At 74.2% G+C, this 89278-nt stretch carries 67 protein-coding genes, 1 tRNA gene and 2 pseudogenes; 39 read left to right on the top strand and 31 right to left on the bottom strand.

All coding sequences use genetic code 11. The features are described 5' to 3' along the window. Positions 1–102: 102 nt before the first annotated feature. The gene (gene zapE / locus ACZ55U_RS22700; RefSeq protein ID WP_465528302.1) at positions 103–1179 is read right to left on the bottom strand and encodes a cell division protein ZapE; all 1077 of its coding nucleotides are present in this window, start codon (positions 1177–1179) and stop codon (positions 103–105) included. Positions 1180–1249: 70 nt separating this feature from the next. Here zapE and ACZ55U_RS22705 point away from each other — a divergent pair, with 70 nt between their 5' ends. From ACZ55U_RS22705 to msrB, 4 genes are all read left to right on the top strand, one after another. Further along, positions 1250–2035 carry a pyrimidine reductase family protein gene (locus ACZ55U_RS22705; protein WP_465528304.1) on the top strand — a complete coding sequence of 262 codons (786 nt, stop codon included), beginning with the start codon at positions 1250–1252 and terminating at the stop codon, positions 2033–2035. 56 nt (positions 2036–2091) lie between these two features. After that, positions 2092–2553: an indole-3-glycerol phosphate synthase gene (locus ACZ55U_RS22710; RefSeq protein ID WP_465528307.1), complete on the top strand. Its 462-nt coding sequence runs from the start codon at positions 2092–2094 to the stop codon at positions 2551–2553. Between the two features lie 131 nt (positions 2554–2684). Beyond that, the gene (gene murC / locus ACZ55U_RS22715) at positions 2685–4073 is read left to right on the top strand and encodes a UDP-N-acetylmuramate--L-alanine ligase (protein WP_465528422.1); all 1389 of its coding nucleotides are present in this window, start codon (positions 2685–2687) and stop codon (positions 4071–4073) included. Positions 4074–4097: 24 nt separating this feature from the next. Further along, positions 4098–4502, top strand: a complete 405-nt coding sequence (msrB, locus tag ACZ55U_RS22720) for a peptide-methionine (R)-S-oxide reductase MsrB (protein WP_380455163.1) — start codon at positions 4098–4100, stop codon at positions 4500–4502. Between the two features lie 47 nt (positions 4503–4549). Here msrB and ACZ55U_RS22725 read toward each other — a convergent pair whose 3' ends face one another. The 7 genes from ACZ55U_RS22725 to ACZ55U_RS22755 form a co-directional block, all read right to left on the bottom strand. Beyond that, positions 4550–5743: a cytochrome P450 gene (locus tag ACZ55U_RS22725; RefSeq protein ID WP_465528311.1), complete on the bottom strand. Its 1194-nt coding sequence runs from the start codon at positions 5741–5743 to the stop codon at positions 4550–4552. After that, entirely contained in the window at positions 5740–6300 is a 561-nt protein-coding gene (locus ACZ55U_RS22730) for a GTP-binding protein (protein WP_465528424.1), read from the bottom strand. The genes ACZ55U_RS22725 and ACZ55U_RS22730 overlap by 4 nt, the downstream gene beginning before the upstream one ends. 82 nt (positions 6301–6382) lie before the next feature. Further along, positions 6383–6733, bottom strand: a complete 351-nt coding sequence (locus ACZ55U_RS22735) for a DUF742 domain-containing protein (RefSeq protein WP_465528313.1) — start codon at positions 6731–6733, stop codon at positions 6383–6385. After that, positions 6730–7161, bottom strand: coding sequence for a roadblock/LC7 domain-containing protein (locus ACZ55U_RS22740; RefSeq protein ID WP_465528315.1), 432 nt, complete (start codon positions 7159–7161; stop codon positions 6730–6732). The genes ACZ55U_RS22735 and ACZ55U_RS22740 overlap by 4 nt, the downstream gene beginning before the upstream one ends. Beyond that, entirely contained in the window at positions 7158–9014 is a 1857-nt protein-coding gene (locus tag ACZ55U_RS22745) for an ATP-binding protein (RefSeq protein ID WP_465528317.1), read from the bottom strand. Before ACZ55U_RS22745 ends, ACZ55U_RS22740 begins: the two co-directional genes overlap by 4 nt. A gap of 84 nt (positions 9015–9098) precedes the next feature. Beyond that, on the bottom strand, positions 9099–10109 hold the full coding sequence (locus tag ACZ55U_RS22750) for an MBL fold metallo-hydrolase (RefSeq protein WP_465528319.1): 1011 nt from the start codon (positions 10107–10109) through the stop codon (positions 9099–9101). Positions 10110–10268: 159 nt separating this feature from the next. Then, the gene (locus tag ACZ55U_RS22755) at positions 10269–11216 is read right to left on the bottom strand and encodes a GNAT family N-acetyltransferase (RefSeq protein ID WP_465528321.1); all 948 of its coding nucleotides are present in this window, start codon (positions 11214–11216) and stop codon (positions 10269–10271) included. 367 nt (positions 11217–11583) lie between these two features. Here ACZ55U_RS22755 and ACZ55U_RS22760 point away from each other — a divergent pair. The 3 genes and pseudogenes from ACZ55U_RS22760 (at position 11584) to ACZ55U_RS22770 (ending at position 14981) form a co-directional block, all read left to right on the top strand. Further along, positions 11584–12899 (top strand): annotated as a pseudogene (locus ACZ55U_RS22760) (MbnB/TglH/ChrH family RiPP precursor modification enzyme). Positions 12900–12929: 30 nt separating this feature from the next. Then, positions 12930–13988, top strand: coding sequence for a TIGR04222 domain-containing membrane protein (locus ACZ55U_RS22765; protein ID WP_465528323.1), 1059 nt, complete (start codon positions 12930–12932; stop codon positions 13986–13988). 210 nt (positions 13989–14198) lie between these two features. Further along, positions 14199–14981, top strand: coding sequence for a TIGR04222 domain-containing membrane protein (locus tag ACZ55U_RS22770; RefSeq protein ID WP_465528325.1), 783 nt, complete (start codon positions 14199–14201; stop codon positions 14979–14981). Positions 14982–15054: 73 nt separating this feature from the next. Here ACZ55U_RS22770 and hemQ read toward each other — a convergent pair whose 3' ends face one another. The 3 genes from hemQ to ACZ55U_RS22785 are packed head-to-tail and all read right to left on the bottom strand — an operon-like array spanning position 15055 to position 17814. After that, positions 15055–15780, bottom strand: coding sequence for a hydrogen peroxide-dependent heme synthase (gene hemQ / locus ACZ55U_RS22775; RefSeq protein ID WP_465528327.1), 726 nt, complete (start codon positions 15778–15780; stop codon positions 15055–15057). Beyond that, positions 15777–17207 (bottom strand): protoporphyrinogen oxidase, encoded by a 1431-nt coding sequence (gene hemG / locus ACZ55U_RS22780; protein WP_465528329.1) that lies wholly within the window; start codon positions 17205–17207, stop codon positions 15777–15779. Before hemG ends, hemQ begins: the two co-directional genes overlap by 4 nt. 34 nt (positions 17208–17241) lie before the next feature. Continuing rightward, positions 17242–17814, bottom strand: a complete 573-nt coding sequence (locus ACZ55U_RS22785; protein WP_465528331.1) for a Uma2 family endonuclease — start codon at positions 17812–17814, stop codon at positions 17242–17244. A 44-nt stretch (positions 17815–17858) separates the two neighbouring features. Here ACZ55U_RS22785 and ACZ55U_RS22790 point away from each other — a divergent pair, with 44 nt between their 5' ends. After that, on the top strand, positions 17859–18299 hold the full coding sequence (locus tag ACZ55U_RS22790; RefSeq protein ID WP_465528333.1) for a 2-thiouracil desulfurase family protein: 441 nt from the start codon (positions 17859–17861) through the stop codon (positions 18297–18299). Positions 18300–18333: 34 nt separating this feature from the next. Here the strand turns inward: ACZ55U_RS22790 and hemE are convergent, their stop codons facing one another. Beyond that, the gene (gene hemE, locus ACZ55U_RS22795; RefSeq protein ID WP_465528335.1) at positions 18334–19437 is read right to left on the bottom strand and encodes a uroporphyrinogen decarboxylase; all 1104 of its coding nucleotides are present in this window, start codon (positions 19435–19437) and stop codon (positions 18334–18336) included. 146 nt (positions 19438–19583) lie between these two features. On the opposite strand from hemE, the gene ACZ55U_RS22800 reads away from it, so the two are divergent. The 5 genes from ACZ55U_RS22800 to ACZ55U_RS22820 all read left to right on the top strand — a co-directional run bounded on the left by ACZ55U_RS22800 (position 19584) and on the right by ACZ55U_RS22820 (position 26398). Then, positions 19584–20246 carry a DUF3000 domain-containing protein gene (locus ACZ55U_RS22800; protein WP_465528337.1) on the top strand — a complete coding sequence of 221 codons (663 nt, stop codon included), beginning with the start codon at positions 19584–19586 and terminating at the stop codon, positions 20244–20246. Positions 20247–20588: 342 nt separating this feature from the next. Then, entirely contained in the window at positions 20589–21305 is a 717-nt protein-coding gene (locus ACZ55U_RS22805; protein ID WP_465528339.1) for a LuxR C-terminal-related transcriptional regulator, read from the top strand. Positions 21306–21512: 207 nt separating this feature from the next. Continuing rightward, positions 21513–22754, top strand: coding sequence for a ribonuclease D (locus ACZ55U_RS22810; protein WP_465528341.1), 1242 nt, complete (start codon positions 21513–21515; stop codon positions 22752–22754). Between the two features lie 255 nt (positions 22755–23009). Further along, positions 23010–24248 (top strand): thiolase family protein, encoded by a 1239-nt coding sequence (locus ACZ55U_RS22815; RefSeq protein ID WP_465528343.1) that lies wholly within the window; start codon positions 23010–23012, stop codon positions 24246–24248. A gap of 2 nt (positions 24249–24250) precedes the next feature. Continuing rightward, complete coding sequence (locus ACZ55U_RS22820; RefSeq protein ID WP_465528345.1) at positions 24251–26398, top strand: 3-hydroxyacyl-CoA dehydrogenase NAD-binding domain-containing protein; 2148 nt, start codon at positions 24251–24253, stop codon at positions 26396–26398. Positions 26399–26498: 100 nt separating this feature from the next. Here the strand turns inward: ACZ55U_RS22820 and ACZ55U_RS22825 are convergent, their stop codons facing one another. The 3 genes from ACZ55U_RS22825 to ACZ55U_RS22835 form a co-directional block, all read right to left on the bottom strand. Further along, positions 26499–28058, bottom strand: coding sequence for an ArnT family glycosyltransferase (locus ACZ55U_RS22825; protein ID WP_465528347.1), 1560 nt, complete (start codon positions 28056–28058; stop codon positions 26499–26501). 148 nt (positions 28059–28206) lie between these two features. Then, positions 28207–30114: a 1-deoxy-D-xylulose-5-phosphate synthase gene (gene dxs, locus ACZ55U_RS22830; protein ID WP_465528349.1), complete on the bottom strand. Its 1908-nt coding sequence runs from the start codon at positions 30112–30114 to the stop codon at positions 28207–28209. Positions 30115–30527: 413 nt separating this feature from the next. Beyond that, on the bottom strand, positions 30528–31706 hold the full coding sequence (locus ACZ55U_RS22835) for an ROK family transcriptional regulator (RefSeq protein ID WP_465528351.1): 1179 nt from the start codon (positions 31704–31706) through the stop codon (positions 30528–30530). A 472-nt stretch (positions 31707–32178) separates the two neighbouring features. On the opposite strand from ACZ55U_RS22835, the gene ACZ55U_RS22840 reads away from it, so the two are divergent. Both ACZ55U_RS22840 and pepN read left to right on the top strand, forming a co-directional pair. Further along, on the top strand, positions 32179–33867 hold the full coding sequence (locus tag ACZ55U_RS22840) for an outer membrane protein assembly factor BamB family protein (protein WP_465528353.1): 1689 nt from the start codon (positions 32179–32181) through the stop codon (positions 33865–33867). Positions 33868–34040: 173 nt separating this feature from the next. Continuing rightward, positions 34041–36620, top strand: coding sequence for an aminopeptidase N (pepN, locus tag ACZ55U_RS22845; RefSeq protein ID WP_465528355.1), 2580 nt, complete (start codon positions 34041–34043; stop codon positions 36618–36620). Positions 36621–36696: 76 nt separating this feature from the next. Here the strand turns inward: pepN and ACZ55U_RS22850 are convergent, their stop codons facing one another. Together ACZ55U_RS22850 and malQ are read right to left on the bottom strand one after the other, a co-directional pair. After that, positions 36697–36924, bottom strand: coding sequence for a hypothetical protein (locus ACZ55U_RS22850; RefSeq protein ID WP_030062611.1), 228 nt, complete (start codon positions 36922–36924; stop codon positions 36697–36699). Between the two features lie 295 nt (positions 36925–37219). Next, positions 37220–39295 (bottom strand): 4-alpha-glucanotransferase, encoded by a 2076-nt coding sequence (gene malQ / locus ACZ55U_RS22855; RefSeq protein ID WP_465528426.1) that lies wholly within the window; start codon positions 39293–39295, stop codon positions 37220–37222. A gap of 574 nt (positions 39296–39869) precedes the next feature. Here malQ and ACZ55U_RS22860 point away from each other — a divergent pair. Continuing rightward, complete coding sequence (locus ACZ55U_RS22860; protein WP_465528357.1) at positions 39870–43820, top strand: beta-N-acetylglucosaminidase domain-containing protein; 3951 nt, start codon at positions 39870–39872, stop codon at positions 43818–43820. A gap of 338 nt (positions 43821–44158) precedes the next feature. On the opposite strand, the pseudogene ACZ55U_RS22865 reads toward ACZ55U_RS22860, so the two are convergent. Then, a pseudogene (locus tag ACZ55U_RS22865) lies at positions 44159–44668 on the bottom strand (HNH endonuclease); the annotation flags it as partial. 473 nt (positions 44669–45141) lie between these two features. Between ACZ55U_RS22865 and ACZ55U_RS22870 the strand changes: the two are divergent. The 9 genes from ACZ55U_RS22870 to ACZ55U_RS22910 all read left to right on the top strand — a co-directional run bounded on the left by ACZ55U_RS22870 (position 45142) and on the right by ACZ55U_RS22910 (position 55935). Further along, a complete protein-coding gene (locus tag ACZ55U_RS22870) occupies positions 45142–46320 on the top strand; it encodes a mechanosensitive ion channel family protein (RefSeq protein WP_465528359.1) in 1179 nt (392 codons plus the stop codon). Positions 46321–46564: 244 nt separating this feature from the next. Further along, complete coding sequence (locus tag ACZ55U_RS22875) at positions 46565–47755, top strand: ROK family transcriptional regulator (protein WP_465528361.1); 1191 nt, start codon at positions 46565–46567, stop codon at positions 47753–47755. 162 nt (positions 47756–47917) lie between these two features. Then, complete coding sequence (locus ACZ55U_RS22880; RefSeq protein WP_465528363.1) at positions 47918–49273, top strand: ABC transporter substrate-binding protein; 1356 nt, start codon at positions 47918–47920, stop codon at positions 49271–49273. A gap of 25 nt (positions 49274–49298) precedes the next feature. After that, entirely contained in the window at positions 49299–50312 is a 1014-nt protein-coding gene (locus tag ACZ55U_RS22885; protein WP_465528365.1) for a carbohydrate ABC transporter permease, read from the top strand. 20 nt (positions 50313–50332) lie between these two features. Beyond that, entirely contained in the window at positions 50333–51241 is a 909-nt protein-coding gene (locus ACZ55U_RS22890) for a carbohydrate ABC transporter permease (protein WP_465528367.1), read from the top strand. Positions 51242–51249: 8 nt separating this feature from the next. Then, positions 51250–52530, top strand: coding sequence for a 6-phospho-beta-glucosidase (locus ACZ55U_RS22895; protein WP_465528428.1), 1281 nt, complete (start codon positions 51250–51252; stop codon positions 52528–52530). A gap of 175 nt (positions 52531–52705) precedes the next feature. Beyond that, the gene (locus ACZ55U_RS22900; RefSeq protein WP_465528369.1) at positions 52706–53734 is read left to right on the top strand and encodes an N-acetylglucosamine kinase; all 1029 of its coding nucleotides are present in this window, start codon (positions 52706–52708) and stop codon (positions 53732–53734) included. 139 nt (positions 53735–53873) lie between these two features. Continuing rightward, the gene (locus ACZ55U_RS22905) at positions 53874–54464 is read left to right on the top strand and encodes a hypothetical protein (RefSeq protein WP_465528371.1); all 591 of its coding nucleotides are present in this window, start codon (positions 53874–53876) and stop codon (positions 54462–54464) included. Between the two features lie 367 nt (positions 54465–54831). Continuing rightward, positions 54832–55935, top strand: coding sequence for a hypothetical protein (locus tag ACZ55U_RS22910; RefSeq protein WP_465528373.1), 1104 nt, complete (start codon positions 54832–54834; stop codon positions 55933–55935). A gap of 72 nt (positions 55936–56007) precedes the next feature. Here ACZ55U_RS22910 and ACZ55U_RS22915 read toward each other — a convergent pair whose 3' ends face one another. Beyond that, positions 56008–56667, bottom strand: a complete 660-nt coding sequence (locus tag ACZ55U_RS22915; protein ID WP_465528375.1) for a response regulator — start codon at positions 56665–56667, stop codon at positions 56008–56010. Then, entirely contained in the window at positions 56664–57875 is a 1212-nt protein-coding gene (locus ACZ55U_RS22920; RefSeq protein ID WP_465528377.1) for a sensor histidine kinase, read from the bottom strand. The genes ACZ55U_RS22915 and ACZ55U_RS22920 overlap by 4 nt, the downstream gene beginning before the upstream one ends. A 134-nt stretch (positions 57876–58009) precedes the next feature. On the opposite strand from ACZ55U_RS22920, the gene ACZ55U_RS22925 reads away from it, so the two are divergent. Both ACZ55U_RS22925 and ACZ55U_RS22930 read left to right on the top strand, forming a co-directional pair. Continuing rightward, positions 58010–58921, top strand: a complete 912-nt coding sequence (locus ACZ55U_RS22925) for an ABC transporter ATP-binding protein (protein ID WP_465528379.1) — start codon at positions 58010–58012, stop codon at positions 58919–58921. After that, entirely contained in the window at positions 58918–59760 is an 843-nt protein-coding gene (locus ACZ55U_RS22930) for an ABC transporter permease (RefSeq protein WP_465528381.1), read from the top strand. The genes ACZ55U_RS22925 and ACZ55U_RS22930 overlap by 4 nt, the downstream gene beginning before the upstream one ends. A 33-nt stretch (positions 59761–59793) precedes the next feature. Here ACZ55U_RS22930 and ACZ55U_RS22935 read toward each other — a convergent pair whose 3' ends face one another. Both ACZ55U_RS22935 and ACZ55U_RS22940 read right to left on the bottom strand, forming a co-directional pair. Beyond that, positions 59794–60357: a DUF4291 domain-containing protein gene (locus ACZ55U_RS22935; RefSeq protein WP_465528383.1), complete on the bottom strand. Its 564-nt coding sequence runs from the start codon at positions 60355–60357 to the stop codon at positions 59794–59796. 365 nt (positions 60358–60722) lie between these two features. After that, positions 60723–61481 (bottom strand): tyrosine-protein phosphatase, encoded by a 759-nt coding sequence (locus ACZ55U_RS22940; RefSeq protein ID WP_465528385.1) that lies wholly within the window; start codon positions 61479–61481, stop codon positions 60723–60725. A gap of 268 nt (positions 61482–61749) precedes the next feature. Here ACZ55U_RS22940 and ACZ55U_RS22945 point away from each other — a divergent pair, with 268 nt between their 5' ends. The 5 genes from ACZ55U_RS22945 to ACZ55U_RS22965 all read left to right on the top strand — a co-directional run bounded on the left by ACZ55U_RS22945 (position 61750) and on the right by ACZ55U_RS22965 (position 71702). Continuing rightward, positions 61750–62592, top strand: a complete 843-nt coding sequence (locus tag ACZ55U_RS22945; protein ID WP_465528387.1) for a GntR family transcriptional regulator — start codon at positions 61750–61752, stop codon at positions 62590–62592. Between the two features lie 101 nt (positions 62593–62693). After that, a complete protein-coding gene (locus tag ACZ55U_RS22950) occupies positions 62694–63785 on the top strand; it encodes a PucR family transcriptional regulator (RefSeq protein WP_465528430.1) in 1092 nt (363 codons plus the stop codon). Positions 63786–64129: 344 nt separating this feature from the next. Next, the gene (locus ACZ55U_RS22955) at positions 64130–64831 is read left to right on the top strand and encodes a hypothetical protein (protein ID WP_465528388.1); all 702 of its coding nucleotides are present in this window, start codon (positions 64130–64132) and stop codon (positions 64829–64831) included. A 69-nt stretch (positions 64832–64900) separates the two neighbouring features. Then, positions 64901–66925: a flotillin family protein gene (locus ACZ55U_RS22960; RefSeq protein WP_465528390.1), complete on the top strand. Its 2025-nt coding sequence runs from the start codon at positions 64901–64903 to the stop codon at positions 66923–66925. 46 nt (positions 66926–66971) lie between these two features. Next, the gene (locus ACZ55U_RS22965; RefSeq protein WP_465528392.1) at positions 66972–71702 is read left to right on the top strand and encodes a DNA repair ATPase; all 4731 of its coding nucleotides are present in this window, start codon (positions 66972–66974) and stop codon (positions 71700–71702) included. Here the strand turns inward: ACZ55U_RS22965 and ACZ55U_RS22970 are convergent. The 6 genes from ACZ55U_RS22970 to ACZ55U_RS22995 form a co-directional block, all read right to left on the bottom strand. Beyond that, a complete protein-coding gene (locus ACZ55U_RS22970) occupies positions 71686–72033 on the bottom strand; it encodes a hypothetical protein (protein WP_465528394.1) in 348 nt (115 codons plus the stop codon). The genes ACZ55U_RS22965 and ACZ55U_RS22970 overlap by 17 nt on opposite strands. Positions 72034–72074: 41 nt before the next feature. Next, a complete protein-coding gene (locus ACZ55U_RS22975; RefSeq protein ID WP_465528396.1) occupies positions 72075–73751 on the bottom strand; it encodes a 4Fe-4S binding protein in 1677 nt (558 codons plus the stop codon). 65 nt (positions 73752–73816) lie between these two features. Next, positions 73817–74728, bottom strand: coding sequence for an AurF N-oxygenase family protein (locus ACZ55U_RS22980; protein ID WP_465528398.1), 912 nt, complete (start codon positions 74726–74728; stop codon positions 73817–73819). Between the two features lie 331 nt (positions 74729–75059). Next, positions 75060–76103: an RNA ligase family protein gene (locus ACZ55U_RS22985; RefSeq protein WP_465528400.1), complete on the bottom strand. Its 1044-nt coding sequence runs from the start codon at positions 76101–76103 to the stop codon at positions 75060–75062. Positions 76104–76206: 103 nt separating this feature from the next. Then, the gene (gene aroA, locus ACZ55U_RS22990) at positions 76207–77454 is read right to left on the bottom strand and encodes a 3-phosphoshikimate 1-carboxyvinyltransferase (RefSeq protein ID WP_465528402.1); all 1248 of its coding nucleotides are present in this window, start codon (positions 77452–77454) and stop codon (positions 76207–76209) included. Between the two features lie 170 nt (positions 77455–77624). Then, complete coding sequence (locus ACZ55U_RS22995; protein ID WP_465528404.1) at positions 77625–78296, bottom strand: TetR/AcrR family transcriptional regulator; 672 nt, start codon at positions 78294–78296, stop codon at positions 77625–77627. A 115-nt stretch (positions 78297–78411) separates the two neighbouring features. Between ACZ55U_RS22995 and ACZ55U_RS23000 the strand changes: the two genes are divergently transcribed. From ACZ55U_RS23000 to ACZ55U_RS23025, 6 genes are all read left to right on the top strand, one after another. Next, positions 78412–79827 carry an amidase gene (locus tag ACZ55U_RS23000; protein ID WP_465528406.1) on the top strand — a complete coding sequence of 472 codons (1416 nt, stop codon included), beginning with the start codon at positions 78412–78414 and terminating at the stop codon, positions 79825–79827. Positions 79828–80569: 742 nt separating this feature from the next. Next, on the top strand, positions 80570–81625 hold the full coding sequence (locus ACZ55U_RS23005) for a cytochrome P450 (protein WP_465528408.1): 1056 nt from the start codon (positions 80570–80572) through the stop codon (positions 81623–81625). Positions 81626–81675: 50 nt separating this feature from the next. Further along, positions 81676–82839, top strand: a complete 1164-nt coding sequence (locus ACZ55U_RS23010) for a cytochrome P450 (RefSeq protein WP_465528410.1) — start codon at positions 81676–81678, stop codon at positions 82837–82839. Beyond that, the gene (locus ACZ55U_RS23015) at positions 82840–84075 is read left to right on the top strand and encodes an MFS transporter (RefSeq protein WP_465528412.1); all 1236 of its coding nucleotides are present in this window, start codon (positions 82840–82842) and stop codon (positions 84073–84075) included. Position 84076: 1 nt separating this feature from the next. Beyond that, entirely contained in the window at positions 84077–85903 is a 1827-nt protein-coding gene (locus tag ACZ55U_RS23020; protein ID WP_465528432.1) for a S9 family peptidase, read from the top strand. A gap of 12 nt (positions 85904–85915) precedes the next feature. Next, on the top strand, positions 85916–86074 hold the full coding sequence (locus ACZ55U_RS23025; RefSeq protein WP_465528414.1) for a hypothetical protein: 159 nt from the start codon (positions 85916–85918) through the stop codon (positions 86072–86074). Positions 86075–86191: 117 nt separating this feature from the next. On the opposite strand, the gene ACZ55U_RS23030 is transcribed toward ACZ55U_RS23025, so the two are convergent. The 3 genes from ACZ55U_RS23030 to ACZ55U_RS23040 all read right to left on the bottom strand — a co-directional run bounded on the left by ACZ55U_RS23030 (position 86192) and on the right by ACZ55U_RS23040 (position 88330). Next, entirely contained in the window at positions 86192–86866 is a 675-nt protein-coding gene (locus ACZ55U_RS23030) for a response regulator transcription factor (protein WP_465528416.1), read from the bottom strand. Further along, the gene (locus ACZ55U_RS23035) at positions 86863–88083 is read right to left on the bottom strand and encodes a sensor histidine kinase (RefSeq protein ID WP_465528418.1); all 1221 of its coding nucleotides are present in this window, start codon (positions 88081–88083) and stop codon (positions 86863–86865) included. The genes ACZ55U_RS23030 and ACZ55U_RS23035 overlap by 4 nt, the downstream gene beginning before the upstream one ends. A 163-nt stretch (positions 88084–88246) precedes the next feature. Beyond that, a tRNA-Leu gene (locus ACZ55U_RS23040) sits at positions 88247–88330 on the bottom strand. Positions 88331–88569: 239 nt separating this feature from the next. On the opposite strand from ACZ55U_RS23040, the gene ACZ55U_RS23045 reads away from it, so the two are divergent. Continuing rightward, the gene (locus ACZ55U_RS23045; RefSeq protein ID WP_465528420.1) at positions 88570–89013 is read left to right on the top strand and encodes a hypothetical protein; all 444 of its coding nucleotides are present in this window, start codon (positions 88570–88572) and stop codon (positions 89011–89013) included. The last annotated feature ends 265 nt before the right edge of the window (positions 89014–89278 follow it).

Here is an 89278-nt window from a genome sequence, read left to right on the forward strand (position 1 = left end):
CTCCACCCTCGAACGCGGAATCCGACGAGACGACGACCTCGCCAACGCCTACCGAGACTGGCTCACCACCGCTTGACAACCCATAGGAGCATCAAGCGGGCCCTACGAGGCGCTGTCGCGGGCGAGGGCGACGAGGCGGGAGATGGCGCGCAGGTACTTCTTGCGGTAGCCGCCGCGGAGCATCTCCTCGGGGAAGACCTGGTCGAAGGGCAGGCCGGAGGCGGTGATCGGCAGCTCGCGGTCGTACATCCGGTCGGCGAGGACGACCAGGCGCAGCGCGGTGGACTGGTCGTCGACCTGCTTGACGCCGCGCAGGCAGACCGCGGTGACGTCGTCCAGCAGCGCGCCGTAGCGGCTGGGGTGGACGGCGGAGAGGTGGGCGAGCAGGGCGTCGAAGTCGTCCAGCGAGGCGCCGGGGGTGCGGGCGGCGGCGGCCTCGACGGCCTGGTCGGTGTAGGGCGGCGGGGCGGCGGGCAGGCCGCGGTGGCGGTAGTCCTGGCCGTCGATCCGCATCGGGCGGAAGTGGGCGGACAGGCCCTGGATCTCGCGCAGGAAGTCGGCGGCGGCGAAGCGGCCCTCGCCGAGCTTCTCCGGCAGGGTGTTCGAGGTGGCGCACAGCTTGACGCCGTTGTCGACCAGGCGCCCGAGCAGGGTGGAGACGAGCACGGTGTCGCCCGGGTCGTCCAGCTCGAACTCGTCGATGCAGAGCAGCTTGTGCCCGGAGAGGGTCCGCACGGCCTGCTGGAAGCCGAGCGCGCCGACCAGGTTGGTCAGCTCGACGAAGGTGCCGAAGGCCTTGGGGCCGGGGGCGGCGTGCCACAGCGAGGCGAGCAGGTGGGTCTTGCCGACGCCGTAGCCGCCGTCGAGGTAGACGCCGGCCGGGCCGGTGGGCGCCGGGGCGGAGCGGCGGAACCAGCCGCGCTTGGGTGCGGAACCGTTTCCCCCGGTGAGTGTGGCCGCGAACTGCTCCAGGACCTGGACGGCCTCGTACTGGCTCGGCTGGGTCGGGTCCGGGATGTACGTCCCGAAGCTCACCTCGGCGAACCGGGGCGGCGGGACCATCTCGGCGACCAGCCGCTCGGCGGGGACGACGGGGCGGCGGTCGGTGAGCGCGATCGGGGAGCCGGGCGCGTTCGCGGCGGCTATCGGCTCGGTCGAGGGGTTGGAGGCTGCGGGCACATCAGTAGAGGGTACGCCTGCCCGGTACGCCGTCCGAACGGTCCGCCCGCCGCGGTGGAAGACTGAGGGCATGCAACAGTTGATCAGCCCGCTGGGTGAGCGGTTCGCCGATCCGGCCGCCCTGGAGTCGCTCGCCGCCGTCTACGCGTACCCCGAACAGGTGAATCGGGGACGCCCCTGGCTGCGCGCCAACATGGTGGCCGGCCTGGACGGCGCGGCCAGGCTCGACGGGCTGTCCGACGGCCTGTCCGGCGACGCCGACAAGCGGATCTTCGGGGTGCTGCGGGCGCTGTCGGACGTGGTACTGGTGGGCGCGGAGACCGTCCGCGCCGAGGGCTACCGGCCGGCCCGGGCCCGCAGGGAGTTCGCGGCGGCCCGGACGGCGGCCGGCCAGGCGCCGGCTCCGGCGATCGCCGTGGTGAGCCGCTCGCTCCAGCTGGACCTGACCGCGCCGCTGTTCACCGAGCCGCTGGTCAGAACGGTGGTGATCACCACCGAGGACTGCGCCGAGGAGCGCCGCCGGGAGGTCGCCGAGGTCGCCGACGTGGTGCTCGCGGGCACCGGTTCGGTGGACCTGCGGCTGGCCGTGGCGGCCCTGGCCGAGCGGGGCTGGACCCGGCTGCTGACCGAGGGCGGCCCGCGCCTGCTGGGGCAGCTCGCGACGGCCGGCCTGCTGGACGAGCTGTGCCTGTCGCTGGCCCCGCTGCTCACCGCCGGCGACGCGCCGCGCATCCTCGACGCCGGGCAAATGCCGGACGTGCAGCGGATGCGGCTGGTCTCATTGATCGAGCAGAAAGGATTCCTCTTCACCCGCTACCTGCGTCACCTGGGCTCGGACGACCCCGTGACCCCCTGATCGCGATCCCGTTATGCGATGCCGGGGCCCGGGGGCCGGCCACTGGAAGGACTCACGTGTTCAAGACCGTACTGATGATCGAAAAGGCTCTCTCCGACGCGGACGTGGAACTCGTCACCACGCTCCACGGCGAGGAGGAGGTGTCCTTCGTCGTCCTGATGCAGCCGCGCGGCAAGCAGGACGAACTGCTGCGGGCGCTCGACGACGTCGCCCTCGGCCACCTCGACAAGGTGGTCCACGAGCACGACGAGTCCGAGAGCGGACCGACCGTGGCCACCGAGTCGCTGGAGCACAGCCTGCGCCACCTGCGCTCCGCGGGGGCCGAGGCGGTGGGCGAGCTGGTCGAGGACAAGCCGCTGGAGCGGCTGCGCGCGGTCGTCGAGGAGCAGCGGGCGGACGAGGTGGTGGTGCTCACCTCGCCGCACTTCGTGGAGGAGTTCTTCCACCGCGACTGGGCCTCCCAGGCCCGGCACAAGGTGGGAGTCCCGGTGCTCAGGCTGTTCGCCAGCGACTCCTAGCCTCGCCCGGCGGTGGTGCAGAATCGTCCTTGCGGCCCGCCCGCGAGGACGATTCCGTCCTCCGGCCCGTCCGCCCGACCTGTCTGTCCCCGCCCGTACGGAGCCACGCCTTGAACGACGCCGCGCACGACCTGCACGCCCCGCACTTCATCGGCATCGGCGGCGCCGGGATGTCCGGCCTGGCGAAGATCCTCGCCGTGCGCGGGGCCAGCGTCTCCGGCAGCGACTCCAAGGAGTCCGAGACCGTCCTCGCGCTGCGCGCCCTCGGCGCCACCGTGCACGTCGGCCACGCCGCCGAGCACGTGCCGGACGGCACCAGCAGCGTGGTCGTCTCCAGCGCGATCCGCGCCGACAACCCGGAGCTGGTCGCCGCCCACGAGCGCGGCATCCCGGTGGTGCACCGCTCGGACGCGCTGGCCGCGCTGATGGGCGGCCGCCGGGCGCTGGCGGTGGCCGGCACCCACGGCAAGACCACCACCACCAGCATGCTCGCCGTCGCCCTCGGCGAACTGGGCCTGGACCCGTCCTACGCGATCGGCGGCGACCTCGACGCGCCCGGCTCCAACGCCCACCACGGCGCCGGCGAGATCTTCGTCGCCGAGGCGGACGAGAGCGACCGCAGCTTCCACAAGTACGCGCCCGAGGTGGCGATCGTGCTCAACGTGGAGCTGGACCACCACGCCAACTACGCCTCGATCGACGAGATCCACGAGTCCTTCGAGACCTTCGTCGGCCGGATCGTGCCCGGCGGCACCCTGGTGGTCTCGGCCGACCACGACGGCGCCCGCGAGCTGACCTCCCGGGTGGCGGGCCGCGAGGACCTGAACGTGGTGACGGTCGGCTCCGCCGAGGACGCCGACCTGCGGGTGCTCTCGGTGGTCGCCCACGGCATGACCAGCGAGGTCACGGTGCTGCTGGACGGCGCCGAGCTGTCCTTCACCGTCTCGGTGCCCGGCCGCCACTACGCCCACAACGCGGTGGCCGCGCTGGCCGCCGGCGTCGCGCTGGGCGTCCCGGCCGCCGACCTGGCCAAAGCGCTCGGCGCCTACACCGGCGTGCGCCGCCGCCTCCAGCTCAAGGGCGAGGCCGGCGGGGTCCAGGTGGTCGACTCCTACGCCCACCACCCCACCGAGATGACCGCCGACCTGGAGGCGATCCGCGAGGGCCTGACCGGCGGCGGCCGGGTGCTGGTGGTCTTCCAGCCGCACCTGTTCAGCCGCACCCAGCAGCTCAGCGAGGAGATGGGCGCGGCCCTGGCGCTGGCCGACGCCTCGGTGGTGCTGGACATCTACCCGGCCCGCGAGGACCCGATCCCGGGCGTGACCAGCGAGCTGATCGTCGACGCCGCCCGCCGGGCCGGCGCCGAGGTCACCGCCGAGCACTCCTTCGCCGCCGCCCCCGCCCTGCTGGCCGGCCTCGCCCGCCCCGGCGACCTGCTGCTCACCATGGGCGCGGGCGACGTGACCAACCTGGGCCCCGAAATTCTGCGGCACCTCGCGAACGTTGCCTCCAACGTCTGACGTACCCCGAACCGGGAGCCCGTGATGAGCTACGAGATCGAGAAGACCGAAGCCGAGTGGCGCGCCCAGCTCAGCCCCGAGGAGTACCACGTGCTCCGCGAGGCGGGCACCGAGCGCCCGTTCACCGGTGAGTACACCGACACCAAGACCGTCGGCGTCTACGGCTGCCGGGCCTGCGGAGCCGAACTGTTCAGCTCCGAGACCAAGTTCGACAGCCACTGCGGCTGGCCGTCCTACTACGCGCCGCTGGCCGGGGACCGGGTCCAGTACATCGAGGACAACTCGCTCGGCATGCGCCGGGTCGAGGTGCGCTGCGCCCGCTGCGGCGGCCACCTCGGCCACGTCTTCGAGGGCGAGGGCTACGGCACCCCGACCGACCAGCGGTACTGCATCAACAGCGTCTCGCTGACGCTGAAGCCGGCCGAGTAGCGCGGACGGCGGCGGGCCCGGGCACCGTACGGCGCCCGGGCCCGCTGCTACCCCTCCACCGGCTGGAAGCGGACCGGCAGGCGCAGCAGGGCCCGGTGGAACGGACCCGGGCGCCAGACCAGCTCCTCGGCCGGGGTGGCCAGTTCGAGGTCGCTGAGGCGGCTGCCCAGCTGCTCGATGGCGGTGATCGCGATCAGCAGGGCAGGGTCCCGGGCCGGGCAGGCGTGCGGGCCCGCCGCCCAGGCCAGGTGGGCGCTCTCGCCGCTGCGCAGCCCGCCGTCCTCGGCCGGCGGCGCGGCCTGGGAGTTGGCGGCCGCGTACGAGACCAGCAGCAGCGTGCCCGCCTTGATCTCGCGGCCGTGGAAGGTGATGTCGTACCGCGGGTAGTGGGCCGAGAAGTTGGCCATCGGCGGCTCGTGCCAGAGCACCTCGTCGATCGCCTGGTGGGCGGTCATCGCGCCGCCGAACAGCGAGCCGGCGTAGCGGGCGTCGGTGAGCAGGCGCAGCAGGGCGTTGCCGATCAGGTTGGTGGTCGGCTCGTGTCCGGCGATCAGGGTCAGGGTGATCTGCCGGATCACCTCGTCGTCGTCCAGCCCGACCGGGTGGGTGACGTACCAGGAGGTGAGGTCGTTGCGGGGGCGCTCGCGCCGCTCGGCGACCATCGCGGTGACCACCGCGAGGAGCTTGCCGTAGGAGATGCCCGCCTCCTCGGTGGACTCGATCAGCCCGGTGATCGCGCCCACCACCTCCTCGCGCTGCTCCGGCGGCACGCCGAACCAGGTGGTCAGCGCGAAGGCGGGCAGCCGGCGCGAGTACTCGGCGATCAGGTCGGCGTGGCCGACGGAGGCGAAGCCGTCGATCAGCCGGTGCGCGGTCTCGGCGACCTGGCGCTGGAGCCGGTGCGGTTCGAACAGCGCGAGGGCGTCGGTGATCACCGCCCGGTAGCGGGCGTGCGTCCGGCCGTCGCTGAACAGCGCGGTCGGGCGGTAGCCGAGCATCGGCAGCAGCGGGGAGTCCGGCGGGAGCTCGTGCCGCGCGAGCCGGGAGTCCTTGGAGAAGGTGTCGGTGTCGCGCAGCAGGTCCAGCGCGGCCTGGTAGTCGGTGACCAGCAGGGCCTCGACGCCGGGCCCGAGCTCCACCGGGGCGGTGGCGCCGTGGCGCCGCAGCCGCTCGTAGACCGGCTGCGGATCGGCGGCGAAGACCGGGCCGTGGATCGGGGTCGGGCGGGGCTCGACGGTCACGGGCTCTCCGGGGTGGCGGGCTGGGCTTCGGGGAGGGCGTCCAGGACGTGCTCGACCAGCGCGATCAGGGCGTCCAGGCTGCTGTCGCGCTCGCGGGCGTCGCAGAGCAGCAGCGGGGTGCTGGCGTGCAGGTCCAGGTGGGTGCGCAGCACCTCGACCGGGTGGTCCGGGGTGTCCGGGAAGCGGTTGACGGCGACGGCGTACGGCAGTCCCTGCTCCTCGACCATGTCCATGATCTCGAAGGAGTCGGCCAGCCGGCGGGTGTCGGCGAGCACCAGGGCGCCCAGGGCGCCGCGCGCGATGTCCTGCCAGAGCGGGAAGAACCGGCGCTGGCCGGGGGTGCCGAACATGTAGAGCACGACGTTGCCGGGCAGGGTGAGCCGGCCGAAGTCGACGGCGACGGTGGTGGTCGACTTCCCGGGCACGCCGGCCAGGTCGTCCACCGGCCGTCCGGTCTCGGTCATCGCCTCCTCGGTGTGCAGGGTGGCGATCTCGGAGAGGGTGCGGATGAGGGTGGTCTTGCCGACCCCGAACGGGCCGGCCACCACCAGTTTCATCAGTGTCTGGTCCTGGTCGGGCAGGTAGCCGACCCGGCCCGGCCGGCCGGTCTGGTCGTCCGGGTCCGGCCGGGCGGCCGGGTCACCTGAGCGCACGGAGTCCAACGAGGAGCCTCTCGACGATGGAGCGGTCGGTCTGCTGGGCGCGCGGGATCGGCGCGCGGGCGTGCAGGCAGCCCGCCTCGACCAGGTCGGCGGCGAGGAAGACCGTGGCGCTGACCGGCAGGCGCAGGTGCGCGGCGGCCTCCACCACGGTCAGCGCGCCGGGGCGCAGCAGTTCCCAAAGCCGGCGGTGTTCGGGTTCGAGTGCCTCCGGCGGGTCGGCCCGGTCGGCGAACAGCACGGTCAGCCGCTCGAATCCCTTGCTGCCGGGGCGGCTGCGGCCGCCGGTGGCCAGGTAGGCGGGGACCATCCGCCTGCGGGAGGCGGTCATGACCGGCCGTCGTCGTCCTGCCGCCGGGTCGGGCTCGCGAGCGCGCGACCGAGGGCGGCGACCTGTAGCTGCATCTGGTAGGCCACGTTGCCGAGTTGGGCGTCGGGCGAGGTGAACACGGCGAGCGAGGTGTTCTCCCCGGCGGGCACCACGATGGCGTAGCCGAGGTCGGACTCCACCACGGTCTGGGCCAGCCGGGGCCGCTCGGCGTCGGTGAACGCGGTGGTGAAGGCGCGGGCGGCGGCGTGCACGGTGGCTGTCATCGCGGCGACCCGCTCGGCGGAGGCCCGCTCCAGGCCGTCCGAGGCGCCCTCGACCAGGCCGTCCCCGGTGGCGACGACCGCGTGCAGGACGCCGGGCAGCTCCAGCAGCGGGGTCAGCACCCACGAGATCTCGTCGGTGGTGGTCGGGCTGGGCGTGCTGCTCACTGCTCGGCTCCTTCTGGGGTCCTACCGGTGCTCGGGGCACCGGGGTCGCGGTCGGTGGTGGTGTCACCGGGGGTGCTGCTGCTGCCGGTCGTGCCGGTGGTGCCGCCGCCGTTGCCGGGCACGGCGCCGGCGGCGTCCTGGTCGGCGGCCCGGGCCACGGCGGCCCGGCCGGAGTCGGTGCCCCGCTGGAGCGCCTGCCAGTGGGCGGCGGCCCGCTCGGGGGTGCGTCCGGGGGCGGCGGGGGCGGGTGCCGCGGCGGCCGGCTCCGCGGCGGCCAGCGGACGGCGGCGGCGCCGGGTGGGCAGTCCGGTGCCGTCGTCGTGCGCGGCCGGGTCCGACGCGGGTGCGTCGGCCGCGGCGGCGTCCGCGGCGGGCGAGCCGTCGGCCGGGGGTTCCGCGACCGGGCCGTCCGCGACGGGGTCGGGCACCACGCGGATGGCGGGCGCCGGGCGCGGGCCCGGCCGGTTGTGGCGGTCGGCGAGCCTCGGGCCGTCCTGCTCGTCGGCGTCGCGCATCGGCGGGACGGCCGCGACGGTGGGCGCCGGGGCCGGGCCGGTGCCGGCCCGCAGCGGCAGCGGGGTGAGCACCGAGAGCGGCTGCTCGTCCGCCACGACGGTCACCAGCGCGGCCGGGATGCGCAGGATGGTCCGCATGCCGCCGTACGGCGAGGGCTCGATGTGACACGAGAAGCCGTACTGGCGGGCCAGCTTGCCGATCACCGCGAAGCCGGTCTTGGGCGGGTTGCCGAGCTCGGTGAGCAGCATGTCCGGCGGGCCGGCCAGCAGCCGGCGGGCGCGGCGCAGCTGGTCCTCGTCCATGCCGATGCCGCTGTCGTCGATGATCACCAGCGCGCCGCGGCCGCCCTGCTGGACGGTGACCGGGACGTCGGTCTCCGGGTGGGAGTAGGCGGTGGCGTTGGCGAGCAGTTCGGCGATGGTGACGGCGACCGGCTCGGCGGCCCGGGCCACCACGGCGAGGCGCTGCTCGCGCAGGTGGTTGGCGACCTTGATCCGGGCGTAGCCGGGCACCCGGGAGAGCGCGCCGACGACCACCTCGGCGAGCGGCGAGTCGGTGCGGGCCAGGCCGGGCCAGGCCTCGCAGAGCACCGCGATGGTCTGGATCCGGCGCAGCGCGACCTCGTTGCGGAAGTCGACCTCCAGCAGCCGGGGGTCGTCGTTCTCGTGCTGGAGCTGCTGGACCAGGCTCTGGATCTGGTACAGCAGGGTCTGGATCCGGGAGGTGGCGCCGCGCATGGCGGCACGGGCGGCGGCGTCCACCCGTTCGCGCTCGTCGGCGAGGGCGGCGTGGGCGGCGTCCAGGACGGCCTGGAGCGCCCGGACGGCCTCGGGGCCGACCGCCTGCGGGTCCAGCGGTCCCACCAGCGGGGCGTTGGCGTGGGTGAGCCGTACGGCGGTGGCGGCGACCCGCTCCTGGGCGAGGTGGCCGATCTCGGCGAGCAGCGCGGCGGCCCGTGCCTCGGCGGCGGCGCGGGCGTGTTCGGCCCGCTCGGCCCGGTCGGTGGCGGCGGCGCTCTGCTGCATGGTTTCGCGGACGGTGGCCTGGGCCTGCCGGGCCGCCTCCTGGGCCTCGCGGACGCTGCTCTCGGCGGCCCGGGTGCGCTCCTCCGCCCGCCGGGCCTCCTCGGCGGAGCGCCGGGCGGCCTCCTGCGCCTCGCGCTGCTGCTGCTCGGCGCGGGCGAGCCTGCCCTCGGCGGCCCGGGCGCGCTCCTCCCCCAGGCCGAGCGCGGTCTCGGCGGCGGCCGCCCGGGCCACGGCCGCGGTCCGGCCGCGCGCGAGCACGGCCGTGGCCACGGCGGCGACCAGCGCCAGGACGATCAGCGCGATCTGCGTCATCGAAGTCCTCGGGGGTGCTTGCGGGTTGAGCCGGTCGGCCGGATCGGGCGGGGCGGCCGAATCGGGCCGGTGGAGCGGGCGGGGTCAGGTCCGCCGGGCGCGCGGGCGCGGGAGGCGGGCGCCGTCCTCGGCCAGTTCCCGGGCCACCAGGGCGACCTGGCTCATGGCCTCCAGGACACCGGGGGCCTCGGAGCCGTCCAGGTGCCGGTACTCGGCGGCGATGGTCAGCACCAGCCGCTCGGGCAGGCCGAGTTCGGGGTGGCGCTGCTCGGCGATCACCCGTCGGGCGGCGTCCAGCGCGGGGATCCCGGCGGCGTGCAGGGCGTGGGCGCGGTCGCGGACGTACGCGAGGTAGCCGATGTGCTCCCGGACGCCCTCGCGCCCGAGCACCGGGCCGTGGCCGGGCACGAAGATCTCCGCGCCGGTGGCCAGGGCCTGCTCGCAGGCGCCGATGACGTTCTCCAGCGGTCCGGCCCAGTGCGAGGGGTGGTCGCCGGGCTGCTCGGGCGTCGAGGAGAAGATCACGTCCCCGGTGAACACCGCGCGCTGGTGCGGGAGGTGGACCATCAGGTCGCCGCCGGTGTGGGCGGCGGGCAGGCTGGTGATCCGCACGGGATGGCGGCCGACCGTCAGCTCCAGCTCGCCGGTGAAGACGGTGTCGGGGCGCACCGGCTCGGTGGTGGACCAGTCGAACCGGCCGAAGTGCTCCCGGAGGTAGCCGCCGAGCGGCGAGTCCGGGTCGCTGTTGGTGACGAGGCCGTGCTGCTGCTGCGGGGTGGGCTCCCAGTGGATGTGCTCCAGCGCCTCGCGGGTGGCGATCACCTCGGCGTCCGGCAGCACCCCGGCGCCCCACAGGTGGTCACCGTTGGCGTGGGTGACGACCACCCGGTCGACCTCGACCCCGTCCGGCAGCAGCCGCCGGCTCGCGGCCAGGAACTCCCCGGCCATCGAGGGGTCGTACGGCGTGTCGATCCAGAGCGCGGTGGTCTCCGAGGCCAGCAGTCCGCAGTTGGCCAGGCCCCAGCCGCGCTTCGGCGGGAGCCACACGTACAGGTCCTCGGCAATCGCGCTCACGTTCGCACGGTTGATCGTCATGTGCGCGATTATGCCCATGCTGTGCCAGTGCCGGAGCAAAACTGTTACGGTTCAAGCCACTTAACGCCCGAAGCGCCCGGGACTGCCCCGGTTCATCCCGCGTGGTCTGGACCGCATCTGGCCGAAGTCCCCCTGGCCGCGCGGACTCCGGAGGGGTCGTCAGATGTCCGTTCCCCGAACCCGCTTCACCTGCCGGACACCCTTGCGCTCCCCCGCGCAGGCCTCGTACCCCAGCCAGGCGTTGATCGCCAGCATCGGCCCGTTGGTGGTGTCGTTGCTGGTGTACGCGTACCGGTAGCCGGCCGCCGCGGCGAGCCGCAGCGACTCCCGCTTCGCCAGCTTGGTCAGCCCCCGGCCGCGGAACTCCCGGCGGCAGCCGGAGAACGCGGACCAGTAGCGGTCCACCCCGTCGGTCCGCACCATGCTGAACGCGACCGGCAGGCCGTCCACCACGGCGACGACGCTCAGCGCGCCGTCCCGGTCCGGCCGGTTCCAGTCGTCGCGCAGCCAGTCCTGGTACGCGTAGGCGTCCATCGGCACCTCGCTGCCGGGCTCGTCCTGGACGGCGTCCTCCTCCACCAGGAACAGCGGGTGCGGGTCGTCCGCCCAGTCGGCGGCCGGGCGCAGCTCGACGCCGGGCGGCGGTACCGGCGCCGGCGGCAGCGGCAGGGCGAGGTCCCGGCCGGCGAACCGCATGGTGCGGCCGAGGTCGTATCCCCGCGCGGTGGCGAAGGCCAGCGAGGCGGGCTCGTCGTCCAGCCAGGTGTGCAGCTCGGTCACCCCGTGCGCGGCCAGGTGCCGGTCGACCGCGGCCAGCAGCGCGGTGGCCGCGCCGCGCCGCCGGAACTCGGGCAGCACGCTGCCGTTGGCGTGGCCGACCCCGGCGGTCGTCGTCCCGAGCACCACCCCGCAGCGCGCCGCGCCGACCACCCGGCCGTCCAGCTCGGCGACGAAGGTGCGGAAGTGCTCGGCGGAGCCGGGCTGGGCGTTCTGCCAGAGCAGGGCCTCGGCGGAGAGCACCAGGTGCCCGCGGCCGGCCCGGTGCGCCGCGGCCACGGCCTCGGCGTCGCCGGGCCGGAAGTCACGGATCGTCACAGAAGGAGTCATGGCCGCCCACGCTAGCCGCGCCCGTGCGCCCGGCGCCTCCGGTTTTCCCGCCGCTCGGGCTCCCCACCTGCGGGGACGGTCCGCGCTCGGGACCAAAGTCCCTGACGACCGGAACGCCATGCTCAAATAATGCTCTGAGAAGACCGGGTGAGGCTTGGCAGCCACCCTGCCCGGGGACATCCTCAGCACACGGCCGCGCGGCCCCGGCGACGGCGCCCGCACCGACCGGCGGCCATCCCGCCCGGCCCTTCCCACCTTGCCCTCCGAAGGGGGCGAACCGATGACTTCCCCCACCCTGGACACCACCGCGCCCCGGGACGCCGTACCCGAGGACGCCGTGCCCCGAACCGCCGCGCCCCGGGACGCCGTGCCACGAACCGCCGCGCCCCGGCTGGGCATCGGCCTCGGCTGGCGCAGCGAGATCGACACCGTGGTCGAGCGCCAGCGCGGCCTGGACTGGGTCGAGGTGGTCGCCGAGAACATCTGCGCCGACCACCTGCCCGTCTCCCTCGCCGTGCTGCTCCGGCGCGGTGTCACCGTCGTGCCGCACGGCGTCGGCCTCGGCCTCGGCGGCGCCGGCCTGCCCGACGCCGGCCGCCTCGCCCGGCTCGCCGGCACCGCGCTGGCGCTCGGCTCCCCGCTGGTCACCGAGCACCTGGCGTTCGTCCGGGCGGGCGGCCTGGAGGCCGGCCACCTGCTGCCCGTCCCCCGCACCCGGGACTCGCTGCGGGTGATCGCCGAGAACGTCCGGATCGCCCAGGACCACCTGCCGGTGCCGCTCGCCCTGGAGAACGTCGCCGCCCAGCTCGCCTGGCCGGACGACGAGTTCACCGAGGGCGAGTTCCTCGCCGAGCTGGTCGAGCGCACCGGCGTCCGGCTGCTGATCGACGTCGCCAACCTCCACACCAACCGGGTCAACCTCGGCACCGACCCGGCCGCCGAGCTCGACCGCCTGCCGCTGGAGGCGCTCGCCTACGTCCACGTCGCGGGCGGCACCCTGGTCGACGGCGTCTGGCACGACACCCACGCCCACCCCGTCACCGCACCCGTGCTGGAGGTGCTGGCCGAACTCTGCTCGCGGACCGACCCGCCCGGCGTGCTGCTGGAACGGGACGCCGACTTCCCGCCGCCCAGCGAGCTGGCCGGTGAACTGGACGCCATCCGCCGGGTGCTGGAGGGGAGCACCCGGCGATGACGGACCCGACCACCGACCCGGCCGCGGACCGGACGGACGCCGACCGGACGGACGCCGACCGGGACCTCGCCGCCGCCCGGCGGCGCCTGGCCCGGCGCCAGGAGGAGCTGCTGGCCGCCCTGGTGGCCGGCGGCGCCGTCCCGCCCGGCTTCGACCCGCGCCAGGTCCGCGCCCAGTCCGCCGGCCTGGCCGCCAAACGGCGCGACACCACCGCCAAGGTGGCCCCGGACCTGCCCCGCCTCCTCGGGGAGCGGTACGGGCCGCTCTTCCTCGGCTACGCCCGCTCCCATCCGCAGACCGGCGGCTACCGCGCCGACGCCCGGGCCTTCGCCCGGTGGGTGCTCACCGACGGCGGCCCGCTCCCCGCCGACAGCCGCCGGGCCCTGAAGCGGTGGCTCCACTCGGCACCCGTACGGCCGCCCGGCCCGCTGGCGCGCCTGGGCCGGGCCCTGCGCCGCCGCCCGCCGGCCGCCACCGACACGCCCTGACGCACCACCATCACCTCGGGGGAACCGCCCATGTGGCACAACGTCTACTTCGTCGTCCCGGCCGTCCTGCTGGCGGCCGCCGCCCTGTACGCCTCGCAGACCCGCCAGCGCGTCACCCAGGTCCGGTACGCCAAGGGCCTGCCCGGCCGCGGCCTGCCGCTGCTCGACACCGCGTTCCTGTCCGGCGGGCCGGGGCGGGTGTTCGACACCGCCCTGGTCCGGATGCACATGAGCGAACAGGCCGTGATCAGCCGCTCGGGCCTGGTCACGCTGACCGGCGCCAAGCCGTACGACGCCGTCGACCAGGCCGTCCAGGAGGCCGTCGGCCCGACCGGGAGCCGTCAACTCGCCCCGCTGCGCCTCGCGGTGATGCGCTCCTCCGCCGTCCAGGAGATCGGCGACCGGCTCGCCGACCGCGGCCTGCTGCGCCGCCCGGAGCGGATGCGGCGCGCCCGCACCGCCCGTCGGCTGCTCTGGCTCGCCCTGCTCGTGGTGGCGGCCTCCGCGGTGGCCGCCGAACTGCTCGACGACGGCACCGCCGGGCACGAGCGCCCCAACCTCTGGATCCCGGGAGTGCTGCTGCTCGTCGGCTTCGTCTCGCTGCTCGCCACCCCGGCGATCAAGGGCCGGATCACCCCGGCCGGGCAGCGTCAGCTCTCCCTGATGCAGGGCTCGCCGTGGACGCCCAACGCCGGGGTGTCCCCGCGGCTGGCCGGCGGCGCGCTGCTGGGCGCGCTGGCGCTCGGCGGGCTGGCCGCCGCCGGGCTGGACAACCCGGAGCTGGAGGCGGCGATGCTGGCGGCGGCGGCCGGGGAGGAGGCCGTCCGGCAGACGGCCGCCGCGTCGTCCGCGTCGTCCGCGTCGTCCTCTTCCCCGTCCTCGTGCTCCTCCGGTTCCGACGGCGGATCCGCCTCCTGGTGCGGCTCCTCCGACTCCGGTTCCTCCGGATCCGGCTGCGGGTCGTCCAGTTGCGGCTCGTCGTCGTCCAGCTGCGGGTCCAGCTCCTCCAGCTGCGGGTCCTCGTCCAGCTGCGGGTCGTCGTCCTCCTCCAGCTGCGGCTCCAGCTGCGGCGGCGGCTGCGGCTCCTGAGCCACCCGGCGGGCTCCCCGCGGCGGAGCCCGCCGGCAGCACGGTCGGGCTCGCGGTCCGTCAGCCCGCGGCCGTGGTTCCCCGGCCGGCCGCCGGTCCGGGCGCGGCGGCGGTTCCCGACCGCGTCGGCGCCCCGCCGGACGTCACAGTTCGGTATCGCGAACCGGGAACACGTTCCGCGTGCCATCGGCGCAGGCATACAACAAGCCCATGTGGTTGCTGTTCCTCATCCCGGCCTGTGTCGCGGCGGTCCTGTCCTGCCTCCGACTGATCCGGATGACCGCCACCGCCGACGCCCTGGCCGACCGCACCGGCCTGCGGCCTCCCGAAGCCGTCGGCATCGGCCTGTACGAGACCGCCTACCTGGCCGGCGGCCCGGACCGGGTGACCGAGCTGGCGCTCGTCCTGATGGCCGGCCGGGGACGCCTGCACCTGGCCCACACCGGCTGGACCACCGTGGTCGACCCCAAGGGCCGCAGTCGCCTGGAACGGGCGGTCATCGCCACCGTCGGGCCCGGGGGCCAGTGCCGCACCGACGAGCTGCGCCGGGCGATGGCCGAGCACCCCACCGTGCTGGAGATCGGCGCCCGCCTCGCCCTGGCGGGCCTGGCCACCCCGGCCCTGGTGCAGCGCAACACCGTGGTGGTGGTCCGCCAGGTCCGGCACGCGCTGCTGGTGTCGCTGGTGCTGCTGGCCGCCTCGGTGTCCCTCAGCGGCTTCACCGGCGGTGACGCCGTCGCCCCGCTCGCCTGGTTCTCGCTGCCGCTGGTGCTCACCTCGGGCACCCTGCTGATGGCCCGGGTCGACGTCTACCCGTACACCCGCTGGGCCTCCCCGACCGGCCAGGAGGTGCTGCGCGAGGTCCGCCCGACGCGCCAGCGCGGCCTCGCCGACGACGAGGAGCGCGAACTGCTCACCGCCGTCGCGATGAACGGCCCCGCCGTCCTCCCCGACGCCCGCCTGCGCGCCGCCCTGCGCCCGCACCGCGGCTGAAGGAGGCCGGCTCCCCCACGGGGAACCGGCCTCCGGTACGGCGCCGCCCGGTCGCCCGGACCGGGCCGGTGGCTCAGACCAGGCCGCCCAGCAGCTCGCTGACCGGCTTGCGGCGGCCGGTGAAGAACGGCACCTCCTCGCGGACGTGCAGCCGGGCCCGGGAGGGGCGCAGGTCGCGCATCAGGTCGACGATGCGGTGCAGCTCGTCCGCCTCGAAGGCGAGCAGCCACTCGTAGTCGCCCAGCGCGAACGAGGCCACCGTGTTGGCCCGCACGTCCGGGTAGCCGCGAGCCATCTGGCCGTGCTCGGCGAGCATCGCGCGCCGCTCGGCGTCCGGCAGCAGGTACCACTCGTAGGAGCGGACGAACGGGTACACGCAGACGTAGTCGCGCGGACGCTCGTCGGCCAGGAACGCCGGGATGTGCGACTTGTTGAACTCGGCCGGGCGGTGCAGCGCCATGTTCGACCAGACCGGCTCCAGCAGCCGGCCGAGGCCGGTGCGGCGGAAGCGGTTGTACGCCTCCTGGAGGTCGTCCGAGTCGGCGGCGTGCCACCAGACCAGGATGTCGGCGTCCGCGCGCAGACCGGAGACGTCGTACGTACCGCGCACGGTCACGTCCTTGGCGGCCAGCTGCTCGAACAGCTCCTCCACCTCGGTGGCCAGGGCGGTGCGGTCCTCGGGCAGGGCGCCCTTGAGCTTGAACACCGACCACATGGTGTAGCGGATGACCTGGTTCAGGTCGCGCGCCTTCTTCTTCTCGGGCTGCTGCTCCGGCTCCCGCTCAACGCTCTCAGTCATGCGTCCATTGTCCTCTCCGTGGAACCTTCCCCGGTCGCGGGGGTCAACAGTCTGCCGACGGCCGCCGCGGCGGCGGCCGCCGAACCGATGCACGCCGGGATGCCCACCCCGTCGTACGCGGCGCCGCACAGCGCCAGCGCCCCCACCCGCCCGGCCGCCGCCCGCACCCGGGCCACCCGGTCCAGGTGCCCCACCGGGTACTGCGGCAGACCGGCCTCGAAGCGGGAGACGAAGGTGTCGTACGGCCGGGCGGTCAGCCCGATCGCCTCCTCGAGGTCCGCCAGCGACCGCGCCACCAGCTCCTCGTCCGGCAGCCCCAGCGCCTCCTCCTCGCGGTGCCGGCCCAGCGAGGTGCGCAGCAGGAACGCGTCCGGCGCGGAACGCTCCAGCCAGCCCCACTTGTTGGAGGAGAAGGTCGAGGCCTTGATCCGCCGGCCGTCCACCGGCGGCACCAGGAAGCCGCTGCCGCTCGGCGGCGCGGCCAGGTCGCGGCGGCGGAACGCCAGGGTCACCAGGGCCATGCCCGCGTACTCGACGCCGTCCAGCTCGGTGGCCGCCGCCGGGGCGTCCTCGCGCAGCAGCCGGGCCGCGGCGGGGGCCGGGACGGCCAGCACCACGGCGTCCGCGTGCAGCACCTCGCCGCCGGTCACCACCCGCCAGCCGTCGGGCGTGCGGCGCAGTTCGTCCACCGGGGCGTCGGTGCGCAGGTCCACGCCCGCCTTGACGCAGGCCTCGGCGACCGCCCCCGGCAGGGTGCCGAGGCCGCCGCGCAGGCCCTGGAACACCGGGGTGCCCACCACCTTCGGCCGGGAGGCCAGCTCGTGCACCCCCTCGACCAGCGAGCCGCCGGCGCGCGCGATCGGCAGCAGCTGCGGCACGGCGGCGCGCAGCGAGATCTCGTCGGCGCGGCCGGCGTAGACACCGCCGAGCAGCGGCTCGACCAGCCGGTCCACGACCTCCCGGCCCAGCCGGTCGGCGACGTAGCGGCCGATCGCGACGTCCTCGCCGATCTCGGCGGGCTCCTCGTGCCGGGCCCGCTCCAGCCCCGCGTCGGTGAGCACCCCGGAGGCGGCCAGCGCCTCCAGGTCTCCGGGGACGCCCATCACCTGGCCGCCGGGCAGCGGCCGCAGCGCGCCGCGGGTCCAGATCGCCGCCTTCGCGGTGGTCGGCGGCTCCAGTTCCTCGCCCAGCCCGACCGCCCGCGCCAGCTCCACCGCCTCCGGCCGCCGGGCGAGCACCGACTCGGCCCCGAGATCGACCCGGACCCCGCCGACCTCGCCGCCCCACAGCTTCCCGCCGACCCGCCCGGACGCCTCCAGCACCGTCACCCGCGCCCGCGCCGGCCCCCCGGCCGCCCCACTCAGGAACGCGGCCGCGGCCAGCCCCGCGATCCCACCACCGACGACGACGACCTGTGCATCCGACATGCTCCGCAGTCTCCCAGGTCTTACGGCGGAAGCCTCAATCCGCTGCACTCCGCAGATCGATCGTGATCGGGAACGGCACCGGGCGTTCGAGCGTGTCCCGGAAGATCCCGGCCGGGGCGTAGGAGGACGTCACCCTCTCCAGCTCGAAGACGTGCACGGCCGCCCGGCCGTCCTCTTCCTCCTCGACGATCCAGTAGTGCGGAATCCCGGCCTCGGCGTACTTGCGGACCTTGACCGTGCGGTCGCGGTGTGCGGACTCCGGCGAGACCACCTCGACGACGAGCGAGACCTGGCTCGGGGCGAACCACGTGAGATCGGGGTCGTAGGCGGCATCGGTCACCAACGAGTCCGATTCCAGACGATTGCGCCGGTCCAGTGTGATCGTCATACCTGAGACGGCCGAGTGCCCGTCCGGCGCGAGGCCGTCCAGCATCTCGGTGAGACGCGATCCGACCCGGCTGTGCCAGGAGGTCTGGGGCCAGCCCCGGAAGACCAGTGCGCCGTCGATCAGCTCGGTGTGCTTGGGGGCATCGGGCAGATGGTCGAGGTCCTCGGCGTACCACCCCTCCGCCCGTGGCGGATACATCCATTCCGGCAGCTCGTCCATGGGCCCAAAGTAGTGGAAGTGCCGTGTCCCGTAGGCTGCTTCGCATGGAACCGATCGTGGTGAGTGCGTGTCTGGCCGGGATTCCCTGTCGGTACGACGGGCGGGCGAAGACCGCGGACGCGGCCGTGCGGCTGGTCGAGGAGGGGCGGGCCGTGGTGGTGTGCCCGGAGGGGGCCGGCGGGTTGCCTACGCCGCGGCCGCCGGCCGAGATCGTGGGCGGGGACGGCGCGGACGTGCTGGACGGGCGGGCCCGGGTGGTGGACGCGACCGGGGCCGACTGCACCGGGGAGTTCCTGGCCGGCGCCCGGGCGGCGCTCGCCGCTGCCGAGGAGGCGGGGGCCCGGCGGGCGGTGCTGATGGCGCGCAGCCCGTCCTGCGGCTGCGGGCAGGTGTACGACGGGACGTTCACCGGGGAGCTGCGCCCCGGCGACGGGGTGACGGCGGCGCTGCTGCGCCGGGCCGGGATCGAGGTCACGGCCGGGTAGCGGCCCCCGGCTCCGGGGGCCGCTCCCGCGCGGGTCAGCGCGCGCTGGCCTCGTGGACGAAGGCGACCAGGCGGCTGAGCGCGTCCGGGTCCATGGACGGCAGCACGCCGTGGCCGAGGTTGAAGATGTGGCCGCTGGTGCCGAGCGCCTGGGCGGCGTGCAGCACCTCGCGGGCCTTGGTCTCCACGACCTTGGTGGGCGCGTACAGCACCGCCGGGTCGAGGTTGCCCTGGAGGCCCTTGCCCGGGCCGACCCGCTCGGCGGCGACGTTCAGCGGCACCCGCCAGTCGACCCCGACGATGTCCGCGCCGGCCTGGCCCATCAGGCCGAGCAGTTCCCCGGTGCCGACGCCGAAGTGGATCCGCGGCACCCCGTAGTGGGCGACGGAGTCGAAGACCTTGGCGCTGGCCGGCATCACCGAGCGCCGGTAGTCGTCCGGCGCGAGCGCGCCGACCCAGGAGTCGAACAGCTGGACCGCCGAGGCGCCGGCCTCGATCTGCACCTTCAGGAAGGCCGAGGTGATGTCCGCGAGCCGGTCCACCAGGGCGGCCCACAGCTCGGGCTGCCCGTACATCATGGCCTTGGTGTTCTCGTGGTTCTTCGACGGCCCGCCCTCGACCAGGTAGCTGGCCAGCGTGTACGGCGCGCCGGCGAAGCCGATCAGCGGGGTCCCGCCGAGCTCGTCCACCAGCAGGCCGACGGCCTCGGTGATGTAGGGGACGTCATCGGGTTCCAGCGGGCGCAGCCGCTTGAGGTCCTCGGCGGTGCGGATCGGGTCGGCGATGACCGGGCCGATGCCGGCCTTGATGTCGACGTCGATGCCGACCGCCTTGAGCGGCACCACGATGTCGCTGAAGAAGATCGCCGCGTCCACCTCGTGCCGGCGCACCGGCTGGAGGGTGATCTCCTTGACCAGCTCGGGCCGCATGCAGGACTCCAGCATGGGGATGCCCTCGCGGACCTTCAGGTACTCGGGCAGCGAACGGCCGGCCTGGCGCATGAACCACACCGGCGTGTGCGGCACCGGCTCGTGCCGGCAGGCGCGCAGGAACGCGGAGTCGTACGCGGCGCCGCGGCGCGCGGGGGTGGTCGGGCCGTCGTGGGTGGCCGCCGTCGTGTCTGCCGTTGTCTCGCTCACGCGTCAAATCTTCGCACGGGTGCCGGGCCCGCCTTCCCGGCCGGTCTCGTGGGTTCCTCCAAGATCTGTCCGGGTTTGCCGTTCCGGCACGCCGCTGGGAGAGAAGTTGCGGCGATAACCCCGTTCTTCGACCTAGTCTTCGGGTCATGGCAGCGGTCGGAGGGCACCCCTCGCAGGGTGGCGGAGCAGGTGGCGGAGCGGGTCGCGGGGGGGCGCCGAGCGAGTTCCGGGCAGCCGTGGCGGCTTTGGACGGCGCCCGGTTGCGGCCCGAGGTGCAGCTGTCCCCCGCGCCGGCGCCGCGCCGGCTGGCCCCGTACTCGTTCGCGGTGACCGCCTCGGTCGAGGTGGACGGCGAGGAGCTGGCGGACGGCCGGCTGGTGCTGCTGTACGACCCGGCCGGGCAGGAGGCCTGGAACGGGGAGTTCCGGGTGGTCACGATGACCCGGGCCGAGCTGGAGCCCGAGATGGCCGGCGACCCGATGCTCTCCGAGGTGGGCTGGGCGTGGCTGCTGGACGCCCTGCAGGCGCACGGCGCCGGGTACGCGGAGCCGTCCGGCACGGTGACCCTGGCCTCCTCCCAGTACTTCGGCGGCCTGGCGGACCGCCCGTCCTCGACCGAGGTCGAGATCCGGGCCTCCTGGACCCCGGCCGACGGCCGCTTCGAGCGGCACCTGGGCGCCTGGGCGGACCTGCTGTGCATCAGCGCCGGCCTGCCCCCGGCCGCCCCCGCCGCGCAGGGCCCGACCGAGGTCGCGTCACTCGGTGGAGTGGTCCCGATGCCGGCCCGGCGACGCCCCCGGTCGCACTGACGGGTGGTGTCCGGCCCCGACGGCGCCCGGGGAGCGGTACGCCACCCCCAGGGCTGACGGGCGCGCCCCCGAGCTGACGGAGTGTGACTTCGGGCCCCGCTCTGCGTCAATTCACCGGTCGATACCGACCGATTGGCATCGAATCTGATCGATTTTGTACGAATACCAGGCATGTCGCGTCAATCATTTGCGCGATTTGTCCGTATTGTTACTCACTAGATCGTGATCTTTCGCTAAAGCCGGGCACGGTTGCTGCCGAAGCACACTGTGACCCTTTCCGAACGCGGAACACTCCGACCGCCCCCATCGGGGTTCCGTCCGCCACTCCCCGCAGGAGGCCTGGTGTCGGTCCTTCTTGAGCACCCCGCAAACGTGGTCGCCTACCGGCCGACCAAGCCCACCGCCATGGTGGTCATCGCCGATCCACGTGTCCGCAACACCGTCACCCGCCACCTGTGGGCACTGGGTGTCCGGGACGTGATCGAAGTGTCCTCCATCGCCGAGGCCCGCCCCCGGGTCTCCACTCCCCGCGACATCTGCGTCGCCGACGTACACCTGCCGGACGGCTCCGGGCTGACGATCCTCGCCGAGACCCGCGCCGCGGGCTGGCCCAACGGCCTGGCGCTGTCCGCCGCCGACGACATCGGCGCGGTGCGCAGCGCCCTGGCCGGCGGCGTCAAGGGCTACGTGGTGACCGGCACCCGGACGAACGTCGCGATGCCGGGCCGCCCGGGCCTGCCGCTCGGCGCCGCCGGGCTCGCCGGCCGGATGCGTCGCCCCGGGATGCCGGGCCTGCCGGGCGCGGCCGGCGCTCCGGGCGCCCCCGGAGCCCCCGGAGCGCCGGGCGCGCAGCAGGCCGCCTACCGCGAGCTCTCCGGCCGCGAGGTCGAGGTGCTGCGACTGGTCGCCGAGGGGCAGTCCAACAAGGCGATCGGCGTGGCGATGGGCCTGTCGGCGCTCACCGTGAAGAGCCACCTCGCCCGGATCGCCCGCAAGCTGGGCACCGGCGACCGGGCCGGGATGGTCGCGGTCGCGCTGCGCACCGGCATCATCCACTGAGCCGGGCGCTCCGGACCGCTGCGGCGGCCGAGGAGGAACGTTTCCTCCTCGGCCGCCGCAGCGCTGTCCGGAGGGCGCGGCCCGCGGGCGGGCCCCCGCCGGCCGGGTCGGCACCGGGCCCGGGAGCACCCCGGCCGGGGCGGTCGATCAACAGTCTGACCAGTCCGACAACACTCCCGGTCGCGAGGACCGTCGTACCCTTGGTGGGTGACCGACGCCGTAGCAGCCATCCCAGAAGAAGCAGCCCCGGTCCCGCTCCTCGAACCGAGGGAGGGGATCCCGCCCGTCGTCGCGGACGAGCAGGCGCTGGCCGCCACGATCGCCGCGTTCGCCGCGGGCACCGGACCGGTGGCCGTCGACGCCGAACGGGCCTCCGGCTACCGCTACGGGCAGCGCGCCTACCTCATCCAGCTGCGCCGCGCGGGTGCCGGCTCCGCGCTGATCGACCCGATCGCCTGCCCCGACCTCAGCGCGCTGGGCAAGGCCGTCGAGGACGCGGAGTGGGTGGTCCACGCGGCCTCCCAGGACCTGCCCTGCCTGTCCGACGTGGGCATGAGACCGAAGCGCCTGTTCGACACCGAGCTGGCCGGGCGGATCGCCGGCTTCGCCCGGGTCGGCCTCGGCCCGATGACCGAGAACGTGCTCGGACTGAGCCTGTCCAAGGAGCACTCCGCGGTCGACTGGTCCACCCGCCCGCTGCCCGAGCCGTGGCTGCGCTACGCCGCTCTGGACGTCGAGGTGCTGGTCGAGCTGCGCGACGCACTCGAACGGGAGCTGGACGGCCAGGGCAAGCTCGGCTGGGCGATGGAGGAGTTCGCGGCGATCGTCGCCGCACCCCGCCCGGCCCCGCGCACCGACCCGTGGCGCCGCACCTCGCAGCTGCACAAGATCCGCCGGCGCCGCCAGCTGGCCGTGGTGCGCGAGCTGTGGCTGGTCCGCGACCGGATCGCGCAGGAACGCGACGTCTCCCCCGGCCGGGTGCTGGCGGACGCCGCGATCGTCAACGCCGCGCTGGCCATGCCGCTGACCATCGCCGCCCTCCAGGCCGTGCAGGGCTTCGGTCCGCGGGTCCACCGGCGCCAGCTGGAGCAGTGGCTGGCGGCCGTGCAGCGCGGCCGGGAGGTCCCGGAGAACCAGCTGCCGCCGGCCGCCGCGCCGCACGACGGGCCGCCCCCGCCGCGGGCCTGGGCCGAGAAGGACCCGGCTGCCGCCGCCCGGCTCTCCGGTGCGCGCGCCGCGATCGCCGAGCTGGCCGAGCGCCACCACCTGCCGGCCGAGAACCTGATGACGCCGGACGTGGTCCGGCGGGTGTCCTGGCAGCCGCCGTCCGACCTCGCCCCCGAGGCCGTGGCCGCCGCGCTGCGCGGGCTCGGCGCCCGGCAGTGGCAGGTCGACCTGGTGGCGCCGGCGCTGGCCGCCGTGTTCGCCGTCGCCGCGACCCAGGGCTGATCGCATCCGGGGCCGACCCGGCAGACCGTGAAGGGGATGTCGTCCGTACGGGCGACATCCCCTTCGTCGTACCCGGCGGCGGCGCTCCTGGTCGGACCGGGCGGGAACGTGTCGGGGGACACACCGTCCGAACCTCCCGCGGGGCCTGGGCAGGCTGGTTACCGGCGGGTAGCATGACCGTGACGCGGCGCCGCTCGGATCTTCGCCGGCGGCAGCCTGCCCACCTCATTGTTGGTCCCTGGGAGGAGAGCCCCCGTGCCTCGTACCGCGAGGGACGTCGTCTTCGTCGATGGCGTCCGCACCCCGTTCGGCAAGGCCGGCCCGAAGGGCATCTACCACGAGACGCGCGCCGACGACCTGGTCGTCAAGTGCATCCGGGAGCTCGTGCGCCGCAACCCGAGCCTGCCCGTCGAGCGCATCGACGAGGTCGCCATCGCGGCCACCACGCAGATCGGCGACCAGGGTCTGACCATCGGGCGCACCGCCGCCCTGCTGTCCGGCCTGCCGAAGTCCGTCCCCGGCTACGCGATCGACCGCATGTGCGCCGGCGCGCTGACCGCCGTGACCACCACCGCCGGCGGCATCGCCTTCGGCGCGTACGACGTGGTCGTGGCCGGCGGGGTCGAGCACATGGGCCGCCACCCGATGGGCGAGGGCGTCGACCCGAACCCGCGCTTCGTCTCCGAGAAGCTGGTCGACGAGTCCGCCCTGTTCATGGGCATGACCGCGGAGAACCTGCACGACCGCTTCCCGCACCTGACCAAGGAGCGCTGCGACGCCTACGCCGTGCGCTCGCAGGAGAAGGCCGCCAAGGCGTACGCCAACGGCGACATCCAGCCCGACCTGGTGCCGGTCTCGGTCCGCAACACCAACCCCGAGGTCGGCGAGACCGGCTGGGGTCTGGCCACCGTGGACGAGCCGCTGCGCCCGGGCACCACGATGGAGAACCTGGCGGGCCTCAAGACCCCGTTCCGTCCGCACGGCAACATCACGGCGGGCAACTCGGCCGGTCTGAACGACGGTGCCACCGCCTCCCTGCTGGCCGCCGAGGACGTCGCCGAGGAGCTCGGCCTCCCGGTCAGGATGCGCCTGGTCTCCTACGCCTTCGCGGGCGTCGAGCCCGAGGTCATGGGCATCGGCCCGGTGCCGGCCACCGAGAAGGCGCTGGCCAAGGCCGGTCTGACCATCGAGGACATCGGCGCGTTCGAGATCAACGAGGCCTTCGCCGTCCAGGTGCTGGCCTTCCTCGACCACTACGGCATCGCGGACGACGACGAGCGGGTGAACCCGTACGGCGGCGCGATCGCCTTCGGCCACCCGCTGGCCTCCTCCGGCGTGCGCCTGATGAACCAGCTGGCCCGCCGCTTCGAGCAGCGCCCGGACGTCCGCTACGGCCTCACCACGATGTGCATCGGCTTCGGCATGGGCGGCACCATCGTCTGGGAGAACCCCCACTGGAGCGGCGCGGACCAGAACACCGAGGGTGGTAAGTGACCATGAGCAACACCACTGAGCTGCTGACCCGCGGCGCCGAGCTGTTCCCCGGCGAGGTCGTCACCACCGCGCACGTCCGCCACCTCGACCTGCCGCTCCAGGCCGGCCGGCTGGCCCTGATCACCCTGGACAACGGCTTCGACCACACCAAGCCGACCACCTTCGGCCCGGGCTCGCTGCTCAAGCTGAACGAGGCGCTGGACCAGGTCGAGGCCGAGGCCGCCGAGGGCACGATCGTCGGTGCCGCGATCACCGGCAAGCCGTTCATCTTCGCGGTCGGCGCCGACCTCAAGGGCGTCGAGCTGCTCAAGGAGCACGCGGACGCGCTGGCCATCGGCAAGGGCGGCCACGACGTCTTCAAGCGGATCTCCACGCTGCCCGTCCCCACCTTCGCGTTCTACAACGGCGCGGCGATGGGCGGCGGCGTCGAGGTCGGCCTGCACTGCGACTACCGCACGGTCTCGGCGGGCGTCCCGGCCTTCTCGCTGCCCGAGGTCTTCCTCGGCCTCGTCCCCGGCTGGGGCGGGTGCACCATCCTGCCGAACCTGATCGGTGCCGGTAAGGCCGTCAAGGTCATCATCGAGAACTCGATGAACCAGAACAAGCAGCTCAAGGGCAAGGACGTGTTCGAGCTGGGGATCGCCGACGCGATCTTCGAGCCGGCCGACTTCCTGGAGCAGTCGCTGCTCTGGGCCGCCAAGGTCGTCAAGGGCGACGTGACCGTCGAGCGCGAGCCGATCGACCGCGGAAAGGCCTGGGACGACGCCGTCCTCTGGGGCCGCATGGTCGCCGACGGCAAGGTGCACGGCGCCGCCCCGGCCGCCTACAGGGCGCTGGACATCATCGAGGCCGCCAAGGGCTTCGACCTGGCCGACAAGGCGAGCCTCCAGGCCGGCTTCGACGCCGAGGACGCGGCGCTGGCCGACCTCATCATGAGCGGCGAGCTGCGCAGCGGCATCTACGCCTTCAACCTGGTGCAGCGCCGGGCCAAGCGCCCCGTCGGCGCGCCGGACAAGTCGCTGGCCCGCCCGGTCACCAAGGTGGGCGTCGTCGGCGCCGGCCTGATGGCCTCGCAGCTGGCGCTGCTGTTCGCCCGCCGTCTGGAGGTGCCGGTGGTCCTCACCGACATCGACCAGGAGCGCGTCAACAAGGGCGTCGGCTACGTCCACGCCGAGATCGACAAGCTGCTCGGCAAGGGCCGGATCGGCCCGGACAAGGCCAACCGCCTCAAGGGCCTGGTCTCCGGGTCGCTGGACAAGGCCGCCGCCTTCGGCGACGCGGACTTCGTCATCGAGGCCGTGTTCGAGGAGATGGGCGTCAAGCAGGCCGTCTTCGCGGACCTGGAGGACGTGGTCTCGCCGACCTGTGTGCTGGCGACCAACACCTCCTCGCTGTCGGTCACCGAGATGGCCTCGAAGCTGAAGCACCCCGAGCGGGTCGTCGGCTTCCACTTCTTCAACCCGGTCGCGATCCTGCCGCTGCTGGAGATCGTCCGCGGCGAGAAGACCGACGACGCCTCGCTGGCCACCGCCTTCGCGGTGTCGAAGAAGCTGAAGAAGACCTCGGTCCTGTGCAAGGACGCCCCGGCGTTCGTGGTGAACCGGATCCTGACCCGCTTCATGGGCGAGATCCAGAACATCATCGACGAGGGCACCCCGATCGCCGACGTCGAGAAGGCCGTCGAGCCGCTCGGCCTGCCGATGTCCCCGATCGTGCTGCTGGAGCTGGTCGGCCCGGCCATCGCGCTGCACGTCTCGGAGACCCTGGCCGGCGCCTTCCCGGAGCGGTTCACCGTCTCCGAGAACCTCGGCCGGGTGGTCAAGGCCGGCAAGCGCGGCTTCTACACCTGGACGGACGGGCAGCAGGTGCTCGACCCGGAGGTGCTGGCGCTGCTGTCCTTCGGCGACACGGTGCTCACCGAGGAGCAGGTGCGCGCCCGCGCCCTGGAGGCCGTGGCGCAGGAGATCGGCCTGATGCTGGCGGAGGGTGTCGTCGCCGAGGCGCAGGACATCGACCTCTGCATGATCACCGGTGCCGGCTGGCCCTTCCACCTGGGCGGGATCACCCCGTACCTGGACCGGGAGGGCATCTCGGAGCGGGTGAACGGCAAGCCGTTCCTCGCCCCCGGCGTGGCCTCGGTGCCCGCGTAGCGCGCGGCGCCCGAACCGCGGGAGCCCCGGTGACCGCCTGGTCACCGGGGCTCCCGCCGTGTCCGGGGCGCACGGCCCCGGTGCTCCGTGAACGGACGTCTCAGCGCTTGAGGCGGTAGATCACGGTGTCGGCGAAGACGCCGACCATCTCGTAGTGGGTGTCCAGCAGGTTCTCGATCCGGGGGACCATGACCGGCTGGTACGGGGCGATGCCGGAGTCGTCGACCACGACCTCGGGCAGGCCGTCGGCCAGCTCCTTGTCGAAGGTCTGCCAGGCGTTGGAGACGCTGAACTGCTCGCCGACGTTCTGGTTGCCGTCCTTGCCGCCGCTGTAGTTGGTGAGGAAGCCGGCGGTCAGGTAGCGGGTGGCGGGCTTGCGGTCGGCCAGCCAGTAGATCTCGGGGTGCATGCCCCAGATCAGCACCCTGTCCTTGGTGGTGGTCTGGGCCGCGACGGCGGTGGCGACCTCGGTGTTGCGGCTCATCTGCTCCCCCGGCCAGGCCAGCGCCAGGGCCCAGAACACCGTCGCGGCGACCGTGGTGTACGCCAGGACGGGCTTCCAGCGGATCGCCGAGGTGGCGACGGCCCCGGTGCCCAGCAGCACCAGCGGCGGGATCAGCTGGAGGTAGTAGTGGCCGAAGAAGTGGAAGCCCACGCTGACCGCGACGGCCGAGGAGAGCAGCCACACCCACAGGTCGGCGGTCGAGCCGTGCTCCTCGCCGGCCACCGGCAGCGGGCGGTGGCGGTGCTTGAGCCAGAGCCGGCGCCCGACCGGGAACAGGAAGCCCAGGCCGGCGGCGGCCAGGATGGCCGAGTTGCCGAGCGCCCGGCCGAGCATCTGCAGCCAGGCGCCGCCGAAGGAGGCGTAGTCGCCGCTGCCGGTGACCACCCAGAAGAGGAAGCCCTTGGGCTTGGTGAGGATCACCGCGACCAGCGCTATCGGCAGGGTGAATCCGAACCCGATCTCGAACAGCGCGGGCGGCCAGCGCACCCCGCGCCGGCGGGTGTCCTGGAGGAGCATCCAGAGCACCGGCAGCAGCACCGCGCCGCCGGTCTGCTTGGTCAGCGAGCACAGCGCGACCGCGATGCCGGCGGCCAGCCAGCGGCGCCGTTCGGCGTACCGGAAGGCGGCCACCATGGCGGGCAGCATGAAGACCTCGAAGGTCGCCGCCTGGGTGTCCTCCGGGGAGAGCCCGATGGAGACCAGCAGGTAGAGCAGCCCGGCACCGGCCCCGGCCCGGTTGCCCCAGCGGCCCCGGGCGATCGAGGCCAGCAGGATCGCGGTGACCAGGTGGGCCACCACCGCCAGGGTGCGCAGGGGCCAGAGCGAGGCGGAGCCGAAGACGGCGAAGCAGGCCTGGTAGAGCCAGGGCAGCAGCGGCGGCTTGCGGTCCACCACGGTGTCGTACAGCACCCCGCCGTCCGCGAGCATCCGGGCCTGGGTGGCCAGGAAGCCCTCGTCCGGGCTCCAGACGGGCCGGGCGAAGGAGGGGATGTGGGTGAGTAGCGCGACCAGCGCGAGCACCGGCACCAGCCTGGTCCAGTACCGCCCTCCTTGCCCGCCCTCGGGCAGCAGGGACCCGGTTCGCACGCGGGTGCGGACGCGCTCGGGCAGGCGCTCGGCCAGTCCGGTGAGGCGGAAGCGGGTGGGGGTCGGCACGGTTGACAACCTACCGGGCGGGATCGGCGCCGGTGGCGCCGATCCCGCCTTTCAGTGCGATTGTCGGCTTGTTTTGCGACGAACCGTTACCGAGTCACGACGTACGGCCGCCGGCCGAACGGGAGCGGGCGACGGGGGACAGCCCCCGTCAGGCCTCGACCGGCGTCGCGTCCAGCTTGGCGACCAGCGCCGTCACCTTCCGGGCGATGTCGGGGGCGTTCAGACCGATTTCGGCCAGGATCTCGGCCCGGCTGGCGTGGTCCAGGAACTCCTGGGGGATGCCGAAGTCCCGCACCGGCAGGTCCACGTCCGCGTCCCGCAGCGCCTGCGCCACGGCCGCGCCGACGCCGCCGACCCGGCCGTTGTCCTCGATCGTGACGACCACCCGGTGCTCGGCGGCCAGGCCCGGCAGGGCCGGGTCCACCGGCTTGACCCAGCGCGGGTCCACCACGGTGGCGGTGATGCCCTGGGCGGCCAGCAGGTCGGCGACCTCCAGGCTGGTGGCGGCCATCGCGCCCACCGAGACGATCAGCACGTCGGCGCGGTGGGCGCCGGCGGGCTCCTCGGCGGCGCGCAGCACGTCCATGCCGCCGACCCGGCCGACCGCGGGGACGGCTGGGCCGACCGTGCCCTTGGAGTAGCGGACCACGGTCGGGGCGTCCTTGACCTCGACGGCCTCGCGCAGCAGCGCGCGGACCTGGTCGGCGTCGCGCGGGGCGGCCAGCCGCAGGGTCGGGACGAGCTGGAGCATCGACATGTCCCACATGCCGTTGTGCGAGGCGCCGTCGTCTCCGGTGACGCCGGCCCGGTCCAGGACGAAGGTGACGCCGAGCTTGTGCAGGGCGACGTCCATCAGGACCTGGTCGAAGGCCCGGTTGAGGAAGGTCGCGTAGACCGCGAACACCGGGTGCAGCCCGTTGGTGGCCAGGCCGGCGGCGCTGGTGACGGCGTGCTGCTCGGCGATGCCGACGTCGAAGATCCGGTCCGGGAAGGCCTCGGCGAACGGGGCGAGGCCCACCGGGTGGAGCATGGCGGCGGTGATGCCGACGATGTCCCGGCGCTCGTGGCCGAGCGCGACCATCTCCTCGGCGAAGACCGAGGTCCAGCTCCGGCCGCCGCCCGCGCTGACCGGCAGGCCGGTCTCCGGGTGGATCTTGCCGACCGCGTGGAAGCGGTCCTCGTCGTTGTTCTCGGCGGCGTGGTAGCCGCGGCCCTTCTCGGTGAGGCAGTGCACGATCACCGGGCCGCCGAAGCCGCGCGCCTTGGTCAGCGCGGACTCCAGGGCGGTCAGGTCGTGGCCGTCGATCGGGCCGATGTACTTGAGACCGAGGTCCTCGAACATGCCCTGCGGGGCGATGAAGTCCTTGAGGCCCTTCTTGGCGCCGTGCAGCGTCTCGAACAGCTGCTGGCCGACCACCGGGGTGCGCTGGAGCGCGTCCTTGCCCCAGGACAGGAAGCGCTCGTAGCCCTGGGTGGTGCGCAGGGTGGCGAGGTGGTTGGCCAGGCCGCCGATGGTCGGCGAGTACGAGCGCTCGTTGTCGTTGACGACGATGACGACCGGGCGGTCCTTGGCGTCGGCGATGTTGTTGATCGCCTCCCAGGCCATGCCGCCGGTGAGCGCGCCGTCGCCGATCACCGCGACGACCGGGTCGTTCTTGCCCAGCAGCTGGTTGGCCTTGGCCAGGCCGTCGGCGTACGACAGGACGGTGGAGGCGTGGGAGTTCTCGATCACGTCGTGCTCGGACTCGGCGCGCGAGGGGTAGCCGGACAGGCCGCCCTTCGAGCGCAGCCGGGAGAAGTCCTGGCGGCCGGTGAGCAGCTTGTGGACGTAGCTCTGGTGGCCGGTGTCGAAGAGGATGCGGTCGCGCGGCGAGTCGAACACCCGGTGCAGTGCGATGGTGAGCTCCACCACGCCGAGGTTGGGGCCGAGGTGCCCGCCGGTCTTGGAGACCTCGGTCACCAGGAAGGTCCGGATCTCCTGGGCCAGTGCGGCCAGCTGTCCGGGCGTGAGCCGGTCGAGATCGCGCGGTCCCCGAATGCGGGTCAGCAGGGCCACCCGTTCCTCCTCGTTAAGTGTTCGCGGACCGCGGGCGGTCCGGCGGGCGTCGCTTCCCGGTCCGGCGGCAGGCCGACGGCACCGGCCGGCGCCGACCGGTCGAGTCTAATGTCCGGCTGCCGGACGCCGAGCGGCGCGCCCGGTGGCGACGCTCGGTTCCCGCCATTTCGGGAGGTCGAGCCAGGATGCCGGTCACCCTGCGTTGACGCAAGGGAGTTCGATCTTTTGTGATGGATTGTTCACGACCCTGGTTGCGGACGCCACTTCCCGGGCGCCGGCGGCGCGGTTCGGATGCGACCCGAACGCGGCTCGGACGCGGTTCCGGGCGCGGCCCGGGCGCGGTTCCGGACACGGTTCCGGGCACGGCCCGGGCGCGGCTCGGACTCGGGTACCGGCCCGCTTCCGGGCGCGGCTCAGCCTCGGCCGAGCGCGCCGGACTCCCCCATCTCGCTCATCACCAGGGCCAGCGCCCCGAGCACCTCGGCCCGGCCGCCGAGGGTGCCGGGGACCACCGAGAGCTGGCGGGCGGCGCTGGGGATCGCGTAGCGGGCCACCGAGTCCCGGATCGGGGCGAGCACCAGCTCACCGGCCTCGGCGAGGTCCCCGCCGAGGATCACCCGGCGGGGGTTCAGCAGGTTGCAGAGCGTGGCGACGCCGGTGCCGATCTGCCGGCCCGCGTCGGCGATCACCCGGCGGCAGCCGAGGTCGCCGCGCTGGGCCAGCTCGACCACCCGGGGCAGGCTGAGGTCCGGGCCGAGGGTGGAGGCGAGCAGCGACAGCAGGTAGCGCGAGCCGACGAAGGTCTCCAGGCAGCCGCGGTTGCCGCAGCGGCAGACCGGCCCGGCCTCGTCCAGCGTGATGTGACCGATCTCGCCCGCGGTGCCTCCCGGGCCGCGGTAGATGTGGCCGTTCACCACCAGACCGGCGCCGACCCCGCTGGCGACCTTGATGTACGCGAGGTCGTTCAGCCCCCGGCCGGCCCCCCAGACCAGTTCGCCGAGCGCGCCCAGGTTGGCGTCGTTGTCCACGTGCACCGGCATGCCGAGCCGCTCGGCCAGCTCCTTGCCCGGGGCGATGCCCGTCCAGCCGGGCAGGATCGCGGTGGAGCCGAGCGCGCCGGTCTCCACGTCGATCGGGCCCGGCACGCCGAGGCCGACGCCGATCACCTTGTCGGGCCGGAACCCGGCCTGCGCCAGCAGCCGCTCGACCATCGCCTCGGCCCGGTCGAAGCCCTGCTGGGCGGAGACGTCCACGTCGATCGGGGCGCTCTCCTCGGCCAGCACCCGGTGGGCCAGGTTGCCGACCGCCACCCGCAGGTGGGTGTGGCCGAAGTCGATGCCGACCACGATGCCGGCGTCCCCGCTGAGCGAGACGCTGCGGGCGCGGCGTCCGCCGGAGGAGGTGTCGGCGACCACGACGGTGCCGCTCTCCTTCAACTCCCGCACGATGTTGGACACGGTGGCCGCGGACAGGCCGGTGCCGCGGGCGATCTCGGCCTGGGTCAGCGAGCCGGCCATCCGCACCGCGCGGAGCACCCGTTCCAGGTTCGCCCGGTGCAGCGAGGACTGCGAGCCCGGTGTGTCCGTCGACATGATCCACCCTCCCAGGGCGGGGATCCCTCCGCCGGGCGTCCCCTTCAACTCCTGAAGGGTACGGCCCGGGGGCTCGGGCGGGGGCGCCGGGCGGAGCGCGCGGGTGCCGTCGGGGGTGGGGGCGCGGGCGCACCGGCGCGAGCCGGAGCGCCGGGCGCGGGGGTGGGGCCGCGGTGATCGGGAAGTGAAGGTGTTGCGCGCCCCGGGCCCCCGGATCCGGGGTTCAACGGTCCTGGCGGCGGCCGAAACGGGCGCACCACTACCATGGTGCCCAATTCTCACCCGTCCCACCGGAACCGTGGACGGTACCGGGCAGGGGGCGCTTCCAGACATGACGGGGAATCAGATGGCAGGGGATCACCCTACGCCGGGGACAGGCGAAACGCCCGGCAGCGGTCCGCAGGACAACCGGGGCGGCTCGTTCGGGCGCCCGCCCGGCGGCGGTGTGGATCCGGCCGCCGTCGCGGACCAGATGACGCAGCTCGACGGCGCGGCCGTCCCGGGCCAGGCCTCACCGGCGGGCCCGCCGCCCGCCCAGCCGCCGGCACCGCCCGCCCAGCCCCCCGCGCACCCGCCCGTGGCGCCCATCGGCAGCCCCGAGTACGCGGCGTACGCGCCGACCGCGACCGGGTTCCCCACCCAGGCCCCGCCGCCCCCGGGCGCGCCGGTCGGCCCCTACGACCCGGTCCCCGGCAACCCGTACGGCCACCCGGACGCCGGGCAGGGCTACACCGCCGGCGGCTACAACTACGCGCCGCAGCCCGGGTACCCCTACCCGGGCGCGCCCGTGCCGCCCGTCGCCCCCAAGCAGCGCAACCCCGTGATGCTGTGGGGCGGGATCATCGGCGGCGTGCTGGCGATCTCGATCGTGGCCGCCCTGGTCGTCCTGCTCAAGGACCCCAAGCCGGACCCGGTGGCGGACCCGACGCCGGCTCCGGCCAGCGGCGGCACCACCTCCGACAGCGGCGGGAGCGGCAACAGCCCAACCCCCGGCCCCGCCACCAAGGGCGCCACCTTCAACGTCGCGTGGAGCGCCGCCAAGCCGGCCGCCTCGGACGGCTCCAACCAGATGCTCGGCATCTGGGGCACCGACAAGCTGGCGGTGCGCGTGGACAGCTCCGGCATCAAGGCCTACAACCTGGCCGACGGCAAGGAGGCCTGGAACATCCCCGCCCCGGCCGGCAGCAAGGAGCTGTGCACCGCCTCGTACGGCGCCAACTCCAAGGGCGTCGCCGCCGTCTCCTTCAACACCGGTGACAGCGACTGCTCCACCGTCGGCGCCGTCGACCTGAACCAGGGCAAGATGCTCTGGAGCGTCAAGGTCACGGCCGACCGGATGTCCTCGCCGACCCTGAGCGTCACCGACAACGTGGTCGCCGTCGGCGGCAACGCGGTCGGCGCCCTGAACATCGCCACCGGGCAGCCGGCCTGGCAGTACCAGCCGCGCGACAAGGACTGCACCCTGCGCGCCAAGGCGGCCGGCGCCCAGATCGCGGTCAGCGACCGCTGCTACGGCACCAGCGGGCCGAAGTCCCAGCTGGTCATCGTCAACGCCGAGACCGGCAAGGCCGCCAGCACCCCGATCACCCTCACCGGCAGCATCGAGGAGGTCGACTCGGTCGTCCAGGACAAGCCGCTGGTGCTGCTGATGTCCAACGGCCCGCAGGGCGACTACGTCCTGCCGTTCGACAAGGACAACAAGCCGGGCAACCAGATGTCCGTCAAGGAGCCCGGTGCGGACAGCCTGCGGCTGTCCGGCCAGGACGAGGCCATGACCCGGAACGTCGTCAGCGGCACCACGCTGTACGTGCAGATCAGCGGCGGCAAGTCGGCCGTCAACGCCTACGACCTGAACACCGGCAAGCGCCTGTGGTCGGCCAACTCGGGCTCGGCGAACAACGACATGCGGCTGGTCGCCGGGACCGACAAGGACGGCAAGGTCCGCGCGATCGTCGACCAGGGTTACAACAAGCCGGCCCGGCTGGTGACGCTGTCGCCGACCGACGGCTCGCTGACCGACATCGGCACCATGGCGATGCCGAGCAGCATGGGCATCGGCATCAGCACCTCCGAGTACCTCATCTCGGACGACGGCGCCTCGGTCTACGCCTTCCGCCGCTACAGCGCCAGCGACGGCCCGCTGACCAAGTGGAAGAAGTGACGGCGGGAACGCCACCGCGGGCGGCCGGGGGTACGTGACCCCGCGGCGCGACCGCCACCGGCGGGGCGGGGCAGGGGCGGTGGCCCCGCCCGCCCCGCCAGTGATTTTCCGGCTGCCCCGTACGTTGGACGTGCGAGGATTCCGTCCATCAGCCTGACGAAGGAGTGCAGCGAGTGCCCGGCACAAACCTGACCCGTGAGGAGGCCCGCACCCGGGCCGACCTCCTCCACGTGGACGCGTACGACATCGAGCTCGACCTCGGCTCGGCCCGTGAGGGCGGCACCTTCCGGTCCACCACCGTGGTCCGGTTCAGCGCCACCACCCCCGGCGCGGAGACCTTCATCGACCTCGTCGCCCCGAGCGTCGAGGAGATCACCCTCAACGGCGAGCGGCTCGACCCGGCGAGCTTCGTCGACAGCCGCATCCCGCTGCCGGGCCTGGCCGCCGAGAACGAACTGCGGGTCGTCGCGAACTGCGAGTACACCAACACCGGCGAGGGCCTGCACCGGTTCGTCGACCCGGTCGACGGCGAGACCTACCTGTACAGCCAGTTCGAGGTGCCGGACGCCCGCCGGGTCTTCGCCAACTTCGAACAGCCCGACCTGAAGGCCACGTTCGCGTTCACCGTGACCGCGCCCGCGGGCTGGGTCGTGGTCTCCAACTCGCCCACCCCGCAGCCGGCCGGCGAGGGGGACACCCGGGTCTGGAGGTTCGAGCCCACCGGCCGGATCTCCAGCTACATCACCGCGCTCGTCGCCGGGCCCTACGTCGGGGTGTTCGACACCTACGAGAAGGGCGAGCAGCGCGTGCCGCTGGGCATCTACTGCCGGCCCTCGCTGCGCGAGTTCCTGGACCCGGAGGCCGTCTTCGAGGTCACCAAGCAGGGCTTCGACTACTTCCAGGAGAAGTTCGACTACCCGTACCCGTTCGCCAAGTACGACCAGCTCTTCGTCCCGGAGTTCAACGCCGGCGCGATGGAGAACGCGGGCGCCGTCACCCTGCGCGACCAGTACGTGTTCCGCTCCAAGGTCACCGACGCCGCGTACGAGGCCCGCGCCGCGACGATCCTGCACGAGCTCGCCCACATGTGGTTCGGCGACCTCGTCACCATGGAGTGGTGGAACGACCTCTGGCTCAACGAGTCCTTCGCGACCTTCGCCGAGGCGGTCTGCCAGGCCGAGGCCCCCGGTTCCAGGTGGCCGCACTCCTGGACCACCTTCGCCAACCAGATGAAGACCTGGGCGTACCGGCAGGACCAGCTGCCGTCCACCCACCCGATCATGGCGGACATCAACGACCTGGAGGACGTCCAGGTCAACTTCGACGGCATCACCTACGCCAAGGGCGCCTCGGTGCTCAAGCAGCTGGTGGCGTACGTCGGCCAGGACGCCTTCTTCCAGGGCGTGCAGGCCTACTTCAAGCGCCACGCCTGGGGCAACACCCGCCTCGGCGACCTGCTCGGCGCCCTGGAGGAGGCCAGCGGCCGCGACCTCAGGGCCTGGTCCAAGGCCTGGCTGGAGACCGCCGGCATCAACGTGCTGCGGCCCGCCGTCACCGTGGACGCCGACGGGCGGATCGAGTCCTTCGCGGTGCTCCAGGAAGCCCCCGCGCTGCCCGCCGGCGCCAAGGGCGAGGCCGTGCTGCGGCCGCACCGGATCGCGATCGGCCTGTACGAGCTCGACGGCGACGCGCTGGTGCGCACCGACCGGATCGAGCTGGACGTCGACGGGCCGCGCACCGAGGTGCCCGAGCTGGTCGGCCGGCACCGCCCGGCCGTCGTGCTGCTCAACGACGACGACCTCTCGTACGCCAAGATCCGGCTGGACGAGGCCTCGCTGGCCGTCGTCACCGAGAACCTCGGCGGCTTCACCGAGTCGCTGCCGCGCGCGCTGTGCTGGGCCTCCGCCTGGGACATGACCCGCGACGGCGAGCTGGCCGCCCGCGACTACCTGTCGCTGGCGCTGTCCGGCATCGGGCGCGAGAGCGACATCGGCGTGGTGCAGTCGGTGCAGCGGCAGGTCAAGCTCGCCCTCGACGCCTACGCCGACCCGCAGTGGCGCGAGCAGGGCCTCGCCCGCTGGGCCGCCGCCGCGGAGGAGCACCTGCGCGCCGCCGAGCCCGGCAGCGACCACCAGCTGGCCTGGGCCCGCGCCCTGGCCTCGGTCGCCCGTACGGACGGTCAGCTCGGGCTGCTCGCCGGGCTGCTGGACGGCTCGGTCGAGCTCAAGGGCCTCGCGGTGGACACCGAGCTGCGCTGGACCCTGCTCACCCGGCTCGCCGCCACCGGCCGGGCCGACGAGGCCGCCATCGCGGCCGAGCTGGAGCGGGACAACACCGCGGCCGGCCAGGAGCACGCGGCCACCTGCCGCGCCGCCCGGCCGACCGCCGAGGCCAAGGCGGAGGCCTGGGCGTCGGTGGTCGAGTCGGACACGCTGACGAACTACGTGCAGGACGCCGTCATCACCGGCTTCCAGCAGTCCGACCAGCGCGAGCTGCTCGCGCCGTACGCGGAGAAGTACTTCGCGGCGGTGAAGGGCATCTGGGAGACCCGCAGCCACGAGATCTCGCAGCAGATCATCGGCGGGCTGTACCCGTCGCTCCAGGTGACGGCCGGGACGCTGGAGGCGACCGACGCGTGGCTGGCCTCGGCCGAGCCGGCGCCGGCCCTGCGGCGCCAGGTCGTCGAGGCCCGGGCGGGCATCGAGCGAGCGCTCAAGGCCCAGGCGGTCGACCGTGCGGCGGGGGCCCGCTGACGGTGCGCCGATGACCCGAAGGGGCGCCGGACGGGATCGTCCGGCGCCCCTTCGGGGTACCGCGGGTTCTGGGTGGCTACTTCTTCTTGCCCTTGCCGTACGGCAGGCCGGCCAGACCGGCGATCACCGCGAAGGCGACGAGGGGGAGAAACACGTACAGGCCGAGGGTCTGGCCGACGCTCAGGCCGGCACCGGGGTCATCACCGTCGTCCCTGGTGAAGGCCATGGCGGGCGACGACAGCAGCATCATCAGCGTGACCGTTGCGGAGACCGCGCCGGCTCGCAAAGCGTTCCTCTTGTCCACGTTTCCAACTTACCCGCCGCTTACGGGGGCGCGCGCGCCGGGGGTGGGCTGGCGGCGGGGGCGCCTGGGTGCGGGGGTGGCGCCCCCTTGCTGTGCGGTGGGGTGGCGCGCCCTTGCCTCGCGGCCCCGGGCCCTTCCCTGGCCCACGTCCCTGTCCCCGGCCCCGGCCTCCTTCCCCGGCCTGCCGCCTGGGGGGTGGGAGGCCGGAGGTGGGGCGGGTGCGGCAAGGGCGGAGGGGCAGCGGGCCCCAGGTGGGGTGAGGACCGAGGCAGACGCGGATGGGCGGGGCAGGGGGTCAGCGCGGCCCGGGCGGGGCCAGGAGCTCGGCCAGGAAGCGGGCGGCGGGGGCGGCGGCGAGGTGGTCGAGGGTGACCGGGGCGCCGGTGCCGTCGGCGACCGGGAGGCGCCAGTTCGGGTACTGGTCCCAGGTGCCGGGCAGGTTCTGCGGGCGCGGGTCGCCGACCAGGTCCGGCAGCCAGACGCCGACCAGCCGGGCCGGGGTCGCCCGCAGGAAGCCGTACAGCGCGGGCATCGTCAGCGGCTCACCCGGCCGGAGCAGCCCGAGCCGGGTCAGCTCGGCCCGCCAGTCGGCCAGCTCCGCCGCCGCCTGCTCCTGCTCCTCCCCCAGCGGCCGGGCCAGCAGCCCGAGCCGGTGCCGCAGTTCGACGTGCTCGCCCGAGAGCCGGGCGGCGGTGCTGGGCAGGTCGTGGGTGGTGAGGGTGGCCAGGCAGCCCGACCGCCAGCGGTCCGGGGGCAGGACGGCTCCGTCGCCCTGCCAGTCCCGCTCGAACCAGAGGACGGAGGTGCCGAGCACGCCGCGCGCCGCCAGCTCCTCCCGCACGCCCGGCTCGACCGTGCCGAGGTCCTCGCCGATCACCGCCGTCCCGGCCCGGTGCGCCTCCAGCGCCAGCACCCCGAGCATCGCCTCCGCGTCGTACCGGACGTACGCGCCCTCGGTGGGCGGGTGCCCGGCCGGCACCCACCAGAGGCGGAACAGGCCCATCACGTGGTCGATCCGCAGGGCCCCGGCGTGCCGGGCGACGCCCCGCAGCAGCTCCGCGTACGGCGCGTAGCCGGCCTCGGCGAGGGCGTCCGGGCGCCAGGGCGGCAGGCCCCAGTCCTGGCCGTGGGCGTTGAAGGCGTCCGGCGGGGCGCCGACCGCGATGCCGCCGGCCAGCACGTCCTGGAGGGCCCAGGCGTCCGCGCCGTCGGGGTGGACGCCGACGGCCAGGTCGTGGATCAGGCCGACCGCCATGCCGGCCTCGCGGGCGGCGCGCTGGGCGGCGCCGAGCTGCTGGTCGACCTGCCAGGCGAGCCAGCGGTGGAACTCGACCCGGTCCCCGAGCTCCTTCTCCGCCTGCCCGATCTGTGGGCCGTCCGGGTGACGCAGCCCCTTCGGCCAGTGGTGCCAGTCGGGTCCGTGCCTCTCGGCCAGGGCGTTCCACAGGGCGTGCCGGCGCAGCCACTTCCCCTCGCGCCGCAGGTACGCCTCGTAGGCCGCCTGCCGGCCGGGGCCGCGCGGCACCTCGTGCAGCAGCTCCAGGGCCTCGCGCTTGAGCCGCCAGACGGCGTCGCGGTCGATCAGCCCGTCGTGGCCGAGCACCTCGTCGCGCAGCCGGGCGGCGCGGCGGGTCAGCTCCTCGGCCTGGTCGTGCCGGTCGCCGTCCAGGTACGCGTACTCGGGGACGGCCTCGATCCTCAGGTGCACCGGGTCGGCGAAGCGGCGGGAGGAGGGGCGGTACGGGGAGGGGTCGGACGGGCGGGTGGGCAGGCCCGCGTGCAGCGGGTTGATCTGCACGAAGTCCGCGCCGAGGCCGGCGCCCGCCCACTGTGCCAGCTCGGCGAGGTCGCCGAGGTCGCCCATGCCCCACGAGCGGTCGGACAGCACCGAGTACAGCTGGGCGAGGAACCCCCAGCCGCGGCCGGGGAGTTGCGGCAGCCGCTCGGGGGCGACGATCAGCGCGGCGCGGGCCGCCCGACCCTCGCTGTGGGCTGTGAGCGCGTGCCGCCCCAGCGGCAGGTCGCCGGGCACCCAGTGCGAGTGCCCCCTCGGCAGTTCCCAACTCCCGCCGTCCTCCAGCTCGATGTGCAGCCTGGCGTCCGCGGGAACGTCCAGCGCGGTGCGCCGCCCCTGCCGCACCACCACGCAGGGCGGCAGCAACCGGTCCCGCTGCTCGGCCCGGTGGCGCTCCAGCGCCCGCGCCGACTCCTCCGGCGTCCCGGCCGCCACCCCCATCGCCGCCAGCACCGCGACCAGCGTCCGCGCCCCCACCGACCGCCCGCCCGGCCCCGGGTACCGGCTGTCCACCCCGTACGCCCGCGCCAGCGCCACCAGTTCGGCGGGCGGCGGCGGGGCGTCCTGCGCCGGCACCTGCCCGGCTCCGTCACTGTCGTGGTAAGCGGCCACTCGCGGCTCCTGCGCTGTCTCGGCTACGCCCGGTCAGGACGACCACTTTCCTACCCGGGTGACACCTCGATCACCCAGCGCGACACGACGGCGCCCCGGCGCAACGGCCGGGGGCCCGGACCTCGCCGCCCCTCGGCTTCTCCGGGTCGGGCGCCCTTCCGGCACCACGCTGGCGCGGCCGGTCCGAACCGGCGCTGGACGCCCGCCCCGACACGGCTCTGAGCCCTCTCGCCGAATCCGCCGCGGACCGGTGCCGGACCAGCGCCGACAGCGGCTGCGGCGCCTCCGTCGGCACCCTCCGCGCGGCGGCCTCCGCCGCTTCCCGGGCCCGGTCCGGCACCCGGTCCGACGCCTGGTCAAATACGGGCAAACCAGGCATAGCCGTCGGCGGCGTTGACACCTGATCGGCCGACTGGTGGGGTTGTCGACGATGTGGTTCCGGCCTGGCGAGGAGGCTCCTGTGCAAGCCCGTGTGTCCGTTGCGGCCGGGCGGCGGCTTCGGTCGCAGTTGGAGCAGAGTGCGGCGTTTCGCGAGGTCGTGCACCACCCCGCGGCGGTGGCGGCGCGGCAGGCCACGGCGCGGACGTGCCGTCAGCTGGCGCCGCGGACGGCGGACCGGCTGATCGCCGACCTCAAGGGAACGGAGCCACTGTTGGCATCGGTGCGCGAGGAACGGGCGGAGCGGGCGGAGCGCGGGGAACGGCCGGCGGGACGGGCCGCCGGGCGGCCGGGCCGGCGGGCGATGCAGATCGCGGCCGGGGTCGCCGCCGCGGCGGTGGTCGGCGGGCTGCTGGCCGGCTCGCTGCCCTCGACGGCGCACGCGGCCGGCTCCGCGCCCGCCGTCGGTTCGGCGCCCGCCGTGGTGAGCACCGCGCCGCAGACCCCGCTGGGCAGCGTGACCGACCCCAGGGTGTTCCCGAAGCCGCAGCAGCAGACCGTGGCCGGCAAGCCCGTCGCGGTGCCGTCGGCCGTCACGCTGGTGACCGGGGACAAGGCGGACTTCGCCGCGATCGGGGCCGTCCGCGAGGTGCTGGAGGTCGCCGGGGCGAGCGAGGTGACGCCGCAGCCGGACGCCGGGACTCCGGCCGCCGGCTCGCTGGTGGTGTACGTCGGCCAGGGCGCCGACGGCGAACCGGGCCGGGTGCTGCGCCAGTTGGCCGCCGCGGCCGGCGGCAAGGACGGCGCCGCGCCCTCGCCCGTGGGCCTGCCGCCCGGCGGGTACGTGCTGTCGGCCGGTCAGCTGCCCGCCCAGGGCGGCGGGACGTACGGCGCCGTGGTGCTGGCCGGCGCGGACGCCACCGGCACCTTCTACGCCGCGCAGAGCCTGCGGCAGCTGCTCGCCGCCGTACCGGCCGGGCAGGGGCAGGCCCCCGGGGCGGCCGGGCTCGGCCTGCCCGGGATCACCCTGCGGGACTGGCCGACCGGCGCGCCCGTGCGCGGCACCGCGGAGGCCTTCTACGGCACCCCGTGGACCACCCAGCAGCGGCTGGAGCAGCTCGACTTCCTCGGCCGCTCCAAGCAGAACTTCTACCTCTACGCCCCCGGTGACGACCCGTACCGGCTCTCCCGCTGGCGCACCCCCTACCCGGCCGACCAGGCCCAGGAGCTGCGCGAGCTGGGCGCGCGGGCGCGGCAGAACCACGTCACGCTCGGCTACGCGATCGACCCGGGGCAGTCCTTCTGCTTCAGCTCCGGCAAGGACGTGGACGCGCTGGTGGCCAAGCTGGACGGGCTGCGCGCCCTCGGCTTCACCGCCTTCCAGCTCCAGTTCCTGGACGTCAGCTACGACGAGTGGCACTGCGGCGGCGACCGCGGCAAGTACGGCACCGGGCCCGCCGCGGCCGCCAGGGCGCAGGCCGAGCTGGTGCGCAAGGTGCAGGACCGGCTGATCGCGAAGAACCCGGGCCTGGCGCCGCTGTCGGTCGTCCCCACCGAGTACCACCAGCAGGGCTCCACCCCGTACCGCAAGGCCCTGGCCGCGGCGCTGCCGGAGGGCGTGCAGGTGGCCTGGAGCGGGGTCGGGGTGATCCCGGAGAGGATCACCGGCGCCCAGGCCTCCGACACCGCCGGGCTGTACGGGCACCCGCTGCTCACCATGGACAACTACCCGGTCAACGACGCCAGCCCGGACCGGCTCTTCCTCGGCGCCTACACCGGGCGCGACCCGGAGGTGGCCACCCGCTCGGCGGCGCTGCTGACCGGCGCGATGCGCCAGCCGGTGGCCTCCCGGATCGCCCTCGCCACGGCCGGGGACTTCGCCTGGAACCCGGCCGGCTACCAGCCCGAGGAGTCCTGGCGGGCCGCCGTGCGCTCGCTGGCCGGGCCGACCGGCGCCGCCGCGACGCCCGCCGGGACGGCGCTGTCCGCCGTCACCGCGCTGGCCGGGAACAACACCTCCTCCCCGCTGTCCAAGCAGGAGTCCGGCTACCTGGCGCCGCTGCTGGACCGGTTCTGGGCGGCGGCCGAGCCCACCTCCGGCACCGCCCCCGACGTCGCCAGGCTGATCGAGGCCGCCGCCCCGCTGCGGGAGGCCTTCGCCACCATGGCCACCGCCCGGCAGACCCTGGCCGGCACTCCGGCCACCGCCCAGCTGGCCGGCGAGGCCGCGCCCTGGCTGGACCCGCTGCGCGACTACGGGCTGGCCGGGCAGGCCGCCCTCGACATGCTGCTGGCGCAGCACGGCGGCGACGGCGCCGCCGCCTGGAAGGCCCGGGTCGAGCTCAACCGGCTGCGCGAGCAGCTGGACCGGGCCCCGGCCACCGTCGGCGCCGGGGTGCTCGGCCCGTTCCTGGAGCGCGCCGTGCGCGCCGCCGACAACTGGTCCGGCGTGGGCGGCGGCGCGCTCACCCCGACCACCACCATGGGCACCGCGCAGGACCACCTGCCCGCGCTGATGGCCGACGGCTTGGCCGACACCTTCTACTGGAGCTCCGCTCCCCCGCAGCCAGGCGACGCGGTCGGCCTGGACCTCGGCGCGGGCCGCCCGGTCAGCGACGTGACCGTGCTGATGGGCGGCTGGGGCGACGGTCCGGACGCCCGGACCGCCGTCGACGACTACATCCGCGACGGCGTCCTGGAGTACTCCACCGGCGAGGGCGGCTGGAAGCAGCTCGCCACCGTCAGGAACCAGAAGACGGTCAGCGGCCACCTCCCGCCCGGCACGGTGGTCCGGGCGGTGCGGCTGCGGGCCACCGCCGCGCAGAAGACCGCCGTCGCGGTGCGCGAGTTCACCGTGACCGCCCCGGAGGACTCCCCGGCCAGCGTCAGCGGCGGCCCCGACGCACTGCCCGGCTCCTCCGCCGCCGCCGTGCTGGACGGCAACCCGGACACCGCCTACCGGGCCGCCAAGGCGCCGACCGCACAGGACGAGCCGCTCACCGTCGAACTCGGCGCGGCCCGTCCGCTGGACCGCCTCACCGTGCTGACCGACCCCAGCGTCCACGCCACCGCCACCGCGGCGGTGCGCCGGTCCGACGGCACCTGGGCCGACATCGGCACCGTGCAGCCCGGCTACAACGAGCTGCCGGCCGGCGGCCAGCCCGCCGACGCGTTCCGGCTGACCTGGAAGCCCGGCGGCGACCCGCCGGTCGTCAACCAGGTGATCCCCTGGTACGCGGACGCCCCGGCGGCCCGGCTCAACCTCGCCGACCCGGCCCTGGACGTGGTGACCGGCGCGGCCTCGCCCGTCCAGACCCGGGCCACCCTGGAGGCCGGGCGGCCCGAGGGCACCACCGGCGAGCTGCGCACCGAGGTGCCGGCCGCCGCCAAGGGCCTGACCGTCACCCCGGCCGGCCCGGTGAGCGTGCCGCGCGGCGGCCGGGTGGGGGTGCCGCTGCTGGTCTCGGCCGCCGCGGACACGCCGTCCGGGACGTACCGGGTGCCGGTGCAGTTCGTCTCCGGCGGCACCACCGTCCGGCAGGTCCTCCAGGTGCACGTGGTGCCGCCCACCGGCGGGCCCGACCTCGCGGTCGGCGCCAAGGCCACCTCCTCGGGCGACGAGACGGCGGACTTCCCGGCCTCGGCGGTCACCGACGGTGACCCCAAGACCCGCTGGTCCTCGCCGGCCAAGGACGACGCCTGGGTGCGGCTGGAACTGCCGCAGGCGACCCGGCTGGGCGCGGCGGTGCTGCACTGGCAGGCCGCGTACGCCTCCTCGTACCGGATCCAGGTCTCGGCGGACGGGAACACCTGGACGGACGCGGCGACGGTGGACAACGGCAAGGGCGGTGACGAGACGGTGCGCTTCGACGCGCCCGGCGCGCGCTTCGTCCGGGTGCAGGGCGTGGCGCGGGCCACCAAGTACGGCTACTCGCTGTGGGGCGTCGAGCTGTACGCGGTGACCGCGCCGACGACGCCGACAGCCCCGGCCGCCCCGGCCGCCCCGGCCGGCCCGACGACGCCGACGACGCCCCAGCCCCCGGCCGGGTCGGCCCAGTCGGGCGGCACCCCGGCCTCGCTCGCGGTGCGCCCGCAGGCGGCCGGGCGGTAGCCGGCCGGGTGGTGGCGGGCCCGGGCGGGACCGCTGCCGAAGGCGGCGGGACGGCGCCGGAACCCGTCGGAACGCGGCCGGAACGCGGCGGGAGAACGCGGCCGGAACGCGGCGGGCCGCCGGCTCCCCGGTGCGGGGGGCTCGGCGGCCCATGAGGCGCGTACCGACGGTGTGACGGGCGGGCCCTTGTGGAGCTGCGGTCAGGCGGAGAGCGGTTCGGGCTGCTCACCGCGGCGGACGGGGGCGGAATGGGCGGGGTGCGCCCGGCCGAGCGGGACGGGGTGGGCCGGCTGCTCGGTGTGGTCGCGGTGCTCGTACTCCCCCCACTGCGGCGCGCGCAGCTGGTCCGCACCGCCGTAGGGTTCCAGGTAGGGCCGCCAGCGCGGGTCCTTGATCCCGGTGCCGATGATGCGCCAGGCCAGGCCGCTGGGCGGCGCGGGTGGTCGTTTCATCCGCCAGCCGAGTTCGGTCAGGTGGCGGTCGGCCTTGGTGTGGTTGCAGCGGCGGCAGGCCGCCACCACGTTGTCCCACCGGTGCTGGCCACCGCGGCTGCGCGGGATGACGTGGTCGACGCTGGTGGCGGCGGCCCCGCAGTAGACGCAGCGGCCGTGGTCGCGGGCGAACAGCGCCCGGCGGGTGAGCGGGACGGGCCCGCAGAACGGGACCCGCACGAAACGGGTCAGACGGACGACGGACGGCGCCGGAAGGGCGCTGGTGGCGCTGTGCAGAGTGACTTCCGAGTCCTCCAGGCTGACCGCCTTGTGGTTGAGGACCAGGATGAGTGCGCGGCGCATCGATACGACGCCGAGTGGCTCGTAGGACGCGTTGAGGACCAGGACATGCGGCACGGATGCCTCCTTGGACGCCTGCGGCGCGTGGCTCGCGCCGGGACGAGCGGTGGGATCGCGCCACTCGTGCGCGATCTCCCCCAGTGTCGCCTTACGACTTTGTACGGCGCCACCACTCCTGTGTAACGGACCTGAGGTGAACTCCGGGTGTGGTCTCCGTCATAGCCGGTATGCCCGGGGGGCGGTCGGGTTGCACCCGGGTGGCGGTGCGGCCCGCCGCGGCGGCGGTGCCGGGTGGCCCTCCGGGGTGCGCGGTTCGGCCGTCCGGAGCAGTGCCGGACCGGCCGGGGACTCCCCGGAACCCCACTCAGGGGGGAGCGCGCGGTTGCGTTGACGGGGCGTCCGGAAGAGCCCGTACGCCCTCCCGGCGTGTCCGGGCGGGTGCGCGGGGGCGGATAGGCTGGAACGCACGGTCCGCGGGCCGCTTGCCGGCGGTGCGGGCCCGACACGCACCCAGCCAGGAAGGTCCGCACGTGTTCAGCTCCGGTGCCACCGGCCCGTCCGACGCGTCCCAGACGCTCGCCAACCCGACACCGGCCCCGAGCCCGACCGCGCAGCTGCCGGAGCTCGACCTGCGGATACCGACCAGCGCGCAGGAGGTCTCGGACACCACCCGGCAGGCCGCCAGCTGGTTCGACACCCACTGGCAGGGCTGGCTGGCCGGCGGGCTGCGGATCGTCTTCATCATCGTGCTGGCCCTGGTGCTGCGGGCGGTGGTGCGCAAGCTCATCACCCAGCTGATCGGGCGGATGGCCCGCACCTCGGAGACCCAGGAGGAGAGCCGGCTGGGCGGCCTGCTGGCCAACACCGGGGTGGTGAACACCGAGCGGCGCCAGCAGCGCTCGGAGGCGATCGGCTCGGTGCTGCGCAGCGTGGCCTCGTTCACCATCCTGGGCACGGCGGCGCTGATGGTGCTGTCCGCGCTGGGGGTGAACCTGGCGCCGCTGCTGGCGAGCGCCGGTGTCGCCGGTGTGGCGATCGGTTTCGGCGCCCGCAACCTGGTCACCGACTTCCTCTCCGGGGTCTTCATGATCATGGAGGACCAGTACGGCGTCGGCGACGAGATCGACACCGGGGTGGCCACCGGCACGGTGCTGGAGGTCGGCCTGCGGGTGACCAAGCTGCGCGGTGCGAACGGCGAGATCTGGTACATCCGCAACGGCGAGGTGAAGCGGATCGCCAACATGAGCCAGGGCTGGGCGACCGCCTCGGTGGACGTGCAGGTCGGGTACAAGGAGGACCTGGTCCGGGTCGAGGAGCTGATCCTGGCGACGGCCGAGGAGATGGCCAAGGAGGCGCCGTACGACGAGCTGATCTGGGCGCCGGTGTCGATCCTGGGCGTGGAGTCGGTCGCCCCGGAGTCGGTGGTGCTGCGGGTCGAGGCCCGGACCGCGCCGGGCAAGGCGGCCTCGGTGTCGCGGGCGCTGCGCCAGCGGCTGAAGATCGCCTTCGACCAGGCCGGGATCAAGGTCAAGGAGGAGGCCCCGGCGGCGCCGGCGGCTGGGGCGACCGGAGTGGTGATCGCCCCCTCGCCGGCGCCGGCCGCCGAGCAGACCGCGCCCTCCGCGCTCGCCGACCCCGCCTCCCCGCGCTACCGGGCGACGGAGCCGATCCCGGCGGCGAAGGGCCCGGACGACGCGGCGAAGCCGTAGCGGTCCGGCCGTCCGGACGCGGACGAGAGCCCCGCTCCCCCACGGTGGGAGCGGGGCTCCGTGCTGTCCGGGTGCCGGCGGGTAACGCTTCGGCATCCTCCGCTCCACCGGCCATTGACACCCCGCTGAGGCGGCCCTTACGGTCCTTCCCAAGCGACTGGAAAGTTTCCTAACAGTTCGCCCGGCCCCTTTCCCGGCCTTCCCGCCCGTTCGCCCGACCAGCCGAAAGAGGAGGATTCCGGGCATGACCAAGAGCACCGCCAAGGCCCCCCTCGCCGGCACCCCCAGCCTGCTGCGGGCCATCAACGACCGCGCCGCCCTCGAACTGCTGCTGGAGAACGGGCCGCTCTCGCGCACCCAGATCGGCGCGCTCACCGGGCTGTCCAAGCCCACCGCCTCGCAGTTGCTGGCCCGGCTGGAGGCGGCCGGGCTGGTCCTGCCGGTCGGCACCACGGCGGGCGGCCCCGGGCCCAACGCCCAGCTGTACCAGGTGAATCCGGCCGCCGGGTACGTCGCCGGGCTGGACGTCACCAACAGCGAGATCCGGGTCGCGATCGCCGACATCACCGGCAGCACGCTGACCGAGCACGCCGTGCCGACCAAGGGCGTGCCGGCCGCCGGGACCGTTCCGGCGGTCGCCGCCGCGGTGGCCGAGGCGGCCCGGGCCGCCGGGATCCCCGCGGGCGGCCTGCGCACCGCCGCGATCGGGCTCGGCGGCGCCCCCGACCCGGTCACCGGCAAGCTGCGCTACGCCTCCCACCTGCCGGGCTGGCACTCGCCGCGGCTGGTCGAGGAGCTGACGGAGGCGATCGGCGCGCCGGTGTCGATCGAGAACGACGTGAACCTGGCCGCCGTCGCCGAGCGCTCCTCCGGCGCCGCGGCCGGCTTCGAGGACTTCGTCCTGCTCTGGGCCGGGGCGGGAGTCGGCGCGGCGATCGTGATCGCCGGGCGGCTGCACCGCGGCTTCACCGGCGGCGCCGGGGAGGTCGGCTACATGCCGCTGCCCGACTCCCCGGTCGAGTGGGACGCCCGCCGCCGCAAGTTCGGCGGCTTCCAGGCCCTGGTCGGCGCGCCCGCCGTCCGGGTCCTGGCCCGTGAGCACGGGCTCGGTGCGGCCACCGCCCAGGAGTCGATCGCCAGGGCGCTGGCCACCCCGGGCGCCGGCGACGCCTTCCTCGCCGAGCTGGCCGGGCGGCTCGCCGTCGGGCTGGCGGTGATCGTCGCCGTCGTCGACCCCCAGTTGGTGGTCCTCTCCGGCGTGGTGCCGACGGCGGGCGGCGAGCGCCTGCGGGCGCTGGTCGAGGACGAGTTGGCGCGGGTCTCGATCGCCCGGCCGCAGGTGCGCAGCAGCGCCCTGCCCGGCTCACCCGTCCTGCTCGGCGCCCTGCAACGTGCCCTGTCCGACGCCCGCGAGGCGGTCTTCTCCACCCACTGACGCTCCGCCCACCGCCTGCTCCCGACCACGCCCCGCCCGCCCACCGACGCTCCCCCTGTCACCTGGCTCCACGGCTCCACCTGCACCCACCTCTCCCCCAACCCCCGATCGCGGGACCCGAGGCAATGAGGCCTGCCCGCGCACCCCCAGGAGGACCCCGAAGTGCACGCCACCACCTCCCGCAGAGGCCGCCGCACCGTCGCCGCCCTCGCCGGCAGCGCCGTCCTGGCCCTGCTCGCCTCCGCCTGCACCGGCTCCGGCGACTCGGGCGGCAACGACGAGTCGGCCGGCGGCAAGGACGTCACCATCACCTTCTGGCACGGTTGGAGCCAGGAGACCGAGACCAAGGCGATCAACGACAACATCGCCGCCTTCGAGAAGGCCCACCCCAACATCCACGTCAAGGCCGTGGGCAACATCCCGGACGACAAGGTCAACCAGGCGCTGCGGGCCGGCGGTGACACCGCGCCGGACGTGGTGTCCTCCTTCACCACCAACAACGTCGGCATGTTCTGCTCGACCAAGGCCTTCGTCGACCTCAAGCCGATGCTCGAGAAGAGCGGCATCGACGCGGCCAAGACCTTCCCGTCCGCGATGCTCGACTACACCCAGTTCAAGGGCAACCAGTGCTCGCTGCCGCTGCTCGGCGACGCGTACGGCCTGTACTACAACAAGAAGGCCTTCGCCGCCGCCGGCATCGCCAACCCCCCGAAGACCTTCAGCGAGTTCGCCGACGCGGCCGCCAAGCTGACCATCGCCGACGGCGACTCGTACAAGCAGCTCGGCTTCATGCCGCTGTACCACGGCTACGAGTCCACCACCGAGCACTACCTCGGCCAGTACGGCGCCGCCTACTTCGGCGCCGACGGCAAGTCGTCCATCGCCACCGACCCGAAGGTCGCCGCGATGCTCAAGTGGCAGAAGGGCCTGGTCGACCAGCTCGGCGGCTACGCCAAGCTGGACAAGTTCCGCTCGACCTTCGGCGAGGAGTTCAGCGCCAAGAACCCCTTCCACACCGGCCAGGTGGCGATGGCCCTCGACGGTGAGTGGCGCACCGCCTCGCTCGCCGAGGACAAGCCCGACTTCGAGTGGGCCACCGCCCCCTTCCCCGTCCCGGACGACCAGGCCGACACCTACGGCCGCGGCTACCAGACCGGCACCATCGTCGGCATCGCCAGCACCAGCAAGAAGCAGGCGGCGGCCTGGGAGTTCGTCAAGTACCTGACGACGGACACCGACGCGGTGGTGAGCTTCGCCAACGCCATCCACAACGTGCCGAGCACCTTCGCCGCGCTGGACTCGCCGAAGCTGGTGAGCGACCAGAACTTCAAGACCTTCCTGGACGTCGCCAGGAACTCCCACTCCGGCACCACCCCGCCGGCCGCCAACGGCGGCGCCTACATCGTCACCCTGCAGAACCTCGGCTACGACTACGAGTCCGGCAAGCAGACCGACCTCCAGGCGGGCCTGACCGCCGCGGCCAAGCAGATCGACACCGACATCGCCCAGGTCAAGTAGCCCGGGAACGGTCCACGGAGCTCCCATGTCACTCGCGTTCGGCACCCGCAAGGGGAACGACAGGGCCGACTCGGGTCCCACCGGCCCGGCGGCGCCCGGCACGCAGCACCTGCTGCGCCGCAAGCGCCGCCGGGAGGCGGCCCGCACCCTCGCCTTCCTCTCCCCCTGGCTGATCGGGTTCAGCGTCTTCTTCGCCTACCCGCTGATCTCCACCGCCTACTTCTCCTTCACCTCCTACAACGGCTTCGGCTCCCCGAGCTTCAACGGCCTGAAGAACTGGGACTACGTCTTCAACCAACTGCCGACGTTCTGGCAGGGCCTGCGCAACACCCTGTGGCTGGTCGTCGTGATGGTGAGCCTGCGGGTCGCCTTCGGCCTGGGCATCGGGATGCTCATCACCAAGGTGAAGACCGGCTCGGGCTTCTTCCGCACCGCGTTCTACCTGCCCTACCTGGCCCCGCCGGTGGCCGCGACCGTGGCCTTCGCCTTCCTGTTCAACCCCGGCACCGGCCCGGTCAACCACCTGCTCGGCGACCTCGGCCTGCCGCAGCCCGGCTGGTTCGCCTCCGAGGACTGGTCCAAGCCCGCGCTCACCCTGCTCGCCATGTGGGGCGTCGGCGACCTGATGGTCATCTTCATGGCCTCGCTGCTGGACGTCCCCAAGGAGCAGTACGAGGCGGCCGAGCTGGACGGCGCCGGCCCCTTCCACCGCTTCCGGTACGTCACGCTGCCGAACATCTCGCCGATCATCATGTTCGCGGTGGTCACCGGGGTGATCCAGACCATGCAGTACTACACCCAGGCCTTCGTCGCCGGGAAGGTCGCCAGCGGCATCGCCGGCAACTCCGGGCAGCAGTTCGAGCCCGGATTCCCGGGCGGCTCCACCTGGACCCTGCCGCAGCTGGTCTACAAGCTCGGCTTCCAGAGCTACAACTACGGCGCGGCCTGCGTCGTCGCCCTGGTGCTGTTCGGCATCTCGATGGCCGTCACCTCGATCCTGCTCCGCCGCCGCTCCGGCTTCATGGCGAGCGACGACTAGCGGCCCGGGAGGACCCGATCATGACCCTTGGCACCACACTCACCGAGGGGCCGGCCACGGCCGTCCCCGCCCGGCCCGCCGGCCCCGCCGCCCGGGCCGCCCGGCGCCGCGCGTTCCTCCACTGGGTGGCCGTGCACACGGTGGCGATCGCCGCCGCGCTGTTCTTCCTGCTGCCCTTCGTCTTCGTCTTCCTCACCTCGGTGATGTCGGACGGGCAGGCGCTCACCACCGACTACTGGCCGGCCGAGTGGCACTGGGGCAACTACAGCAAGGTCTGGGACACCCCCGGCTTCCTCAGCTGGTGGCGCAACACCCTGCTGTACGCCGGGTTCGGCACCCTGCTGACGGTGGTCTCCAGCCTCCCGGTGGCCTACGCGCTCGCCAAGTTCCGCTTCCGCGGCCGCAACCTGGCGCTGATGGGGGTCATCGCGATGATGATGCTGCCCCCGCAGGTCACCGTCATCCCGATGTTCCTGTTCTGGTCCAAGCAGATGGGCATGGACGGCTCGCTCTGGCCGCTGATCATCCCGATGGCCTTCGGCGACGCGTTCTCCATCTTCCTGCTGCGCCAGTTCCTGATGACCATCCCCAAGGAGTACCTGGAGGCGGCCCGGATCGACGGCTGCGGCGACCTGCGCACCCTGCTGCGGGTGGTCCTGCCGATGGCCAAGCCGGCCATCGCGGCGGTCGCGCTGTTCCAGTTCTTCTACTGCTGGAACGACTACTTCGGCCCGCAGATCTATGCGAGCAACAACCCCCGGGCCTGGACGCTCAGTTACGGCCTGGAGTCCTTCAAGGCCGCGCACCACACCAACTGGAACCTCACCATGGCCGCCACCCTGCTGGTGATGGCACCGGTGATCATCCTCTTCTTCTTCGCTCAGAAGGCCTTCATCGAAGGCGTGACACTGACAGGGGTCAAGGGCTGATGTCCGCACTGAAGTTGGCAATCGTCGGCGGGGGTTCGACCTACACCCCGGAGCTGATCGACGGCTTCGCCCGGCTGCGCGACACCCTGCCGATCGGCGAGCTGGTGCTGATCGACCCGGCCGCCGAGCGCCTGGAGCTGATCGGCGGCCTGGCCCGGCGGATCTTCGCCAAACAGGGCCACCCGGCGGCCGTCACGGTGACCGGCGACCTGGTGGCGGGCGTCGCGGACGCCGACGCGGTGCTGCTCCAGCTGCGCGTCGGCGGGCAGGCGGCCCGCAACCAGGACGAGACCTGGCCGCTGGAGTGCGGCTGCGTCGGGCAGGAGACCACCGGCGCCGGCGGGCTCGCCAAGGCGCTGCGCACCGTCCCGGTGGTGCTGGACATCGCCGAGCAGGTGCGCCGGACCAACCCGGACGCCTGGATCGTGGACTTCACCAACCCGGTCGGCATCGTCACCCGGGCCCTGCGGACGGCCGGCCACAAGGCCGTCGGGCTGTGCAACGTCGCGATCGGCTTCCAGCGCAGGTTCGCCGCCCACCTGGGCGTGGACCCGGAGCTGATCCGGCTCGACCACGTCGGGCTCAACCACCTGACCTGGGAGCGCGGGGTGACCCTGCTGGACGCCCCGGGCGCGGCCGGCGGGCGCGAGGTGCTGCCGGAGCTGCTCTCCTCGTACGGCAAGGAGATCGCCGAGGACCTGCACCTGCCGCAGTCCGTCATCCAGCGGCTCGGCGTGGTGCCGTCCTACTACCTGCGGTACTACTACCAGCACGACGAGGTGGTCGCGGAGCTGAGGGAGCAGGGCTCGCGGGCCGCGCAGGTGGCCGAGATCGAGCGGCAGCTGCTGGAGATGTACGCCGACCCGGCCCTGGACACCAAGCCCGAGCTGCTCGGCAAGCGCGGCGGCGCCTTCTACTCGGAGGCGGCCGTCCAGCTGATCGCCGCGCTGCTCGGCACCGGCGGCGGCACCTCGGTGCAGGTGGTCAACACCCTCAATCACGGCGTGCTGCCCTTCCTGCCGGACGACGCCGTGATCGAGGTCCCGGCCGAGGTGGACGCGCGGGGCGTGCGCCCGCTGCCGCAACGGCCCGTCGAGCCGCTGTACGCGGGACTGATCGCCGCCGTCACCTCGTACGAGCACCTCGCCCTCGACGCCGCCCTGCACGGCGGCCGCGACCGGGTCTTCGACGCCCTGCTCGCCCACCCGCTGGTCGGCCAGATCGAGCTCGCCGACCGGCTCACGGACCGGCTGCTCGCCCACAACCGCGAGCACCTCGCCTGGGCCTGATCCGGCCCGCCCCGTGCCCGCCCGGCCCTCGGAGGAGGCGGCCGGGCGGGCACCGCGAGGAGACCGTCCACCCCCGGCCCGGGCATCCTCCGGCCGGGCACCCTCCGGCCGGGCTCCCCGGCCGGGCACCCGGCCGACGACCACGGCCCGGGCCACGTACGAGCGCGGGGACCTGATGACCCACCAGCCCGAACCACTCCTGCCCGGCGTCCTGGCCATCGACGCGGGGAACTCCAAGACCGACGTCGCCCTGATCGGCGCCGACGGCAGCATCCTCGGCAGCGCCCGCGGCGGCGGCTTCGAGCCGCACCGGATCGGCGGCGCGGCGGCGGTCGCCGGCCTCGCCCCGCTGGTCGAGCAGGCCGCCGCCGCGGCCGGTCACCCGGGCTGGAGCGGGGTGCTCACCAGCCACGTGAGCGCCTGCCTGGCCAACGCCGACCTGCCGGTCGAGGAGGAGGCGCTGCGCGAGGCCCTGGAGTCCCACCCCTGGGGACTCGCCAGCACCGTGGCCAACGACACCTTCGGCCTGCTGCGGGCCGGCACCGACGGCCCGCGTGGGGTCGCGGTGGTCTGCGGCGCCGGGATCAACTGCGTCGGCCTGCTGCCGGACGGCCGCACCGCCCGCTTCCCCGCCCTCGGCCACCTCACCGGCGACTGGGGCGGCGGCGCGGGCCTGGCCGCCGACAGCATGTGGCACGCCGTCCGGGCGGAGGACGGGCGCGGCGGGCCGACCGGGCTGGCCGGGGCCATCGCCGAGCACTTCGGGCTGCCCAGCGCCGGCGCCGTCGCCGAGGCCGTCCACCTCGGGCACCTGCCGCGCGGACGGCTGCACGAGATCGTGCGGGTGCTGTTCGCGGTGGCGCGGGAGGGGGACGCGGTGGCGCTGGAGCTGATCGACCGCCAGGCCGACGAGATCGTGCGGCTCGCGGTGGTGGCGCTCGGCCGCCTGGAACTGCTGGACACCCCGACCCCGGTGGTGCTGGGCGGCGGCGTGCTCGCCTCCCGGCAGCCGCTGCTGCTGGACAACGTGACGGCCCGGCTCGCCGAGGCCGCGCCACTGGCCGAGCCGCGCGTCGTCGTCGCGCCGCCGGTGCTGGGCGCGGCGCTGCTCGGACTCGACCACCTGGCGGCGGGCGCCCCGGCGCAGGCCCGGCTGCGCGAGGCGTACGAGGCGTACGAGGTGAACCGGCCGGCGGCCGCCTGACGGCCGCCCACCGACCTCCCTCCCCCGTCGGTCCCGGACACCCCGCGGGGGAGGGAGCCGCCCCGGGCCGGGAACCACGGACCGCTCCCCCGTCGTGTCAGGCGGTGACCACCGTCCGACGCCGCCCGGAAGACCCTCCATGGCCACGCCCCGACTCCTGCTCGCCGCCGCCCTCCTGGCCTGCGCCGGCGCGACCGCCCTCACCGGCTGCACGCCCTCCGACTCCGGCCCGACGGTGACCGCCGCCTCCGCCGCCGCCCTGGCCGACGAGGGGGCGGACGACCTGCTGGACGACGAGGACGAGCTGTTCGAGGACGTGGACGAGGAGCCCTACTCCGCCGCGGCCGGCCCGTCCACCAGCCCCGCCGCGCTCCCGTCCGCCGCGCCCGGCTGCGCCTCGCCCGCCGCGCGCCCCGGCCACGAGGTCCTCGTCGTCGTCACCGCCGACCCGGCCGAACTCACCGCCCGGTCCGCCGGATTCAGCTGCGGCTCCGGCCGCTACGAGCCCACCGGCAGCCCGGTCCACTACGGCTTCGCGGCGGCGGGCGTGACGGCGACCCTGGCCGACGGCGGGCCGGACGTCCCCCTCGACGAGCTGATCGCCCACCTCGACGACTGCCTCGCCGAGCGCGCCCCGGCCGGGCCCGCCGCCTGCCACGGCAACACCTACGACGTGGTGCTGGACTCCCACGGCCGGATCATGCGCATCGCCGAGGTCCCGGGGGCCTGACCTGGGCGTTCACCGCCCCGCGGGGCCCGTTGTGGCCCATACGGTGTAGAAGCGCCTCTCAACTGTTGGCATTCGGCTGCGCTACGCGCATCAACCGCCCCCGAGCTGCGGTCTTTTGACGTTCGCTACGTCCACCGGGGTCTTTGTTGGGGCTGGTCTTACCCTTTGCGTCGTTGACCCGGTTTCGGCGGCTCTGCTTTGCTTCCGGCCGTCGGCGGTCGACCGGCGCCCCATCCCCACACCACTGAACGGCCCGTAGCGGTCCGCCAGTTCCGCCGCGTTGCCGCCGCCGCACCTCCCCCTTCGTCCCCCACCGTGCCCTCGCGCCGCACCCCGGCGCGTCCGGCACCAGAGAGGAACCCTCACGATGGGCATCTCCCCCACCTCCCGCCGGATCCGACTGCGCGCCCTGACCGGGCTCAGCGCCCTGGCCCTGGCCGCCACCGGCTTCGCCGCCGCCCCGGCCGCCCAGGCCGCCCAGGACGACCGGCCGGCCGGCGAGCTCGCCGGGCACTCCCACCCGTACCGGCACGGCGTGCACCCGACCAAGGAGAACGCCGGCCAGGCGGCCAAGGCTGCGAGCAACAACCTGAGCTACGGCGGCGGTGTGGACGGCATCGGCGTCACCACCGGCGCGCCGAAGGTCTACCTGATCTTCTGGGGCACCCAGTGGGGCACCCAGGGCACCAACTCGGCCGGCTACACCACGCTCTCCGGCGACCCGAAGGGCGAGGCGGTCCGGACGCAGCAGCTGTTCAAGGGCCTCGGCACCAACAACGAGACCTGGTCCGGCGTCATGACCCAGTACTGCGAGGGCGTCGCCACCGGCGCGACCAGCTGCCCGACCGGCTCCACCCACGTCGGCTACCCGACCGGCGGCGCGCTGGCCGGCGTCTGGGTCGACGAGTCCGCCGCCGCGCCGAGCCAGGCCAGCGGCTACCAGCTGGCCGCCGAGGCCGTGAAGGCCGCCGGGCACTTCGGCAACACCACGGCCGCCGCCAACCGCAACGCGCAGTACGTGGTGCTGTCGCCGACCGGCACCCACCCGGACGGCTTCAACACCCCCAACGGCGGCTTCTGCGCCTGGCACGACTACAACGGCGACACCACCCTGACCGGCGGCGCCGCCCCCTCCCCGTACGGCGACGTGGCGTTCACCAACGACCCGTACGTGACCGACATGGGCGCCTCCTGCGGCCAGAACTACGTCAACAGCGGCAGCGCGGGCACCCTGGACGGCGTGACCATGGTGTACGGCCACGAGTACTCGGAGACCATCACCGACCAGAACCCGGCGGGCGGCTGGACCGACTCCACCGGCTACGAGAACGCCGACAAGTGCTCCTGGAACGGCGTCGGCGGGACGGGCGGCTCGCAGAACGTGGCCTTCGCGACGGGCACGTTCGCGATGCAGGGCACCTGGTCGAACGGCGTCAGCGGGTGCCAGATCTCGCACGCGATCGTCCACTGACGCTCTGACGCGCCGAGGCGCCGGGGCGGGTCGTGCGGGCCCGCCCCGGCGCTCCGGCGTGCGGCGGCCCGGCTAGGGTGCGACCAGCCCGAACTCGTAGGCCTGGATGACCAGGTGGACCCGGTCGCGGGCGTCGAGCTTGGTGAACAGCCGGGCGACGTGGGCCTTGGCGGTGGCCACGCTGATGGTGAGCTCCTCGGCGATCTCCGCGTTGGACAGGCCCCGGCCGACCAGGGTGAGCACCTCGCGCTCGCGTTCGGTGACGGCCCCGGCGACGGGCCTGCGGGGCCGGGCCGCCGCCCCCTGCGGGCGGGCGGCGAACTCGCCGATCAGCCGGCGGGTGATGCCGGGGGCCAGCAGGGCGTCCCCGGCGGCGACCACCCGGATGCCGTCCAGGATGGTCTCCAGGGCGAGGTCCTTGACCAGGAAGCCGCTCGCCCCGGCGCGCAGCGCGCCGTAGACGTAGTCGTCGTCGTCGAAGGTGGTGAGGACGAGGACGTGGGTGGGCAGGTCCGGGTCGGTGGTGATCCGGCGGGTGGCCTCGATGCCGTCCGTACCCGGCATCCGGATGTCCATCACGGCGACGTCGGGGCGCAGCCGGGCGACCAGCTCGACGGCCTCGGCGCCGTCGCCGGCCTCGCCGACCACCTCCAGGTCGGGGGCGTCGGCGATCAGCACGCGCAGGCCGGTGCGGATGAGCGGCTGGTCGTCGACCAGGACGACGCGGATCACGGTCCCACCTCCAGGGGGAGTTCGCCGGGGGCCCGTTCCGGCAGGGGCAGCCGGGCGGCGACCAGGAAGCCGCCGCCGGGGCGCGGCCCGGCGCTGAACTCACCGTGCAGCAGGGCGACCCGCTCGCGCATGCCGGCCAGGCCGTAGCCGGTGCCGGGGGTGCCGGGGGTGCCGGGGGCCGCCCCGGCGCCCGGGTCGGCCACGGTGACGGCGATCTCCCGCGTTCCGTACTCGACGGTGACCTGGCAGTCCCGGGTGCCGGAGTGCTTGACCACGTTGGTGACCGCCTCCTGGACGATCCGGTAGGCGGCGAGGTCCACCTCGGCCGGCAGCGGGCGGGCCGCGCCGCGCCGGGTGAGCGCCACCCGGACCCCGGCGCCCGCCGCCTTCGCCACCAGATGGTCCAACTCGCCCAGCCCCGGCGCCACTTCGAGCGGCGCGGCCTCGCCCTCGCCCTGTCGCAGCGCGCCGAGCATCCGGCGCAGCCCGGCCAGGGTCTCCCGGCTGGTGGCCTCGATCGCCTCCAGGGCCCGGCGGGTCTCGGCGGGCTGGGTGTCCATGACCCGGCTGCCCACGCCGGCCTGGATCGCGATGATGCCGATGCTGTGGGCCACCATGTCGTGCAACTCCCGGGCGATCCGCAGCCGTTCGGCGGTGATCGCCTGCTCGGAGGCCCGGCCGCGCAGCGCCTCGGCGTGGGCGCGGCTCTGGTGCACGGTGTTGCCGGCCAGCCAGGCGATCAGCACGGTGGCGGCGAGGCCCACGTAGGCGAGCGGGTTGACGGGGTAGTCGTCGACGACGCCCCGGAGCAGCAGCCCGGCGAGGGTGGCGAGCGGCAGCGCCAGGGCGCTCAGCGAGACCCGGCGCGAGCGGGTGGCCGCGCAGTAGCCGACCACCCCGTCGGCGATCAGGAACTGGAGCCCGGCCGTCTCCGGGACGGTCCGCATCCCGAGGGCGAAGACGCCGCCCGCGAGCGCCACCGCGATGGCCGCCAGCGGCAGCCGGACCAGCAGTGCGGCGACCAGCGTGGTGACCACCGCGGTGACCACCAGCGGCATGTCCTCGGGGTTGCCGTGGTACTCGAACAGGTGGCGCAGCTCGTCCTCGCGCGTGAAGAGGCGGAAGACGACCAGACCCGTCCAGAGCGCCCCCACCCACACGCCCACGGGCAAACGCCTGAGCAGCGGCGGACGGGGTTCGGTGATCATGACGCGATGCTAGCCGGGGCCCGTCCGGCGGCGCATCGGCCCGGGGGCGTAAGCCCGGGGGAGGGTGCGGCGGCCTCCCGTTGTGGCCCGCCGCCCGATGCCCGGCGGGGCCCCCGACCGGCAGCGTTGTGCCCGTGATCGAGATCGAACGACTGACCAAGCGGTACGGCGCCACCACGGCCGTCGACGGGCTGACCTTCACCGTCCGGCCGGGCGCGGTGACCGGCTTCCTCGGCCCCAACGGCGCCGGCAAGTCCACCACCCTGCGGATGATCCTGGGCCTGAACACCCCCACCGAGGGCACCGTCACCGTGGCCGGCGCGCCCTTCGCCGAGCGGCCGCGCGGCCTGCGGCACGTCGGCGCCCTGCTGGACGCGGGGGACGTGCACGGCGGGCGCAGCGCCCGGGCGCACCTGTCGGCGCTGGCCCGCGGCAACCGCATCCCGCTGGGGCGGGTGGACGAGGTGCTGGCGGAGGTCGGCCTCGGCAAGGCCGCCGGGCGGCGGATCGGTGGCTTCTCGCTGGGCATGAAGCAGCGTCTGGGCATCGCGGGCGCGCTGCTGGGCGACCCTCCGGTACTGCTGTTCGACGAGCCGCTGAACGGGCTGGACCCGGAGGGCGTGCTCTGGGTGCGCGGGCTGTTCCGGCGCCTCGCGGACGAGGGACGGACGGTGTTCGTCTCCAGCCACATGATGGCGGAGATGGAGCACACCGCGGACCGGCTGGTGGTGATCGGCCGCGGCCGGCTGATCGCCGACGAGAGCCTCGCCGAGTTCTCCGCCCGCGACGCGGCCTCCTCGGTGGCCGTACGCTCTCCCGAACTCGGCCTGCTGGAGCCGTTTTTGCTGGCGGATGGAGCCGAAGTGAGGCACTGCGAGCCGGAGTTCGGGATCGTCACCGGGCTGCCCGCCGCGCGGATCGGCGAACTCGCCCTGCGGCACGGCGTGGTGCTGCACGAGCTGGCCACCCGGACGTCGTCGCTGGAGTCGGCGTTCATGTCCCTGACCGCCGGCAGTGTCGAGTACCCGGCTGGAGGGACCCGATGAGTGCCACGGCCGTTCGTCCGGAGGAACCGGCCCCCCGGTTCCTCGACCTGCTCGCCGCCGAGTGGATCAAGCTGCGCTCGCTGCGTTCCACCTACTGGGTGCTGGCGCTGGCCTCGCTGGTGGCGATCGCCGTCAACGTGAACGCCGTCCACACCGACCTGACGTACATCGACCACCCTCCGCCCCGGCCGCCCGGGCAGCCCCCGTACACGTACGACCCGCTGTTCCACGGCCTCGGCAGCATCGCCGGCGACCTGATGGCGGTCGCGGCCGGCAGCCTCGGGGCGATCACCGTGTTCGGCGAGTACACCACCGGCCTGATCCGCACCACCTTCGCCGCCGTCCCGGACCGGCGGGGCGTGATCGCGGCCAAGGTGCTGCTGATCGGCGGGATCACCGCGCTCGCCGGGCTCGTGGTGTCGGTGGTCTCCTTCCTCACCGTCAACGCGATGCTGGCCTCCCGGCACGTCGGCCTCTCCCTCGCCGACGAGGGCTGCCTGCGGGCGGTGCTCGGTTATGCGGCGATCGTGCCGGTCTGCGCGCTGATCGGGATGGCGCTGGGCGCGCTGCTGCGGCACGCCACCGCGTCGATCGTGTCCCTGGTGATGCTGCTGTTCGTCCTGCCGATGATGTTCGGCGGCGACCGCTACCGGTGGCTGAAGGAGATCGGCACCCATCTGCCGACGGCCACCGTGCAGCGGCTCACCATCAACCCCAACTCCACGGTCACGATGGGCAAGTACGCGCCGAGCGTGCTGGACTCCTGGATCACCATGGGCGTCTGGGCGCTGGTCGCCGTGGCGGTGACGGTGGTCGCGGTGCGGCGCCGGGACGTGTGACGAAGAGCCCCCGGGCTCCGCGCCCGGGCCCGGCTAGTCCAGGCCCAGGCGCCGCGCGGTCGCGGCGGGCGGCCGGTAGGTGCGCTCGGGCGGCAGCAGCCGCTGCGCCTTCGCCTGCTGCCCTCCGTGGACCAGCGCGGCGATCCGCCGCACCCGTGGGGTGAGGTCGACGAGTTCGGTGATCCACTCCTCGGCGAAGGCGCGGATCAGCGACCGGCCGATGCCCACCTGGATGCTGTAGTGGTTCAGCGCGGCGCCGCGCAGCGAGCGCTCGGGGTCCCACTGCACATGGACCTCGGCGCGGGCCAGCGCGTCCGGGTGCGCGGTGGTCAGCACGGCGCGGGCGAGCGCCTCCTCCCAGCCCTCCCGGGTGATCCGGACCGCCAGCACCCTGGTCTGGCCGGGCTTCTGGGCCCAGTTGCTGCGGTGCATCAGCCAGCGGAACGAGGGCTTGATCCACGTCATCCGGTGGAAGCCGAACGGGGCCACGAACCGGCCGGCCGCCAGCGCGGCCTCGGCGACGTCCGGCGGGTAGGCCTGGTAGACGACGATCGTCCGGTCGTCGTGGTCGGCCCGGATCTCGCGCAGCGCGGTCATCTCGCGGCACCCCTCTTCTCCCGCCCGCCTCTCCCGCCCGGCACGCTGCCAGGGCGGGCGGTGCGCCGCAACGGGATTACCCGGCGGGCGTTACGGGAGGACCCGGCGGGGCGTGACGGAACGACCCGGCGGACGCTGCGGGAGGGCGCGCCGGGGTGTGATGGAACGACCCGGCGGGCGTTACGGGAGGGCCCGCCGGGGTGTGATGGAACGACCCGGCCGAACGCCATGGGAAGACCGGCGGGGCGTTACGGGACGACCCGGCCAGCCCCGGCGGAATGCCACGGGCGGGCCCGCCGGGGCGTTGCGGACCGGCCGGCCGGCGCCGCACAAGGCCCCGGCCGCCGATCACCCCGCCCCTCCGCTCAGGCCGCCACGCCCGCCTTGGTGCGGAAGGCGCCCAGGGTGGCCTCCGGGATGCCGCAGGAGGGGAGGAAGGAGGCCGCGCCGCCGTGGTGGGTGTGGACGCGGTCGAGGAAGACCGACATCGCCTCGGCCGGGGCCTCCAGCAGGGGCGCCGGGATGGTGAGGTTGCGCCCCCGGGAGTCGGTGACGCGGGAGGTGGTGCGGTCGTTGAGGGCGGTGCGGTGGCGCTCGGCGAGGCCGGCGAAGATCTGCGGGAGTGCGTCGGCGGTGCGGGTGTAGTCGGCGACGATGCGGTCGGCCGGGACGTCCAGGAGGTCCAGCAGGAGCGCGGTCAGCAGACCGGTGCGGTCCTTGCCGGCGGCGCAGTGCAGCAGGACGGCGCCGGGGCGGACGGTGGCCTCGACGGCGAGGGCCACCGCCTCGGGCGCGGACTCGGCGAGCAGGACGTAGAAGTCGCCGAGGTCGGCGGCCGTGGCCATCGTGCTCATCCGCGCGGTGAGGACGTCGGTGGCGGGGTTCACCGGGGCGGCCACGACGGCTATCCCGGCGGCCTCGGCGGCGGCCCAGTCCCGGGGGTCGGTCTCGCGCGGGTCCCGCAGGTCCACGACGGTGCGGATGTCGCAGCGGCGCAGCTGGGCGACGGTGGCCTCGTCGGCGGCCGGGAACGGCTGGGCGGAGCGGTACAGCACCCCGGGGCGGAGCCGGCGGCCCTCGGGGTCGCCGAGGGCGGCGGCGTCGCGGAAGTTGACCAGGGACATGGAAGGCCTTTCGGTGGGGCCGCACCCGGGACGAGACGGGCTATCCGGAGGGCGGGACATCTAGACGTCTAGATGTGTAACGCCTCCTGGGGCCCCCGGGCAAGCCACGAGCCGGTGCATCCCTCCATCCCACCCCCGTCGCCCGGCGACGGCGACCCGGGGGGCGCCCCGGTCACCGGTCGGCGCCTCGCCCGTACGGTGCCCCGCCGCACGGCGCCCCCGCCGCACAGTGCCCGGGCCGGCCCGGCGGGCTCCGTAGGATCGGCCCGTGGCGACGAACCCCCCGCACCCCCCGAACCCGCCGGGCGCCTCGAACCCGCCGGGCGCCCCGAAGCCGCCGGACGCCCCGGTGTACCGCCGCCTGGCCCGCCGGCTCCAGGAGCGCATCGACGCCGGCACCTACCCGGCCGGTGCCCGGCTGCCCAGCGAGCCCGAACTGAGCGCCGAGTTCGGCGTGAACCGGCTGACCGTGCGGCAGGCGGTGGCGGAGCTGGAGCGGGCGGCCGTGGTGGAGATCCGCCGGGGCGTGGGGACCTTCGTCCGCCCGCCGGCCGTCCGGGTCTCGATCACCGTCGACCCGCGCAGCCAGCGCTTCGACCTCGGCAGCGTGCACACCGCGCTGCCGAGCGGGCAGGACGCGCGGGGGGACACGAAGGAGAGCGAGCCCGGCGACGGCGAGTTCGTGGTGGCCGACCCGCCCGTCACCGGCTCGGCGCAGGACGCCGAGGCCGCCCGCCAGCTGGGCCGCGACCCGCGCGAGCTGTCCCGGGTGGACTCGGTGATCCGGCTGGGCGGCCGGGCCCGGGCGGCGTGCAGCTACTGGGTGCCGTTCGGCCCGCTGCCCGCCGAGCTGGTCCGCCCGGGCCGCCCCGGCAACCTGGTGCTGGACCTGGCGCGGGCCGCCGGGGTGGAGCTGGAGTACGACTGGCGGGCCTTCGGCGCCGTCGGCGCCGACCTCGCGGACGCCGAGCTGCTGGGCGTCCCGCCGGGCACCGCGCTGCTGGTGCGCGAGGGGGTCAGCTGCACCCCGGACGGCTCCCCGGCGCTGTACGTGCGCAGGCGCATCGACGGCAGCAGCGCGCGCTTCGTCCTGCACTTCCGCGACCGCTAGACGCCGCAGCCCGCCCGCACCCGCCTTGGTAGATTCGGCGCCGGAACACCGGGGCGCACAGGAGCTGGCAGGACACGTTGACCGACGGGATCGACTACGACATGCCCACCGAGCTGGCCGAGGCCTACCTCGCCCTGCTCTCCGACGTCTCCCGCACCGGCCGGCTGCTGCGCCGCGAGGAGCTGGAGCGCCTGCGCAAGCTCGGCGAGCACTGCGCCGAGGCCGGGTACGGGCTGCGCGAGGTGGTGTCGAACTGTCTGGCCGCCGCCCGGCGGGCCTGGCAGACCCTGCCCGGGACGACCGCCGCCACCAGCGTCAACGAGCTGCGCTGCACGGGCGACGCGGTGCTGGCCGCCACCGACGCCGCGCTGGCCGCGCTGGGCGAGGGCCACGAACGCGCCCAGCGCCTGGCGGTCCGTCAGGAGGAGGCGGCGCGAAGGGAGTTCATCGACGACCTGCTGTTCGGCCGAAGTGACCTCGGGCTGCTCGCCGAGCGCGCGGAGCGGTTCGGGCTGCGGCTGGCGGGCGCGTACACGGTGGCGGTCGCGGTGGGCGACGAGCCGTACGAGGACGTGCACCCGCTGGTGCACCGGGTGGAGCGGGAGCTGGCCGGACGCTTCGGCGAGCGGGACGTGCTGCTGGCCAGCAAGGACGGCCGGCTGGTGTGCATCGCCCCGGACTCCGAGCGGGCGGTGCTGGACGCCTTCGCCGACCTGACGCTGCGCCCCGGACCCGGCTACCGCCCGGTGCGCCGGGTGGCCACCGGCCGGCGGCACTCGGGGCCGACCGGGGTGCCGCGCAGCTACGACGAGGCGCTGGGCGCGCTGGACTACGCGCACCGGCTGGGCCTTCCCGCCCGGCAGTTGAAGGCCGAGGAACTGCTGGTCTTCCCGGTGCTGATGCGCGACCGGTCCGCCATGGCCGACCTGGTGCGCACCGTGCTCGGCCCGCTGACCGAGGCGCGCGGCGGCGCCCGCCCGCTGCTGGACACCATCGCGGTGCAGGCGGAGGCCGCGTACGTGAACGCGGAGGCGGCGCGCCGGCTGGGGCTGAGCGTGCGCACGCTGAGCTACCGGCTGGAGCGGATCAAGGCGCTCACCGGGTACGACCCGGCGGACGCGCTCCAGCGCTTCACCCTGGAGACGGCGGCCATGGGGGCACGGCTGCTGAACTGGCCGGAACAGCCCCTCTGACCGCTGGGGCCGCTCCACCGGCGTGGCCGGAACCCGCCCCCTGGCGCGATCACCCGCAACCCGCTACGGCGCCCCCGGAAGCCGCCGTCCACCCGAACCGTCCGTCCACGACCGGCCGTTGCCGGATCCTGCACGCGTGCGCCGCCGCCCGGACCCGCCGCGACGGACCGGCGACCCACCTGTGGCCGGGCTGTCGCAATGTCACGCGGGCGGCCCGTTCCAGGGTGTCAAAGCGGCGTAAAGATTGCCGGATCCTGGCAATGTGCGGCGGCCTCCCCGACTGCCATGATCTTCCCGGCGCCGAGGTGCGGCGCCGGAGGAGAGGCAGGGGGAGCGTGGCCGGAATGGGGGGTTTCTTCGCGGCCGCGCTGGCCTTTCCGACGGCGGTGTTCAGCTTCGCGCTGGTGGTGGTGGTCGGTTACTGGTTGCTGATGCTGCTCGGCGGCCTGGTACCCGGCGCAGTGCACGGGGGGCACGGCGGCGGGCACCATGCGGACGTCGGGCACGCGGGGCACGCCGGGCACGGGGGCCACGGCGGCGGGGGGCACGGCGCCGACGGGGGTTCCGACCGGCACAGGGCCGGCCACCACGGAGGAGTGCTGGACGCGCTGGGGCTGGGCGGGGTGCCCGTGACGGTGGCGGTGTCGCTGCTGGTCGCCCTCGCCTGGTTCGTCAGCCTGTCCGGCACCGTCCTCACCTCGGGGGCACCGGCGCGCGGCGGCGTGTTCGCCGTCGCGCTGGTCGCCTCCTGGGCGGGCACCCGGCTGCTCGTCCGGCCGCTGTCGCGGCTGTTCCCGCAGGACCGGCCGGCCACCCGGGGGGACTTCGTCGGCCGGGTCTGCGTGATCCGGACCGGCCGGGTGACGGCCGGCTTCGGCCAGGCCGAGGTCACCGCGGAGGACGGCTCCACCGCGATCGTCCAGGTCCGCACGGCGGAGCCGGAACCGGGCCTGACGGCCGGCCGCACCGCCCTGATCTTCGACTACGACGCCGAGGGCGAGCACTTCCTGGTGGCGCCCTTCGACCCGCCGTACGAACTCCGCTGACGCTCGTCGGCTTTCCTTCCACCGCACATCGCTTCGCACCAACTCGCCATCTCGTCAAAGGACTCCGTGATGGACACCATCGCCGTGGGTTTCGGCGTGCTCGTCGCCGTCGTGCTGCTCATCGTGCTCGCCATGCTGCTGTTCGTGAGCCGCCTGTTCCAGAAGGTCGAGCAGGGCAAGGCCCTGATCGTCTCCCGGACGAAGAAGGTGGACGTGACGTTCACCGGCGCGGTCGTCCTCCCGGTGCTCCACAAGGCCGAGTTGATGGACATCACCGCGAAGACGGTGGAGATCCACCGGGCCGGCCGGGACGGCCTGATCTGCCGGGACAACATCCGCGCGGACATCCGGATCTCGTTCTTCGTCCGGGTCAACAAGACCGTCGAGGACGTCATCAAGGTCGCCCAGTCGATCGGCACCGCCCGGGCCAGCGACCCCCAGGCGATCCAGGAGTTCTTCGCCGTCAAGTTCGCCGAGGCGCTCAAGACCGTCGGCAAGCAGCTGGACTTCACCGACCTGTACACCCACCGGCACGAGTTCCGGGACCAGATCATCGCGGTCATCGGCACCGACCTCAACGGCTACACGCTGGAGGACGCGGCCATCGACCACCTGGAACAGACCCCGATGAGCCAGCTGGACGCCGACAACATCCTCGACGCCCAGGGCATCCGCAAGATCACCGAGCTGACCGCGATCGAGCACGTGCGCACCAACGAGTACCAGCGCAACGAGCAGAAGGAGATCACCCGGCAGAACGTCGACGCCCGGGAGGCCGTCCTGGAGCTGGAGCGCCGCCAGGCCGACGCCGAGATCCGCCAGCGCCGCGAGATCGAGACGCTGCGGGCCAAGGAGGACGCGGTGATCGCCCGGGTGCAGGAGGAGGAGCGGCTCAACGCCCAGACCGCCTTCCTGCGCACCGAGGAACTGCTCGGGGTGCAGCGGGAGAACCAGGCCCGCGAGGTCGCGGTGGCGCAGAAGAACCGCGAGCGGGTCATCGCCGTGGAGAACGAGCGGATCGAGAAGGACCGCCTGCTGGAGGTCGTCGGCCGCGAGCGGGAGACCGAACTCGCCACGATCGCCAAGGCGAAGGAGGTCGAGTCCGCCAAGCGCGAGGTCGCCGACGTGGTCCGCGAGCGGGTCGCGGTGGACCGCACCGTGGCCGAGCAGGAGGAGGCCGTCAAGACCCTGCGCGCCACCGAGGAGGCCGAGCGCGTCCGCAAGGCCGTCGTCATCCAGGCCGAGGCCGAGGCGCAGGAGAAGCTCGTCAAGGACATCAAGGCCGCGGAGGCCGCCGAGCAGGCCGCCTCGCACAAGGCCCGCGAGGCGCTGGTGCTGGCCGAGGCCCGGCAGCAGGCCGCCGAACTGGACGCCGCCGCCAAGATCCGGATGGCCGAGGGCATCCGCGCGGAGGCCGCCGCCGAGGGCCTGGCCAAGGTCCAGGTGCGGGAGCAGGAGGCCGCGGCGGTGGAGAAGGTCGGTCTCGCCGAGGCCGTCGTCCAGGCCGAGAAGGCCAAGGCCGCCGCGCTGGAGGTCGGCGCCAAGCTCAAGGCCGAGGCCGAGGGGCTGACCGAGAAGGCCGCGGCGATGGCCAAGCTGGACGAGGCCTCCCGCGAGCACGAGGAGTACCGCCTGCGGCTGGCCGCCGAGAAGGACGTCCGGCTGGCCGGGCTGGACACCCAGCGGCAGATCGCCGAGGCCCAGGCCGCCCTGGTCGCGGCCGGACTGGAGAAGGCGAAGATCGACATCGTCGGCGGGGACTCGGTGTTCTTCGACCGGCTGGTCCAGTCGGTGACGGCCGGCAAGAGCGTGGACGCCTTCGTCGGCCACTCCCAGACCGCGCAGACCCTGGCCGGACCCTGGCTGGACGGCCGGGCCAGCTTCACCGAGGACCTCACCAAGGTGCTCTCCTCGGTCTCCACCGCGGACGTGCAGAACCTGACGGTGTCCGCGCTGCTGATGAGGCTGATCGGCTCGGGGACCGGCGGCCAGGCCGGGCAGCTGCGCCAACTGCTGGAGTCGGCACGCCAGTTGGGCATCGCCGAGACCCCGATCGGCTCGCTGGCCGGCGCTTCGGTCAACGGCTCCAAGTAGCCCGCGGACGCCCGAACCGATCCGCTGATCACCTGAGGAAGCAACCGTGACCGTGGACGCCCTCGACGCCCGGCTCGACGCCGGAACCTACGAGGTCCTGCGTGACCGGCTCGCCCGAGCCGCCGCCGAACTCGCCGACCGCGCCCAGGCGTTGAACGCCCGTCGGGTCGCCGAGTTCGGCGGCGGGGAGCTGCGGCTGGCCGGCACCGGACGGCTCACCACCGACCGGGCCCGCCTGCCGCAGGACCTCACCGCCACCGGCGGGCAGCTGCTGCTCGCCACCCGCACCGCCGAAGGCGCCGACGACACCGGGGACTTCACCGGCCTCCTCGGCCTCTACCACCCCGACCTCTCCCCCGCGCCCGCCGAGGGCACCCTGCTGGACGACCCCCGGCTCCGCCAGGACCTCGCCGACCTGCGCCGCTACTTCCGCGACGCCCGGCTGGAGCGGCTGCGCCCGGTGGACGGCCGGCTGCTCGCCGTCTTCCGCACCGGCCCGGCCGCCACCGACGTCCGGGTGCTGCGCTGGCGTCTCGACGACGAGACCCGCGCCACCTACCTGGACGGCCGCGGCGAGCGCGACCACACCCCCGCCGACGGCCAGCACCTGCCCTGGACGGCCCTCACCCGGGACGACCAGCTGCCCTCCGGCCCCGGCCGCCCGCCGCGCGCCGACCTGGCCGGCGAACTGCTGGTCGGCGTCGACGGCGGCCGGCTGACCATCGCCACCCCGGACGGCCGGGAACTGCACCGCGAACCGCTCGCCGAGGCCCTCCAGACCCTCGCCGACGCCCGGATCGCCCACGCCCGGCTCGGCACCCTGCTCCTGGTGCGGGTGCGCCCGTACCAGGAGGAGACCGAACGGCACCTGGTGGTCCACCTGCCCACCGGCACCGTCACCCGGATCGACGCGCTCGGCCAGGCCTGCCTGCGGCTGCCCGCCGACCAGGGCGTGGCCTTCCCCGGCGGCTGCCACCTGGTGGACGGCACCGTGCGCACCTTCGACCAGCCGGTCGACGGCCTGGTGTACGAGCGCACCGTCCTGTCGCCCAACGGCGAGGACGTGCTGTACGAGTTCCGCTCCCCCGCCGACGGCCGCGCCCTGCTCCAGCCGTACAACAGCGTCCGTCAGGAGGCCGCCGCCCCGCTGCCCTGCCAGGGCTACGCGCTGCTCGCCGACGGCACCCTGATCGCGCTGCGCCCGGCCGAGGACGGCCCGACCCGGCTGCACCCCGTCCAGCTCTGGCGCACGCCGTTCACCAGCGAGCGCTACGCCGCCGAACAGCCGCCCGGCACCGGCCCGTTGGCCCGGATCGGCAACGCCGACCTGGTCCGCGGCCTGGCCGACTGCCTGGCCCTGGCCCGGCTGGCCGCGGCCGGCGCCGACACCCCGGCCGGCCACCAGGCCGTCCTCGCCGCCTGCACCCGCACCGCCGACCGGCACCACTGGCTCGGCCAGAGCGGCCTCGGCGACCTCGCCGCACCGCTCGCCGAGATCCGCGACACCGCCCGGCAGGTCATCGCCGAGTACGAGGCCGTCGCCCAGCTCACCGCGCACGCCGCCCGGCAGACCGACGAGGCCGCCGAGCACGTCGAGGGACTGCTGCGCACCGCCCGCGGCGAGACCCTGGCCGACGCCGCCGAGTGGGTCGACCGGCTCGCCGGGCTGCGCCGCGCCCAGGGCCGGGTCGAGGCGCTGCGCGACCTGCCGCGCGCCGACCCGGAGCGGATCGACGCGCTCGCCGCCCACCTCGCCGAGGGCCTCGCCGAGGCCGCCGACCGCGCCGTCGTCCAGCTCGCCGAGCCGACGGCCTTCGAGCCGCACCGCCGCCGGGCCGGCGAGCTGGCCGAGCGCTGCGCCGCCATCGCCACCGCCGCCGAGGCCGAGCCGCTGGGCCTCGAACTGGGCGCCCAGAGCGAGGCGTTGCAGACCGTCTCGGAGCTGGTCGGCACGCTCGACCTGGCCGACGCCACCACCCGCACCGCGATCCTCGACCGGCTCGCCGACGTCCTCGGGCTGCTCAACCGGGCCCGTTCCACCCTGACGGTGCGCCGCCGGGAGCTGCGCACCCGGGAGGCCGCCGCCGAGTTCGCCGCCGAGACCGCCCTGCTCGGCCAGGCCACCACCGCCGCGCTCGCCGCCGCCGACACCCCCGAGAGCTGTGACGAGCAGCTCGGCCGGCTGCTGCTGCGGATCGAGCAGCTGGAGACCCGCTTCGCCGACGCCGACCCGGCCCTCGGCGACCAGCTCGCCGACCGGCGCACCGAGATCCACGACGCGCTCACCGCCCGCCGCCAGCACCTGCTGGAGGAGCGGGCCCGGCGCGCCGACCGGCTGGCCGCCTCCGCCGAGCGCATCCTGGACACCCTGCACCGCCGGCTGGCCGCGCTCGGCACCCACGAGGAGATCGAGGCGGCCCTCGCCGCCGACCCGACCGCCGTCAAACTCCGCGACCTGGCCGGCCAGTTGACGGCGCTCGGCGACCGGGTCCGGGCCGAGGAGCTGACCGGCCGGCTGCGCGCCGCCCGCGGCCGCGCCCTGCGGGCCCTGCGCGACCGCGCCGACCTCGCCGGGGACGGCCCCGGCACCCTGCGGCTGGGCCGCCACCTGTTCGCCGTCACCACCCAGCGGCCCGAACTCGCCCTGGTCCCCTGGCGCGGCCGGCCCGCCTTCACCCTCACCGGCACCGCCTACCGCTCCCCCGTCACCGACCCGGCCTTCGCCGCCACCGAGCGCTACTGGGACCGCCCGCTGCCCTCGGAGACGGCGTGGCTCTACCGCGCCGAGTACCTCGCCGCGAGCCTGCTGCCGGCCGCCGAACCGGGGTCGCTGACCACCGACGGCGACCTGCTGGAGTTCGTCCGCCGGGCGGCCGAACAGCGGCCGGACGAGGGCTACCAGCGGGGCGTGCACGACCACGACGCGGCGCTGTTGCTCCGCGCGCTGCTCGAACTGCGCGCCGGGGCCGGACTGCTGAGCCACCCGGCGGGCGCCCGGGCGGCTGCCCAGCTCTACTGGGCGCACGGCGCCGACGAGCGGCAGCGGCTGCTCTGGCACACCCGGGCCCGCTCCCTGGGCCTCGCCCGGGACGCCTTCGGGGCCGCCCCGGCATCCGCCGCGCTGGCCGCGCTGGACGCCCTGGCCGCCGAACTCACCGCCGCCGTCGACGACTTCGCGCCGGGCGCGGAGCCCGCCGGACCGTACCTGGTGGCCGAACTGGCCGCCGCCGACCCCAGTTTCGCCCAGTCGCCGGGCGCCGCCGCGCTGCTCGACAAGTTCCGCGCCGCGCCCGAGTCGGCCGGCCTCACCGAGGCCCTGGCCGCACTGCCCGAGGAGCCGCAGCTGCTGCCGGTACGGCGCCAACTCGCCACCGCCTGGCTGGAGTCGGGCGCCGACGGCGCCGATCCGGCCGATCTCGCCGAGGCCGCCGCCGTCCTGCTCTGCCCGTCCCTGCCCCGCCGCCCGGCCGAGGGGGCGGTCAGCGCCCGGATCACCGGACTGCTCGGCGACCACCCGAGGATCACCGGCGGCGCGCTGAGCCTCCGACTGGACGAACTGCTCGCCCGGGTCGGCGAGTTCGAGCGCGTCGAGGTGCCCGGCTACCGGGCCTACCAGCGGCTTCGCGGCGAGCTGCTGGCCGCCGAGCACGCCCGGCTGCGGCTCGACCAGTACCGGCCCGCGCCGCTCAACGGCTTCGTCCGCAACCGGCTCATCGACCAGGTCTACCTGCCACTGGTCGGCGACAACCTCGCCAAGCAGCTCGGCACCGCGCAGTCCGGCGGGCCCGTCGACCGCAGCGGCCTGCTGCTGCTGGTCTCCCCGCCCGGCTACGGCAAGACCACCCTGGTCGAGTACCTCGCCGAGCGGCTCGGCCTGCTGCTGGTCTCCGTCAGCGGCCCCGCACTCGGCCACCGGGTCACCTCGCTGGACCCGGCCGAGGCCCCCGACGCCACCTCCCGGCGCGAGGTCGAGAAGCTCAACTTCGCCCTGCACGCGGGCGACAACGTGCTGCTCTACCTGGACGACGTCCAGCACACCTCGCCCGAGTTCCTCCAGCGCTTCATCCCGCTGTGCGACGCCCAGCGCCGGATCGACGGCGTCTGGGACGGCGAGGCCCGCGAGTGGGACCTGCGCGGCAAGCGCTTCGCCGTCGTCATGGCCGCCAACCCGTACACCGAGTCCGGGCGGCTCTTCCGGCTGCCCGACATGCTCGCCAACCGGGCCGACGTCTGGAACCTCGGCGACGCCGTCTCCGGACGCGAGGACCTCTTCGCCCTCAGCTTCGTCGAGAACGCCCTGCCCGCCAACCCCCACCTGGCCCCGCTCGCCACCGCCGAGCGCGCCGACCTGGACGCCCTGCTCGCCCGCGCCGCCGGCCTGCCCGGCGCCCCTCCGGCCGCCGCCCGGCCCGCCGCCGAGGTCGAGCGGATGACCGCCGTCCTCGCCGGCCTGCTCCACCTGCGCACGACCGTCCTGGCCGTCAACCGCGCCTACCTCGCCTCCGCCGCCCAGGACGACCGCACCCGCACCGAGCCCCCGTTCCTCCTCCAGGGCTCCTACCGCAACATGGCCAAGCTCGCCCAGCGCCTCGACCCCGCCCTCACCCGCCCCGAACTCGACGCCCTGCTCACCGACCACTACCGCGCCGAGGCCCAGCCCCTGGGCGCCGACGCCGAGGCCCAGCTGCTGAAGCTGGCGGAGCTGCGCGGGACGCTCACGGAGGAACAGGCGGCCCGCTGGGCGGAGTTGAAGCGCTCGTTCAGGTCTGCTTCATGACGACGCGCAGGATCTCCTGCCAGATCCTCATCGTGGGCGCGGTCGACTTGAACGTGCGGTCCGTTTCGTACAGCCGCGCGTAGGCGGCGACCAGCAGGTGCGCCACCCGCTCGGTCTCGGCCGGAAGCTCGCCGCGGATGATGTCCATCCAGCGCGGCGAGGTCCTGCTCCCGTCGTGGAGCGTCTCCAGCGGCAGCGTCCGGCAGGCCGCCCAGGTGACCAGCTCGGGCGCGTACTCCAGCAGCTTCCAGTGGCGCTTGCTGTTCCGCCTGAGCATCCGCGCGATCGCCCCCGGGCCGAACACGGCCGGGTGCGCAGGAAGTCGGCCCACCCGACTTCCTGCGCACGTCATCCGCCCACCCTGCCCGTTCGCTACCGGCGCCGCCCGGCCGCCAGCAGTTCGGGCACGGTGGCGAGCTTCACCCGGGGCCGGCCCTCGGCCTCGCCCCGCTCGCGCTCCGCGCGGTCCACCGCCCGCAGTTCGCGCAGCCCGACCGCGTCCGGACGCCGGTGCCGCACCAGCCGGTCGAACTCCCTGCGGCCGCCCGCCGGGACGGGCAGCGCGCGGGCGGCCGCGTCGTCCATCAGCGCGTCCACGGTCTCGCGCGCGCAGGCCCGGTTGGCACCGATCCCGCCGGACGGGCCGCGCTTGGCCCACCCCACCACGTACGTCCCCGGCAGCGGGCGGCCGGTCGCCGGATCGACGACCCGCCCCTCCCGGTGCGGGACCGTCCCCGTCGCCTCGTCGAAGGGCAGCCCGGGCAGCGGCACGCCCCGGTGGCCGATCGAGCGCACCACCAGTCCGGCCCGCAGCACGTCCTCGGCGCCGGTGCCCTCGACTCCGCCGTCCGCCGTCGGCGCGGTCCGCTCGACGGTCAGGGTCTCGACCCGCCCGTCCCCGGCGAGCGCGACCGGCGCCGACAGGAACCGCAGCACGATCCGCCGCCCCGGCCCGGGCTCGGCGCCCCCGTCGTAGGGGACCAGCGGCAGCCCGGCCAGCAGCCCCGCACCGGCACCCGAGCCCGAGCCCGGCCCCGAGCCCGCCGCCTCGATCGCCGCCCGCACCAGCGGGTGGTCCTCCACCACCACCTCGACGCCCGGCAGCTGCCGCAGCGCCAGGAACTCCGCCGTGGTCCACGCCGCCTGCTCCGGCCCGCGCCGGGCGAGCAGCACGACCTCGCGGACCCGGCTGCCGCGCAGCGCGGCGAGCGCGTGGTCGGCGATGTCGGTGGCGGCGAGCCGGTCCGGGTCGGTGAGCAGGACGCGGGCGATGTCCACCGCGACGTTGCCGTTGCCGACCACCACCACGCGCCGCACCGCCGAGAGGTCCACCGCGTCGGCCGGCACGGTCGGTTCGGCGTTGTACCAGCCGACGAAGGCGGTCGCGGGCAGGCTGCCCGGCAGGTCCTCGCCGGGGATGCCGAGCCGGCGGTCGGCGGCGGCGCCGACCGCGTACACCACCGCGTGGTGGTGCGCGGCGAGCTCCTGGTGGGTGACGTCGGTGCCGATCTCCACGTTGAGGTGCATCCGCAGCCGGGGGTCGTGGAAGACGCTCGCGAAGCTCTCCGCGATCCGCTTGGTGGACTGGTGGTCGGGGGCGACGCCGTGCCGCAGCAGGCCGCCGGTGACGGGCAGCCGGTCGATCATGGTGATCTCGGCGCTGGTGCCGCGCAGCAGCTCCTGCGCGGTGTACCCGGCGGACGGCCCGGTGCCGACGACGGCGATCCGCAGCGCGCCGAGGTCGCCGGGCAGGCTGCGCGGGAAGCTGGGCGTGCCCCAGGCGTGGTCGCTGGGGTGGTCGCGGAACCAGTCGCGGTTGAGGTCGCCGAACACGGTGTCCGGGCCGCGCAGCCGGTCGACCGGGAACACCGCGTCCACCGGGCAGGCGTCGGCGCAGGCCCCGCAGTCGATGCACGCCCGCGGGTCGATGTAGAGCATGTCGGTGGTGCCGAACTCCGGCTCGTCCGGGGTCGGGTGGATGCAGTTGACCGGGCAGACGGACACGCACGAGGCGTCGTTGCAGCAGGTCTGGGTGATCGCGTAGGCCATGGCCGGGGTGGGGTCCTCGCTGCGCGTGGGGGGATGTGGGGACGGGCTTTCGACCTGACGGATCGTCAGAGCATGTGCACCCGGCGGTAGACGGCCGCCGAGCGGCTGGTGAGCAGGCCGGTCTCGGCGAGGAAGGCCATCAGGTGCCGGGAGCTGGTGCGCATCATCGTCTTGCGGTGCTCGCTGGCCCGCACCTCGGCGAGCGCCCGCTGGGTGTCGAGCCCGGCGGCCCGGTACACGCCCGGGTGGACCATGCTGGAGACGATGACGTACGCGCCGGCCGCGATGCCGGTGGCCGAGGTGCGCCGGCGGGCCGGGCTCGCGTGCCGCATCCGCTCGCGGATCTCCTGCCGGGCGAACTTCATGTGCCGCGACTCCTCGACCACGTGGATCCGGGAGGTGCCGCGGACGATCTCCAGCACGTTCTCGCCGCGCATCCAGTCGCGCTGCATGACGTCGAGCACCTCCTCGGCCACCAGGATGCCGCCGTAGGCGAGTTCGCCCCTGGCGAGGGCCTTGAAGGCGCGGCCGGCCTGGGCGATCAGCTTGTTCGGCCGGTAGGCGGGGACGCCCATCTTGGCGCAGGCCCGGGCGAACATGATCGAGTGGCGGCACTCGTCGGCGATCTCGGTGAGCGCGAACTGGAACTCGGCGTTGGCGGGGTTCTTGAGGTACTGGTCGCGCAGCACCATCTGCTGGAGGATCATCTCGAACCAGATGCCGGTGTTCATGATCGAGCAGACCTCGTGCCGGGTGAGCGTGACCCGCTGCCGCTCGCTCATCTCGTCCCACAGCCGGGTGCCGTAGAGGGTGCTCCACTCCGGGTTGAGGCCGTAGTGGTGGTCCGGCAGCGGGGCGTCCCAGTCGATCTCGGTCGAGGGGTCGAAGGAGAGGGTGGCGGCCGACTCCAGCAGCCGCTTCGAGACGTCGTCGTCGGCCTTGGTGTGGCCGCGGTCCGTCGGCCGGGTGAGAGCCATGGCTGCCTCCTGGTGCCTGCCCCGCAGGTTCCCGCTCCCGCTTATTAGACGGACAGTACAATAAGAGCCCGCCGTCGAGAACCCCCCGCGCGGCAACGAACCGGCGCGCGACCGCAGGGCCCGCGCCCCCGCGAGCACCCGTGAGCACCCCTGGCACCTCGGCTCCACACGCCGATGGGCGGGCCCCCCATCCAGGGTCCCGCCCGTCAGCCCGTCGGCCCCGCCCGTCAGTCCGGCGCCGCCCGTCAGCCCGGCCAGTTCGTCAGTCGGTCAGTTCGTCAGTCCGGCCAGTCCGTCAGCCCGGCCAGTTCGTCAGCCCGCCGCCCCGCCCTCAGTCCGTCCGGCAGGTGCACGGCCCCCGCCGGTCGTCCGCGTCGAAGGCCGCCAGCGCCCGCGCGCCCGGCTCCAGCGCCCGGCGCAGCGCGGCGAGCACGGGGGCCTCCAACCCGCCCAGGGCCTCGGCGAGTTCCTCCGTCACGTCCTGCGCGATCTCGGCCGCCACCGCCTCCGCCGGGGTGCGCGGCCCCAGCTTGCTGACGGCCGCCGCCGCCCGGGCCGGGGTGAGCAGGGCCGAGGCCTGGACGAGCAGCCAGGCCGGGACGCCGGCCGCGCCCTCCGGCGGGGGCAGGTACGGGCGGGCGCCGTCGTAGCGCTCGTCCTCGGCGAAGGCCCGCTGCTTCACCTTGACCAGCGGGCGGGCCGCCTCCGACTCGCACCACTCGCGGGCCGGCTTGAGCACGTACCCCTCGGCGAGGTTGTCCGGCAGCTCGGGCAGGCCGAACAGCGAGGGCACCCGGCTCGGGTAGCGCACCGGCAGGTCGTGCAGGGTGTTCAGCGGGCCGTGTCCGACCAGGGGCACGCAGGTGAGCCCCGCGGCCTGGGCCTCGGCCCGCAGGACGCGGTCCTCGATCCACCAACGGCCCTCGGGCGTCTCGACGGTGGCGTCGAAGGGCAGCCAGCGCAGGCCGGGGGCGTACCAGACGCCGGTCTGCACCGGCTCGACCCCGGGGACGGCGGGCACCTCGGGGTGCGGGTAGCGGCCGCCGGCCAGTTCGCCGTAGATCGTCACCCTGGCGCCGGCGCCCCACGGCACGCGCACCGCGGCGGCGAACCGGGCTGCCGCGACGGACAGTTCGGGCCAGATCCGGCTCACCCCGAAGAAGCCGTCCAGCCCCTCGTCGTCCAGCAGTTCGCGCCGCTTCGCGGCCCGGACCGAGCCGCCCTCGCAGACCACCGCGAAGTGCGCCCCGTGCACCTTCTCCGTCGCCGTCCACACCCGGCTGCCGGGGCCCCCGGAGCGGGAGCGGGCGGGGATCTTGGGGTAGGGCCGCAGCTCCGGGCCCTCGGGAACCGTCTCGAACACCGTCTCGGACACGAACCGAATCCTCGCCGCCGGGCCCGCCTCCCGGCAACCGGGATTCGGGCCCCCGCCCATCGCGCCGGTCGGACCACCGCCGCAGCCACACGTCACACGCCGGTCAGACCCCCCACGCCCCCCGCAGTTCGGCGAAGGCCTCGTGGAACCCGGGGAAGGTCTTCCGCACGCAGCCCGGGTCGTCGAAGGTGATGCCGGGCGTGCGCAGCGAGGTGACGGCGAAGGACATGACGATCCGGTGGTCGGAGTGGGTGGTGATCTCGACCGGGCGCGGCGTGCCGGGCCGGATCTCGATCCAGTCGTCGCCGGTGGCCACCGCGATGCCCATCGCCCGCAGGTTGTCGGCGCAGGCCTCCAGCCGGTCGCACTCCTTGACCCGGGTGTTGTGGACGTCCTCGATCCGCACCGGCCCGGTGGCGAAGGGGGCGATGGCCGCGAGCGTGGGCATGGTGTCGGAGATGTCCCGCATGTTGACGGTGATCCCGCCGAGCGGGCCGTCCCCGGCCACCGTGGTGCGGTCGTCCCCGACCTCCACCCGGGCGCCCATCCGCCGCAGCACGTCCACGAAGCGCAGGTCGCCCTGGAGGGCGTCCCGGCCCAGGCCCGGGACGGTGACCTCCCGGCCGGCCAGCGCCGCCGCGGCGAAGAAGTAGCTGGCGGTGGAGGCGTCCGGCTCGACCGGGTAGTCGGCGGCCCGGTAGCCCCCGGAGGGCACGTCGAACACCTCGCCGGCCGGGGTCCGCTCCCGCTTCACCTCGACCCCGAAGGAGCGCATCATCGCCAGGGTGATGCCGATGTACGGGGCCGAGACCAGCCGGGTGACGGTGATCCGCAGGCCGTCCCGGGTGAGCGGACCGAGCAGCAGCAGCGCGGTCAGGTACTGCGAGGACTGCCCGGCGTCCAGGGTGAGTTCACCGCCGCGGACGCCGTCGGCGAGGACCGTCAGCGGGTGGTGCCCCTCGGCCTCCTCGTGCCGCAAGTCCACGCCGAGTTCGCGCAGCGCCCGGGTGAGCGGGGCGACCGGGCGGCGGCGCATCTGGGCGGAGGCGTCGAAGCGGTAGGTGCCGTGGCCGGCGGCGGCGAGGGTGGGCAGGAAGCGCGCGGTGGTGGCGCCGTCGCGGCAGTACACCTCGGCGCTCGGCACGGCGGGCCCGGCCGGGCGGCCCTCCACCCGCCACGCCTCCCCCGTCCGCTCGATCCGGTACCCGAGGGTGTCCAGCCCCTGTGCGAAGCCCTCGGTGTCGTCCGAGGACAGCGGGCGGCGCAGGGTGGTCACGCCCTCGGCGGCGGCGGCCAGGAACAGCGCCCGGGCGGTGATGGACTTGGACCCCGGGATCTCCACAGCGGTCACGACAGGCTCTCCCCCCACATGGGTGTCCGACAGGTGTCTCCAGTGGACTCGGCTCCGATCCTGCCCCACCCGGCGCCCGCCGTACCCGACCATCCACGGACTGGACGGGCGATTCCGCCGGCGGCAGCGGCGGGCGGGCCGTCCCCGCCGGGGGCTGGGCCCCTGCGGGATCAGCAGCGCGCCCAGAGCCCTACCAGGTGGGAGTGCAGGACCTCCTCGGCCTCCGCCGCCGTCCGGTGCCCGACCAGGACGTGCGCGGTGAGCCCGTCGGCGAGGGCGAGCAGCGTACGGGCCTCGGTCCGCGCCGCCACCGCACCGCCCCCCGTCCCACCCGGCGCCGCCGGTGCTCCGCCCCCCGCGCCGTTCCCCGCCGATGCGCCGCCCCCCGCGCCGCCCGCCAGGCCCCCCGCGGCCTGCGTGATCAGCCGCACCATCAGCTCCTCCAGCGCCGCGTAGCTGCTCCGCAGGGTCCGCGCCAGCGCCGGGTTGACGGCGGCTCCGGCCACGAAGGCGAGCCAGATCCGGGCCTCGGCCCGGTGCTCCTCCCGCAGCAGCGCCACCTCGCCCGCCACCAGCCCGAGTTCACTGGCCGCCGACTGCGCCGGACCGGCCCTGAGCCGGCCGCGCACCCGCTCGCTGACCCGCTCGCCGATGTGGGCGAGCGCGAACAGGAGCATCTCCTCCTTGGTGCGGAAGCAGCGCTGGACGGCCCCCATCGAGACCTCCGCCCGGGCGGCCACGTCCCGCAGGGTCACGCCCTCCAGCCCGTGCTCGTCCACCAGCAGGCAGACGGCCTCGGCGATCTGCCGGCGCCGGCCGTCCAGATCCACCTGCTTCGGCATCGCCCGTCTCCTCCGCCATGGGTCGGTCCCGCTTTATTCGATGCAAGCGTATCGGGTTCTGGGCTAGGGTGCGGTTCCGATGCGCTCGCATCGGAACCGACCGGAGGACACCCCCATGCCCCTGTGGAGCAAGCCCGCCACCGAACTCGCCGCCGCCGTGCGCGCCGGCGAGGTGTCGGCGCTGGACGTGACGGACAGCCATCTGGACCGGATCGCCCAGGTCAACCCCGAGCTGAACGCCGTCACCCAGCTCCTCGCCGACCGCGCCCGCGAGGCCGCCAGGGACACCGACCGCCGCCGGGCCGCGGGCGAGCCGCTGGGCCCGCTCGCGGGCGTGCCGTTCACCGTGAAGGAGAGCACCCCGATCGCCGGCGTGCCCACCACCTTCGGCACCCCGCGGTTCCGCGACCACGTCGCCGCCGCCGACGCCGTCCCGGTGGCCCGGCTGCGCGCGGCCGGGGCGATCCCGATCGGCCACAGCAACCTGCCGACCCTGGTCATCGCCGGCATGCACACCCGCAGCGAGCTGTACGGCGACACCCGCAACCCCTGGGACTCCCGCCGCACCCCGGGCGGCACCAGCGGCGGGGACGGCGTGGCCGTCGCGACCGGGATGGCCCCGCTCGGGCTCGGCAACGACTCCGGCGGCTCCGTCCGCATCCCCGCCAACTTCTGCGGGATCGCCGCCCTCAACCCGACCACCGGCCGGTTCCCCGCCGACCAGCGCGTGATCGGCCCGAACGACCCCGGCCCGGCCTCCCAAGTCCTGGTCACGGACGGCCCGTTGGCCCGTACGGTCGCCGACCTGCGGCTCGCCTGCGAGGCCCTGGCCGGCACCGACCCGCGCGACCCGCGCGCCGTGCCCGTCCCGCTGTACGGGGAGGCGCCGGACGGCCCGATCAGGGTCGCCGTCGTCGCCGACCCGGGCGGCCACGGCGTCCACCCCACCGTCCGCCGCGCCGTCGCCGAGGCCGCCGACGCGCTGAGCGACGCGGGGTACGACGTCCGGGAGGTCCCCGACGTCCCACGGCTGGACGAGGCGCTGGAGACCTACCACCGCCTCCCCGTCACCGAGTTCGCGCCGCGCTGGCCCGCCGTCCGGCCGCTGCTGGGCGAGGGCGGCGACCGCTACATCGACTTCACGATGCGCGCCGCCCCGCCCGCCACCGACGCTTCCGGCCTGATGGACCTGCTGAGCGCCCGGATGGGCGTCCGCCGGGCGTGGGCGGAGTTCCTGCACCGGTACCCGCTGCTGCTGGGCCCGGTGTTCGGCGAGCCGCCGGTCGAACCCCGCCTGGAGTCGCGGGACCAGGCGGGCCGCGACCGGGTGGCCCTGGCCATGCGGCTCTGCTCGGCGAGCACCCTCGCCGGTGTCCCGGCCGTCGCCGTCCCCACCGGCCTCGATCCGGACGGACTGCCCACCGGCGTCCAGCTCGTCGGCCGGGCCTTCCGCGAGGACCTCTGCCTGGACGCCGCCCAGGCCGTCGAGGACCACTGCGGCACCCTCGCCCCGATCGACCCGAGGCGGTAACCGCCCCCGAGGAGGGCCTCCAAGCCCCCAATCCAGCGCTCCCGACCCACGACGGTCCGGACGACGCACCCGGCACCACCCTGCCGACCTGGCAGGAATCGAGCCCGCCGATTTCCACCATTCTCGGCGGGGCCTCACGTTTATCCCCGCGCCGACCGGATGCGACTATCGGACCCATTAATTGGAACTATCCCGTCCGAATGTGCGCACCGCGTGCCGCCGCTCGGGACAACCCGAAAGCGGGCACCATATGGCGAATCACCCGACAAAAGGTGCATCACCCCGTGACCTAGGTCACGTTTCGACGCCCCCTTGTCGCGATATGATCAGTTTATCTATTGCCCAAAGTTGCCGATACATCAACTAACCGCCAATTCGGACACACGCGCCCCCCTTGCCTGTGATCCCAAGTCGAATAGACTCGTCAACATCCGACGGGGGAGCCGCCGGACGGCCTCAATATCGGAAATGATCATTCACCGATAAAGGGTGTCGCTCTACGGCAAGGGGGTGCCACGATGCGTTACGCGTACTGAGGTATATGAGTCGCCGGCCGGGGCCCAAGCGCCCCGGCCCGCGCATTGCGGACATCTGCCAGATCTCGTATCGCTCTCGCTCGGGACGGAATGTGCCTGATTACGATCCACTTGATACAGCCACGGTGACCGACCCGTATCCCGTATACGACAGGCTTCGCGAAAGCGCTCCGATATTCTGGAGCGAGCGCCTCGGCTCGTGGATCGTGACGCGCTATGCCGACTGCCACCACGTACTCAGCGACGTGGACGGCTTCGCCAGCGACTGGCGCCGGGCCGGACACGAGGCGCCGCCCACCACAGCCCTGAGCATGCAGGAACTCGACCCCCCCGACCACACGCCGGTCCGCCGGCTTTTCACCACCGCATTCCGCGACCAGGACCTCGACGCGATCGGCGACCTCGCCGTCCGCGACGCGACGGCCGCCTTCGAACGGTTGGCCGACGCCCCGTCCTTCGACTTCACCGCCGAGGTCGCCCGCCCGGTCGCGCTCAACGCGGTCTGCCGCCTGCTGGGCGTCGAGCCCCCACCGGTGGCCGCCTTCGCCGAGCAGTCCGACGCGCTCGTCCGCGGCATGGACGCGGGCCTGTTGCCCGAAGTGCTCGAACCCGCCATGTCGGCCCGCGCCCGGATCAACGAGCTCATGGTCGAGTGGTTCACCGCCACCCGCGCGCCGGGGCTCCTCGCCCAGGTCCTCGACCAGGCCGGCACCGCGGGCATCACCGAGGACGCCGTGTGGAACAACGTCCGCGTGCTCTTCCTCGCCGGGTTCAGCACCACCGTCGGCGCGGCCGCCAACGCGGCTCTCGCCCTCATCGAGCACCCGGACGCGCTGAACAGGCTGCGCGACCCCGTCCTGTTGAACTCCGGTGTGGACGAACTCCTACGCTACGACGGACCGGTCCAGGGCACCACCCGCGCCTGCGTCGAGACCACCAAGATCGAGGACGTCACCGTGCGGCGCGGCGACCTGGTGCTGACGCTCTTCGGCAGCGCCAACCGCGACCCCGACCAGTTCGCCACCCCGAACGAACTGCTCCTCGACCGACGCCCCAACCGGCACCTCTCCCTGGGCTGGGGCCCGCACGCCTGCTCAGGCGCGATCCTCGCCCGGACCGTCATCGGGGCACTCGTCCAGGGGCTGCTGGCCGCCCCCGCGCGCCCCCGGCTCGCCGGCCCGCCCGTCCGGGTGCCGCGCGCCACCCTGCGCTACCCGGACCGGTTGCCCGTCACCTTCCGGACCGCCGAGACCGAGCGCTGAGACCTACAGCCGAGACCCACCGCCGAGACCAACTGCTGAGAGCGAGAGCCATGACCACCGACGCCGCAGCCGAGTACCATCCGCTCGACCCGAACACCCTGCTCGACCCCTACCCGGTGTACGCGGCCCTGCGGTCGATCGGCGCACCCGTCTGGAACCAGGCGCTCGACAGCTGGGTCCTCACCTCGTACCAGCACTGCCGCCAGGTGCTGCTCGACCACGAGAACTTCGCAGCCGACTGGCGACGAGCGGGCGAGACCGTCCCCGAGCCCGCCCTGGACGTCCACACCATCGACCCGCCCGACCACACCGCCATTTACGGCGTGCTCGCCGAATCGCTGCGCGACATGGCCTCGGACGGCCTCCGCACCCGCACCCGGGCCCACATCGCGACGATGCTCGACGAGCTGCCGGCCAGCCCGTTCGACGCGATCAGCGAGCTCACCGAACCGCTGGCCCGCTGGTTCATCCCGGAGGCCATCGGCGTGCCGCCCTTCGACCTCACCACCGTCCGGCCGATGGCCGAGGCCATCACCCAGGCCATGGACTCCGGGCTCAACCCGGCGGCCCGGGAGCCGGGCGTCGCGGCGCAGCGCCAGCTGGCCGCCATGATCGAGGGCTGGGTGACCGACATGGACGCGGGCCATCCCATCCGCACCCTGGTAGACAACGCCATGGCGGCCGGTGTCCCGCGCCACATCGCGATGAATTCGCTGCGCACCCTCGTCGTCAACGGATTCACCGCCGTCCCGGCCTCCCTCGGCAACGCGCTGAACATCCTTTCCCGGGACGCCAGTCTTCTCGCCGAACAACTGGACAGTCCCGAGGCGATCGACCGGGCACCGCACGAAATCTTCCGCTACGAGGCGCCCATTCAGGGGACGACGCGACTCGCCGTCCGGGACCTCGAATTCAACGGCGTGCAGGTGCGGCGCGGCCAGGGAATGCTGATGCTCTTCGCCGCGGCCAATCGCGACCCCGAGCAATTCGACGACCCGGACACGGTCCGGCTCAATCGGTGGCCGAATCACCACCTCACCTTCGGCTATGGCGCCCACGCCTGCACCGGATCGCTGCTGGCGCACCTGCTGCTGCGGGAATTGCTGACGGTCCTCGTGGAACGCGGAGCCGTTCTCAAGCCGGCCGGAGCCGTCGTCCACAAGAAGCTCGCCACCGTCCGCACGATCGCCGAACTCCCCTTGGAAATCCAGTAAATGAGCAGTTATCGCACCGCGCTCGCCGTACCGGAATTTCGGGCGATCTTCGCGGCGCATGTCGTCTCCATGGCGGGAGTGGTCACCGCCAATTTCGCACTGACCGTACTCGTGTACTCCCGGACAGGCTCGGCGCTGCTGTCCTCCCTGGTCTTCACCCTGGTGCTGGCGCCGCACCTCATCGCGGGCACCCTGCTGTCCGCGCTCATCGACCGGTTCCCGCCCCGGCGCTTGCTGGTCAGCTGCAACCTGCTCTCCGCGGCACTCGTCACCGCCATCTCGCTGTCCGGCCTCCCGGTGGCGGCCGTGCTCGTCCTGGCCTTCACCCTGGGCCTGATCGAGCCGGTGTTCTCCGGAGCCCGCGCCGCGACCCTCCCGGACGTCCTCCCCGGCGACACCTACGTGTCGGGGCGCAGTCTCATGCGACTGGTCGCCCAGGGAGCACAAATGGGCGGGTTCGCCGTCGGCGGTCTGCTCATGGCGGCGTTCACGCCACGGGTCATGCTCCTCATCAACGCGGGCTGCTTCCTGTTCTCGGCCGCCCTGCTCCGCTTCGGGACCAAGAAGCGCGTGCCCGACCGCGACTCCGGGGCCGACCGCCCCACCTCGCTGCTGCGGGACTCCCTCAACGGCCTCGGCGCCGTGATGAAGGTGCCGGCCGTACGACGGATCCTGTTCCTCGGCTGGGCGGTCCCCGCCCTCGGGGTCATTCCGGAAGCCCTGGCCGTGCCGTACACCGACGGTCTCGGTGGGGGCACGACCGCAGCGGGGCTGCTGCTCACCGCAATCCCGCTGGGCACCATGACCGGTGAGGTCCTCACCAACTGGCTGGTCCCGAAGGACCGGCAGGTCCGCATGATCGGCCCGGCCGCGCTGCTGGTGTTCGCCCCCATGCTGTTGTTCGCGCTGCGACCGGGCCTGGTGCCCGCCATCGTCGCGCTGTTCGTGTGCGGCCTCGGGTTCAGCACCCAGCTCGGCCAGGACCGGCTGCTGCTCCAGGTCGTGCCCGACGAGCTGCGGAGCCGGACGCTCAGCCTCCAGATGGCCGGGCTCATGTTCTGGCAGGGCCTCGGATTCGCCGCGGGCGGCGCCGTCGCCGAGCTGTTCGCCCCCCATGTCGTGATCTGCGCGGCGGCGGTCAGCGGACTGCTCGTCATCGTCCTGCTGCTGCGCGGAGCGCTCCTCCGCACCGAGCAGCCGGGTTCCCGAAGCGAGGAAGGACTCGTCAGTGGATGACGTGAACGTCGACCCGGTCGGCGACGAGCGCTGGAAGGCGCGCATCCGGGTCGCTCACGTGACCGTGCCCCGCTGGGCGCGCGACGCACCCGACCACTGCGTCTACCGGTCCAACGCCACCGGCACCTGGGAACTGTACGAGTGGGACCGGGCGAGCGACACTCGCCGCCAACTCACCGACCGACCCAACGGCACCGCCCTGGGGCACATCGACCCGACCGGATCCACGGTGTGGTGGTTCGCCGACACCGACGGCAACGAGTCCGGGATCTGGATGCGCCGGCCGTTCGGCGGGGACCACGACGAACCCGCCGTACCCGGCCTGCGCCCCTCCTACCGGGCGGGCCTCGCTCTCGGCAGGGACGGCCTCGCCGTCATCGGCACCACCGTGACCGGCGAGACCTCCGTCCACGTCAGCCGGCCCGGCGCCGAGCCCCGCATTCTCTACCGTCACCCCTCCGACGCCCATGTGGGGGCGCTGTCCGCCGACGAGACCCTCGTCGCGATCGGGCACAGCGAGCACGGCGACAGCAGGCACAAGGCCGTCCGCGTGCTCGACCTGAACGGCAACGTCGTCGCCGACCTGTGGGACGGCGAAGGCCGCGGACTCGGCGGAATCTGGGACGGCCCGGGCAAGGGCCTCGGCGGCATGGAGTTCTCCCCGGTCCCCGGCGACTCCCGGCTGCTCGTCGAGCACGAACGCCATGGCAGGCCCGAGCCGCTGATCTGGGACACCGCCACCGGCGAACAGCACGAGATCCGGCTCGACCTGCCCGGCGAGGTCAGCGCGGCCTGGTACCAGGACGGCACCGCGCTGCTGATCTGGCACGCCCACCATGCCCGCGACGAGCTCTACCGGCTGGAGCTGGACCGGGAGAACCCTGGAGACGCCGAGCGGCTCACCCGCTTGGACACCCCGAAGGGCGTCATCCGGGGCGCCGGAACGCGCCCGGACGGCACCGTCGAGTTCGCCTGGTCCAGTGCCGCGCACCCGCCGGTCGTCCGGTCGACCTCCGGCGGAATCGTCCTCGCCCCGCCCGGGCCGGCCGCCCCGCCGTCCGTCCCCGTCACCGACGCCTGGGTGGACGGACTCGGCGGCCGCATTCACGCCCTGGTGTCCCGGCCGGCGACCGCCGACGGACCGCTCCCGTGCGTCTTCGAGGTGCACGGCGGCCCGATCGGCTACGACGACGACGCCTTCGACCCCGTGGTCGCCGCGTGGGTCGATCACGGCTTCGCCGTCGTCCAGGTGAACTACCGCGGTTCCACCGGCTACGGCTCCCGTTGGCGGGACGCCATCGAAGGCCGTCCTGGCCTCACCGAGCTGGAGGACATCGAAGCGGTCCGCGAGTGGGCCGTCACCAGTGGCCTCGCCGACCCCAAGCGCCTCGTCCTGAGCGGCCGTTCGTGGGGCGGATACCTCACCCTGCTCGGGCTCGGCATCCACCCGGGCAACTGGGCCGTCGGCATCAGCACCATGCCCGTCGCCGACTACTTCGCCGCGTACGAGGACGAGATGGAGGCCCTGCGGGCGTACGACCGCTCGCTGTTCGGGGGTTCCCCAGAGGAAGTGCCCGACCGGTACCGAGCGTCCTCCCCGCTCACCTACGCGGACCGGGTCGAGGCACCGATCCTGGTGATCGCGGGGGAGAACGACCCCCGCTGTCCCATCCGACAGATCGACAACTACATCGACCGCCTCACCGAGCTGGGCAAGCCGCACGAGGTGTACCGGTACGACGCAGGACACGGCTCACTCGTCGCATCCGAGCGGATCCGGCAAATCGGAGCGACGATCACGTTCGCCCGCACTCATCTACCCGCCTGACGGAGCGAAGAGATGACCACGAGCGAGACCATGCCGAGCGTGGCGGCGCTGAACCTCGAGCTCGATACCGAGCGCATGGCAGCCGAGATCCGGGCGCTGCGGGACGAGCCGTGGCGACGCAACCGCATCGTCAGCAGCAACGGCATCGGCCACGAGATCATGGATGACTGAAGATGTTCATCCTGCGCGGGCCCAACGGCGACATGTGGGCCCCGCCGAGACCAGCGGGGCCCACATGTCGCCGTAGTCCCAGCCGCCGGCGCCCCGGGCGTGCCCCCGGCCCGGCCGCTACGCCCCCGGCAGCCCCGGCACCACCAGCCCGCTCTCGTACGCGATCACCACCGCGTGGGTGCGGTTCTGCGCCCCGAGCTTGGCCAGCACGTTCCCCACGTGCGTCTTGACCGTCTCCAGGCTCACCGCGAGCGACTGGGCGATCTCCGGGTTGGACAGCCCGGTCGCCATCAGCCGCAGCACCCCCTCCTCCCGCCCGGTCAGCCCCGCCCGGGGCAGCGCCTCGGCCGAACCCAGCGGCCGGGCCGCGACCATCCGGCGCAGCGCGGCCGGGAACAGCACCGCCTCCCCGGCCGCCACCACCCGCACCGCCTCGGCGATCTGCGGGACGGGCAGCCGCTTGAGCACGAAGCCGCTGGCGCCGGCGCTGAGCGCGGCGGTGACGTAGCCGTCGTTCTCGAAGGTGGTGATCACCACGACCCTGGGCGGGTCGTCGTGCTCCCGCAGCAGCTCGCGAGTCGCCTCGATGCCGTTGCGGCGCGGCATCCGCACGTCCATCAGCACCACGTCCGGCCGCAGGAGCCGGGCCTGGGTGACCGCCTCGATGCCGTCGGCGGCCCGGCCGACCACCTCGATGCCCTGCTGGGCGCCGAGCAGGGTGCCGAGGCCGCTGCGGGTGACGGGGTCGTCGTCGGCGATCAGGACGGTGACGTCGCCGCCGGGGCCGCTCACGCCGACCGCCGCACCGGCAGCCGCACGGCCAGCCGCCACCGACCCTCGCCGTGCGGGCCGGCCTCGAACCCGCCGTGCAGCAGCCGCACCCGCTCGGCCAGTCCGGGCAGGCCGTGACCGGAGGTCGGGAAGCCGCTCGCGCCGGGCCCCGCCCCGGCACCGCGCACATCGTTCACCACGGTCAGCTCCAACTCCTCGGGCCCCGCCGCCACCCGCAGTTCGATCGGCCCGCCCGCGCCGTGCCGCAGCGCGTTGGTCAGCCCCTCCTGGACGATCCGGTACGCGGCCCTGGAGAGCGTGCCCTGCACCTGCGCCAGGTCCCCGGAGGTCTGCGGCACCACGACCGCGCCCGCGTGCCGCAGCCGGTCGATCAGCTCGGGCAGGTCGGCGAGGGTCCGCACCGGCGCCGCGCCGGCCTGCTCCTCGCGCAGCACGCCGAGCACGTAGTCGAGGTCCTCCAGCGCGGCCCGGGTCGACTCCTCGATGCTGCGCATCGCGGCCCGCGCCGCCACCGGGTCGGCGGCCAGCACCTCGCCCGCGACGGCCGCCTGGATGGTGGCGGCGGTCAGGGTGTGCCCGATGGAGTCGTGCAACTCGTGGGCCAGCCGGTTGCGTTCGGCCAGCTGCCGCTCGCGCTCGGCGGCCATCGCGAGCCGCTCGGCCGGCGAGGGGCCGAGCAGCCGGGGCGCCAGCCAGCGCAGCACCTCCGACACCGCCACGAACAGCGCCGCCGCCAGGGCCAGGCTGGACACCCCCAGGACCCAGGCCCAGACGCCGGTGACGTCCCGGGACCAGCCGAAGAGGCTGACCCGGGCCGAACCCTCGGCCCACTGCCCCGGCAGGGTCACCCCCATCACCACGAGGGTGCTGCCGCCGATCAGCACGATCCACCCCAGCGCCACGTGCGCCAGCACGAACGCCGGCGTCCGCCGGCGCCCGCCCGCGGCCCCCTTGACCGGGTCCGGGAGCGGGACGCCCAGCAGCCGGCGCGCCCCCGCCACCAGCACCCGCCGCACCACGCGCAGCGTCCCGGCCGCCGCCAGCAGCACCGCCCACACCGGCAGCCCCACCCAGGCCGCCTCCGGACGGCCGTCCACCCCCAGCGTCAGGCCCAGCGCGACCACCGCCAGCGGAAGCCCCGCCAGCGCCCCGGCCACCGCGAAGAGCACACCCGTGTACGTCGATCCGCGCAACAGCGGCCGCAGTCCCTTGATCATGTCGGCCAGTATTCCGGGCGGCCCGGAGGCCGTCCTCCCCCGATCGAGGGAGCATCTCCCCGCCTCCGACGTGCGGGGATGCGCCCCGCCGGGCCCCCGCGACTGCTTCCCCGGACAACGGAACGGCCGGTCGATCCGAAGATCGACCGGCCGTTCCGGTTTGTGCGCGAGGGGGGAGTTGAACCCCCACGCCCTTTCGGGCACTGGAACCTGAATCCAGCGCGTCTGCCTATTCCGCCACCCGCGCATCTGGGTGATGGGGAAAAGCTTAGACCATCCCGAGGGGTGCTCATGACCACCCTCCCGGGACGGCGGCCGGACGACCGGGCGAACGGGCCGTGGCTGGAACCTCAGGACGATCCGAAATCGTCCGGCGGTCGTACACCGGGGCAAATCCGGCATACCTAGCCTTGAGCGGAAGAATCCGACCAGTCGGCAGGATCCCGCGGTGGCGGGGCCGCGCCGCGATCAACGACGTGAGGTCCCATGTCCCGCTCCTCCTGCCTCGCCTTCACGGTCGGCGGCCTCGCCCTCGCCGGGCTGGCGGTGGGCGGTGCCGCCCTGGTGAACAGCGACTGGCTCGCCAAGAAGGCGGGCGCCGCCTGGGAGATCACCTACGAAGCCACCCCGGGCCAGGGCGGCGCGCCTCGCGCCGAGGACGTGCGCTACAGCCACAACCCCGACCGGAACGACTCCACGGACAAGAAGGAGGCGACCGGCCCGGTGAGCCTGCCCTGGAAGAAGACGGTGTTCGTCAGGGTCGGCGAGCAGGCCCGGGTGGAGGTCGTCCCGGTCGGCAGCGGAAGGGCCGGTTGCCGCGTCCTGCTGGACGGCGTCCGGGTGGTGGCGGAAGGCACCTCCCCCGCCCCCGGCCGACCGGCCGTCTGCGAGGTGACCACGAGCGGCACGCCTGGCAAGTGGCCGCGATGAACGAGCTTCCGGCCTGCGGCCCGGAAGGGGTCGCGCGAGAAGTCGGCCGGGCCGACTTCTCGTGTCGACAGGGCCGGGCAGCCTAGAACAGGGCGGTGGCTTCCTGGATCTCCAGGACGGCGGCGGCGAAGTCCTCGGGGCCGCCTCCCCACGGGTCGGTGATGCCCGAGCCTAGATGATTGATGCCAAGGGGTTCAGTGGTCGTACGCGGTGAGGGAACGCATGACGGGCTGCCCGGTCTGGTCGTTGTGCCAGATCGCGGCGG

Source organism: Kitasatospora sp. NPDC034533, assembly GCF_055575155.1.

Coding starts and splice junctions, on each gene's coding strand:
- ACZ55U_RS22705 (WP_465528304.1), top strand. CDS start 1,250: ATGCAACAGTTGATCAGCCCGCTGGGTGAGCGGTTCGCCGATCCGGCC.
- msrB (WP_380455163.1), top strand. CDS start 4,098: ATGAGCTACGAGATCGAGAAGACCGAAGCCGAGTGGCGCGCCCAGCTC.
- ACZ55U_RS22730 (WP_465528424.1), bottom strand. CDS start 6,300: ATGAAACTGGTGGTGGCCGGCCCGTTCGGGGTCGGCAAGACCACCCTC.
- ACZ55U_RS22735 (WP_465528313.1), bottom strand. CDS start 6,733: ATGACCGCCTCCCGCAGGCGGATGGTCCCCGCCTACCTGGCCACCGGC.
- ACZ55U_RS22745 (WP_465528317.1), bottom strand. CDS start 9,014: ATGACGCAGATCGCGCTGATCGTCCTGGCGCTGGTCGCCGCCGTGGCC.
- ACZ55U_RS22750 (WP_465528319.1), bottom strand. CDS start 10,109: ATGACGATCAACCGTGCGAACGTGAGCGCGATTGCCGAGGACCTGTAC.
- ACZ55U_RS22755 (WP_465528321.1), bottom strand. CDS start 11,216: ATGACTCCTTCTGTGACGATCCGTGACTTCCGGCCCGGCGACGCCGAG.
- ACZ55U_RS22765 (WP_465528323.1), top strand. CDS start 12,930: ATGTGGCACAACGTCTACTTCGTCGTCCCGGCCGTCCTGCTGGCGGCC.
- ACZ55U_RS22770 (WP_465528325.1), top strand. CDS start 14,199: ATGTGGTTGCTGTTCCTCATCCCGGCCTGTGTCGCGGCGGTCCTGTCC.
- hemQ (WP_465528327.1), bottom strand. CDS start 15,780: ATGACTGAGAGCGTTGAGCGGGAGCCGGAGCAGCAGCCCGAGAAGAAG.
- hemG (WP_465528329.1), bottom strand. CDS start 17,207: ATGTCGGATGCACAGGTCGTCGTCGTCGGTGGTGGGATCGCGGGGCTG.
- ACZ55U_RS22785 (WP_465528331.1), bottom strand. CDS start 17,814: ATGGACGAGCTGCCGGAATGGATGTATCCGCCACGGGCGGAGGGGTGG.
- ACZ55U_RS22790 (WP_465528333.1), top strand. CDS start 17,859: ATGGAACCGATCGTGGTGAGTGCGTGTCTGGCCGGGATTCCCTGTCGG.
- ACZ55U_RS22800 (WP_465528337.1), top strand. CDS start 19,584: ATGGCAGCGGTCGGAGGGCACCCCTCGCAGGGTGGCGGAGCAGGTGGC.
- ACZ55U_RS22820 (WP_465528345.1), top strand. CDS start 24,251: ATGAGCAACACCACTGAGCTGCTGACCCGCGGCGCCGAGCTGTTCCCC.
- ACZ55U_RS22835 (WP_465528351.1), bottom strand. CDS start 31,706: ATGTCGACGGACACACCGGGCTCGCAGTCCTCGCTGCACCGGGCGAAC.
- ACZ55U_RS22840 (WP_465528353.1), top strand. CDS start 32,179: ATGACGCAGCTCGACGGCGCGGCCGTCCCGGGCCAGGCCTCACCGGCG.
- ACZ55U_RS22875 (WP_465528361.1), top strand. CDS start 46,565: ATGACCAAGAGCACCGCCAAGGCCCCCCTCGCCGGCACCCCCAGCCTG.
- ACZ55U_RS22885 (WP_465528365.1), top strand. CDS start 49,299: ATGTCACTCGCGTTCGGCACCCGCAAGGGGAACGACAGGGCCGACTCG.
- ACZ55U_RS22890 (WP_465528367.1), top strand. CDS start 50,333: ATGACCCTTGGCACCACACTCACCGAGGGGCCGGCCACGGCCGTCCCC.
- ACZ55U_RS22900 (WP_465528369.1), top strand. CDS start 52,706: ATGACCCACCAGCCCGAACCACTCCTGCCCGGCGTCCTGGCCATCGAC.
- ACZ55U_RS22905 (WP_465528371.1), top strand. CDS start 53,874: ATGGCCACGCCCCGACTCCTGCTCGCCGCCGCCCTCCTGGCCTGCGCC.
- ACZ55U_RS22910 (WP_465528373.1), top strand. CDS start 54,832: ATGGGCATCTCCCCCACCTCCCGCCGGATCCGACTGCGCGCCCTGACC.
- ACZ55U_RS22920 (WP_465528377.1), bottom strand. CDS start 57,875: ATGATCACCGAACCCCGTCCGCCGCTGCTCAGGCGTTTGCCCGTGGGC.
- ACZ55U_RS22930 (WP_465528381.1), top strand. CDS start 58,918: ATGAGTGCCACGGCCGTTCGTCCGGAGGAACCGGCCCCCCGGTTCCTC.
- ACZ55U_RS22935 (WP_465528383.1), bottom strand. CDS start 60,357: ATGACCGCGCTGCGCGAGATCCGGGCCGACCACGACGACCGGACGATC.
- ACZ55U_RS22940 (WP_465528385.1), bottom strand. CDS start 61,481: ATGTCCCTGGTCAACTTCCGCGACGCCGCCGCCCTCGGCGACCCCGAG.
- ACZ55U_RS22950 (WP_465528430.1), top strand. CDS start 62,694: ATGCCCACCGAGCTGGCCGAGGCCTACCTCGCCCTGCTCTCCGACGTC.
- ACZ55U_RS22955 (WP_465528388.1), top strand. CDS start 64,130: ATGGGGGGTTTCTTCGCGGCCGCGCTGGCCTTTCCGACGGCGGTGTTC.
- ACZ55U_RS22960 (WP_465528390.1), top strand. CDS start 64,901: ATGGACACCATCGCCGTGGGTTTCGGCGTGCTCGTCGCCGTCGTGCTG.
- ACZ55U_RS22975 (WP_465528396.1), bottom strand. CDS start 73,751: ATGGCCTACGCGATCACCCAGACCTGCTGCAACGACGCCTCGTGCGTG.
- ACZ55U_RS22980 (WP_465528398.1), bottom strand. CDS start 74,728: ATGGCTCTCACCCGGCCGACGGACCGCGGCCACACCAAGGCCGACGAC.
- ACZ55U_RS22995 (WP_465528404.1), bottom strand. CDS start 78,296: ATGCCGAAGCAGGTGGATCTGGACGGCCGGCGCCGGCAGATCGCCGAG.
- ACZ55U_RS23000 (WP_465528406.1), top strand. CDS start 78,412: ATGCCCCTGTGGAGCAAGCCCGCCACCGAACTCGCCGCCGCCGTGCGC.
- ACZ55U_RS23010 (WP_465528410.1), top strand. CDS start 81,676: ATGACCACCGACGCCGCAGCCGAGTACCATCCGCTCGACCCGAACACC.
- ACZ55U_RS23015 (WP_465528412.1), top strand. CDS start 82,840: ATGAGCAGTTATCGCACCGCGCTCGCCGTACCGGAATTTCGGGCGATC.
- ACZ55U_RS23025 (WP_465528414.1), top strand. CDS start 85,916: ATGACCACGAGCGAGACCATGCCGAGCGTGGCGGCGCTGAACCTCGAG.
- ACZ55U_RS23035 (WP_465528418.1), bottom strand. CDS start 88,083: ATGATCAAGGGACTGCGGCCGCTGTTGCGCGGATCGACGTACACGGGT.
- ACZ55U_RS23045 (WP_465528420.1), top strand. CDS start 88,570: ATGTCCCGCTCCTCCTGCCTCGCCTTCACGGTCGGCGGCCTCGCCCTC.